This is a genomic window from Streptomyces sp. BL1, from assembly GCF_057628045.1.
The window spans coordinates 4237501-4351043 of sequence record NZ_JBXYWZ010000002.1 but is presented as its reverse complement, the minus strand read 5'-3'; the positions used below and the strand labels follow the sequence as shown (position 1 = coordinate 4351043).

General features: G+C 70.5%; 103 protein-coding genes, 1 tRNA gene, 2 rRNA genes and 3 pseudogenes (2 of these 109 only partly in view). 58 read left to right on the top strand and 51 right to left on the bottom strand.

The features are described from left to right. Positions 1-288: the 5' end (the start) of an extracellular solute-binding protein gene (locus tag AC3AGO_RS19225; protein ID WP_487821447.1), read on the bottom strand. Its footprint begins 990 nt before the window's first position; the window shows 288 of its 1278 coding nt (coding positions 1-288); its start codon is at positions 286-288; the stop codon falls past the left edge of the window. 161 nt (positions 289-449) lie between these two features. Here AC3AGO_RS19225 and AC3AGO_RS19220 point away from each other — a divergent pair, with 161 nt between their 5' ends. The 3 genes from AC3AGO_RS19220 to AC3AGO_RS19210 all read left to right on the top strand — a co-directional run bounded on the left by AC3AGO_RS19220 (position 450) and on the right by AC3AGO_RS19210 (position 2439). After that, a complete protein-coding gene (locus tag AC3AGO_RS19220; protein ID WP_487821446.1) occupies positions 450-1070 on the top strand; it encodes a TetR family transcriptional regulator in 621 nt (206 codons plus the stop codon). Continuing rightward, positions 1067-1864, top strand: coding sequence for a glucose 1-dehydrogenase (locus AC3AGO_RS19215; protein WP_487821445.1), 798 nt, complete (start codon positions 1067-1069; stop codon positions 1862-1864). The genes AC3AGO_RS19220 and AC3AGO_RS19215 overlap by 4 nt, the downstream gene beginning before the upstream one ends. Positions 1865-2142: 278 nt before the next feature. Continuing rightward, positions 2143-2439, top strand: coding sequence for a hypothetical protein (locus AC3AGO_RS19210; RefSeq protein WP_487821444.1), 297 nt, complete (start codon positions 2143-2145; stop codon positions 2437-2439). Positions 2440-2536: 97 nt separating this feature from the next. Here the strand turns inward: AC3AGO_RS19210 and AC3AGO_RS19205 are convergent, their stop codons facing one another. Together AC3AGO_RS19205 and AC3AGO_RS19200 are read right to left on the bottom strand one after the other, a co-directional pair. Beyond that, a complete protein-coding gene (locus tag AC3AGO_RS19205; RefSeq protein ID WP_487821443.1) occupies positions 2537-3490 on the bottom strand; it encodes an alpha/beta hydrolase family protein in 954 nt (317 codons plus the stop codon). A gap of 347 nt (positions 3491-3837) precedes the next feature. Beyond that, the gene (locus tag AC3AGO_RS19200) at positions 3838-4125 is read right to left on the bottom strand and encodes a WXG100 family type VII secretion target (RefSeq protein ID WP_487821442.1); all 288 of its coding nucleotides are present in this window, start codon (positions 4123-4125) and stop codon (positions 3838-3840) included. A 255-nt stretch (positions 4126-4380) separates the two neighbouring features. Between AC3AGO_RS19200 and AC3AGO_RS19195 the strand changes: the two genes are divergently transcribed. The 10 genes from AC3AGO_RS19195 to AC3AGO_RS19150 all read left to right on the top strand — a co-directional run bounded on the left by AC3AGO_RS19195 (position 4381) and on the right by AC3AGO_RS19150 (position 16366). Further along, positions 4381-9120 carry an FtsK/SpoIIIE domain-containing protein gene (locus AC3AGO_RS19195; RefSeq protein WP_487821441.1) on the top strand — a complete coding sequence of 1580 codons (4740 nt, stop codon included), beginning with the start codon at positions 4381-4383 and terminating at the stop codon, positions 9118-9120. Positions 9121-9196: 76 nt separating this feature from the next. Then, positions 9197-9514 (top strand): hypothetical protein, encoded by a 318-nt coding sequence (locus AC3AGO_RS19190; RefSeq protein WP_487821440.1) that lies wholly within the window; start codon positions 9197-9199, stop codon positions 9512-9514. A gap of 3 nt (positions 9515-9517) precedes the next feature. Beyond that, a complete protein-coding gene (locus AC3AGO_RS19185) occupies positions 9518-10855 on the top strand; it encodes a hypothetical protein (RefSeq protein ID WP_487821439.1) in 1338 nt (445 codons plus the stop codon). A 147-nt stretch (positions 10856-11002) separates the two neighbouring features. Next, complete coding sequence (locus AC3AGO_RS19180; RefSeq protein WP_487821438.1) at positions 11003-11308, top strand: hypothetical protein; 306 nt, start codon at positions 11003-11005, stop codon at positions 11306-11308. Further along, a complete protein-coding gene (locus tag AC3AGO_RS19175) occupies positions 11305-11988 on the top strand; it encodes a hypothetical protein (protein WP_487821437.1) in 684 nt (227 codons plus the stop codon). Before AC3AGO_RS19180 ends, AC3AGO_RS19175 begins: the two co-directional genes overlap by 4 nt. Further along, positions 11985-12638 (top strand): hypothetical protein, encoded by a 654-nt coding sequence (locus AC3AGO_RS19170; protein WP_487821436.1) that lies wholly within the window; start codon positions 11985-11987, stop codon positions 12636-12638. Before AC3AGO_RS19175 ends, AC3AGO_RS19170 begins: the two co-directional genes overlap by 4 nt. Then, the gene (locus tag AC3AGO_RS19165) at positions 12635-13210 is read left to right on the top strand and encodes a hypothetical protein (protein WP_487821435.1); all 576 of its coding nucleotides are present in this window, start codon (positions 12635-12637) and stop codon (positions 13208-13210) included. The genes AC3AGO_RS19170 and AC3AGO_RS19165 overlap by 4 nt, the downstream gene beginning before the upstream one ends. Before the next feature lie 23 nt (positions 13211-13233). Continuing rightward, entirely contained in the window at positions 13234-13905 is a 672-nt protein-coding gene (locus tag AC3AGO_RS19160; RefSeq protein ID WP_487821434.1) for a hypothetical protein, read from the top strand. A 147-nt stretch (positions 13906-14052) separates the two neighbouring features. Then, positions 14053-14970: a hypothetical protein gene (locus AC3AGO_RS19155; protein WP_487821433.1), complete on the top strand. Its 918-nt coding sequence runs from the start codon at positions 14053-14055 to the stop codon at positions 14968-14970. Between the two features lie 103 nt (positions 14971-15073). Beyond that, positions 15074-16366 (top strand): hypothetical protein, encoded by a 1293-nt coding sequence (locus tag AC3AGO_RS19150; protein ID WP_487821432.1) that lies wholly within the window; start codon positions 15074-15076, stop codon positions 16364-16366. A gap of 278 nt (positions 16367-16644) precedes the next feature. On the opposite strand, the gene AC3AGO_RS19145 is transcribed toward AC3AGO_RS19150, so the two are convergent. Beyond that, a complete protein-coding gene (locus AC3AGO_RS19145) occupies positions 16645-17280 on the bottom strand; it encodes a hypothetical protein (RefSeq protein ID WP_487821431.1) in 636 nt (211 codons plus the stop codon). Positions 17281-17569: 289 nt separating this feature from the next. On the opposite strand from AC3AGO_RS19145, the gene AC3AGO_RS19140 reads away from it, so the two are divergent. Next, positions 17570-18031: an excalibur calcium-binding domain-containing protein gene (locus AC3AGO_RS19140; protein WP_487821430.1), complete on the top strand. Its 462-nt coding sequence runs from the start codon at positions 17570-17572 to the stop codon at positions 18029-18031. Positions 18032-18585: 554 nt separating this feature from the next. Further along, positions 18586-19962 carry a pentapeptide repeat-containing protein gene (locus tag AC3AGO_RS19135; protein WP_487821429.1) on the top strand — a complete coding sequence of 459 codons (1377 nt, stop codon included), beginning with the start codon at positions 18586-18588 and terminating at the stop codon, positions 19960-19962. Between the two features lie 55 nt (positions 19963-20017). On the opposite strand, the pseudogene AC3AGO_RS19130 reads toward AC3AGO_RS19135, so the two are convergent. Together AC3AGO_RS19130 and AC3AGO_RS19125 are read right to left on the bottom strand one after the other, a co-directional pair. Next, positions 20018-20661 (bottom strand): annotated as a pseudogene (locus tag AC3AGO_RS19130) (YdcF family protein). Continuing rightward, positions 20658-21033, bottom strand: a pseudogene (locus AC3AGO_RS19125) (UTRA domain-containing protein); the annotation flags it as partial. The pseudogenes AC3AGO_RS19130 and AC3AGO_RS19125, both read right to left, overlap by 4 nt. A gap of 339 nt (positions 21034-21372) precedes the next feature. Between AC3AGO_RS19125 and AC3AGO_RS19120 the strand changes: the two are divergent. Further along, positions 21373-21633, top strand: coding sequence for a hypothetical protein (locus tag AC3AGO_RS19120; RefSeq protein ID WP_487821428.1), 261 nt, complete (start codon positions 21373-21375; stop codon positions 21631-21633). A 162-nt stretch (positions 21634-21795) separates the two neighbouring features. Here AC3AGO_RS19120 and AC3AGO_RS19115 read toward each other — a convergent pair. Then, positions 21796-21872 (bottom strand) — tRNA-Thr (locus AC3AGO_RS19115). Positions 21873-22114: 242 nt separating this feature from the next. Between AC3AGO_RS19115 and AC3AGO_RS19110 the strand changes: the two genes are divergently transcribed. From AC3AGO_RS19110 to AC3AGO_RS19100, 3 genes and pseudogenes are all read left to right on the top strand, one after another. After that, the gene (locus AC3AGO_RS19110; RefSeq protein ID WP_487821427.1) at positions 22115-23233 is read left to right on the top strand and encodes an ABC transporter ATP-binding protein; all 1119 of its coding nucleotides are present in this window, start codon (positions 22115-22117) and stop codon (positions 23231-23233) included. Between the two features lie 190 nt (positions 23234-23423). Then, the gene (locus AC3AGO_RS19105; RefSeq protein ID WP_487821426.1) at positions 23424-23840 is read left to right on the top strand and encodes a hypothetical protein; all 417 of its coding nucleotides are present in this window, start codon (positions 23424-23426) and stop codon (positions 23838-23840) included. A 186-nt stretch (positions 23841-24026) separates the two neighbouring features. Next, positions 24027-24734, top strand: a pseudogene (locus AC3AGO_RS19100) (nucleotidyltransferase family protein); the annotation flags it as partial. 343 nt (positions 24735-25077) lie between these two features. Here AC3AGO_RS19100 and AC3AGO_RS19095 read toward each other — a convergent pair. The 10 genes from AC3AGO_RS19095 to AC3AGO_RS19050 form a co-directional block, all read right to left on the bottom strand. Further along, entirely contained in the window at positions 25078-26805 is a 1728-nt protein-coding gene (locus tag AC3AGO_RS19095) for a DoxX family protein (protein ID WP_487821425.1), read from the bottom strand. A gap of 378 nt (positions 26806-27183) precedes the next feature. Beyond that, positions 27184-28137 (bottom strand): 23S rRNA (guanosine(2251)-2'-O)-methyltransferase RlmB, encoded by a 954-nt coding sequence (gene rlmB / locus AC3AGO_RS19090; RefSeq protein ID WP_487821424.1) that lies wholly within the window; start codon positions 28135-28137, stop codon positions 27184-27186. Between the two features lie 85 nt (positions 28138-28222). After that, positions 28223-29629, bottom strand: a complete 1407-nt coding sequence (cysS, locus tag AC3AGO_RS19085; RefSeq protein ID WP_487821423.1) for a cysteine--tRNA ligase — start codon at positions 29627-29629, stop codon at positions 28223-28225. Positions 29630-29751: 122 nt separating this feature from the next. Next, the gene (locus AC3AGO_RS19080; protein WP_487821422.1) at positions 29752-30999 is read right to left on the bottom strand and encodes an MFS transporter; all 1248 of its coding nucleotides are present in this window, start codon (positions 30997-30999) and stop codon (positions 29752-29754) included. A 160-nt stretch (positions 31000-31159) separates the two neighbouring features. Next, a complete protein-coding gene (locus AC3AGO_RS19075) occupies positions 31160-33052 on the bottom strand; it encodes an ABC transporter permease subunit (RefSeq protein WP_487824712.1) in 1893 nt (630 codons plus the stop codon). Positions 33053-33076: 24 nt separating this feature from the next. After that, a complete protein-coding gene (locus tag AC3AGO_RS19070; protein WP_487821421.1) occupies positions 33077-34591 on the bottom strand; it encodes an ABC transporter substrate-binding protein in 1515 nt (504 codons plus the stop codon). Positions 34592-34637: 46 nt separating this feature from the next. Continuing rightward, positions 34638-35240 (bottom strand): GNAT family N-acetyltransferase, encoded by a 603-nt coding sequence (locus AC3AGO_RS19065; protein ID WP_487821420.1) that lies wholly within the window; start codon positions 35238-35240, stop codon positions 34638-34640. 234 nt (positions 35241-35474) lie between these two features. Beyond that, the gene (gene ispF / locus AC3AGO_RS19060) at positions 35475-36011 is read right to left on the bottom strand and encodes a 2-C-methyl-D-erythritol 2,4-cyclodiphosphate synthase (RefSeq protein ID WP_487821419.1); all 537 of its coding nucleotides are present in this window, start codon (positions 36009-36011) and stop codon (positions 35475-35477) included. Then, positions 36001-36753: a 2-C-methyl-D-erythritol 4-phosphate cytidylyltransferase gene (gene ispD / locus AC3AGO_RS19055; protein WP_487821418.1), complete on the bottom strand. Its 753-nt coding sequence runs from the start codon at positions 36751-36753 to the stop codon at positions 36001-36003. Before ispD ends, ispF begins: the two co-directional genes overlap by 11 nt. Positions 36754-37133: 380 nt before the next feature. Further along, positions 37134-37616 carry a CarD family transcriptional regulator gene (locus tag AC3AGO_RS19050; protein ID WP_016910352.1) on the bottom strand — a complete coding sequence of 161 codons (483 nt, stop codon included), beginning with the start codon at positions 37614-37616 and terminating at the stop codon, positions 37134-37136. Between the two features lie 584 nt (positions 37617-38200). On the opposite strand from AC3AGO_RS19050, the gene AC3AGO_RS19045 reads away from it, so the two are divergent. Continuing rightward, a complete protein-coding gene (locus AC3AGO_RS19045) occupies positions 38201-38827 on the top strand; it encodes a copper chaperone PCu(A)C domain-containing protein (protein WP_487821417.1) in 627 nt (208 codons plus the stop codon). 109 nt (positions 38828-38936) lie between these two features. Here the strand turns inward: AC3AGO_RS19045 and phoP are convergent, their stop codons facing one another. Both phoP and phoR read right to left on the bottom strand, forming a co-directional pair. Continuing rightward, positions 38937-39617: a two-component system response regulator PhoP gene (gene phoP / locus AC3AGO_RS19040; RefSeq protein ID WP_487821416.1), complete on the bottom strand. Its 681-nt coding sequence runs from the start codon at positions 39615-39617 to the stop codon at positions 38937-38939. Then, entirely contained in the window at positions 39614-40939 is a 1326-nt protein-coding gene (gene phoR, locus AC3AGO_RS19035) for a two-component system sensor histidine kinase PhoR (protein ID WP_487821415.1), read from the bottom strand. Before phoR ends, phoP begins: the two co-directional genes overlap by 4 nt. A 328-nt stretch (positions 40940-41267) precedes the next feature. Between phoR and phoU the strand changes: the two genes are divergently transcribed. Then, positions 41268-41966: a phosphate signaling complex protein PhoU gene (phoU, locus tag AC3AGO_RS19030; RefSeq protein WP_487821414.1), complete on the top strand. Its 699-nt coding sequence runs from the start codon at positions 41268-41270 to the stop codon at positions 41964-41966. Positions 41967-42430: 464 nt separating this feature from the next. Here the strand turns inward: phoU and AC3AGO_RS19025 are convergent, their stop codons facing one another. Further along, positions 42431-43192 (bottom strand): phosphoglyceromutase, encoded by a 762-nt coding sequence (locus AC3AGO_RS19025; RefSeq protein ID WP_487821413.1) that lies wholly within the window; start codon positions 43190-43192, stop codon positions 42431-42433. A gap of 126 nt (positions 43193-43318) precedes the next feature. On the opposite strand from AC3AGO_RS19025, the gene AC3AGO_RS19020 reads away from it, so the two are divergent. Beyond that, positions 43319-44710 carry an MFS transporter gene (locus AC3AGO_RS19020; RefSeq protein WP_487821412.1) on the top strand — a complete coding sequence of 464 codons (1392 nt, stop codon included), beginning with the start codon at positions 43319-43321 and terminating at the stop codon, positions 44708-44710. Here AC3AGO_RS19020 and AC3AGO_RS19015 read toward each other — a convergent pair. Further along, on the bottom strand, positions 44675-46684 hold the full coding sequence (locus tag AC3AGO_RS19015) for a helix-turn-helix domain-containing protein (RefSeq protein WP_487821411.1): 2010 nt from the start codon (positions 46682-46684) through the stop codon (positions 44675-44677). The two genes, AC3AGO_RS19020 and AC3AGO_RS19015, sit on opposite strands and share 36 nt — an antisense overlap. Before the next feature lie 66 nt (positions 46685-46750). Beyond that, a complete protein-coding gene (locus tag AC3AGO_RS19010) occupies positions 46751-47551 on the bottom strand; it encodes a 3-hydroxybutyrate dehydrogenase (RefSeq protein ID WP_487821410.1) in 801 nt (266 codons plus the stop codon). A gap of 219 nt (positions 47552-47770) precedes the next feature. Here AC3AGO_RS19010 and AC3AGO_RS19005 point away from each other — a divergent pair, with 219 nt between their 5' ends. Then, positions 47771-49063 carry an MDR family MFS transporter gene (locus tag AC3AGO_RS19005; protein WP_487821409.1) on the top strand — a complete coding sequence of 431 codons (1293 nt, stop codon included), beginning with the start codon at positions 47771-47773 and terminating at the stop codon, positions 49061-49063. A gap of 159 nt (positions 49064-49222) precedes the next feature. On the opposite strand, the gene AC3AGO_RS19000 is transcribed toward AC3AGO_RS19005, so the two are convergent. Both AC3AGO_RS19000 and mshA read right to left on the bottom strand, forming a co-directional pair. Beyond that, positions 49223-49729, bottom strand: coding sequence for a type III secretion system chaperone family protein (locus AC3AGO_RS19000; protein ID WP_487821408.1), 507 nt, complete (start codon positions 49727-49729; stop codon positions 49223-49225). After that, positions 49722-51122 carry a D-inositol-3-phosphate glycosyltransferase gene (gene mshA / locus AC3AGO_RS18995; protein ID WP_487821407.1) on the bottom strand — a complete coding sequence of 467 codons (1401 nt, stop codon included), beginning with the start codon at positions 51120-51122 and terminating at the stop codon, positions 49722-49724. Before mshA ends, AC3AGO_RS19000 begins: the two co-directional genes overlap by 8 nt. 224 nt (positions 51123-51346) lie before the next feature. Here mshA and AC3AGO_RS18990 point away from each other — a divergent pair, with 224 nt between their 5' ends. Then, positions 51347-52159 (top strand): class I SAM-dependent methyltransferase, encoded by an 813-nt coding sequence (locus tag AC3AGO_RS18990; RefSeq protein ID WP_487821406.1) that lies wholly within the window; start codon positions 51347-51349, stop codon positions 52157-52159. A 45-nt stretch (positions 52160-52204) separates the two neighbouring features. Here AC3AGO_RS18990 and AC3AGO_RS18985 read toward each other — a convergent pair whose 3' ends face one another. From AC3AGO_RS18985 to AC3AGO_RS18940, 10 genes are all read right to left on the bottom strand, one after another. Continuing rightward, positions 52205-52639 (bottom strand): NUDIX hydrolase, encoded by a 435-nt coding sequence (locus AC3AGO_RS18985; RefSeq protein ID WP_487821405.1) that lies wholly within the window; start codon positions 52637-52639, stop codon positions 52205-52207. Continuing rightward, positions 52626-53858 carry a CHAD domain-containing protein gene (locus AC3AGO_RS18980; RefSeq protein WP_487821404.1) on the bottom strand — a complete coding sequence of 411 codons (1233 nt, stop codon included), beginning with the start codon at positions 53856-53858 and terminating at the stop codon, positions 52626-52628. The genes AC3AGO_RS18985 and AC3AGO_RS18980 overlap by 14 nt, the downstream gene beginning before the upstream one ends. A 93-nt stretch (positions 53859-53951) precedes the next feature. Then, entirely contained in the window at positions 53952-56201 is a 2250-nt protein-coding gene (locus AC3AGO_RS18975; RefSeq protein WP_487821403.1) for an RNA degradosome polyphosphate kinase, read from the bottom strand. A gap of 431 nt (positions 56202-56632) precedes the next feature. Beyond that, the gene (mshD, locus tag AC3AGO_RS18970; protein WP_487821402.1) at positions 56633-57550 is read right to left on the bottom strand and encodes a mycothiol synthase; all 918 of its coding nucleotides are present in this window, start codon (positions 57548-57550) and stop codon (positions 56633-56635) included. 97 nt (positions 57551-57647) lie between these two features. After that, entirely contained in the window at positions 57648-58301 is a 654-nt protein-coding gene (locus AC3AGO_RS18965) for an NADPH-dependent FMN reductase (RefSeq protein ID WP_487821401.1), read from the bottom strand. A gap of 99 nt (positions 58302-58400) precedes the next feature. Beyond that, entirely contained in the window at positions 58401-59933 is a 1533-nt protein-coding gene (locus tag AC3AGO_RS18960) for a sensor histidine kinase (RefSeq protein ID WP_487821400.1), read from the bottom strand. Beyond that, entirely contained in the window at positions 59930-60685 is a 756-nt protein-coding gene (locus AC3AGO_RS18955) for a response regulator transcription factor (RefSeq protein ID WP_487824711.1), read from the bottom strand. Before AC3AGO_RS18955 ends, AC3AGO_RS18960 begins: the two co-directional genes overlap by 4 nt. A gap of 71 nt (positions 60686-60756) precedes the next feature. Continuing rightward, on the bottom strand, positions 60757-61800 hold the full coding sequence (locus tag AC3AGO_RS18950; RefSeq protein WP_487821399.1) for a S1C family serine protease: 1044 nt from the start codon (positions 61798-61800) through the stop codon (positions 60757-60759). Positions 61801-62025: 225 nt separating this feature from the next. Then, a complete protein-coding gene (locus AC3AGO_RS18945; protein WP_487821398.1) occupies positions 62026-63072 on the bottom strand; it encodes a LacI family DNA-binding transcriptional regulator in 1047 nt (348 codons plus the stop codon). A 166-nt stretch (positions 63073-63238) separates the two neighbouring features. Beyond that, positions 63239-64093, bottom strand: a complete 855-nt coding sequence (locus AC3AGO_RS18940) for a response regulator transcription factor (RefSeq protein WP_487821397.1) — start codon at positions 64091-64093, stop codon at positions 63239-63241. Between the two features lie 160 nt (positions 64094-64253). On the opposite strand from AC3AGO_RS18940, the gene AC3AGO_RS18935 reads away from it, so the two are divergent. From AC3AGO_RS18935 to AC3AGO_RS18910, 6 genes are all read left to right on the top strand, one after another. Beyond that, a complete protein-coding gene (locus tag AC3AGO_RS18935; RefSeq protein ID WP_487821396.1) occupies positions 64254-65264 on the top strand; it encodes an alpha/beta fold hydrolase in 1011 nt (336 codons plus the stop codon). A gap of 12 nt (positions 65265-65276) precedes the next feature. Then, positions 65277-65543, top strand: a complete 267-nt coding sequence (locus AC3AGO_RS18930; protein WP_487821395.1) for a MoaD/ThiS family protein — start codon at positions 65277-65279, stop codon at positions 65541-65543. Further along, positions 65540-67192 (top strand): hypothetical protein, encoded by a 1653-nt coding sequence (locus AC3AGO_RS18925; protein WP_487821394.1) that lies wholly within the window; start codon positions 65540-65542, stop codon positions 67190-67192. The genes AC3AGO_RS18930 and AC3AGO_RS18925 overlap by 4 nt, the downstream gene beginning before the upstream one ends. Before the next feature lie 55 nt (positions 67193-67247). Next, positions 67248-68000: an LmeA family phospholipid-binding protein gene (locus tag AC3AGO_RS18920; RefSeq protein ID WP_487821393.1), complete on the top strand. Its 753-nt coding sequence runs from the start codon at positions 67248-67250 to the stop codon at positions 67998-68000. A gap of 456 nt (positions 68001-68456) precedes the next feature. After that, the gene (locus AC3AGO_RS18915) at positions 68457-69296 is read left to right on the top strand and encodes a sulfurtransferase (protein WP_487821392.1); all 840 of its coding nucleotides are present in this window, start codon (positions 68457-68459) and stop codon (positions 69294-69296) included. Between the two features lie 48 nt (positions 69297-69344). Continuing rightward, positions 69345-69632, top strand: coding sequence for a DUF1416 domain-containing protein (locus AC3AGO_RS18910; protein ID WP_487821391.1), 288 nt, complete (start codon positions 69345-69347; stop codon positions 69630-69632). A gap of 163 nt (positions 69633-69795) precedes the next feature. Here AC3AGO_RS18910 and AC3AGO_RS18905 read toward each other — a convergent pair whose 3' ends face one another. Then, positions 69796-70161 carry a DsrE family protein gene (locus AC3AGO_RS18905; protein ID WP_487821390.1) on the bottom strand — a complete coding sequence of 122 codons (366 nt, stop codon included), beginning with the start codon at positions 70159-70161 and terminating at the stop codon, positions 69796-69798. Positions 70162-70438: 277 nt separating this feature from the next. On the opposite strand from AC3AGO_RS18905, the gene AC3AGO_RS18900 reads away from it, so the two are divergent. The 3 genes from AC3AGO_RS18900 to ygfZ are packed head-to-tail and all read left to right on the top strand — an operon-like array spanning position 70439 to position 72479. Then, positions 70439-71002: a heme-binding beta-barrel domain-containing protein gene (locus AC3AGO_RS18900; protein WP_487821389.1), complete on the top strand. Its 564-nt coding sequence runs from the start codon at positions 70439-70441 to the stop codon at positions 71000-71002. A 25-nt stretch (positions 71003-71027) separates the two neighbouring features. Next, on the top strand, positions 71028-71492 hold the full coding sequence (locus AC3AGO_RS18895) for a Fur family transcriptional regulator (RefSeq protein ID WP_487821388.1): 465 nt from the start codon (positions 71028-71030) through the stop codon (positions 71490-71492). Positions 71493-71501: 9 nt separating this feature from the next. Continuing rightward, the gene (gene ygfZ, locus AC3AGO_RS18890; protein WP_487821387.1) at positions 71502-72479 is read left to right on the top strand and encodes a CAF17-like 4Fe-4S cluster assembly/insertion protein YgfZ; all 978 of its coding nucleotides are present in this window, start codon (positions 71502-71504) and stop codon (positions 72477-72479) included. A gap of 79 nt (positions 72480-72558) precedes the next feature. Here ygfZ and dtd read toward each other — a convergent pair whose 3' ends face one another. Beyond that, positions 72559-72984 (bottom strand): D-aminoacyl-tRNA deacylase, encoded by a 426-nt coding sequence (gene dtd, locus AC3AGO_RS18885; RefSeq protein ID WP_487821386.1) that lies wholly within the window; start codon positions 72982-72984, stop codon positions 72559-72561. A 174-nt stretch (positions 72985-73158) separates the two neighbouring features. Here dtd and AC3AGO_RS18880 point away from each other — a divergent pair, with 174 nt between their 5' ends. The 3 genes from AC3AGO_RS18880 (at position 73159) to AC3AGO_RS18870 (ending at position 76325) form a co-directional block, all read left to right on the top strand. After that, a complete protein-coding gene (locus tag AC3AGO_RS18880; protein ID WP_487821385.1) occupies positions 73159-73839 on the top strand; it encodes an RsiG family protein in 681 nt (226 codons plus the stop codon). A 118-nt stretch (positions 73840-73957) separates the two neighbouring features. Beyond that, a complete protein-coding gene (locus tag AC3AGO_RS18875; protein WP_487821384.1) occupies positions 73958-74920 on the top strand; it encodes an asparaginase in 963 nt (320 codons plus the stop codon). 148 nt (positions 74921-75068) lie between these two features. Continuing rightward, positions 75069-76325 carry a GNAT family N-acetyltransferase gene (locus AC3AGO_RS18870; protein WP_487821383.1) on the top strand — a complete coding sequence of 419 codons (1257 nt, stop codon included), beginning with the start codon at positions 75069-75071 and terminating at the stop codon, positions 76323-76325. 92 nt (positions 76326-76417) lie between these two features. On the opposite strand, the gene AC3AGO_RS18865 is transcribed toward AC3AGO_RS18870, so the two are convergent. Then, positions 76418-76594, bottom strand: a complete 177-nt coding sequence (locus tag AC3AGO_RS18865) for a hypothetical protein (RefSeq protein WP_487821382.1) — start codon at positions 76592-76594, stop codon at positions 76418-76420. 319 nt (positions 76595-76913) lie between these two features. On the opposite strand from AC3AGO_RS18865, the gene AC3AGO_RS18860 reads away from it, so the two are divergent. The 7 genes from AC3AGO_RS18860 to AC3AGO_RS18830 all read left to right on the top strand — a co-directional run bounded on the left by AC3AGO_RS18860 (position 76914) and on the right by AC3AGO_RS18830 (position 82432). Then, a complete protein-coding gene (locus AC3AGO_RS18860) occupies positions 76914-77744 on the top strand; it encodes a GntR family transcriptional regulator (RefSeq protein WP_487821381.1) in 831 nt (276 codons plus the stop codon). A gap of 156 nt (positions 77745-77900) precedes the next feature. Next, positions 77901-78971: a phosphotransferase gene (locus AC3AGO_RS18855; RefSeq protein ID WP_487821380.1), complete on the top strand. Its 1071-nt coding sequence runs from the start codon at positions 77901-77903 to the stop codon at positions 78969-78971. A gap of 86 nt (positions 78972-79057) precedes the next feature. Beyond that, a complete protein-coding gene (locus AC3AGO_RS18850; protein WP_487821379.1) occupies positions 79058-79750 on the top strand; it encodes an HAD family hydrolase in 693 nt (230 codons plus the stop codon). 81 nt (positions 79751-79831) lie between these two features. Then, positions 79832-80251 (top strand): ankyrin repeat domain-containing protein, encoded by a 420-nt coding sequence (locus tag AC3AGO_RS18845; RefSeq protein WP_487821378.1) that lies wholly within the window; start codon positions 79832-79834, stop codon positions 80249-80251. 406 nt (positions 80252-80657) lie between these two features. Further along, a complete protein-coding gene (locus AC3AGO_RS18840) occupies positions 80658-81074 on the top strand; it encodes a helix-turn-helix domain-containing protein (RefSeq protein WP_487821377.1) in 417 nt (138 codons plus the stop codon). A 90-nt stretch (positions 81075-81164) separates the two neighbouring features. Next, positions 81165-81887, top strand: a complete 723-nt coding sequence (locus AC3AGO_RS18835) for a hypothetical protein (RefSeq protein WP_487821376.1) — start codon at positions 81165-81167, stop codon at positions 81885-81887. Positions 81888-82090: 203 nt separating this feature from the next. After that, positions 82091-82432, top strand: a complete 342-nt coding sequence (locus tag AC3AGO_RS18830) for a DUF2516 family protein (RefSeq protein ID WP_487821375.1) — start codon at positions 82091-82093, stop codon at positions 82430-82432. A gap of 122 nt (positions 82433-82554) precedes the next feature. Here AC3AGO_RS18830 and AC3AGO_RS18825 read toward each other — a convergent pair whose 3' ends face one another. After that, positions 82555-83844: a PP2C family protein-serine/threonine phosphatase gene (locus AC3AGO_RS18825; protein WP_487821374.1), complete on the bottom strand. Its 1290-nt coding sequence runs from the start codon at positions 83842-83844 to the stop codon at positions 82555-82557. A gap of 232 nt (positions 83845-84076) precedes the next feature. Further along, on the bottom strand, positions 84077-85153 hold the full coding sequence (locus AC3AGO_RS18820) for an NlpC/P60 family protein (protein WP_487821373.1): 1077 nt from the start codon (positions 85151-85153) through the stop codon (positions 84077-84079). A gap of 376 nt (positions 85154-85529) precedes the next feature. Between AC3AGO_RS18820 and pstS the strand changes: the two genes are divergently transcribed. The 4 genes from pstS to pstB all read left to right on the top strand — a co-directional run bounded on the left by pstS (position 85530) and on the right by pstB (position 89767). After that, the gene (gene pstS, locus AC3AGO_RS18815; protein ID WP_487821372.1) at positions 85530-86654 is read left to right on the top strand and encodes a phosphate ABC transporter substrate-binding protein PstS; all 1125 of its coding nucleotides are present in this window, start codon (positions 85530-85532) and stop codon (positions 86652-86654) included. Between the two features lie 161 nt (positions 86655-86815). Continuing rightward, positions 86816-87832, top strand: coding sequence for a phosphate ABC transporter permease subunit PstC (gene pstC, locus AC3AGO_RS18810; protein WP_487821371.1), 1017 nt, complete (start codon positions 86816-86818; stop codon positions 87830-87832). Next, complete coding sequence (pstA, locus tag AC3AGO_RS18805; protein WP_487821370.1) at positions 87829-88911, top strand: phosphate ABC transporter permease PstA; 1083 nt, start codon at positions 87829-87831, stop codon at positions 88909-88911. Before pstC ends, pstA begins: the two co-directional genes overlap by 4 nt. 79 nt (positions 88912-88990) lie before the next feature. Next, entirely contained in the window at positions 88991-89767 is a 777-nt protein-coding gene (pstB, locus tag AC3AGO_RS18800; protein ID WP_487821369.1) for a phosphate ABC transporter ATP-binding protein PstB, read from the top strand. A gap of 191 nt (positions 89768-89958) precedes the next feature. Here pstB and AC3AGO_RS18795 read toward each other — a convergent pair whose 3' ends face one another. Continuing rightward, entirely contained in the window at positions 89959-90954 is a 996-nt protein-coding gene (locus tag AC3AGO_RS18795) for an anion permease (RefSeq protein WP_487821368.1), read from the bottom strand. Between the two features lie 6 nt (positions 90955-90960). Beyond that, on the bottom strand, positions 90961-91581 hold the full coding sequence (locus AC3AGO_RS18790) for a DUF47 domain-containing protein (protein WP_487821367.1): 621 nt from the start codon (positions 91579-91581) through the stop codon (positions 90961-90963). Between the two features lie 191 nt (positions 91582-91772). Between AC3AGO_RS18790 and AC3AGO_RS18785 the strand changes: the two genes are divergently transcribed. After that, entirely contained in the window at positions 91773-92102 is a 330-nt protein-coding gene (locus tag AC3AGO_RS18785) for a metal-sensitive transcriptional regulator (protein WP_487821366.1), read from the top strand. Between the two features lie 46 nt (positions 92103-92148). Here the strand turns inward: AC3AGO_RS18785 and AC3AGO_RS18780 are convergent, their stop codons facing one another. From AC3AGO_RS18780 to AC3AGO_RS18770, 3 genes are all read right to left on the bottom strand, one after another. Next, complete coding sequence (locus AC3AGO_RS18780) at positions 92149-92358, bottom strand: hypothetical protein (RefSeq protein ID WP_487821365.1); 210 nt, start codon at positions 92356-92358, stop codon at positions 92149-92151. Between the two features lie 560 nt (positions 92359-92918). Next, positions 92919-93665, bottom strand: a complete 747-nt coding sequence (locus AC3AGO_RS18775; RefSeq protein ID WP_487821364.1) for a phosphatase PAP2 family protein — start codon at positions 93663-93665, stop codon at positions 92919-92921. A gap of 264 nt (positions 93666-93929) precedes the next feature. After that, positions 93930-94922 (bottom strand): C40 family peptidase, encoded by a 993-nt coding sequence (locus AC3AGO_RS18770; protein WP_487824710.1) that lies wholly within the window; start codon positions 94920-94922, stop codon positions 93930-93932. Between the two features lie 234 nt (positions 94923-95156). Here AC3AGO_RS18770 and AC3AGO_RS18765 point away from each other — a divergent pair, with 234 nt between their 5' ends. Further along, positions 95157-95465 (top strand): hypothetical protein, encoded by a 309-nt coding sequence (locus AC3AGO_RS18765; RefSeq protein ID WP_487821363.1) that lies wholly within the window; start codon positions 95157-95159, stop codon positions 95463-95465. Between the two features lie 3 nt (positions 95466-95468). Next, positions 95469-96113, top strand: a complete 645-nt coding sequence (locus tag AC3AGO_RS18760) for an O-methyltransferase (protein WP_487821362.1) — start codon at positions 95469-95471, stop codon at positions 96111-96113. 69 nt (positions 96114-96182) lie between these two features. Here AC3AGO_RS18760 and AC3AGO_RS18755 read toward each other — a convergent pair whose 3' ends face one another. The 3 genes from AC3AGO_RS18755 to AC3AGO_RS18745 all read right to left on the bottom strand — a co-directional run bounded on the left by AC3AGO_RS18755 (position 96183) and on the right by AC3AGO_RS18745 (position 98343). Next, the gene (locus AC3AGO_RS18755; RefSeq protein WP_487824709.1) at positions 96183-96782 is read right to left on the bottom strand and encodes a sugar O-acetyltransferase; all 600 of its coding nucleotides are present in this window, start codon (positions 96780-96782) and stop codon (positions 96183-96185) included. A 239-nt stretch (positions 96783-97021) separates the two neighbouring features. Beyond that, positions 97022-97570: an N-acetyltransferase family protein gene (locus AC3AGO_RS18750; RefSeq protein ID WP_487821361.1), complete on the bottom strand. Its 549-nt coding sequence runs from the start codon at positions 97568-97570 to the stop codon at positions 97022-97024. A 227-nt stretch (positions 97571-97797) separates the two neighbouring features. Continuing rightward, complete coding sequence (locus AC3AGO_RS18745) at positions 97798-98343, bottom strand: hypothetical protein (protein ID WP_487821360.1); 546 nt, start codon at positions 98341-98343, stop codon at positions 97798-97800. 246 nt (positions 98344-98589) lie between these two features. On the opposite strand from AC3AGO_RS18745, the gene AC3AGO_RS18740 reads away from it, so the two are divergent. Together AC3AGO_RS18740 and AC3AGO_RS18735 are read left to right on the top strand one after the other, a co-directional pair. Further along, on the top strand, positions 98590-99138 hold the full coding sequence (locus AC3AGO_RS18740; protein WP_487821359.1) for a hypothetical protein: 549 nt from the start codon (positions 98590-98592) through the stop codon (positions 99136-99138). Between the two features lie 159 nt (positions 99139-99297). Next, positions 99298-100506, top strand: a complete 1209-nt coding sequence (locus AC3AGO_RS18735) for a winged helix DNA-binding domain-containing protein (protein ID WP_487821358.1) — start codon at positions 99298-99300, stop codon at positions 100504-100506. A gap of 21 nt (positions 100507-100527) precedes the next feature. On the opposite strand, the gene AC3AGO_RS18730 is transcribed toward AC3AGO_RS18735, so the two are convergent. Further along, positions 100528-101859: an NsdA family TPR-like regulatory protein gene (locus AC3AGO_RS18730; RefSeq protein ID WP_487821357.1), complete on the bottom strand. Its 1332-nt coding sequence runs from the start codon at positions 101857-101859 to the stop codon at positions 100528-100530. 354 nt (positions 101860-102213) lie between these two features. Here AC3AGO_RS18730 and AC3AGO_RS18725 point away from each other — a divergent pair, with 354 nt between their 5' ends. Then, on the top strand, positions 102214-102678 hold the full coding sequence (locus tag AC3AGO_RS18725; RefSeq protein WP_487821356.1) for an SsgA family sporulation/cell division regulator: 465 nt from the start codon (positions 102214-102216) through the stop codon (positions 102676-102678). Here the strand turns inward: AC3AGO_RS18725 and AC3AGO_RS18720 are convergent. Next, entirely contained in the window at positions 102675-104258 is a 1584-nt protein-coding gene (locus AC3AGO_RS18720) for an NsdA family TPR-like regulatory protein (protein WP_487821355.1), read from the bottom strand. The two genes, AC3AGO_RS18725 and AC3AGO_RS18720, sit on opposite strands and share 4 nt — an antisense overlap. 321 nt (positions 104259-104579) lie before the next feature. On the opposite strand from AC3AGO_RS18720, the gene AC3AGO_RS18715 reads away from it, so the two are divergent. The 5 genes from AC3AGO_RS18715 to AC3AGO_RS18695 are packed head-to-tail and all read left to right on the top strand — an operon-like array spanning position 104580 to position 111381. Beyond that, complete coding sequence (locus tag AC3AGO_RS18715; protein ID WP_487821354.1) at positions 104580-105437, top strand: DUF8175 domain-containg protein; 858 nt, start codon at positions 104580-104582, stop codon at positions 105435-105437. Next, a complete protein-coding gene (locus tag AC3AGO_RS18710) occupies positions 105427-106815 on the top strand; it encodes a hypothetical protein (RefSeq protein ID WP_487821353.1) in 1389 nt (462 codons plus the stop codon). Before AC3AGO_RS18715 ends, AC3AGO_RS18710 begins: the two co-directional genes overlap by 11 nt. Further along, positions 106812-108392 carry an SCO6880 family protein gene (locus tag AC3AGO_RS18705; protein ID WP_487821352.1) on the top strand — a complete coding sequence of 527 codons (1581 nt, stop codon included), beginning with the start codon at positions 106812-106814 and terminating at the stop codon, positions 108390-108392. The genes AC3AGO_RS18710 and AC3AGO_RS18705 overlap by 4 nt, the downstream gene beginning before the upstream one ends. Positions 108393-108404: 12 nt before the next feature. Then, a complete protein-coding gene (locus AC3AGO_RS18700; protein WP_487824708.1) occupies positions 108405-109832 on the top strand; it encodes an ATP-binding protein in 1428 nt (475 codons plus the stop codon). Positions 109833-109863: 31 nt separating this feature from the next. After that, on the top strand, positions 109864-111381 hold the full coding sequence (locus AC3AGO_RS18695; RefSeq protein WP_487821351.1) for a hypothetical protein: 1518 nt from the start codon (positions 109864-109866) through the stop codon (positions 111379-111381). Positions 111382-111944: 563 nt separating this feature from the next. Here AC3AGO_RS18695 and rrf read toward each other — a convergent pair. Both rrf and AC3AGO_RS18685 read right to left on the bottom strand, forming a co-directional pair. After that, positions 111945-112061: ribosomal RNA gene (gene rrf, locus AC3AGO_RS18690) — 5S ribosomal RNA — on the bottom strand. 64 nt (positions 112062-112125) lie between these two features. Beyond that, positions 112126-113543 (bottom strand): 23S ribosomal RNA (locus AC3AGO_RS18685); it runs 1704 nt beyond the window's last position.

Sequence of the window (113543 nt, the reverse complement as noted above, 5' to 3'; positions counted from 1 at the left end):
GTCGGGTGAGCGGCCGTCCCGCACCCGGTCCGCGAGCACCTTGTCGATCTTCTTGAAGTCGGCGAACTCCAGCCGTACGCGGATGTCCGGATGCTTCTTCTCGAAGCCGGCGACGAAGTTCTTCCACTGCCGCACGATGGCCGAGCCCACGCTCTTGTCGTAGCTCGCCGCGAGTACGTGCAGCTCGCCGTCCCCGGCTCCGCTGCCGCAGCCCGTCAGCCCGAACGCCGAGGCGCCGACCGCCCCAGCCGCACCCGTCGCCCCGATAAGAAACCGCCGCCGACGCACCGCTCCGCCACCTCTCGCTCGTCTGCCCCTGCCGTTACCGCTGCCGCCCGTACTGCGCGCTGTGCGTTGTGCGCGAGATGCCGCTCTACGCGCGAGCAGCGGCGCGGGGACACCGTATGCGGTGGGTGGCAGATTGTGCCAAGCAGACATATCCTGCTGTCATGTCGAGCCTGACCGAGCGGCGCAAGGCCGCGACCCGGATGGACATCGCCCGGACCGCGACCGAGCTGTTCATCGAGCACGGCCTGCGCGCCACCCGCGCCGAGGACATCGCCCGCGCCTCGGGCGTCGCCCCGCGCACCTTCTACCGCTACTTCGCGACGAAGGAGGAGGCCGTGGCCCCCGTCTTCGCCGCCGGCGTCCGCCTGTGGGTCGACGCCGTACGGGACGCCCCCTCCGGGCTCTCCCTTCCGGCGGCGCTGACGCACGCCGCCGGCGAGGCCCTCGACTCCGCCGACCCGGCGAACGCCGAATCGATGGGCCGGGTACGGGAGTTGCTGCGGCTCGCCGAGGAGGCGCCGGCGCTGCGCTCCGTGTGGAACGACGCGTACGACGACGCCGAGTCGGCACTCGCCGGCGTCCTCGCCGAACGCACAGGCCGGGACCGGCAGTCGCTCGGGCTGCGGCTCGCCGCGGCCGCCGGCAGCACCGCCGTACGCATCGCCGTGGAGAACTGGGCCGCGTCCGGGCCCGGCACCCCCGCCGACGGCCCGCAGGGGCCCGCCGCGCTGGTGGCGCAGAACATCGAAACCCTGAGCAACTCCCCCTGGAGCCTTCCATGAACACCCCCACAGGACTGCCCGGCGACGTCACGGGCGACCTGCGCGGCAAGACCGTCCTCATCACCGGCGCGGCCCGCGGCATCGGCGCCGAGACCGCACAGCGCGCGGTGGCCGCCGGCGCCCGGGCCGTCCTCACCGACGTCCTGGAGGACGAGGGCCGGGAGACCGCCGAACAGCTCGGCGACCGGGCCCGGTTCATACGCCACGACGTCACGTCCGAGGAGGAGTGGCAGCGCGCGGCGGACTACGCGGTCGCGGAGTTCGGCAGTCTCGACGGCCTGGTCAACAACGCGGGCATCAGCATGGGCCAGCCCCTGGAGACGGTGTCCGTCGAGGACTTCCGCCGCGTCATCGACATCAACCTCAACGGCGTCTTCATCGGCCTCAAGACGGTCATCCCCGCCATGAAGCAGGCCGGCGCGGGCTCCATCGTGAACCTCTCCTCGGCCGCGGGCCTGATGGGCCTCGCTCTCACCGCGGGCTACGGCGCGTCCAAGTGGGGCGTCCGCGGCCTCTCCAAGATCGCCGCCGTGGAGCTCGGCACGGAACGCATCCGGGTCAACTCCGTGCACCCCGGCATGACCTACACCCCCATGACGGCCCAGGTCGGCATCCAGCAGGGCGAGGGCAACTACCCCAACACCCCGATGGCCCGCGTCGGCGAACCCTCCGAGATCGCCCAGGCCGTCTGCTTCCTCCTCTCCGACGCGGCCTCCTACATCACCGGCGCCGAACTCGCCGTGGACGGCGGCTGGACCACGGGCCCCACAGTCAAATACGTCATGGGCGGCTAACCCTGTGTGGGCAGCTGGTCCGCCCAAGGGGCGGAACGGGTGGGCACACAGGACCGCACCCGCAAGGCCACGTCCCCGGTACGGAACGCACGCGCCCGCCAGCGGCGCCCCGGTCAACGCACCCCCGACGTACCGCACTTGGGCCCACCCAACGGGGCCCACACGCTGCGTACGGCGCCATACTGCGTATGGACGGCAACCGCACCGCCCACCGCCCCGTACACGACGGACAGTTCGCCGACGCACGGGCCCGCCCACACCAGAGAAGGGGGCCTGCCATGGCCGCCACCGTTCACCTGTACCAGGTCAAGTCCGCAGCCAGCGTCGACCCGGACAATCCCGCGGGCCAGACCACGCACAAGGCAGCCGTCCTGCTGGTGGAGCGCGCCCTCGTGGCGGAGGGGCTGCTGTCCCCGAAGTGGATAGACGGCTCGTACGGCACGCAGACGGTCGAGGCGTACGCCGCATGGCAGCGCGCTCTCGGCTACACCGGCAAGGACGCCGACGGCATGCCCGGCCTGGGGTCTCTCCGCGAACTCGGCAAGCTCCACGACTTCACGGTCGTCGACGACTGACCGCGTACGCGCACCCGGGCCCCGCACAGGGCGGTGGCCGCCGCGCACCGGACGGAGTGTCCGGCGGCGCGGCGGCCACTTCTGGTCAACTCAGCTGTCAGTGCAGGCAGTTGCCCTGGTAGTCCGCGATCTGGAGGTCCTTCGCGGGCAGCGGGCAGAGGAACTTCTCGTAGCGGGTGTCACTGTCGACGAACCGCTTCAGCCAGGAGATGCTGTACTTCGCGATCTCCGTGTCGGCCGTGTTCGGCGCGAAGTGCGTGGCGTTCCGGAGCTTCATGTAGGCACGGTCGGTGCCGGTCGGAAGGCTCTTGTAGAACGGCTCGGCGTGCGAAGTCGGCGACGCGATGGTGTCGTTGTCCGCCCCGACGACGAACGTCGGCACGGTCACCTCGGGCCAGGACTTGTCGGTGTTCCACGGCGTGAGCGGGATCGCCGCCTTCAGGGACGGCCGCGACTTGGCCGCCTCCAGCGTGCCGCCGCCGCCCATGGAGTGCCCCATGACGGCGAGCCTGCTGCTGTCGATGCGCGACTTCACGTCGCTCTGGCCGGTCAAGTAGTCGAGTGAGGCGAGCAGTTGCCTGCCGCGGCTGGCGGGCTGGTCGGAGGTGGTGTTGGTGTCGATGGTGAACACCACGAAGCCCTGCGAGGCCAGCCGTTCCCCGTACCAGGCCATGCTCGACTGGGACGCGGTGAAGCCGGGCGCGATGGTGACGGCGCCGAACGTCCCGTCCGCCGTGCTGGTCGGGTAGTAGATCGTGCCGCCGCCGAATCCGCTCACCGCGGAGGAGACGGTCCGCTTCGACACGTCGTACGAGCCCCGCGGCGCCTCGATGCTCGACTCGGTGGGGTCCGGGCCCCGTTCGTGCGGGTTCTCCGCCGCGGCCTTCGCCGCGGCCGTGGACTCCGTACCGGCCTGCGCCGTCGGCAGGACCGCCAAGCCCGTACCGGTGACGGCGAGCGCCAGGGCGGCCAGCCCGAGTCTCAGCCGCCTGCTCCGGTTCCTGCGCTGATGCCGGCCCCCGGCGGGGGCGGCGCTGTGCTGCGGCTCCATGAGGGATTCTCCCTGTGCTGTGAGGGGATGGAGAGGAACGCCGCCATCGTTGAGCCGCCCCCGTCACCCGCACATCGGCGAAACCACCGGCCTCCGCCCACACCGGTACGGCCCACGGCACGCCCCAACCCCCTGCCGCCGACGGGACGTTGAACTCGCCGTCTCCCAAGTGGCCGACAGGTAGCCGGAATGCGAATGCGGGGATTCCCGTTACCGCTACACCGAATGTAGAAATTCAGAATTCAACTTACTACTCCGGCGCACACGAAAGAGGCCCCCGGGATTCTTCCCGGGGGCCTCTGGGCCGCGTTCACGCCGCGGCACGCGCACGCGCCGCGCGTCGCGCGTTACTTGCCGAGCTGGTCGTCGACCTGCTCGAACTGGTCGGCCGCCTTCTCGAGGTACTGGGCCAGGCCGTCCAGACCTTCATTGGTCTTCGACATGCCCTGCTTGAACTCCTCGAAGTCTTCACCGAACTTCTTCGAGGCCTTGCGGGTGACGAAGCCCTTCTCGAGGAGGCCGTCGATGTAGGACTTCAGCTCCTGGAGCTTGTCCTCGATCTTCTCCTTCTCGCGGTTCATCCTCTTCGCCGCGGCCCGCATGTCCTCATATGTGACGTCAAGGTCCTTAGACATGGCCTTTTCCCCTTCCCTCCGTTTGCCACCGCGAGGGTCCCCCCTCGAGGCATACGTACGACGCGACCGGTTCGCACATACCATCCGGCAGTCCGACACCTGATCCTCACATTTCCGTATCGGATCAGTTATCGCGCCCGTTATTTTCGTTATCTTCCGTGCTCAGCCGCTTAGTTGGGCACAGCTCAACTACCGGCCGATGTCCCAGGGACGATATCTTCCCCTTGGCAGAGAGGCATCCCGAGGAGGAACTTAGTGCGTTTGAACCTGACCGTCGTCGACCCCTATGCAAACGCCAGCAAAGACCTCGTCCTCGATGCCGACCCCGAGACCCGTATCGACGCCGTGGCATGGGAACTGGCCGGACGCCTGCACGGTGGATTCGCCGGATACGGACCCCAGAGCGGTCACCCCGCGCCCGTCGTCTACGTCGACGACTACCAGGTCGACCCCAACCACACCGTCGCCACCTCACCGCTGCGCGACGGCACCGTCGTCAGCCTCAACGACCCCTCCGGCGCGCTGCCCGGCGAGCGGGCCGGCCTCATCGAGATCAAGGTGTCCGGCGGCCCCGACTCCGGTGCGGTGCACCGGCTGGGCGTCGGCCGGTACGACATCGGCTCGGGGCCGAACTGCCAAGTCATCGTCGACGACCCGGAGTTGCCGGAGCGTGCGCTGACGCTGTACGTCGTCGGCCCCGACGACCTCCGCCTCACCGTGCGCAGCGGCACGCCCGGCTCCGAGGGCGGCACCCCCGCCTCCGGCGTCAAGGGCAGCGGCACCGACGTCCGCGTGGACGGCGAGCCGTTCACCGGTGAGCAGCTCCCCGTCGGCTCCCAGCTCGCCCTCGGCAACACCCTGCTCGACGTGGAGCGTTACACGCCTCCGGACGCCGCCGTGAAGTGGTCCGACGACGGCGCCGGGCTCGACTACAACCGCCCGCCGCGGCTGCGTCCGCCGGAGCGCACCACCAAGTTCCGGCTGCCGGCGCCGCCCAAGGAGTACGAGGCGCGGCCGCTGCCCTGGCTGATGGCGCTGTCGCCGCTCGTCATGGCCGTCACCATGGCCATGGTCATGGGCCGCATGTACTACCTGTTCATGGCGGTCTTCAGCCCGCTGATCATGCTCGGCAACTACTTCTGGGACAAGAAGCACGGCCGCAAGTCCCATGCCAAGCAGGTCCAGGAGTACGAGGAGCACAAGGAGCGCATCGAGCGCGACGCCCAGGAGGGCCTCGTCCTCGAACGCGGCGACCGCCGCCGCGACTACCCGGACCCCGCGACCGTCATGGCGCACACCACCGGCCCCCGTACCCGCCTGTGGGAGCGCCGCCGGTTCGACGCCGACCACCTGCTGCTCCGCGTCGGCACCGGCCGGCTGCCCTCCGCCGTCGTCCTCGACGACCCCGAGAAGGACGACCACAAACGCCAGGTCACCTGGGACATCGCCGACACCCCGGTCTCCCTGCACCTCGCCCAGCTCGGCGTGATCGGCTTCGCGGGGCCCGACGACACCCCGCGCGCCCTGGCACGGTGGACCGTGACGCAGGCGGCCGCCCTGCACAGCCCGCTGGACGTGCAGTTCTACGTACTCACCGAGGCGTCGGCGGACGCCAGTTGGAACTGGGTCCGCTGGCTGCCGCACGCCCGGCCGACCGGCGGACAGGACACGAACGTCCTCATCGGCAATGACGCGGAGACCGTCGGCGCCCGTATCGGCGAGCTCACCCAGATCCTCGACGCCCGTCTGGCCGCGGCCAAGGAGAAGGGCGGCCAGGCCGGCTTCTCCGACCCCGACATCGTCGTCGTCTGGGACGGTTCGCGGCGGCTGCGCTCCATGCCCGGCGTCGTACGGCTGCTTCGCGAGGGCCCGGCCGTGTCCATGTACGCGATCTGCCTCGACGCCGAGGAGCGGTTCCTGCCCGGCGAGTGCAAGGGCATCGTGATCGCCGAACCGCGCAACTCCAAGCACGCCGCGCACGAACGCGAGGCCGGCGGCGGACCCACCGACGCCGCCGAGGTGCTGCGCCGCGCCGCCGAGGCGGAGGCGAAGCAGAAGGCCGAGGCCGATGCCAAGGGCGGCAAGCACGGCCGCAAGAAGAACAAGAAGAACAAGAAAAAGGACCAGCCCGCCGCGTCCGCGCGCCCGGAGCTGACGAACACCGCCGCCGTGATGCTCTCGCTCGACAGCCGCGACGCCACCGGCGGGACGCCGGCGCCCGTACGGGAAGCCGAGAAGACCGACCCCAACGCACTGCGGCTGCGCGTACAGCAGGAGGGTCAGGCCAAAGTCATGGGCGTACGGCCCGACTTCGTGTCGCCCGCCTGGTGCACCCGCGTGGCCCGCGCGCTCTCCCCGCTGCGCGACATCAGCGGCGAGGCGCAGGACGGCGCGCTGCCGGACTCCAGCCGGCTGCTCGACGTCATCCAGATGGAGCCGCCGACGGCCGGCGCCGTGGCGGCCCGCTGGCAGGCCGGCGGCCAGTCGACGCTCGCGGTCATCGGTGAGTCGTACGACGGCCCGTTCGGCATCGACATCCGCAAGGACGGCCCGCACGGCCTCATCGCGGGTACGACCGGCTCCGGCAAGTCCGAGCTGCTGCAGACGATGGTCGCCGCGCTGGCCGTGACGAACACGCCGGAGAACATGACCTTCGTGCTCGTCGACTACAAGGGCGGCAGCGCGTTCAAGGACTGTGTGCACCTGCCGCACACCGTCGGCATGGTCACCGACCTCGACGCCCACCTCGTCGAGCGCGCCCTGGAGTCCCTCGGCGCCGAACTGCACCGCCGTGAGCGCATCCTGGCCGCGGCCGACGCGAAGGACATCGAGGACTACCAGGACAAGGTCCGCCGCAACCCGCAGATGATGCCGGTGCCCCGACTCCTGCTCGTCATCGACGAGTTCGCGTCGATGGTGCGCGACCTGCCGGACTTCGTCACCGGCCTGGTCAACATCGCCCAGCGCGGCCGTTCCCTCGGCATCCACCTGATGCTGGCCACCCAGCGGCCGTCCGGCGTGGTCTCGCCGGAGATCCGCGCGAACACCAACCTGCGCATCGCGCTGCGGGTCACCGACGGCGGCGAGTCGAGCGACGTCATCGACTCCCCCGAGGCCGGCAACATCTCCAAGAACAACCCCGGCCGCGCGTACGTCCGTACGGGCGCCGCCTCCCTCATCCCCTTCCAGTCCGGCCGCGTCGGCGGCCGCCGTCCGGGCGTCGCCGACCCGGTGCTCGCCGCCCCCTGGACCGGTGACCTGGACTGGGCCGGCCTCGGCCGCGCGTCCGTGACCCGGCCCGCGTCGGAGAAGAAGGAAGAGGAGGAGATCACCGACCTGAAGGTGCTGGTCGACGCCGTACGGGAGGCCAACGGCCAGCTGCGGATCCCGCAGCAGCACAGCCCCTGGCTGCCGGCGCTCGCCGAGACCCTCCTGCCGGAGGACGTGCCGCCGGTGCAGGCGCAGGGCGCGCTGCCCGCCGCCGCGTACGGCATCGAGGACCTGCCCGCACACCAGGCCCGCCGCCCTGCCGCGGTCGACTTCGCCACCTTCGGCCACCTGCTCATCGCCGGTGCCCCCCGCAGCGGCCGCTCCCAGGCGCTGCGTACGATCGCGGGCTCCCTGGCCCGCACCCTCTCCTGCGCCGACGTCCACCTGTACGGCATCGACTGCGGCAACGGCGCCCTCAACGCCCTCACCAAGCTGCCGCACTGCGGCGCCGTGGTGGGCCGCAACCAGAGCGAGCGCGCCATCCGCCTGGTCCACCGCCTCTCGGCGGAGGTGACCAAGCGTCAGGAGCAGCTGGCCGAGCACGGTTTCGCGGACATCGGTGAACAGCGTGCCGCCGCCCCGGAGGGTCGGCGCCTGCCGCACATCGTCGTCCTCCTGGACCGCTGGGAGGGCTGGCTGCCGACCCTCGGCGAGCTGGAGCACGGTGAACTGACGGACGAGCTGCTGACGATGATGCGCGAGGGCGCGAGCGTCGGCATCCACATGGTGATCACGGGTGACCGCCAGCTCCTGACCGGCCGGATCAGCTCGCTCACGGAGGACAAGCTGGCCCTGCGGCTGTCGGACCGTACCGACTTCTCGATGCTGGGCATCAGCCCCCGCAAGGTCCCGGACGAGATCCCGGAGGGCCGCGCCTTCCGCAACGAGACGGCGACCGAGATGCAGTTCGCCCTGCTCGGCGAGGACGCCACCGGCCAGGGCCAGAACGCCGTACTGGCCGCGATCGGCGACGGCGCGACCCAGCGGGACTCCGCCGTACCGCGCGCGATGCGCCCGTTCCGGGTGGACTCCCTCCCGGGCCGCATCACCTTCGAGCAGGCCTGGCAGCACCGCGACCCGTCGACTGAGGGCTCCCCGCTCTGGGGCCTCATCGGCGTCGGCGGCGACGAACTCACCGCCTTCGGCCCCGACTTGGCCCACGGCGCGCCCGGCTTCGTCATCGCAGGCCCGGCCAAGTCCGGCCGCTCCACCGTGCTGATGAACCTGGCCCGTACGTACCTGGGCGCCGGCGTCCGCCTGGTGGTCGCGGCCCCGCGCACCTCGCCGCTCCGCAACCTGAAGGGCCTGCCCGGCGTACTCCAGGTCTTCACCGGCAGCGACATCGAGGAGGACGACCTGGTGCAGGCCGTCGCCTCCGCCTCGCCCTCCCAGCCGATCGTCGTCCTGATCGACGACGGCGAACTGCTCGAGGACTGCGACGCGGAGGACGAGTTCAAGAAGCTCGCCTCCACGGGCGGCGACCGCGGCATCGGCATCGTCATCGCGGGCAACGAGGACGACGTCTGCTCGGGCTTCAGCGGCTGGCAGGTCGACCTCAAGAAGTCCAAGCGCGGCCTCCTCCTCTCGCCCCAGGACACCTCGAGCGGCGAACTCATCGGCATCCGCCTCAGCCGCACAGCGGTAGGCGGCCCGGTAACCCCGGGCAAGGGCCTCCTCCACCTCGGCACGGGCGAGGCCTTCACGGTGACGGTGCCGGTGAACTGAGAACCAACGTCACGGCGGCCGCCGGCAATTCCGGCAGCCGCCTTCCCAACCAGAGTCTCCACGGGGGGATGAACACATGGCTGGTGGCCACAATCGGCTGGTCGTCGACTACGCGCTGCTGGAGTCTTCGAAGAGCAATCTCAAGGACATCAGAAAAGTCTTCGAGGGCATGACCGATCACCGCGACGACATCAGCGACATCTGGGGTCACGAACGCATCGCTGAAGAGATGAGGAATTTCGTCAACAACTGGGACAACTATCGGCGCGAACTCGTCGACAATGTCCAGGACTTGGGGAAGCAGGTCGAGACAGCGCTCAAGAGCTTCGAGAAGCAGGACCTCGAGCTGCAGAACGCGTCCGAGAAGAGCCGCGGGAAAAACGGGGGAAAGTGACCAATGGCTACAGGTAAGGGCAGGAGCCGACCGGTCGACTGGCATCCGCTAGCGGCGAAGGACCCGATCCCCGGCGATCCGGAGGACATCCGGGACGAGGTCCGCAAGATGAAGGACACCGCCTCGACCCTCCGCGACCAGGCCCGCATCCTGCGCAAGGCCGCAGACGGCGACGCGCTGCAGGGCAACTACGCCGACAAGATCCGCGAGAAGTCCGGCGACCTGGAAAAGCAGTTCCGCGAGACGGCGGCCCGCTACGAACGCGTGGTCGGCGACCTCGGTAACTGGGCCAATGACCTGGAGGGTTATCAGGAGCGAGCGGACGGAATCCTCAAGGCCGCGAAGCACGCCGATGAGCACCACGCTGCCGAGGTGAAGAAGAAGGAAGCCGAGTCCAAGAAGGACGGCAAGGAGAAGCCGGAGGACTCCGACCCCGACAGTCACCTGGCGTCGTACCGCAAGCAGCTGAATGACGTTATCTCCGAACGTGACACCCGCGCCGAGCACTACGCCAACAACATCGGCGATGACATTAAGGATGTCATCAAGGACACCGGCTGGGATGACTTCATGGACTGGGTGCACGCGAACGCGGACACGATCGACACCGTTTGCACTGTCCTGAGTTATGCGGCAACGATCATCGGGATCGTTGCGCTGGCCATCACGCCCGTGGGATGGCTTGCGGTGCTCATCGCCGTAGCCACGTGGACTGCCGTGGGGCTCACCGCAGCCGTCGGCATCGGGCACACGATGCTGGCTCTCTCTGGTGACGGGAGCTGGACAGATGTCGCCATGGATGTCTTCGCCCTGGCGACACTGGGCTTCGGCAGCATCGCAATGAAGGGCGTGAAGACAGCACACACAACGCTGAAGACAGCGAGGTTCGATCGGTACACGAACCTGCGCAAGCTGATCGACAAGAGAATCATGCGGTATGGAGCCGACTCGCAGCACGGCCAACAGGCAATGCGGGCAAAGCAGGCTCTGCGAGAGCACGGGGCGGGAGAAGTTCGGGCATCTGCGACGACTCGCGGGGAACGCCTGCTGAGCGGTGACAAGGATGTGGTCAATACGTCCAAGCTCGCCAAGTCTTTGCGGCAAAAGTATGGCGACGATGCCAATATCCAGTCAGCGGCCGGTGCGGCGGACAAGGCCGTACTGAAAGCCCAGGTGAACTACGGGGCCGCCAGTACGGTGGACCTGGGGGACAAGGCCGCAGAAATGTACATCGGTAACGACCCTTACAGCGACGGCAAAATGGACTTCGACGAGAAGGTCAAGGACACCCTGACTCGCGAAACTGGAAGTACATGGCAACACGCCGCAGGGGCTCGGTGAGGCCCGATTGACGCACTTCGGGTGTAGCCGAATCTCAAACCGAAACCCTAGGAGGAACAGCCAGTGTCGGTAAATGCAGAACGAAGCCGAAAAGAATCCAGAGGCGTGATGCTTGTCGCCACGTTCACGTTGCTTCCGGTACTCTGCATGGCCTTCGTCGACATCGGCGGAAAGGTCAGCGACATCGACTGGCTCACCCGCGATTTCGCGGCATGGCCCCTCATGCTCGCACCGGTGGGATTCCTGTTCGTGTTCGTAACGTACCGGGAATCAACCTTCAATTCACCGAGTGGCTCGCACCTTAACCGGACGACCAAGGTCGTTTCTGGCATGTACCTGGTCTTGAACCTCATCACGGCGCTCGCTTACAGCTGGCTGGCCGTGTTTTCCGTACTCATCTGCCTCTCGATCCTGATGACAGGTCCAATTCTGAAAAGGCGAGCACCTAGGTGACCGATTCCGATCTCGCGCAGCAACCGCCCGGAGCGGAGCAGCCCGCGCCACACGGATACCAGCTCATCCTGCCGCCCGGCTGGGCTCGTATTCCGCTGCGCGAAGGCACAAAGGAAGCACTTGAGAAGGTCCTCTTCTCGCACATGTGGGAAGCCCCGGAGGGGATTCCACGGGACGAGGCAATGCGCTTCCGCCTGGAAGCGCGCCGCTCGATCGAGAAGCAAGCCCGTGCGGCCAAGCGAAACGGCGGCCTTGACCTCTATCTGCCGGTGCGCCCGCGTGGGGGGACCTTCCTCATGGCGTCGTTCATCGTCGCGGAGATGCCAATTGACCCGTCTGGTGCGGTACCACCGGAGGCAGTCCTCGCCCAGTTGGCGGCAGAGGACGGCTCCGGCAAGTCGGTAGAGAAGGCCGAAGTGGCGGGGGCGCCTGCCGTGCGCCGCTTCTACCAATCCGCTGCCGACGAGGACGAGCTGCGCTCGGCACCCGAAGCCGTACAACAGACCGCCCTGGCAACCTGCCGAGTCGAGTACGTGATTCCCGTCGCGGACGATCCCGGTCGCTGGATCAGTATCAACTTTTCCACACCGGGCGACGGTGACCTCGACAGCGAATTCACAAACGTCCTGGTCGAGTTGTTCGACGCGGTGGTCAGCACCTTCAGATGGAGTTACGAGTGAGCTGGCTCAACGTAAAGCACGCAATGCGGCTGTCCCCCTGGATCCGCATCCCCCTCATGTGGCCGGAACCCGGCCATGAGGACGTTGAGGAGGCACAGTCGCCAGAGGCGTGGGCACGCTACTTCGCCGAAGGACTCTGGGAAGACTTCGCTTCGGACAAGCCGAAGCCGGGCGAAGTCGACCTGCTGGCCGACATCCTGTTGATGTACGCCCTCCGGGCCCCCGCAGCCTTTCCGGACTTCGAGGTCTTCCTCCACCTCCCGCATCCGAGGGAGATCCCGCTTCCGGCGTACGTCGACCTGGTAGAGATCGAAGAGGACGAAGATCGGGAAGCGTCGCTGCGTGCTCTGACCCACGCAGATGCGAGCTATGCCGTCGAGCCCCCCATCGTCGATGACTTCGACTCCCCCCACCTCGGCAAGGGCTTGCGGGTGCTGCGTTACTACCAGGACGAGGACAGCAACGAGGTGCACGTCGGCCTCCGTTACGCCTGGCGCTACGAGAAAGGCACCGAAGCTGCAGACGTTCTGATCATCCTGGCCGATCCCGACGCCGGCCGGCTCCTCAAGGCCCTCGACGACGTCGACGAGTTCGCCCGCACCATCAGGATCAGCCCCGACGAGGAAGTGGATGCCTGGAACTCCCAATGATTATGTTCAACTCCGAAGCGGAGTATTGGTTCCCGCTTCCTCTGCGGATCGCCGACCCGAAGGCCCGGAAGGAACTGGCCGAGGATTGCGCCAGGGTCATCTATCTCACTCACGACGTGAAGCCCAAGCGTCGCGCCCTCAAATGGTACCGAGATTTCCTCATGAAACTCTCGGAAAAATTGTCATCGCACCCCGCGCATCAGGCGTTCATCTTCCAGCCTGACTTCGGCCGCATGCCACATCATTTCTTTGTCAAGTACCACGAGAGCGAGGGCGACCGTGAGCCCGGGATCCGCCAAGTGATACGCGGCGACGCGGACAATCTCATCGATTCCGCAGAGCCTGAGCCGTTCTTCGCTGAACAGCTGGGGCAGGGCATGCGCGCAGCTTACCGCTGGAAGGACGACGAGGGACATACGTGCATGACCATCGCGTACGGGTGGCGCGTGGATGACTTCGGCGTGGATGTTGCTCTCTACGGCATCGGCGTCGGCGACGACGTCGACTTCTTTACCGGCCACATGAGCGACATCGATGACTTTGCCCGCCGTCTGTATCTGATCGATGTGTGACACAAGGAGACGGGGACAGACACATGGCGCGCGAGGCACCTACCGCCACCGCAGTGGTGGAAGGCGCAGTCGAGGTAGAGGCTGAGCAGGGCGCACCGCTGGTCTGGCGTTGGCTGCGGTTCCAACTGGCGCTCGCCGCTGCGACCTTCGGCCTGATGTGGCTGTCACCCGTGGTGCCGTTTCCTGACTGGATCTCCAACGCGCTCTGGGTTGTCACCGGTATCTTCATGCCAGTCGCATCGATCGTGGTGCCCGCTGCACGGGGAGTCCCCCAGAGCAAGCGGAAACTCACGTGGCATGCCTTGCCCACAGGCCTGGCCGCCATGCTGCTGGCCGGGGTGTCGGCAGCAGTAGGCAGCAGTTTTACGCAGGACCGGATGCAGTGGACCCGGGCCGAGGTCGTAGCCGTGGAGCACGGGAGGCACGTCCGCTGCGTGCTGCAGAAATCCGACGGGCAGGAGATCTCGCCCGACCTCAGGGACGACGATGGCTGCACAGGCAAGGTCGGGCGCGGTGACGTATTGCGCGTTCTGTACGACCCCGAGGGCGCGCTCTCGCCGACGGTTGAGACCGGTGGCAAGGACGGCGCTCCCGTCGGGCTCGTCCTTCCCGGCGCGGCTGTCGTGTTCGTGGGGTTCGGCACGTGGGGTGCCGTACGGCTGCGCCAGAAGTACCAGGCCCTGTACGGGATGTAGTGCGGGAGGCCGACTCCCGGCACAGTGATCGCGCGTATGCCGTCACCGCGTGGCCGTCCCCTTCCTGACAGCTCCATCGCCCATGACCACGTTCCGCTGGAGTACGTGATGAGCCTTCGCTCACAGTCGCCACGTAGGAAGACGCACATGGACATGACTATCTGGCAGCCCGAACCGGGCGAGATTCTGCTTGCGCGCAAGCCCGTCACCTTTGCCACAGGCGCCGCGATGACGGTGAGGAAAATGCGCTGGTTCCGCGACACCGAACGCCGCGACATCCAGGGCGAGTTGCCGGGCTGGCCCGAGGGCCCGCACTACGAGTCCCTCACCCGCGGGGACGCAATCGCTCGCAACACCGTCAAAGGCGTCCTCATCGCGGCAGGGGTCATCGTGGCGGGAATCTTCACTTCGCAGGGCAGCGGACCCGCCACGGGCGGCCCGGACGCCGGCTCGGACACCTCGCACGACCGCCCCGACGAGATCGACGACTTCCCCGTCATGTGGGCAGCCCCCGGCACCCTCGCCCGCACCCTGCCGTGGCAACTCGACCCCGGCCGCACGAAGACGAAGAAGTACACCACCCACGCCATCGTCACCGACCGCCGCCTGGTCATCGTGGGACTGCCCGGCCACGAGGTGGCAGAGGACCCCGAGGACGAAGTCCTCTGGGAGATTCCGCGCTCCTCCATCACCACGGTCGAGAAACGGAACTTCAAGGACGGGACAGACGTAAGACTCGTCTTCACCGACGGATCGTGGTGCAGACTCCGCTCACAGTGGCGCCTCGAATTCCTCCGATACCTCGCCCGTCCCGTGGACTTGATCCCGCCGGAATCCCTCTCGCCGACACACCAAGAAACCGTCCGGGAGTTCATGGCAGCCGAGCCGGCAGATGCCGGACCGCCAATCATCACGCGGAACCCGTGCGGTTGCTACTTGGTCACCAATGTGGCGCCGAGCAAGATCAGCGTCTTCTCCGGCTCATCCGGCTGGCGCATCATCATGGCTGCGGACGGCACGGAGTCCCACCCGGTGGATTACCACCCCGAAGACCACACCAGCTGACCCTCACGCACGTGCTGTCCCGCGCACTCACCCCTCAGGGCGGGCCGCCCCCAGTCCGCCAACAACATCCCACCAATTCCCGGCCCTCGGAAAGGATTTGCACATGACGCAGGAAGCGGGAGAAGCGACCGGGGTGGTGCGCCTGTCGGAAGGGAGCGGCTCGCGGGAACAAGGCCCCAGCTTCTTTGACACTGCCTGGCAGCATCCGGAGACCCGTCGTGGCTGGCAGGTGCTTCTCGCGCAGGAACTGCTCAGCTTTCCGGCAGGAATTGCGGCCGTTGGCGCGGTCGCCACTGTCCTGCCGGCTCCGACATGGTTGGGCTGGCTGCTGATCGTACTGCTCGCCATCGCCGGGATCTACGGTATCTTTCGTCAAATCCCCCGTGTCCGGCGGTTGTTCCACCTCCTCCGCGTCCTGCGGACCTATCCGTGGCAGGTGTACGAGAGAGGGCTCCCCCACGCGGGCGGAAAGTTCGCGTCCGGCGCAGGCAAAGTTCCCTGGTTCCAAGTCCCGAATCCGGACGAACCGAGTTCCTGGATTTCGGTTTACATGGACACAAGTCGGCGCAGCCGCTGGTGGGTTGAGCGCATGTCCCCGGATGTCGACCGGACAGTCAAGGCGGAGATCCGTACGCTGTGGTTCGCCGGGGACCCGCGGTTCTGCGGCATTCTCGCCGTACCGGGCAGGCGCGGGCCGCGCCGTATGCTGGGAGTTCCCTGGACGACATGGGCCGGATCCGAGACCGCAGACCCCGGAAACGCCTCTCCCGAAGCGCTGGCACTGGCCGACAAGGGCGGTGCCCGTCTGCCGGAACTCGCCCTCCCGGCGATGGACCCGGACCATATCCCAGCGGCTCCGGCCCCCGAGCCGCCGTCCGGCACTGCTTGGTCCCTTCCGACCACGCGTCGCTCAACACGTCTGCTGATTCTGCGGGGTGCGGCCGTTCTGGCTGTCTCGCCGCTCCCCTTTCTCGGGCTCCTCTCTCTCGGCCCGTCCGGGTTCTCCGGTGGCCAGCTCCTTGGGCTCCTGCTGCTTGCCACTGTGGTCCCGGCCTACAAGCGTCTCCGAACCTGCCGCATCGTGCGACGAATTCTGCGGAACGAAGGACCTTCCTGGCGAAAGCTGGATGTGGAAGTGCGGTACCGCGGGCGTGCCCTCGCACTGGTCGCCGATGACGTAGCGCTGCGTACGCCGCGTCTCCTTCGCCGGCCGCCGGAGGGGAGAGCGCAGGTGTGGTTCGCGGGCGACCTCCACGGTGACGGTGCGGTTTCGCTGCGCGCCGACGGCGCAGTCGCCCCCACTCGCTGCACGGAGCAAACCCGCTCCCACAGCAATCCGGACGCCACGAAAGACGTCCCGCCACCGCGCAAGCGCCGCTGGGGGCCCATCGGTTGACCCGCACCCAGCGCAATCTTCCGCACGGGGCGGCCGTACGGGCAAGTACCCGCACCCGACCCGCACCCCCGGCTGCTGCCTCCGCCCGTACGCGGCACGCCCCTCACCGTCGTCGCCCCGGGCACGGTGGAACAGCAGCCGGCAGAAGCGCGGCAGGCGATCACCCAGTCCCGGCCGCGGATCAGCGAAGTAGTCGAATTGCGCGCCGATGAAGTGCGTACGACCGCCTGTCACTGCCGCTCCGCAAACAGAGTCGGTCCGCCCCGCCCGGGGGACCGTCAGCCCTCCCCCGACAATTCGATGCTGAGCCCGAAAAGCAAGAGTGCCGCTCCACCGACCGCGGCGAATCCCAGAACCGTCACGCCCAGGCCCACCAGCCCTGCCCACAGGCAGGACATGGGGCGGTGGTCGGCCGGCCGGATCCGCTTCATGGCACAGCGGGAGACGCGGACACCGTTGGGCGGCGCCAGGGCCGTACGGGCGATGGCCCGCTCGGCATAGTCGTTGGCGCCCGGCTGGGGCGTCCTTACGGCGAGGCGGACGCCGTGCGCGTCGACGAGCATCAGCCAGTCGAGGGTGGACGCGGTGTTCTTGCCGGGAATCACCAGGCGGCCGACCCGGCTCAGACTGTCCAGATCCACGGTGCAGCGTCCGGCCGGAGTGCGGGCCGTCAGCAGCCGGCCCTGCATTTCCGGCCGCCCTGGGGTGATGGCGATCAGGTAGACAGCAGGCGCGAGGACGGGCGAGAAGAAGGCCGGCATCAGCCAGAAGTCGTCGAGGACCCCCGCCCGTACCAGCAGTGGCGGCAGGACGGTCAGCAGAAGGACAACCAGTACGGCGGCCGCGATGGCGCGCCATCTGGCGAATCGCCCCTGGCCAGGCGCGCATATGGAATCAGTCGCAGTCGTGGACACGAGCCGAAACGGTACCGAGCCCCCGCTTCCGCCCGCCTCCCCGGAACCAACGGCGCTCGTATGCGAGTTGGCCGCCGCGTACGACAAGAGCCGCAGAGCGCGCCCCGTACAGACCCGTCACGGGCGGACAGGCGTCACAAATCCAGTGCTGCGAAGACACCACAACCGCGCACGAGTTGAGCGGACGAGGCCAATACGCATCAGGCCCGGGAAGTCGTACAACCAATCGCTCCGGTGGTGAGTCACATCAGGACCACTCCCCTTTCACAATCTCATCACAAGGAGACTCATGAAGCTCAGTGCATCGGCCGCTGTGGTTGTCGCCGCCGTGGGGATGGCGCTCGCGCCGACTTCCGCCCTCGCGACCGACACCACTGCCGGGGCGTTCAAGAACTGCACCGCCGCCTACGCGGCCGGGTACTCGAACATCCCCGAGAGTGACCCCCGTTACGGGTCGCACCTGGACCGGGACGGCGACGGCGTCGGCTGCGACCAGCCGCCGGCCGGCTTCGTGCCCGCGAAGGACCGCGACAAGGGCAACAACGGCGGCTCGGACAAGGCGGAGAAGGGCGAGGGCGCGACCAACGAGGACGACGGCGCGAGCGAGGCGCCCGCGGCGTCCTCCGGCGAGAACCTCGCCGAGACGGGCGGCAGCAACACGACCACGTACGTCGCGGCCGGCGGCGGCCTGATGCTCGTCGCGGGCGCGGGCGCCCTGGCGGTATCGCGCAAGCGACGCACCCAGAACTGACCACAGCAGTGGTGCGGGGGCCCCGTTGGAGGGGCCCCACAAGCGCCGCGAATATGCGGAGGCGTCAGCAGGGATGATCAAAGAGGCCCCCGGGAATCATTCCGGGGGCCTCTCGATGTGCAGAGCCGCCTGTCGGATTCGAACCGACGGCCTTCTGTTTACACGGCGTATACCGCGCCCCTAGCTGCCCCTGCCCTGTCACCCAGCGCCAGCAGCAGGACGGGCAGTCAGTCCGGGGAAGTCCGCTGTTGTACACCCCTATTGATGTCAGCAGGTGATGTCAGCGCCGGCCTCGCTCCGGTGTCGACACCATCGCCAAGCCCCTGCGGGCACTGGGGTGCTGCCTGGGAGTCTGCGCCAGCCCCCTCTGCCCCACAGGCGCTCCAGCGGCGTGCGGCCGCTCGCTCAACTCCAAGAGCCATCAGGCCACATCGGCGGGGCAGCTAAAGCTACGATTCACTGAGCACTATGCCATCGAGCCTGAACCTCAGATACCCCTCAAATCTCGACCATTCTGCACCTCTCCTGGCTTCGCGGAAGGCACACTGCGGTTTATGACGAGTCGAAAGAAGACCTTGCTCGGCCTGGCCACCCTACTGGGAATAGCATTCTTTGCCGTGCTGTTCTGGCGTCTGCCGTGGTGGCTGGATGGTGCGCACCTACGAGAGAGGGATCTTCAACCAGCTGACGGTGTTGTCATCACCGGCGTAAGAACTGCCCTTGTTGCGCTTAGCGCTGCTTTCACAGCAGGACTGGGTATCTTTTATACCCATATCACCCTGAAACACACGCGAGCTAGAGACAGAGAGCAAGCTGACCTTGTATGGGAAGGGCAGGTGACGGATCGATATATTGAAGCAATCAAGCTCTTGGCCGAGGAGGAGACCACGAAGAAGATCGGAGGAATTTACGCACTGGAGCGCATAATGAAGGACTCCGAAAGGGATCATTCCACTGTAGTAGAGGTGCTTGCCGAATTCATTCGCGAACATGCACCAGCATGCGAAAAGTCGAACGAAAGATCAGCTCGGCATCAAGTTGAGCACGGCAAGCCGAGCTCAGTGGTTCAGGCCGCGCTCACTGTTCTCAGTCGCCGCCCAGTAAGACCAGAGAAGAACAGAATCAACCTGCGCAACATTGACCTACGTGGCGCAGATCTAACCGATGGCTTCCTCGTGGGCATGAGCTTCACGGGGTCAGACCTACGGGGCGCAGATTTCTCAGCATCCCATCTCCATGGAGTTGCACTCCGCGAAACGATCCTAGACGGCGCATGCTTCATAGAGTCGCTTATGGACGGATGCTTCCTTGACGAAGCCACGGGCACTGACGTGAACTTCAACTCAGCCGTCCTAACCGGGGCGAGCTTCGGAGACTGCGACTTCAACGAAGTTGACTTTTCGACAGCCGACTTGTGGTCTTCACAGTGGGTCAATTCTTCCGTACACGAGGCAAATTTCGAGTTGGCCGACCTTCGCTTTTCCCTGATCACCACTGCGACTATGAGCAACTCGGTATTCAAGCACGCCCGCCTGAATCTCGCAATGATGATTGGATCAGCCTTCCCGGAAACTCATTTTGGAGATTCTGGCCTTGATTGGGCAATAATATCCGATGGAGACTTCAGTAGCGCACATGGGGTAGATTCAAAGTCGCTTCGCAGTGCAATGATTAGCGCTGAATCAAAGCTCCCAGAGGGGCTTTCAGAGGACCCCTTTATCATCGATCGGTTTCGAGCATACGAAGAAATGACTTCAGTCCCTGCTCTGCCTTGGCATAGGCCACAGCCGCAATGCTGTCTCGATGCTTCGACTTTCAGTCACAAAGTCGGACTGATGCAGTCTACCCCTGGTGAGTCTGAGCGTGAAACACTAGTCAAGAATGCTGTTGCCGACTGGCCTGACAGCATTAAGGTGTCCGTTTCAGTGTGAAACACTACAGCTCGCAAGAAGCTACAATGCTGGGCGAACGTGCCCCAGCACCTTCTCACGCGAGACGGCTGGAAAAGTCCGCTTCGCATAGCCTCCCGTATGCCGCCATGATTTCGCTAGGCACTTCCTGCCTGACTGTGAACCCTTGCTCGGGGTAGATGAGCAGCCGCTGGAGCGCGCCCACGAGCATGTCGATGACCAGCCGGGCGTCCCCGAGGGAGTCCACGTACTCCTCGAACGTCATCGGGGTGGACGCGCTCACGATCTCAACTTCCGGCCACAGCTTGCGTGCTGTGGCGTACGCGCGGCGTTCCTCGTACGGCTTACTGACCAGGAGGACCGACTTCACGTCGGCGCCGGCCTCTTCGAGGAGTGCGCGCGTGAAGTGGATGTTCTCGCCCGTGTTGCGGGCGTTCGGCTCCGCGAGCACGTCCGCGATGGGGACGCCGAGCTCAAGTGCCCGCTCCCGGTAGTGGATTGCCTCACCGCGCGGCATGCGCTCCTGCGTCGTGGGGCTCGTGGCGCCCGTGAAGACGATGAGCGGAGCCATGCCGCGCTGGTAGAGGTCCACCGTCGTATCGGCAACCCGAGGTCGTGGCTGCCGAGTCCGACGGCCACCGAGCATGGCCGCAGCTCGTGATGCATCTGGTGGAAGTCCCAGATGAGCCAGGCGTCCGACCATGCCTGCGTCGAGATCACTGCGAGTCCTTTCCGGCCTTCGCGGAGTCCGGGACCTTGAACTCGTAGGCCCACACAAAGCGTGAGGCAGCATGCCCCCGACGACGAACTCCACCACGGTCCCGCCCACCGTGTACGTGGCCCGGCGCACCCCCCACGACCGGCTCACCGACCGACAGCCAGAGCTGCTTCACCTCATCCGTACAGCACGCGGAAGCCACCACCTCGACCGGCGGGCCCCGAGGTCGGGTCGACGATGCGCGTTCCCTCGACGCGTTCGGAGCGGTAGTAGCTGGTCAGGGTGTGCGTCGGCTGGTCGCCTTCCTTGACCAGGCGTGCGCGTGAGTAGACCTCGGAGCCGACAGGCACGCCCAGCCCCTCGGCGACGACCGGCACACCACAAGCACATTGCTCGTCGCCCCGGGCGTGCATCCTGACACGCCCAACGCCTCTTGTGGCACTCGAAGTTCACGATGACCTTCGACGGGTACTCGGGTCGGCGACGTGAAGGTTCGCGAGCCGCTGCAACGACTGTCACGCAGCTTCGGACAAGGCTCCAACGTTCCAGCTGACTAGTAGAACCACCACCGCACGCTGCCACAGAGTCCCCATTCTCAGCAGACGACGAGGTCTCTGTCATTGCCCTCATCCCATGCCAGCGCAACAGTGGAACCACGGACCCGACGCGCACCGAGCCGGGCTCCGCCCCGCAGTTCTCGGAGGTGGACGCTTATGACACAGCAGGTTCTCGGCCGGGGCCGTACGACGAGCGCCGAGGCATTTTGGTACGTGCTCGGATGCCTGGCCTTCGGCGCCTCTTACTTCGCGAAGATCCCTGCCAAGAAGGCACTGAGTGAGTACGGGCTGGTCGAGAGGTCGGGGGCGGAGAAGTTCTGGTACGTGATGATGAACATCGCCTTTGGCGCTGGATACTTCTCAAAGGTGATCACCAAAAAGGCGCTCTCCGAGGTGCAGTACAGAGAGCACCCCTAGCCGGGTGCCGCGCCTCTCGACAGCCTCACGCTGGCGCCGAGCGCCGCGTGCCGGGTCACCCCATCGTACGGAGCGATCACCACGTTTGGGGTACCTCGGTGCTGTACAGCACGACGATGCCCCGTTCCAAGTGACTTGGAACGGGGCATCGTCTCTATGAGCTGGAGCCGCCTGTCGGATTCGAACCGACGGCCTTCTGTTTACAAGACAGATGCTCTAACCAGCTGAGCTAAGGCGGCGCGTGGTGTGCCCGAGCAGTGTACCCATCCTGGCGCGGGGCGGGGCGACCCGGTTTCCGCGCCGGAACGGCCCGGCACCGCGGCGGCCACCGCACCCCGTGGTGGATTCGTTGCCGCACGAGTACTGACAGGGCGCTGTACGGCGGGTTAGCGTCACCGCAGTCCGCACCGAGTGGTGTGGACCACACCTCCCTTTACTACGGATCGTCCGGCACGTACCTGCCGGTGAAGGAGACAACATCATGGCAACGGTCACGTACGACCAGGCATCCCGGACATATCCGGGTACCGACAAGCCCGCCGTCGACAAGCTCGACATCAGCATCGAGGACGGCGAGTTCCTCGTGCTGGTCGGCCCCTCCGGGTGCGGAAAGTCCACGTCGCTGCGGATGCTCGCGGGGCTGGAGGACGTCAACGACGGCACCATCCGGATCGGCGACAGGGACGTCACGCACCTTCCGCCGAAGGACCGGGACATCGCCATGGTGTTCCAGAACTACGCGCTCTATCCGCACATGAGCGTCGCCGACAACATGGGCTTCGCCCTCAAGATCGCGGGCGTGCCGAAGGCGGAGATCCGGAGCAAGGTCGAGGACGCGGCGAAGATCCTGGACCTCATGGACTACCTGGACCGCAAGCCGAAGGCGCTGTCCGGCGGCCAGCGGCAGCGTGTGGCGATGGGCCGCGCGATCGTGCGGGAACCGCAGGTGTTCCTGATGGACGAGCCGCTGTCGAACCTCGACGCGAAGCTGCGTGTGCAGACCCGTACGCAGATCGCCGGTCTGCAGCGCCGCCTCGGCATCACCACCGTGTACGTGACGCACGACCAGGTCGAGGCCATGACCATGGGCGACCGGGTGGCCGTGCTCAAGGACGGGCTGCTGCAGCAGATCGACACTCCGCGGCACATGTACGACCACCCCGCGAACCTCTTCGTCGCCGGCTTCATCGGCTCCCCCGCCATGAACCTGATCGAGGTGCCGATCACCGACGGCGGCGTGAAGTTCGGCAACAGCGTCGTGCCGGTCGAGCGCGAGGCGCTCAGCGCCGCCTCCGAGAGGGGCGACAGGACCGTGACGGTCGGCGTCCGACCCGAGCACTTCGAGGTCACCAACGGCGATGCCGCGGGCCTCTCCAAGGACGAGCCGGCGGGCGTCGCGGTGACGGTGAACGTCGTCGAGGAGCTGGGCGCCGACGGCTACATCTACGGAACCGCCGACATCGGCGGCGAGAGCCGGGACCTCGTGGTCCGGGTCAGCGGCCGGCAGGTGCCCGAGAAGGGCTCCACCCTGCACGTCGTTCCGCGCGGCGGCGAGACCCACGTCTTCTCCACCTCGTCCGGCGAGCGGCTCAGCGACTGAGCCGGGGCGAGCCGCGGCACAACCCGTAAGGGACCGGGCCCGTACGTCCGAACTCACGGACGTACGGGCCCGGTTCGTGCTGTCCCCGACCAGGCATCCGTACGGCGAAGCTCGAACACGGCACTTTTCCCGTCGCTCGACAGAGTGACTAAATGTCGCCAAATCACTACCTCTCGCTACGATCGCGTGCGTGAACCACGTAGCCCGCCGAATCGGCCGATCCCTCGCAGCAGTCCTTCCTGTCGTCCTCGTGCTCTCCGGGACCCTCGCGGTCACCCGGGTGCCGTGGGCGACGGCGCCCTCCGACACGCAGGCGCTCACCGCCTCCGCGGAGACCGCATCGACGCAGGCGAAGTCCCGCGCCCCGCAGGACGTTCTCCGGGAGCGTTTGGTGACGGAGCTTCAGGAGGAGAACCCGGGCGCCGCCCTGACGAGCCTTCAGAAGGAGATGACCCGCAAGCCGTCGCTCGCGAAGCACTGCGCGTCCATCGCGAAGGCGCTGGGCCGGGCCGCGGTGCAGAAGTACGGCGCGGCGCACCGCGCGCAGCTGTACTCCCGCCCGGTCTGCGACACGTCCTTCGCGTACGGCGTCGCCCAGGTGAACTGAACGGGCCCGTACGGCATGACCCCGTACGGCAACCCGTAAGGCGGCCCGTAAGGCATTCCGTAAGGCGGGCCCCGTAAGGCATCCCGTACGGCACCCGTAGGGCACCCCGTACGGGCCGGGGCCCCGCGGCACCCGCAGCGCCGCGCGTCCGCCGGACCGCGCGGCGGCGCGGTTAGGGTGCGCGGCATGAGACCCACTCAAGCTGTCGTGCTCGCCGGTGGCCAGGGCTCACGGCTGCGGCCGTACACCGACGACCGCCCGAAGCCGATGGTCGAGATCCCCGGTACGGGGGTGCCGATCATCGGGCATCAGCTGGCCTGGCTCGCCGCGGAGGGGGTGACGGACGCCGTCGTCTCCTGCGGCTATCTCGCCGAGGTGCTCGACGACTGGCTCGCCGGCGCCCAACTGCCCCTGCACGTCTCGACGGTGCACGAGACCGAACCGCTGGGGCGCGGCGGCGGACTGAAGTACGCGGCGGCCGCACTGCCGCGCCCGCACGAGCCCTGGTACGCCACGAACGGCGACATCTGGACCCGCTTCCCGCTGCACCGCATGGCGGACTTCCACACCGAACGGGACGCGGCCGCCACCCTGGCGCTGGCCCGGCCGCGCATTCCGTGGGGGGCGGTGGAGACCGACGCGTTCGGCCACGTCCTGGACTTTATCGAGGCCCCGCCCTCGCCCTATCTGATCAACGCGGGCGTGTACGTGTTCGCGCCGTACTTCGCCGCGCTGCTGCCGGAGCGCGGCGACCACGAACGTACGACGTTCCCCCGGCTGGCGCGGGAGCGCAGACTCGCCGGATATCCGCTGCCGCAGGGCGCGTTCTGGCGCGCGATCGACACGGCGAAGGACCTCACGGAAGCGGCCGCGGAGCTCGCCTCCGGCGAGGGAGAACCGGCCCCCCACACGGATACGGGGACGGCCCCCGACACGAGTACGGGTACGGCCCCCTCCACGGGTACGGGCGCGTCCCCCGGCAACCCTGGAACCCCCGGAAGCCCCGCAAGCCCCGGCACCCCCGGCAGCCCAGGAAGCGGGCCAGCCACCGGCACGGACACACGCACCGAGAGCTGACCGGGCCCGCCGACCACGCCCCCCCCCGGCCACGGCTCCTGCCACAACACCCGCCCCCACAACGGCGCGTGGGGCGCGCCGCTCGTGAGCGGCGCGCCCCACTTCCGTGGTCGTCGGCCCGGGTGGCGCTGTCGGAGAGGCAGCACCGCAGGCCCCGTCGTCACTGCCCCAGCAGGCCTCCCAGACCGCCGCCGGAGCCTCCGCCGCTGCCGCCGGAGGAGCCGGAGCCGCCCGTGTCCGCACCGGACGTGGAACCGGAGCCGGAGCCGGAGGTGCCCGTGGAGTCGTCCGAGGAGGAGCCACTGTCGGTGGGCTGCTGGGCCCCGCCGGTGCCCGGCGCGGTCTCCCGCGTCGGGGGCGCCGACTGCCGGGGCGCCTGCACGGTCTGCCGCTGGCCGGTGCCGGGCTCCGTGGACGGCCGGCTCTGCCGCTGCCGGGCGGCCGCGCCGGTGGAGGCGGAGGACGAAGGCCCGGCGGAGGGACGGCGGTTGCTCTGCCCGTACGGTCCGGTCGCCGGGTTGGCGCCCTGGTCGGTACGGGTGTGGTTGCCGCCAGGGGTGCCCGGCGCGGGGGATCCCGGCAGCTGGTTGGTCGGGGGCTTGCCGGGGCCCGGCACCGTGGCCGCCTGCGAGGAGCGGACGGCGCCGCCGAGCAGCGAGCCGATGAGCAGCGCGAGGCCGACGACGACGGTGGCGATCACCGCGCCGCGGCGCAGCACGCGCCGCCGCAGGTCCATGACGTCGACCCGCGGGCCGAGGGTGCGCCAGGCGTCGGACGCGAGGTGCGCGTCGATGGAGTAGACCGGGGCGCCCGCGATGACGAGCGGGCTCCAGGCGGCCAGGTAGATGAAGTCCGGTGCGTCGTACGCCGGGACGGTGCTCCAGCTGACCGTCATCAGCAGCGCCACGGACAGCAGCGCGCCGAGGCCGGCGGCGAGCCGCTGCCACAGACCGCACAACGTCAGTACGCCGACGATGACTTGCAGGAACGCGACGGTGAGGCCCGCTCCCACCGGGTGGGCGAGGGCGAAGTCGCGCAGCGGGGAGGCGATCGTCCACGGGTCCAGATGCCGGAGCCACGTCACCATCGAGCCGCGCTCGCCGCCGTCGAAGTAGACGGGGTCGCAGAGCTTGCTCATGCCGGCGTAGATGGAGATGAAGCCGAGGAAGATGCGCAGCGGGAGCAGGACGACGCCGAGGTTCATGCGGCGCATCGGGTAGTACGCCTGCCGTCGCCCCGCGTCGGACGTGGCGCCGGAACGCGCGGGGCGCGCGCTCTCGTACTCCGGCTCGTCGAACGCGCCCTCCGCCGGGCGCACTCCGCTGAGCAGCGGCGTCGGCCGGGTCGTCTCGGACGGCTCCGGCGAGCGCGGCGGGGCGACAGCCGCGCCGAGGCCGGCGGGGGGCTGCTCGACGCGGGGCAGCACCTGCGTGGTGGCGCCCAGGTCCTCAGAATCGGCCGCCGTCTCCTGGGCTCCGGTGTGCACGGCGCGCAGCAGCTCGGTCGCCTCGCCGTCGCCGTCGGTGCCGGCCGCGGTGCGTCCGCTCCAGACGACGGGGGCGCGCCGCTTTCCTGCCGCGCCCGCGGCCGCGGGCACCTGCCCGGTGGCCTCGCCGGCCGCGCCCTCGGCGCGTACGGACGAGCCGCCGATGACGGGCGCGCGCGGGGGCGGAGCCTGCGCTGAGCGGGCGGACGGCGCCGGGGACGGCGCGAGCCGGACGCGGAAGCTCGCATGGTTCACGACGACCTGGGCCGGGTCGGAGGGGACCTTGACCGTGCTCAAGCCGGGCTCGTCGTCGAAGAATCCGCGCGGGCCGCCCCCTGGGGGCTCCCCAGGCGAGGCCCCCGAGGGGCCGGGTGTGCGGGATGTTCTCGTGTCCACACTCATCTAACCGAGTGATGGACGTTTAGGACACTGCCTTGACCTCGATGATCTGTCCGAGACCCGTCAAGACCCCTCACCGACCCCTATGTTGGGACGCCGGGCGTCTGTTGTGCGACCACTCGCTCGCCAGCCAAACGCTCGTTCCCTTGTGTGGCCGCGTGCGGAAAGGACGGGAACGCCCCAGCAGTTGGAATCCTGCGACCCGACGGCATGTGCGCCCGGGCGCCGGAGCACGGGAGTTGATCATGTGGGCCGGCCGCACCCGGACACGGAACCGCCGGCCCGGAGCGCCGCCCTGTACGGGGCGGGCACCGCGTCCCCGGTGGAACTCCCGCCCGGGCGAGGGGATCCGCGCCACGCGGACGCCCGGGCGGTCAGCCGTCAGGCGCGCCGGCGGGCCGCCTCGTACAGGACGACACCCGCAGCGACACCGGCGTTCAGCGACTCGGCGCCGCCCGGCATCGGGATGCGGACGCGCAGGTCGCAGGTCTCGCCGACCAGCCGCGACAGGCCCTTGCCCTCGCTGCCGACCACCACGACGACCGGGCCTTCCAGGGCGTCGAGTTCGGGCAGTTCGACGTCGCCGTCGGCCGCCAGACCGACGACCATCATGCCCGCCTTCTGGTACGCCTCCAGGGCCCGCGTCAGGTTCGACGCGCGCGCCACGGGCGTACGGGCCGCGGTACCGGCCGAGGTCTTCCACGCGCCCGCGGTCATCCCGGCGGCTCGCCGCTCGGGGATGACGACCCCGTGTCCGCCGAAGGCGGAGACGGAACGGACGACGGCGCCGAGGTTCCGCGGGTCGGTCACCCCGTCGAGCGCGACGATCAGCGGGTCCTCGCCGTCGTCGTAGGCCGCGGCCGCCAGGTCGTCCGGGTGCGCGTACTCGTACGGCGGGACCTGGAGCACGAGGCCCTGATGGTTCAGCCCGTTCGTCATCCGGTCGAGCTCGGGCTTGGGGGCCTCCATCAGGTGGATGCCGCCGCGCTCCCCGGCGAGCTGTACGGCTTCCCGCACGCGCTCGTCGTTGTCGATGAACTGCTGGACGTACAGCGCGTTCGCGGGCACGCCCTCGCGCAGCGCCTCGGCGACCGAGTTACGGCCGACGACCAGCTCGGAGCTGCCCTTGCCGCTGCCCTTGCGCTGCGGACGGCCCTGCGAACGCTTCGCCTTCGCCTGCGCGGCACGCTGCTTGGCGTGCCCCTTGCGCATCTCGGCGGGCGGCGTGGGGCCCTTGCCCTCCAGCCCGCGGCGGCGCTGTCCGCCGCTGCCGACCTGAGGGCCCTTCTTCTTGCCCGACGTACGCCGGTTGGAGCCGGGGTTGTTTCCCGCCATGGTTCAGTGCACCTGTTTCTCTGCTTGCGCCCCGCCGTCCCGGCGAAGCTGTATAGGGGGTGTCTGACGACTCATCAGAAACCTCCTAGGCGGGACCGCCGATTTCCCAGCGCGGCCCGGAGGGGGTGTCCTCGATGACGAGTCCGGACCCCTTGAGTTCGTCCCGGATGGCGTCGGCGGTCGCGTAGTCCTTGCGGGCCCGCGCGGCCTGCCGCTGGTCGAGCACCAGCCGCACCAGCGAGTCGACGACCTGGTGCAGTTCCTCGCCGCGGCCGGTGTCGCCGCCGCCCGCCCACCGGTCGTCCAGCGGGTCGAGGCCGAGCACGCCGAGCATGGCCCGGACAGCGGCGAACGCGGTGGCCGCCGTCTCCTTGTCGTTCTCCGCCAGCGCGGCGTTGCCCTGGCGGACGGTGTTGTGCACGACGGCGAGGGCCTGCGGCACCGCGAAGTCGTCGTCCATCGCCTCGGCGAACTCGTCCGGCGCCTCACCGGCCGGCCCGACATGGCCCACGGTCTCGGAGGCGCGCTGCAGGAAGCCCTCGATCCGGGCGAACGCGGCGTCCGCCTCGCGCAGCGACTCCTCGCTGTACTCGATGGTGGAGCGGTAGTGCGGGGAGCCGAGGTAGTAGCGCAGCACGATCGGCCGCCAGTGCTTGACCATCTCGCTGACCAGCACGGAGTTGCCGAGCGACTTGCTCATCTTCTCGCCGCTCATGGTCACCCAGGCGTTGTGCGCCCAGTAGCGCGCGAACTCGTCGCCGTACGCCTTGGACTGGGCGATCTCGTTCTCGTGGTGCGGGAAGACCAGGTCGACGCCGCCGCCGTGGATGTCGAACTCGGAGCCCAGGTACTTGTGCGCCATGGCCGAGCACTCCAGGTGCCAGCCGGGGCGGCCGCGGCCCCACGGGGTCTCCCAGCTGGGCTCGTCCGGTTTCGCGGCCTTCCACATCGCGAAGTCGCGCGGGTCCCGCTTGCCGGTCTCGCCCTCGCCCTCGGGCTGCCGCAGATTGTCCAGCTCCTGGTTGGACAGCTGCAGATAGCCGGCGTACGAGCGGACGTCGAAGTAGACGTTGCCGTCGGCCGCGTAGGCGTGCCCGCGGTCGATGAGGGTGCGCATCATCTCGGTCATCTCGGGGATGTGGCCGGTGGCGCGCGGCTCGTAGGTGGGCGGCAGGCAGCCGAGCGCGTCGTACGCGGCGTTGAAGGCGCGCTCGTTCTCGTAGCCGATGGACCACCACGGGCGGCCCTGGTCGGCCGCCTTGACGATGATCTTGTCGTCGATGTCCGTGACGTTGCGGATGAACGTCACGTCATAGCCGCGGTACGCGAACCAGCGGCGCATGATGTCGAAATTGAGCCCCGAGCGGATGTGCCCGATGTGCGGTGCGGCCTGCACGGTCGCGCCACACAGGTAGATCGAGACGCAGCCCGGCACGAGGGGGCTGAAATCGCGGATCTGCCGGGCGCTGGTGTCGTACAGGCGAAGAGTCACGCGTCAAGGGTAGTAGGCGCGCGGCACTGCCGTTGCCGCCGCCTCGGGTCCGCGCGGGGGCCGGTGGTATGGGAGCCGTACGCCGGGTCCGGCCGGGCACCCCGCGCGGGCGGCCCGCCGGGTCACGTACGGGCCCCGCTGTCGCGGGACGGGACCGGCACACAGCGTGCCGCGGCCGCGCCCAGCAGCGGGGCGGCGGCGAGCGACGCCCACACGGCGCCCGGCGCGAGCCCGCTGCCCAGCAGGGCGCCGGTCGCGGCGCTGCCGCCCAGCACGACCAGCCCGGACAGCGACGACATGGCGCCCATGGCGAAGCCGAGATGCCGCTCCGCCACGTGCTCGGTCACCAGCGCGCGGGCGGACGGTACGGCCAGCATCTGGCCGAAGGTCAGCAGCAGTACGTACCCGGCCGCGGGCAGCAGCCCGTACGGCCCGGTCAGCGCGAACGGCGCGGCGCACGCGACCACCGCGAAGGACGCGGCCACCACGAGCAGCCCGGCCGTGAGCGTCCCCCGGTGCCCGGCCCACTCCCCCGCGCGCCGGGTGACGGGCAGCTGCGCCGCGACGACGAACAGCGAGGACAGCGCGAACAGCCAGCCGAGCGCGGCCTGCGAGCCGGTGGCCCGTACGACCTCCTCGGGGAGGGCGAGATACAGCTGGTTGTACGCCAGCAGATAGGTGCTGTAGCCGAGGCAGACGAGCAGGAAGGCGGGGTTGCGAAGGGTCGCGCGGAGCGCGCCCGGAGCCGCGGGTGCGCCGGGCTCACGGCCGGCGTGCGCGGCCGGCTTCCGGTGCGGCATGTACCGCCACTGCGCGAGCAGTACGGCGACGAACACGAGCGCCCCCGCGAGACACGCGGTTCGGAAGTCCGCGAGCAGCAGGAGCGAGCCGAGGAGCGGCCCGAGGAACGAGCCCGCCTGCCCGGCTGCGGAGAACACCGCGAGCGTACGGGCCCGCGGATGGCCCGTGACCTCCTCGTGCCGTACGGCCTGCCGCGCCGTCTCGGACTCCACGGCGGGCGAGAACAGCGCTGCGGCGAACCCGACCACGACCACGGCGCCGACGACGGCCGCGGTGCTCTCCGCGTACGCCAGCCACACGAAGCCCGCGATACGGAGCGCGCACCCCGCGAGGGTGACGGGGCGCGGCCCGTACCGGTCGGTGAGGATCCCGCCGACGACGAACAGCCCCTGCTGGCTGAAGGTCCGCAGCCCCAGCACGAGTCCGACGAGCCAGCCGCCCATGCCGAGGCCGCTCCCGCCGAGGTGCTCGGCGAGGTACGGCAGCACGGCGAAGAACCCGATGTTGAACGCGAGCTGCGTTCCCGCGAGCATCTTCACGCTCGCGGGCAGTCCCCGTATGTCGCTCATCCCTCATCTCTCACAGGTTGTGGGCACTCGGGGCGCCCGAGGGGCGGAACGGGTGGGCACAACCGGACCGCACCCGCGAGCAGGTGGCGCGCACCTGCGGAACGGGGCCCGGGGCGGAGCCCCGGAAGAAACGGGTAGGGGCGGGTCCGGGGCGAGCCCCTCACCGGACGCCCGCGCCGGGCGCGTGGGGACGGACCTCGCGGGTGCGGTCCTGCGTGCCCACCCGTTCCGCCCCTTGGGCGGACCAGCTGCCCACGCCACCGGCGGACGGCGGGCCCGCACCGCCGGAAGGTGCCCCCGAACCGGCGGAAGCCGGGGCGCGGTTCGCGCGGCGCCCCCACCGAAGCGCCCCCAGAAGCACCGCCAGCACGCCCAGTGCGACCAGCGCGCCGGCCGGGCCCAGGACCGCCCACGGCGCCCGTTCCGCGTACGGCATGTTCTCCGACAGCATCCGTCCCCACTCCGGCGCAGGAGGAGATGCGCCGAGGCCGAGGAAGCCGAGGGAGGCCAGCGCCAGAGCGACCTGCGGCACCCGCAGCAGCGCGTGCCGCAGCACCGCGGGCAGCACGCCCGGCAGGATGTGCCGCAGCAGCAGGTGCGCGCGGCCGGCCCCGAGCGCGATGGCCCCCTCCAAGTGCGCGGCGCCGCGCTCCTCTTCGTAGAGGGCCGCCGTGTGCGCGGCCAGCGGCGCCCAGGCGACGGCGGCGACCGCGACGGACGCGCCCCACGCGCCGGGCCCGAGCAGTCCGGCGACGACGAGTCCGGACACGACGGGCGGCACCGCGTTCACGACTTCGCGCAGTCCTGTCGTCCAGCGCCCCAGTACGCCCGTGCCGAGGACGAGTCCGACGGCCAGCGCGAAGGCCGACACAGCGGCGGAGGTGGCGACCGTACGGGCCGCGCCGTGGCCGAGCCGGGCCAGTACGTCGCGGCCCAGCGAGTCGGTGCCGAGCGGGTGTGCCCCGCCGGGGCCCAACAGCCGTGCGGTGGTGTCGACATGGAGCGGATCCCGCAGCATCCCGGCGACGATCACGGCGGCGAGGAGCGCCGTGAGTCCGAGCGCCGCGCCCCGTACGAGGGCACCGCCGTGTGCGGCGGGCCGCCGCAGCGCGGGCAGCGCCGCCGCGTCGAGCGCGGGCCCGATCAGCACGCGCCGTGCCACGCCGACCGCGCCGCCCACGAGCACGCCCAGCAGCAACAGCAGGAGCACGCCGGCCTGCAGCACCGGCAGGTCCTGTCCGACGGCGCCGTCCAGCGTCGTCTTGCCGAGCCCCGGAATGGTGAACAGCGTCTCGACGGCCACGGCCCCGCCGGTCAGCCCGACGACGACGAAGCCGAACTGCGGGAGCAGCGGCGGCAGTACGCGCCGCAGCGCGTTGCCCGCGATGCGTGCGGGCGGCACGCCGAAGGCCACGTTCGTACGGACCCACGGTTCGGCGAACGCGCCGGGCAGCGCCTCGTCCAGCAGCCGCCCGAGCAGCGCGCCGGCGGGCAGCCCCATGGCCAGCGCGGGCAGTACGGCGGGTTGCAGGCCGCCCCACCCCAGTGTCGGGAACCAGCCGAGCTGTACGGCGAAGACCGCGGCCAGCACGGAGGCGAGCAGGAACTCGGGGAGCGCGGCCAGTACGGCGCCCACCGCTCCCGCACGCGCCCGCGTGAGCGCCTTGCCGCGCCCCAACGCACCCGCGCGCAGCGTCCGTACGCACAGCAGCGCCGCGACCACGAGGGCGACCAGCAGGGACGTCCCCATCAGGGAGAGCGAGACGCCGAGCCCGGAGAGCACCTGGGGGCCGACCGGCTGGCCCGACACCCAGGAGGTGCCGAAGTCGCCGTGCAGCAGCCCGCCGTACCACTCGCCGAGGACGTGCAGCGGCCCGTCGTCCAGGCCGGTCTGCTCGCGGATGGCGGCCAGCGCGTCGGGAGTGGGCTCCCTGTCGGCGTACCGCGCGTGCAGGATGGTGCGCGCCGGATCGGTACGGGTCAGCCAGGGCAGCAGCCCGACGAGCAGCAGCATCCCGGCCGCGGCGACGATCCGCCCGCCGGCCGCGCGCAGGCCGGAGACCGTACGGTGCATCGCTCAGCCGCGCCGCGTGTCGGCGGTCACCAGCGTCCGCTCCATGGGGTCGAGGGACACGCCCCGCACGCCGTCGCCGACGCCCTGGATGAACCGCTCGTGCAGCACGGGCACCACGGCGCCGGTCCCCAGGATCTTCGCCTCGGCCTGCATCTCGGCCTTCTGCCGTGCGTCCGTGTCCTTCGTTCCCGCCGCCTTCTTGACGGCCGAATCGACGCCCTTGTCGCACAGTTGGGAGATGTTGAACGAGCCGTCGCAGGTGAAGTCCGACTGCAGATAGGACACCGGGTCGCCGGTGTCGAGCAGGGTGTTGCGTGCCTGCAGGAAGGCGTCGTACTTGCCGGACAGTGCGTCGGACTCCATCTGCGCGTAGTCCCGTACGTCCTGCTTGACCGTGAACCCGGCCTTCTCCAGCTGCTGTTGGAGTGCCGAGGCGACCTCGGGCAGTTCGGGCCGGTTGGTGTACGTGGCGAGCGTGATGGTCTTCGTCTTCTTGACGTCCTTCGCGGACGCGGCGGCGGCCCGCCCACTGACCTTCTCGCGCTTGTCGCCGGCCCACTTCACGCCGGGCCCCAACAGGCCCCGCGGTTCGTCGGCATGTCCTTCGTACACGCCCTTGACCAGCGCCTTGCTGTCGACGGCCGCGCGTGCGGCGGACCGCATCGCCGGGTCGGAGAAGACGCCCTTCTCCGTGTTCAGGTACAGGCTGTTGGTGCGCGCGGTGGGCACCTCGCGCACCTGCTTCTTCTCCAGCACGGACGCCTGGGAGACCGGCACGTACTCGGCGATGTCCGTCTCGCCGGAACGCAGCGCGTTGGCGCGCGCGGTCCCGTCGGACACGAACTTCACGTCGACGCCCGGCGCCTTCGCCTTCCCGCCCCAGTAGCGGTCGTTGCGCTGCAGCGTCGCGCTCGCGGTGCCGTTCAGCTTCGACAGGGTGAACGGCCCGGTGGCGTGCCCGGCGGGGTTCACCTTGCCGCCCTTCGCGTACGCGCCGGCCGACAGGACGGCCAGCGACGGATTGGCGAGCCGCTGCGGCAGCAGGGCGTCGGGTTCGCTGCTGGTGACCTTCACGGTCCGCGCGCCGTCAGCGGTCGCCTTCAGATCACCGGCGTCGCTGAGCACCCGCGGCTTCGGGGAGGCCTGTTCGGCCTCCTCCAGCGACCGTACGACCGCGTCCGCGTCGACCTTCTTGCCGTCCTGGAAGCGCGCGTCGCGCAGCTGGAACGTCCACTCGCGGCCGTCGTCGGCGGACTTCCACGAGGTGGCGAGCGCCGGCTTCACCTCGCCGCCGGAGTCCAGCTTCGTCAGCCCTTCGATGACCGACAGCCTGCTCAGGGTCACCGCGTCGTCCCCGTAGGGGCTCATCGCCTGCGTCGGCGGGAACGCCATGGACACCCGCAGCCGGTCGCCCCCGGCCTCCGAGGCGCCCTGCCCGCCGCACGCGGCGAGCGCACCGGCGGACAGCACCGTGACGGCGGTGATCGGAAGGAGTCTGGAGTGCCGTATCGGGCGCATGTGTCGGAACCTCGGTGCGAACGCTGCGAGTGCTGCGGATGGGTGGTCAGCCGGCCGCGGAGTCCGCCGCAGCCACGGCACCCACGGGGGTACGCGTGGCCTCGGCCGGCTCGTGCGGTTCGGGGAGGGCCAGCTCGAAGTGGATGATCCCCTGCCCGCCGTCCGGCAACCGCCGTTCGTCGCACACCTCGTGCGCGATCGACCGCCAGAAGCCCTCGGCCCCGCTGACGCTCGGATCGGTGTGCAGGTAGATCGCGCGGTAGCCGCCGGCCCGCGCCACGAAATCGCACAGCTCGCGCACCATGGCGCGGGCTATCCCGAGCCGCCGGTACGCGGGCCGTACGTAGATCCGGCACAGCTGCGCGGTGCTCCCCGAGGGGTAACGCTCGGCGACCCAGGGCGGGTTGGGCGGCGTCTGCGGCCCCTGGTCGCGTACCGCGCCGGTCGCCACGATCTCCCCGTCCGCGGCCTCGGCGACCAGCAGCGTGCGCCGTTCGGGCCGCAGATAGGAGCCCTCGACGTCGATGATGTCCCGGTGCCAGCGCGGCACGTAGCCGGACCGCAGATCGCCGTAGACGGTGTCGAGCATGACGCTCCGCGCCGCATCGGCGTCGGCGGGGGTCGCGGTGCGCAGTACGTAGGAGGACATCACCCACAAGACTAACTGCGACCCATATGCAACAGCCGTCGGCCCGCACCCAGCCCACAAGAGGCGCGGGGAACGGCGCAGATAAGGGGCGCGGGGAACGGCGCGAGATAAGGGGCGCGGGGAACTGCGCGGTCTTAGGGGCGCGGGGAACTGCGCAAACCACACGCGAACCGCACCCGCAAGACCCACGCGAGGCCACACAAAGCGGCGCTCCCGCGGCACGCCCCGCAGAAGCTACGCCGGAACCACCAACGCGGTGGCCACCGCAGCCAGCCCCTCACCGCGCCCGGTCAGCCCCAGCCCGTCGGAGGTCGTGCCGGACACGGCAACACGCGCCCCGACCGCGGCGGACAGCGCCTTCTGCGCCTCGTCCCGCCGCTTCCCGACCTTCGGCCGTACGCCGATGACCTGCACCGACACATTGCCGATCTCGAAGCCGGCAGCCCGTACGAGCCGCGCCGCCTCGCTCAGCAGCGCCACCCCCGAGGCGCCGGACCACTCGGGCCGCGACGTTCCGAAGTGCGCGCCGAGGTCGCCGATACCGGCCGCGGAGAACAGCGCGTCGCACGCGGCGTGCGCGGCGACGTCACCGTCGGAGTGCCCGGCGAGCCCGTGGGTCTCGCCCTCCCACAGCAGCCCGGCACACCACAGCTCGCGCCCCTCCTCGAAGGCGTGCACATCGGTGCCGATCCCGACCAGCGGAAGCACCGGAACACCGGAGGCACCCGGCACGGGACCCGTCGGTTCAGAAGCTCCGGCCTCAGAAGCCATCGGTGGCCCTCCTCCGTGCGAGCACTGCCTCGGCCAGCACCAGGTCCAGCGGCCGCGTCACCTTGAACGCCTCCTCGTGACCGGGCACCACCACGACCTCGACCCCGGTGCGCTCCACCATCCCGGCGTCGTCCGTGGCCCCCTCGCCCTCGCAGGCGACCCGCTCGTGCGCGGCCGTCAGCACCTCCCGGGTGAAGCCCTGCGGTGTCTGTACGGCCCGCAGCCGCGCCCGCTCCGGAGTGCCGGTGACCGGCTCGGGAGTGCCGTCGGCGGACGGTTCGACCTCCTTGACGGTGTCCGGCACGGGCAGCGCCGGCACCACGGCGGGCGCCCCGTCCCGTACCGCGTCGGCCACCGCGTCCACGGTGTCGACGGGCACCAGCGGACGCGCCGCGTCGTGCACCAGCACCGTGGTGACGTCCTCGGGCAGCGCGGCGAGCCCGAGCCGTACGGAGTCCTGCCGGGTCTCCCCGCCGGGCACGACCAGCACATCGGAGAGCAGATGCTCGTCCAGCAGGTGCCGGACCTCGGTGGCGCCGTCCGGCGGCGCCACGACGACGACGAGCGAGACCGCGCGGGCCCGCTCCATCGCCCGCACGGCGTGCACCAGCATCGGCGTGCCGTTCAGGTTCCGCAGGGCCTTGGGCGTGCCGGGACCCAGCCGTACCCCGCGTCCGGCGGCCGGAATGACCGCGGCCGTACGGGAGTTGGCACCGGGCTCGTCCGTGGAGTGAAGTGACATCGGTTGCGCGTTCAGGTTTGTGTCCTCAGCCGGGATGGGTATGGCCTCAGCGTGCCGGGCGCGACACCCCGACCGGACCCTTCCGTGACATACGGTCGGGGGAGCTGCCCGGGCCCGGCACGCCGACCTTGCTGCTCGGTGAACACCGTGGGCACAGCGCTTGGTGAGCACTGTAGGCACACAGAAGTCCCGCAGACATGCCGCAGCGCCCGGCGACGGACAGCAGTCCTGTCATCGGGCACCGCGGCACAGATGTTCTCCGGGGCCGGGCGCACGCTGACGCGTGTGCCGGCCTCAGTTCGTGACCAGTCCGGCGTGCGTGATCAGTCCGGCCGGATGACCGGACACACAGCACCGGATGGATGTCACAGCTCGGGGGATCAGGAAGCGAGAACCTCGTCGAGCAGGGCCTCGGCCTTGTCCTCGTTGGTGTTCTCGGCGAGAGCCAGTTCGCTCACCAGAATCTGGCGGGCCTTGGCGAGCATCCGCTTCTCACCGGCGGACAGACCGCGTTCGCGCTCACGGCGCCACAGGTCGCGCACGACCTCTGCCACCTTGATCACATCGCCGGAGGCGAGTTTCTCGAGATTCGCCTTGTAGCGCCGGGACCAGTTCGTCGGCTCTTCGGCATACGGTGCGCGGAGCACCTCGAAGACCTTGTCCAGCCCGTCCGTGCCGACCACGTCGCGTACGCCCACGAACTCCGCATTGTCCGCTGGCACACGAACCGTCAAGTCGCCCTGCGCAACCTTCAGAACCAAGTAGGTCTTGTCCACGCCTTTGATCTGGCGAGTTTCGATGGCCTCGATCAGCGCGGCCCCGTGATGGGGATAGACCACGGTGTCGCCAACCTTGAACGTCATGTGTCAGGTACCCCTTCCGTGGCTATCCAGAGTAACACGGGAACGGGCTCTACTGAATGGCGTTTTCGCAGGTCAGGCCGCATCTCGGGGCTTGACAAGGCACCCCGTGACGTGCTGCGGACGGCGGGACTGAGGCGGTATTCGCAGGTCGGGAGGCTTGTACGAGCTGTACGAAACGCGGGCGTTACGGTCTGATCGCACCCGAAGAAGACCCTCCCGAGAGGGCAGACTGACCGGTTTGTCCGCCTGTGCGGCCTCGCGCAGGCGACCGCGGCCGGGCCCCTGACGGGGGACGACGAAGTCTTTTCCAAGAATTGATTCAACCCCCCGTCACACAATGTTGATCAATTCCGGGAGCGGTTCACAGAACCTTCGCGCACATTCCTGAGAATCCCCCGTACGAGTGGGCGCCGGGGTGTGCGGCAGTGGACGGCGCGCGCGGCGGGAGGGTCGGGTGCGGGGCGCGCACGCGGGCTCGGTAATCTGGCCCGCGAGATCACGTCCAGTGGACGTGCCCTGCCTCCACCCGTCCGCGACCGGCACGCAGTTCGGCCGCCAGACCTCGCCTAGGAGATGCCGCCGCCGTGAGCAGCAGCCTTCGACGCGGCACCCTCGCCGCCACCGCACTCACGCTCTCCGTCGTCACGCTGTCCGCCTGCGGTGCGGGGAACAGCGCGCAGACCTCGGAAGTCAAACCGGACAACGCCGCGGCCACCGCCGGCAACATCAAGATCCAGAACGTCAACATCGTGACGGCGCCCGACGGTTCGGGCCCCGCGACCGTGACCGGACGCATCTTCAACGCCGGCGCCAAGCCCGAGGTGCTGCAGGGCATCACCGTCAGCGGCACCGCCAAGGCGAAGCTCAGCCCGGCGAAGGGCGAGCAGAAGGTGACCGTCCCCGCGGGCGGCTCGCTGGCGCTGGGCGGCAAGGACAACGCGGCCGCGCTGCTCTCCGACGCCAAGAAGGCCGGCGTCGCGGACGGCAACGCGCAGCCGGTCACCTTCGACCTCAGCAGCACCGGTGCGGTGAAGCTGCGCGCCTCCGTGGTGCCGGCGACGCACCACTGGAAGGACGCCGGGCCGACCGTGCAGCCCTCCGCCGGCGGCTCCCCCTCCGAGTCGGCCAGTGGCAAGCCCTCGGAGAGCGGTAAGCCCTCCGACGCGGCGAGCGCCGAGCAGCAGGGCGGCGGCGAGCACGCCGGCCACTGAGCCGGGCGCACAGCACGCCGCACGGCGACGCAGCGGCACGCCAGACACAGGGGAGGGCCCCGGCCGACCGGCCGGGGCCCTCCCCTGTGGTGCGAGCGGGGGTGCGTGTTTACGGCTCGAACTTGTAGCCGAGGCCGCGCACCGTGACGAGATAGCGCGGGGTCGCCGGGTCGGGTTCGACCTTGGCGCGGAGTCTCTTGACGTGCACGTCCAGGGTCTTGGTGTCACCGACGTAGTCGGCGCCCCAGACCCGGTCGATGAGCTGCATACGGGTCAGCACGCGGCCCGCGTTCCGCAGCAGCATCTCCAGCAGGTCGAACTCCTTGAGCGGCAGGTCGATCTTGTCGCCGGCGACGGTGACGACGTGACGGTCCACGTCCATCCGTACCGGACCCGCCTCCAGCGCGGCCGGGGTGACCTCCTCGGGCTCCCCGCGGCGGCGCATCACCGCCCGTACCCGCGCGACCAGTTCGCGCGAGGAGAAGGGCTTGGTGACATAGTCGTCGGCCCCTATTTCCAGGCCGACCACCTTGTCGATCTCGCTGTCCTTGGCGGTCACCATGATCACCGGGACGTTGGAGACCCCCCGCAGCTGCCGGCACACCTCGGTGCCGGGCAGTCCGGGCAGCATCAGGTCGAGCAGCACCAGATCGGCGCCGTTGCGTTCGAACTCATCGAGCCCCTCGGGGCCCGTGGCCGCGACCGCGACCTCGAATCCTTCCTTGCGGAGCATGTACGACAGTGCGTCGCTGAACGATTCCTCGTCCTCGACGACAAGCACTCGGGTCACGGGAGGACCTCCGGAGCAGCATCAGGATCGCGAAGCGAATCCATTGAAGGGGTGTGGCGGGCGGCTGTGCCGTCCTCGTGCGGCCGCTCCTCGTCCTCGAAGACGGCCGGTTCCTGCAGTGCGCCTGCGAACCGGTCCCGGCTGGACCGGGCCGCTTCGGCCTTCTCGCGGGCGCTGCCCGCCTCCGGCAGTCGCAGGGTGAAGGTGGAGCCCTGTCCTTCCGCGCTCCACACGGTGACCTCCCCGCCGTGCGAGGCGGCCACATGCTTGACGATGGCGAGGCCGAGTCCCGTACCGCCGGTGGCACGGGAGCGGGCCGGGTCGACGCGGTAGAACCGCTCGAATATCCGGTCCTTGTCCTTGTCGGAGATTCCGATGCCCTGGTCGGTCACCGCGATCTCGATCAGGTCGCCGCCGGACACCGCGACCCGGCGGCCGGCTATGCCGACCCGGGTGCGGGCCGGCGAGTAGTTGACGGCGTTCTCGACGAGATTGCCGAGCGCGGCGGCGAGCTGGCCGCGGTTGCCCCACACGTGGAGCCCCTCGGTGCCGCCTGCCGCGAGATGTATCTGCTTGCCCGCCGCGGTGTTGCTGCAGCGGTCGATGGCCTCGGCCACCAGCTCGTCGACGCGGACCGGTTCGGAGTCCTCCAGCGGGTCGTCGTTCTGCACCCGCGAGAGGTCGATCAGCTCCTGTACGAGGCTGGTCAGCCGCGTCGACTCGTTCTGCATCCGGCCGGCGAAGCGCTCGACGGCCTCCGGGTCGTCGGCCGCGTCCAGCACCGCTTCGGAGAGCAGCGAGAGGGCGCCCACCGGGGTCTTCAGCTCGTGGCTGACGTTGGCGACGAAGTCCCGCCGCACCGCCTCGATCCTGCGGGCCTCGGTCAGGTCCTCGACGAGCAGCAGCACCAGGCGGGAGCCGAGCGGAGCCACCCGCGCGGAGACCGCGAGGGCGTCGCTGCGGGCCGATCCCCTGCGCGGGAGGTCGAGCTCGATCTGCCGTATCTCGCCGTCCCGGCGGGTGTCGCGGGCCATCCGGAGCATCGGGTCGACGGCGAGCTTGCCGCCGCGCACCAGGCCCAGCGCGTACGCGGCCGAGCTGGCCTTCACCACCGCGTCGCTCTCGTCGAGCACCACGGCGGAGGAGCGGAGCACGGAGAGCACGGTGTCGACGCCGGGCGGCAGCACGGCGTCCGTGTGCAGCGAGGTCCGCGTCGGGCGGCTCTGCTCCCGTTCGCTCCAGCGGAACGCCAGCATGGCGATCACGCCGGTGCACAGCCCGGCGATCGCAGCCACTGCGGCGACCGCCGCGTTCAGGTCCATGCCCCCAGGTTATGCGCCAGCCGCGTCGGCACCCCAGGGGTCCAGGAGCGGACTCGAACGTTCGTCCCGCAGAATTCACCGTCACGTCGGTGCCGGTTCACTGCGGGCGCTCTGCTCCGGCCCGGTGACGGGCTTGAGGATCATGGAGTCGGGGTGCCGTCTCCCAGAGTTCACCTGGGCGTACCCACCGGTTCACGCGACGGGACGGAGGCCGACGCATTCCGGACGGAGCGTGGGAGCGTGGAGGGGCTTCTGCTCCGCTACGAGGACCTCGTAGCGCGCTCGTGGAGCCCTGCTACGGAATCAACTGTGTGAGGGAAGGACAGCCATGCGGGACGCGTACCACGAGGAGCTGGACTCGATCAGCGACAGTCTGGTCGAGATGGCCCGGCTCGTCGGCTCCGCTATCGGCCGCGCCACCACGGCGATGCTGGACGCGGACCTGAAGCTCGCCGAGAGCGTGATCGCCGCGGACGAGAAGGTGGACGACCTGCAGCGCGACCTGGAGTCCCGGGCCATACAGCTGCTGGCCCGGCAGCAGCCGGTCGCAACGGACCTGCGGATAGTCGTCACCTCGCTGCGGATGAGCGCCGACCTGGAGCGCTCCGGCGACCTGGCGCAGCACGTCGCCAAGGTGGCCCGGCTGCGCTTCCCCGACTCCGCGGTGCCGCGCGATCTCCAGGCGACGCTGCTGGAGATGGGACAGCTGGCACAGCGGCTGATGGCGAAGGCCGCCGAGGTCATCATCAGCAAGGACATCGACCTGGCGATGCAGCTCGAGCAGGACGACGACGCCATGGACGATCTGCACAGGACGCTGTTCCAGCACCTGATGGACGACCGCTGGGAGCACGGCATCGAGACCGCCGTCGACGTGACGCTGCTCGGCCGCTACTACGAGCGCTTCGCCGACCACGCGGTCTCCGTCGCGCGGCGCGTCGTCTACCTGGTGACCGGCGACTACGCGGACGAGGTCGACCCGGCGGCCGCGGCGAACGACGGCACGGCCCCGGTGGAGGGTTCGTAACCGGGGCCGGTGGGCGGGCTCTTGAACGGGCCCGTGACCGGGTCCGTCGTCCGGGGTGTCACGGGGGTCCGTGACACCCCGGCGGCCTGTCCGCGGGTTCCGTGCTTCCGCGCGCCCTTGATGCGCCCGCCGCAACCGGCGCTGGAATGGGCAGCAGGCAGACGACGGTCGCGTCCGCCGAAAAGGAGGGAACCCATGCCCGACTCCCCCGCTCCCGCCCCGCTCCCCGACCTGTCCGAGGGCCGCCCGGCGCTCCCCGTGCTGGGTGCCTGCGGATGCGGTTCGGGGTGCGGCTGCGGGTGCCAGTCCGGCGGCTCCTGCTCGTGCGGCGGCAGCTGCAGCTGAACACGGCGCCGCGGCACACGGCCTGACGGCCCTTCAGGAGACGGAAACGACTCCGGGGGCCCTGCCCGGTTCGACGGGGCAGGGCCCCCGGTCCGTTCGCGGTGCCGGGAGAGGTCCGGCTACTTCTTCTTGCCCTGGTTCGCGACTGCCTCGATGGCTGCCTTGGCGGCCTCCGGGTCGAGGTATGTGCCGCCCTTCTTGAGCGGCCGGAAGTCGGCGTCCAGCTCGTAGGCGAGCGGGATGCCGGTGGGGATGTTCAGGCCGGAGATGTCCTCGTCGGAGATGCCGTCGAGGTGCTTGACCAGCGCGCGCAGCGAGTTGCCGTGCGCGGCGATCATGACGGTGCGGCCGGCCAGCAGGTCCGGGATGATGCCGTCGTACCAGTACGGCAGCATCCGCGTGACGACGTCCTTGAGGCACTCGGTGCGCGGACGGAGCTCGCTGGGGATGTCGGCGTAGCGCGGGTCGCCGCTCTGCGAGAACTCGGAGCCGTCCTCCAGCTCCGGCGGCGGGGTGTCGTACGAGCGGCGCCAGAGCATGAACTGCTCCTCGCCGTACTGCTCGCGGATCTGCGCCTTGTCCTTGCCCTGGAGCGCGCCGTAGTGGCGCTCGTTGAGACGCCAGGAGCGGTGCACCGGGATCCAGTGCCGGTCGGCGGATTCGAGGGCCAGCTGCGCGGTGCGGATGGCGCGCTTCTGGACCGAGGTGTGCAGTACGTCGGGCAGCAGGCCGGCGTCCTTCAGCAGCTCACCGCCGCGGACTGCCTCCTTCTCGCCCTTCTCGTTGAGGTTGACGTCCACCCAGCCGGTGAACAGGTTCTTCGCGTTCCACTCGCTCTCACCGTGGCGGAGGAGGATCAGCTTGTACGGTGCGTCGGCCATGCCCCCGAGCCTAATGGGTGCCCGGAGGCCGTACGCCCCGGCATGGGGGCCGCGGGGACAGTGCGCCACCGCACTGTGGTGTTCCGCCACATGGGTACGGGCCGGGATCGTCCCTACGGTCACGCCATGAATCCCGCGTCCACGTCATCCCCGGCGCCCGCACGTTCGCTGCGGCGCATCGTCGCCGCGAGCCTGATCGGCACGACCATCGAGTGGTACGACTTCTTCCTGTACGGGTCGGCCGCGGCACTGATCTTCAACAAGCTGTTCTTCCCGGACTCCGACCCGGTCGTCGGCACCCTGCTGTCGTTCCTCACGTACGCCGTGGGCTTCGCCGCGCGGCCGGTCGGCGCGCTGGTCTTCGGTCACTTCGGGGACCGGATCGGGCGGAAGAAGCTGCTCGTGGTCAGCCTGTTGCTGATGGGCGGCGCCACCTTCGCCATCGGGCTGCTGCCCACCCACGCCACGATCGGCTCGGCGGCTCCCGTCCTGCTGACCGCGCTGCGCCTCGTACAGGGCTTCGCGCTGGGCGGCGAGTGGGGCGGCGCCGTGCTGCTGGTGTCCGAGCACGGGGACGCCAAACGGCGCGGCTTCTGGGCGTCCTGGCCGCAAACCGGGGCTCCCGCGGGCCAGTTGCTGGCCACCGCCGTCCTGGCGGCGCTGACCGCTCTGCTGTCGGAGCAGGCGTTCGAGAGCTGGGGCTGGCGGGTGCCGTTCCTGCTGTCGGGTGTGCTCGTCGGTGTCGGACTGTGGGTACGGCTGGCGGTCGACGAGTCACCGGTTTTCAAGGCGGCACGCGCCCGTGCGCAGGAACGCGCCGGCCAGGGTGTCGTCGAGAAGACGCCGCTGCTGGCCGTACTGCGGCAGCACTGGAGGGACGTACTGATCGCCATGGGCGCCCGGATGGCGGAGAACATCAGCTTCTACGTGCTGACCGCCTTCATCCTCGTCTACTGCACGGAGCATCTGAAGCTCGGTCAGCAGACCGCGCTGAACGCCGTGTTGCTCGCTTCCGCCGTGCACTTCGCCGTGATCCCCGGGTGGGGCGCGCTGTCTGACCGGGTCGGACGGCGTCCCGTGTATCTGCTGGGCGCGGTCGGCGTCGGGCTGTGGATCTTCCCGTTCTTCGCACTGCTCGACACCCGCCAGTTCGGCTGGATGGTGCTCGCCGTGACGGTCGGACTGGTGCTGCACGGTGCGATGTACGCGCCCCAGGCGGCGTTCTTCTCCGAGCTGTTCGCGACCCGCATGCGGTACTCGGGTGCGTCGATCGGCGCACAGTTCGCGTCCGTCGCCGCCGGCGCCCCCGCGCCGATGGTCGCGACCGCGCTGCTGGCGGCGTACGGGGGCCCGGCGCCCGTCTCGCTGTACGTGATCGGTGCCGCGCTGCTCACGATCGTCGCGGTGGCGTGCGCGAAGGAGACCCGGTCCCGGGATCTGGAGGCGGTCGGCGAGGACGCTCCGGACGTACCGGAGCAGCGGTCAGCCGAGGGCTCCCGACAGTCGGTGCAGCCGTAGCGCGAGCTGCGTCTCCAGCGCGCGTTCCGGGGACTGCCAGTCGTCGCCCAGCAGCCGGGCCACCCGGTCCAGCCGCTGGGCGACGGTGTTGACGTGGACGTGCAGCGCGTCCTTGGCGCGGGCCGGGCTCATGCCGCAGGCGAAGTACGCGTCCATGGTGGCGACCAGGTCGGTGCCGCGCCGCGCGTCGTAGTCCAGCACGGGCCCGAGGGTGCGGCGTACGAAACCGGTGACGTCGCGGGTGTCGGTCAGCAGCAGCCCGAGGAAGCCGAAGTCCTCGGCGGCCGCGCCCTGTCCGGTCCGGCCCAGCATCCGCAGCGCGTCCACACAGCGGCGTGCCTCCGTGTACGCGGCGGCCACCGCCGAGGACGCGGCGGCGGGAGCCGGTACGGGCGCGGAGGCGCCGACGGTGACGGGCGCGCCCGCGGCCGCGCCCAACTGGCAGGCGGCGTCCCGCGCGAGGCGTGAGGCGGCTTCCTGTGCGCCGTGCTGCCGGCCGTCCTGCGGTACGGGGAGGAGCAGGACTGTGCCTCCGTCGCGGGCCGCGGCCAGGCCCTGCCGGGTGGCGGCGAGATGGGAGGCCGCCGCCCACAGCCGCTGCCGTCCCGCGCTCGTCTCGGGGCTCTGCTGTGCGGGGGCGCTGGGGTCGCCGCCGTGACCGCCGACTGGATTGCCGGCCGGACTGCTGCCGGGGCCGCCGCCGTCGTGTTCGTCGAAGCGGGCGCTGAGCACCACGTGCGGCGTGTCCAGGTCGGCGTGCAGCCGTGCCGCCCTGTCGCGCAGCAGCCGCGGGTCGCGTCCTGTGGCGTCCAGCAGATCGTCCAACAGTTCGCCGCGTACGCGCTGTTCGGCCTCGTCGGCCGAGCGGCGGGCGAGCAGCAGCAGGGACGTCACCATGGCGGCACGTTCGAAGGTCCGCTGGTCGACGGGGCCCAGCCGCGGGTGGCCGCGCAGGACGAGGGCGCCGAGCAGTTCACCGCCCGCGGAGACGGAGACGGCGGCGACCCAGGTGTCACCGTCCCGTACCGCGTAGCCGTCGCTGCGGGAGCGCTCCACCGCGGCGGAGCCCGCCGTGTCCTCCGCCGTACGGAACTCCACGTGTCCTTGCAGCACGTGGGACACCGCTGCCGCCACGTCGCTCACGTCGCCGCCGCGCAGCACGAGTTCGGTCAGCCTGTCGTGCACGTCGCCGGCACGCCGGATGGTCTCGTTGGCCGACTCCAGCTCGGCGAGCGTGTCACGGGTCTCGGCCAGCAAGCGCGCGTTGTCGATGGCGACGGCCGCGTGGGCCGCGAACGAGCCCAGCAGCGCCACCTGTTCGCGCTCGAAGACACGCGCCCTGCGGTCCGCCGCGTACAGCACGCCGATGACGTCGCCGCCCAGCAGCAGCGGCACGCCGAGGATCGCGATCAGGCCCTCCTCGCCGACGGCCGTGTCGATGGGCCCGGTGTGCCGGAAGCGGGCGTCGTCCGGATAGTCGTCGGTGACGTACGGGCGCGCGGTCTGCGCCACGAGACCGCCGAGCCCCTCCCCCATGCCGAGCCGCAGCTGCTGGAACCGCGCCGAGACGGAGCCCTCGGTGACCCGCATGTACGTGTCGCCGCGCTCCGGATCGGTCAGCGTCATGTAGGCGACCTCGGTGCCCAGCAGTGAACGGGCGCGCTGCACGATGGCGCGCAGTACGTCGTCGAGGTCCCGCAGCCCCGCGAGATCGTGCACCGTCTCGATGAGCGCGGTCAGTTCGGCCTCCCTGCGCCGCCGCCCCTCCAGTTCGGCGCGGATGCGCAGGGCGAACTGTCTGGCGCGTCGCAGCGCGGCGACTTCGTGCGCCGGTGCGCCGGACTCGCGGGCGTGCGCGACGGGATGCTCGTACGCGTCGGCCGGGGCGCCGTGTGCGAGGAGTTCGAGGTACGGGGTGACGTCCTGTCCGCCCGGCCGGGGGTCCGGGGCCTGGTCCCCGGATGAATGCAGCATGGGCCCACGCTTACCGTCCTGGTCAGTGGGACGTCTACCGTCCCGGTCGGACGTCCGCTCTCCTGGTCAGTGGGACGTCCAGGCTCCGTCCATGGGCAGCGCCGCTCCCGTGACGAACGAGGCGGGCGGCGAACACAGATAGGCCACCGCCTCGGCGACCTCCTCCGGCTCCAGCAGCCGCTTCAGCGCCGAGTCGGCGAGCAGGATCTCCGAAACCACCCGCTCCTCGGGGATGCCGTGCGCCGCCGCCTGGTCGGCGATCTGCCGCTCGACCAACGGGGTGCGTACGTAGGCCGGGTTGACGCAGTTGGACGTGACACCGTGCTCGGCGCCCTCCAGGGCCGTCGTCTTCGACAGACCCTCCAGCCCGTGCTTCGCGGACACGTACGCCGACTTGTAGGCGGAGGCCCGCAGCCCGTGCACGGAGGAGATGTGCACGATGCGGCCCCAGCCCTGCGCGTACATGCCGGGCAGCGCGCCGCGGGTGAGGCGGAACGGGGCCTCCAGCATCAGGGTGAGCATGGTGCGGAACGTGTCCGGCGGGAAGTCCTCGATGGGCCGGACCAGTTGGAACCCGGCGCCGTTCACCAGCACGTCGGTGCCGGCAGCCGCGCGCTCGGCGTCGTCGAGGCCCTCCGGCGATGTGAGGTCCAGGGCGTACGGCTGGACGAGGCCGCCCTGCTCCGGCGCGGACTCCGCGAGTTCCGCCGTCAGGGTGGCGAGGCCGTCCGGATCGCGGTCCACCGCGCGTACCTTCGCTCCCGCGGCAGCCATCCGTACGGCACAGGCGCGGCCGATGCCGCTGGCCGCGCCGGTGACGAGCGCGGTGCGGCCGGAGAGGTCCAGGTTCACGGAGTACGGGGTCATGGGGCCACGCTAGACATCCACCGCCGCCCCGCCCGATGTGGGACATGGCCACAGTCGGTCGGGCGCGCGTGTGCCGGAGGCACATGGGGGCGGGACGGCATTCCGCCGATTGACAGCTGTCATCAATTCAGTGGCGGCTGTCGTCCCCGGCTCAGTACGTTCCGGACCGAGCCGCGACGTACCGAGCCCGCGCACGATTTCCCCCTGGGGGACCACGCCATGTCCGGAGCCCTGGCCAGAGCCGGCCGCGCCGTCAGCGAGAGCGTGGGCGGGCTGCCCGGCGCCTTCTGGTGGCTGTGGACCAGCACACTGATCAACCGCCTCGGCGGTTTCGTCGCCACGTTCCTCGCTCTCTATCTGACCGTGGACCGCGGCTATTCGGCGTCGTACGCGGGTCTCGTCGGCGCGCTGTACGGGCTCGGCGGCGTGCTCTCCTCGGTCGTCGCCGGGGTGCTGACCGACCGGCTGGGGCGGCGGCCGACCATGCTGGTGGCGCAGGTGTCGACCGCGCTGTCGGTGGCGGCGCTGGGGCTGATGCAGCATCCGGTGGCGATCGCGGTCACGGCGGCGGTCGTCGGCATGGCCACCAACGCGTCACGGCCCGCCGTACAGGCGATGATGGCGGACATCGTGCCGCCGGAGGACCGGGTACGGGCCTTCGCGCTCAACTACTGGGCCATCAACCTGGGGTTCGCCGTCTCCTCCTCGGCGGCCGGACTCATCGCGCAGTACAGCTACCACGTGCTGTTCTTCAGCGAGGCGACGATGGTGCTGGCGTGCGCGGTCGTGGTCTTCGTGAAACTGCCCGAGTCGCGGCCGGAGCGGCCCGCCCCCGCGGAGGAGCCCCGGGCCGAACAGGCCGAGCCCTCGGTGTCCATGGGGACGGTGCTGCGCGACGGGCGCTTCATGGCGGTCGTCGGCCTCAGCCTGCTGATGGCCACGCTCATCCAGCAGGCGTTCGTGGCGCTGCCCATCACCATGGGCCAACAGGGCTTCTCCAGCTCCGACTTCGGGCTCGTCATCGCCGGGAACGGCGTGCTGATCGTGCTGTTGCAGCTGCCGGTCACGCGGTTCATCGAACACCGCGATCCCGCGCGGGTGTTGGTCGTCTCGGCGCTGCTGATCGGGTACGGGTTCGGGCTGAACGCCTTCGCCGGTTCGGTCGCCTTCTTCGCCGTCGCCGTCGTCGTGTGGACGCTCGGCGAGATCATCAACTCGCCCACGCAGATGGGGCTTGTCGTGCGGCTCTCGCCGCTGCACGGGCGCGGCCGCTATCAGGGGATGTTCTCGCTGTCCTGGGCGGTGGCGTCGCTGTCCGCGCCGCTTTCGGCGGGGCTTGTGATCGACCGGTTCGGGGCGGACGCGTTGTGGTTGGTCAGCGCGGTGGTGGGGTCTGTGGCGGCGGTGGGGTACGGCGTGCTTTTGCGGGGGTTGCCGGCGGAGGCGCCTGCGGCGGCGGGCAGCGCGCCCAGCGTGGCGGTCCCGGACCCCCGTACGGATGCGTCGGCCTGACGCGTCGTGAGGGGTCTGCCCCGGACCCGCCCTTACCCGTTTCTTCCGGGGCTGCGCCCCGGAACCCCACCCAGTGGGGGACGGGGGGGGAACCGGGGCGGGAGAGGCGCGGGGCGGGGACTTGACCTCGGGTCCCCGGAGCGGGGCGAAGGGCGCGGGTCAGGACTGCGACGTGAGGTGGGTGAACGCCGCCAGGTTGTGGGTGGGTTCGCCGCGGGAGACGCGCCACTCGTACTCGCGGCGGATCGCCGTGGCGAAGCCCAGTTCCAGAAGGGTGTTGAAGGAGCCGTCGGCCGCTTCGAGGACGGAGCCGAGGAGGCGGTCGACCTCGTCGGGGGTGACCGCGGCGAGGGGGAGTTTGCCGGTGAGGTAGATGTCGCCGAGCCGGTCGACCGCGTAACTCACCCCGTACAGCTTGAGGTTGCGCTCCAGCAGCCACCGCTGGACGCCTTCCGCGTTCTCGTCGGGGCGGCGGATCACGAACGCGTTCAGGGACAGCGAGTGCTTGCCGACGATCAGTGACACCGTCGTCGACAGCTTGCGGGTGCCGGGCAGCTTCACCACGTACGAGCCGGCCTCGGGGCTCTCCCACTCCAGCTCGGCGTCCCGCAGGGCGGCCTCGATGACCTGCCGTGCGTCCTGTGTCGCCTGCGTCGCGTCAGCCATGGGGCGATCGTAGGCGACGCCGCCTGGCCTGCAGCGCCGCGGTGTAGACGTCGAGGGTGGCCGAGGCCGCCGCGTCCCAGCCGAAGCTGCGGGCATGCTCCGCGGCCGCCGCGCCCAGCCGGTCGCTGAGCCCGTCGTCGTCGACGAAGCGGCGCAGCGCACGCGCGTATTCGGCCGGGTCGTGGCCGGCGACGAGATAGCCGCTCACCCCGTCCCGTACGGCGACCGGCAGCCCGCCGACCGCCGCGGCGATCACGGGCGTACCGCAGGCCTCGGCCTCCGCCGCGACCAGCCCGAACGACTCGTTGTAGGACGGCATGACGAGCACGCTCGCCGCGCGGTACCAGTCCGCCAGCTGCTCCTGGCCGACCGGCGGGTGGAACCGTACGAGGTCCGCGATGCCGAGCCGGGCCGCGAGCTTCTGCAGCCCCTCCGGTTTGGCGAGGCCACTGCCGCTGGGCCCGCCGACGACGGGCACGAGGAGCCGGGAGCGCAGCGAGGGGTCCGCGTCGACGAGGTGGGCGACGGCGCGGAGCAGGATGTCGGGCGCCTTCAGCGGCTGGATGCGCCCTGCGAAGAGGGGGATGACCGCGTCCTGCGGCAGTCCGAGGCGGGCGCGCGCGGCGGCCCGCCCGTACAGGGCCTCCCCGGCGCGGGTCGCCGCGGCACCCGCCGGGTCCGGGCGGAAGCGGTCGAGGTTGACGCCGGGGTGGACGACGGCGGTGTCCGCGGGGTCGGCCTCGTAGTGCCGTACGAGTTCGCCGGCCTCCTCGGAGGTGTTGGCGATGAGCCGGTCGGCGGCCCGGACTATCTGGGTCTCGCCGATGACGCGGGCCGCCGGTTCGGGGTTGTCGCCGTCGGCGAGCGCCGCGTTCTTGACCTTCGCCATGGTGTGCATGGCGTGCACGAGCGGGACGCCCCAGCGCTGCGCGGCCAGCCAGCCGACGTGCCCGGACAGCCAGTAGTGGGAGTGCACGAGGTCGTAGTAGCCGGGGCGGTGGCCCGCCCAGACCTGCATGACGCCGTGCGTGAAGGCGCACAGCTGCGCGGGCAGTTCCTCCTTGGCGAGGCCCTCGTACGGTCCGGCGTCGATGTGCCGCACCAGCACGCCGGGGGTGAGCTCGACGGCCGGTTCGAGGGCGCCTGTGGTGGCCCGGGTGAAGATCTCCACCTCGGTGCCCTGCGCCGCGAGCTGCCGGGCCAGCTCGACGATGTAGACGTTCATGCCGCCGGCGTCGCCGGTGCCGGGCTGGTGCAGCGGCGAGGTGTGCACGCTGAGCATCGCCACCCTGCGGGGGCGGCGGGCGGGGCCGGGCAGCCGGAGCCGTGGGGACCTCGGCTGCTGCGGGGGGCGACTGCGCCACTGGCCGAGCCTGGGGGCGGACTGGCTCACGGGGCGGATGCCTCCTCCGGGAGGGAACGGGCGCTTGAACAGGGGACCGGGACGAACCCTTCGGGGTTCAACGGCACAGGGCGCCTTCCCCTTCCCACTTTGCCAATTCGTGACGCAGAGCAGACGTCCCGCTGACGCCGGCCCCGCCCGCGCCCCGGTCCCGCACCCCGGTACGGAGGCCGTGTGCCCGGCCCGCGCCGCGTTGCACCCCGTAGGCTCTCCTCATGCCGTCCCGTTCTCCCGCCCGTCCTGTCGGGGCGGTGACACGCGGGACGACGAACCCCAACCGGCTGCGCCGCATGGACCGCTGGATCGCCGCCGCGCACGGTCCCGCACTGCGCCGCTCCCACCTGCCGCCCGTCGCGGTGGACCTCGGGTACGGCGCTGCCCCGTGGACCGCGGTGGAGCTGCTGGCCCGGCTGCGGCCGGCCCGCCCCGGCGTACGGGTCGTCGGCATCGAGATCGACCCGGCGCGCGTCGCGGCCGCCGTCCCGTACGAGTGCGAGGGGCTGACCTTCGTCCGCGGCGGTTTCGAGATCCCCCTCCCGGACGGCCGGCGCCCCGCGCTGATCCGCGCCGCGAACGTGCTGCGCCAATATGCGGAGGACGAGGTGGGCCCCGCATGGGAGCGGCTGTGCGCGCGGCTCGCCCCGGACGGGCTGCTGGTGGAGGGCACCTGCGACGAGATCGGGCGGCGCCACGTGTGGGTGGCGCTGGGCCCGGAGGGGCCGCGCACGGTCACGTTCGCGGCCCGGCTCGGCTCCCTCGGTACGCCCTCCGACCTGGCGGAACGCCTGCCCAAGGCGCTGATCCACCGGAACGTTCCGGGCGAGCCGGTGCACGCCTTCCTGCGGGACTTCGACCGCGCGTGGGCCGCGGCAGCGCCGTACGGGTCGCTGAGCGCCCGGCAGCGCTGGATCCACGCCGTCCGCGCCCTGACGGCGGACTGGCCGGTCGCGGACAGCGCGCACCGGTGGCGGCAGGGCGAGGTCACCGTGCGCTGGGAGGCGCTGGCGCCGCGCGGCGGACCGGCGTAACCCGGCAGCCGGCGGACGGGCGTAACCCGGCAGACCGTCCCGGGCTCAGGCCCTCGCGTGCTCCAGGGCCGAGACGAGCGCGTCGACCAGGGGGCGGTCGCGCTCGTGGCTGAGGCGGTTGCGCGCCCCGGCAGGCGGCAGCCAGACCAGCCGGTCCACCTCGGAGTTCGGCACGAAGGAGCCCTCGGTCACCTCGGCGGCCCAGTAACGGACCTCCTTGGGGCGGCCGTTGGCGAGGTAGTACGAGGTGGGCAGCACGGCGCCCGGCGCGCACTCCATGCCCGTCTCCTCGCGCACCTCGCGGAGCGCGCCGCGCAGCGGCTGCTCGTACTCGCGCCGCTTGAGCTTGCCCTTCGGGTGGGACCAGTCGTCGTACTTGGGGCGGTGCACGAGGGCGATCTCGATGCCCCCGTCGTACGGGGAGCGGCGCCACAGCACGCACCCCGCGGCGAGCACGGCCTGCCCGTCAGCTGTCGTCACTGGATGTCTTCACCTCGCGTTGCGGTTCCGGAGACCGTCCTCCGGCGACGTGCAGCCACAGCCGCCCGAAGGCGAAGCGTGCGGCCTCGACCTCGTGCCGCTGGTCGGCGTGCAGCACGCCGAGAGCGTACGCGGTGGCGGGGGCGATACGGGGCGTTCTGGCCGCGGCGGCGGCAGCGGCGGCCGCTTCCGCCGCGTCCCGGTGCAGGTCGAGGGCCGAACTGGCGGGCGCGAGCCGCGGGTCGGGGCGCACACCGTTCCCCTCCTGGCCGTCGGGCTCCTCGTCTGGCGCGCCGCACAGCAGCACCTCCTGCGCGTACCGGTGCAGCCGCAGCAGCAGCCGCACCTGCAGCCAGGCCGCGTCCTGCTGCGCCTCCGGGGTGAGGGAGCGGGCCAACGCGTCGGCGTTGTACGGGGATTCGGCGCGGTTCAGCGGGAGCGCGTCCACGGCCTCCGCCAGCCGCCGGCGCACCTGCCCGGCGAGCGGCACCAGCGCGGACGAGGCGCGGCGCTCGGCGCCCTCCGGGGCGAGCGGCGCCTCGGACGCCAGCACGGCGACCTGGTCGGCGACCGCGTGGAAGCGGGAGGAGCCGAGCGCCTGGAGCGCGGCGGAGTGCGCGCGGGTCCGCGCGAGCGTCAACTGCCGCTCCAGCAGCGCCCCGGCGCGCGCGGCGCCCACCGGCAGCGCGCCCTGTCCCGCGTCGCGCCCCTGCCGGCGCTCCTCGGGCGGCTCGCGTCCGCTGTCCCCCGCGATCCTGTGCAGCGCGCCGAGCAGCCGCTCCAGCCGCGCGGAATAGGCGTACTCGCGGGCCAGCGTGCCCGAGAGCCAGCCGAGTTCGCCGCGCAGCTGGTCGGCCCAGGCGCCGTCGAGCAGCGGACGGTACGTGTGCAGCGTGCCGTTCAGCCGGCGCGCGGAGCGGCGCAGCTGCCGTACGGCCTCGGCCGTGCCCTCCGCCGTGTCCGCGCTGCCCGCGCTCTCGCCGTGCAGCCGCAGGCTGCGCAGGAACGCGGCGGCGCGGTCGTGCAGATAGCCGCCGAGCACATCGGAGACCGTCGCCGTCTCCAGCACGGGCGGCAGCGCCCCGGACGCGTCCGGTGGCGGGCCCGTACGCCGGGCGGCCGCACCGCGCCGTCCCGCGGCACCCGCGGGCCCCACGGGTCCCGCCCCTGCGGTGACCAGCGCGGCGCTCTCCGCGAACGGGTCATGGCCCTGCGCCATCACAGCCCCTCTCCCGGCTCGGCCCCCCGGCCGGTAACGCGGAACGGGCGCGGCGGTCCGTACCGCCGGCCGTGCCGCACCTGCCCTTCCCGGTCATGTCGCCGGACCACGCCGGCGCCTCCTGGCGTCGATCAGCGACTCCTGGATGTTCAGCAGCGGCTGCCCTTCCTGGTCGTGCGCGTGGCGCGTCCAGTCGCCGTCCGGGCCCAGGTGCCACGAGACGGTGGAGTCCGACATCCCGGTCTCCAGCAGGGAGTTGAGCGTGGCCCGGTGGCCCGCGTCGGCGACGCGGACGATGGCCTCGATCCTGCGGTCCAGGTTCCGGTGCATCATGTCGGCGCTGCCGATCCACACTTCGGACTCGCCGCCGTTCCCGAAGGCGAAGATCCGCGAGTGCTCCAGGAACCGGCCGAGCACGCTGCGCACCCGGATGTTCTCGCTCAGTCCGGCGACACCGGGCCGCAGTGCGCAGATGCCGCGCACCCACACGTCGACCGGGACACCGGCCTGCGAGGCGCGGTACAGCTCGTCGATGACCGTCTCGTCGACCATCGAGTTGACCTTGACGCACACGTACGCGGGACGGCCCTCCTGATGGTGCGTGATCTCCCGCTGGATGCGCGAGACGAGCCCGTCCCGCAGGGACTTGGGGGCCACGAGCAGCCGCCGGTACGTCTCCCTGCGGGAGTATCCCGAGAGCCTGTTGAACAGGTCGGAGAGGTCCCCGCCGACCTGCGGGTCGGCCGTCAGCAGCCCCAGGTCCTCGTACAGTCTGGCCGTCTTCGGGTGGTAGTTGCCGGTGCCGACGTGCGAGTAGCGGCGGAGCGTGTCGCCTTCCTGGCGGACCACCAGGGAGAGCTTGCAGTGCGTCTTCAGACCGACCAGCCCGTACACCACGTGGCAGCCGGACTCCTCCAGCTTCCGCGCCCACCGGATGTTGGCCTGCTCGTCGAAACGGGCCTTCAACTCGACCAGGACGAGCACCTGTTTGCCGGATTCGGCGGCGTCTATGAGGGCGTCGACGATCGGCGAGTCGCCCGAAGTGCGGTACAGCGTCTGCTTGATGGCCAGCACGTCCGGGTCGGCCGCCGCCTGCTCCAGGAACGCCTGCACGGACGTGGAGAAACTGTCGTATGGGTGGTGCAGCAGCACGTCCCGCTCGCGGAGCGCGGCGAATATGTCCGGCGCGGAGGCCGATTCGACCTCCGCCAGATCGCGGTGCGTGCCGGCGACGAACTTCGGGAACTTCAGGTCCGGCCGGTCCAGCGCGGGCACGATCGAGGAGAGGCCGCTGAGGTCGAGCGGGCCGGGAAGCGGATAGACCTCGGCGTCGGAGATCTTCAACTCACGTACCAGCAGGTCCAGTACGTACGGGTCGATGGACTCCTCGACCTCCAGGCGCACGGGCGGACCGAAGCGGCGCCGCAGCAGCTCCTTCTCCAGGGCCTGCAGCAGGTTCTCCGCGTCGTCCTCCTCGACCTCCAGGTCCTCGTTCCGCGTGACCCGGAACATGTGGTGCGCCAGCACCTCCATGCCGGGGAACAGCTCCTCCAGGTGCGCCGCGATCACGTCCTCCAGCGGGACGAAGCGGCTCGGGGACGCCTCCAGGAACCGGGAGAGCAGCGGCGGCACCTTCACGCGCGCGAAGTGGTTGTGCCCGCTGACCGGATTCCGTACGACGACGGCGAGGTTGAGCGAGAGGCCCGAGATGTACGGGAAGGGGTGCGCCGGGTCCACGGCGAGCGGCGTCAGCACGGGGTAGATCTGCTGCCGGAACAGCGTGAAGAGCCGTTCCTGCTCCTGCTCCGCCAGCTCCGTCCAGCGGATCAGGTGCAGCCCCTCGTCGGCCATCGCGGGGGCCACATCCTGCTGGTAGCAGGCGGCGTGACGGGCCATCAGCTCGCGGGAGCGGGTCCAGATCAGCTCCAGCACCTCGCGGGGCTGCAGCCCGGAGGCGCTGCGGGTGGCGACGCCGGTGGCGATCCGGCGCTTCAGGCCCGCGACCCGGACCATGAAGAACTCGTCCAGGTTGCTGGCGAAGATGGCCAGGTAGTTGGCGCGCTCCAGCAGCGGCGTCTCCGGCGCCTCCGCCATCTCCAGCACCCGCTCGTTGAACGCGAGCCAGCTGCGCTCCCGGTCCAGGAAGCGGCCCTGCGGCAGGTCGTCGGCCTCGGCGTCCGGGCCCTGCCCGGCCTCGTACGCGTCGGCATCGGAGTCGAGATCCGGCTCGACGGCCGGTTCGAGCTCGGCGGCGGTCCCGCTTCCGGTCACGGCATGCGGGCGGTGGGCCGCGAGGGACCCGAGGGACGGCTGGGCGGCGGCATGCGGTGCTGGCTGGCTCATGGCCCCATTGTTCCGCGCACGTGGCACCACGGTCGCGGGTTGCGGGTCTCCCCAGGGGAAAGCGGGGGGAGGCTGAGCTGCTGGCTGCATTCCATGATGCTCGCAAGCCAGGTTGAATCGTTGGTTACGCGAGAGTGGCCCCCGGGCGGCCCCACCCCAACACACCGGTGGCTCCGCGAAGCGGTGTGGGCAGCTGGTCCGCCCTTGGGGGCGGAACGGGTGGGCACACCGGACCGGCACCCGCCAAGGGAACGCACCCCGCACCCCACGCAGGCGCAGGCCGTGCAGCGGGACGCGCCCCGCACATGGTGGCGCGTACGTCGCGTGCGTGGGGGACAGATCTCGCGGGTGCGGTCCGCTGTGCCCACCCGTTCCGCCCCTTGGCGGACCGCGTGCCCACAGCGGGCGGGCGCGGGCCCACAGCGGGCGATTCAGCCCTCCGTGCGGTACATGAGGTCCGTCTCGTGGGTGCGGAAGCCGATGCCCTCGTATACGCGGACCGCGGCGGCGTTGTCCGCGTCGACGTACAGCATCGCCGTGGGCAGTCCGCGGTCGCGGGCGAGGTGGTGGAGGCCGACCGCGGTGAGGGCCTTGCCGAGGCCGCTGCCCTGCGCGTCGGGGGCGACACCCAGGACGTAGACCTCGCCGAGCTGCTCAGCGCTGTGCACCTTCGTCCAGTGGAAGCCGGCCAGCGTGCCGTCCTCACGCTCCGCCAGGAAGAAGCCCGCCGGGTCGAACCACGCCTCGGCCTTCCTGTCGTCGAGGTCGCGCTGGGTCAGCGAGCCCTGCTCGGGGTGGTGCGCGAAGGCCGCCGCGTTCAGCCGGAGCCAGTCCGCGTCGTCCTCGCCGGGCCGGAACGTACGGATGCGCACACCGGCGGGCAGCGCCGGGTCCGGCAGCGGCGGTACGCCGTCGGCCGCGGCACCGGCCAACGGGCGCCGCAGCTGGCGCAGTTCGCGGAAGAGGGAGAGGCCGAGCACCTGGGCCAGGTGCCGCGCCGCGGGGTGGCCGCCGTGCGCCCACACCCGGAGCCGGCGGTGGGAGGCGTCGAGCAGCGCCTCGCCGAGCTGCCGCCCGTACCCCTTGCCGCGGTGGTCGGGGTGGACGACGAGTTCGCCGGCGGGGGCCTCGACCGGGTCGGTGTCCTCCAGCTGCCCGTAGCCCACCAGTTCGCCCTCGCGCCGCAGCAGCAGATGCCGCACGCCCGCGCGGCGGCCGCCGCGCAGGGCGATCCTCCCCTGTTCGGACACGGCGGCCTGCCCGTCCTCGGCGGCCGCCGCATCGATCAGCTCCTGCGCTTCCCGTACGACCTCGGCCGACGCCTCATCCACAACAACCACGTCGCTCATGGGACACGACCCTACGACCTCCGGAAAGCCCCGTGGGACCACGCCCACGAAACCTTCGTGTAACCCGTACGGGCTGTGCCTCCCGGGCGGCCGTTCCTCAGGCGGCCGAACCGTACGGCGCGGCCTCGCGTGCCTGCCGCAGTGCCGCGCCCCACCACTCCAGCTGGCCGAGCATGCCCTTGGCCGCGGCGGCGCAGCCCTCCGGGTCGTGCGGGCGGCCCTCGCCGTCGAAGCGCTCCCAGGCGGAGTGGAAGCTGAGCGAGTCGCGGACGGTGACGGCGTGCAGTTCGGGGAAGACCTGCCGGAGCTGCTCCACGGCGCGCAGTCCGCCGCTCATGCCGCCGTAGCTGACGAAGCCCACCGGCTTGGCCTGCCACTCGCCGTGGAACCAGTCGATGGTGTTCTTCAGCGCGGCCGGGAAGCTGTGGTTGTACTCGGGCGTGACGATGACGAAGGCGTCGGCGGCGTCCAGCCGTTCCGCGAGCCCGCTCCGTACGCGGGCGACGTCGTCGGGCATCGGGGCGCTGAAGTCCGGGAAGGCGACGGGCAGTACGTGCTCCGCCTCGGCCAGGTCGAGCACGTCGACGTCGAAGGTGCCGTAGTCGCGCGCCTCCCCGGCGAACCAGTCGGCGACGACGGGTCCGAAGCGGCCCTCGCGGACACTGCCGACGATGACGGCCAGGCGAAGCGGGGAAGCGGCCCCGTCGGCGGGGATGTCCGTGCCGGTGGGGGTACCGGTCCGAGCGGTCATGGAGCTCTCCTCAAGTGAGCCGCCCCAGGGGCGGGTTACGGGTACGGGCGGTGTGTTCCGCCCGACTGCCCCAGGCTCATACTTGAAGGACGCTTCAAGTCAACCGCGGCTCTCCCGTGTCCCGTCCGGCACCTCGGGGCCTGCCCCGTCCGGCACCTCGGGGCCTGTCCCGTCCTGCACCTCCGGTTCCGTCCCGGACCACGGTTCCGGCTGCGTCTCCGGCTCCCTCTCCGGCGGCGGGACCGGCGCTCCCGACAGCCACAGCACGGCCACCGTCCCGCCGCCCTCCGCGGGCCGCAGATCCACCTCGCCGCCCAGCTGCTGCGCCGTACGGGCCACGATCGACAGGCCGAGCCCCGAGCCCGGCAGGCTGCGCGCGGACGGGGAACGCCAGAAACGGTCGAAGACGTACGGCAGTTCCTCCGCAGCGACGCCCGGCCCGTGGTCCCGTACGCGCAGTGCGCCGTCGGTCAGCGTGACCGTGACGGTGCCCTGGTGGGGGCTGAACTTGACCGCGTTGTCCAGCAGATTGACCACGGCACGCTCCAGTGCGGCCGGCTCGGCCCGTACGTACCAGGGCGACAGCTCCGGGACGATGGACACGCCAGTGGCCCGCAGTCTGACCCGTTCGACGGCCCGCGCGGCGAGGTCGTGCAGACCGGTCACGGCGGCCGCCGCGCGGTCGCTGCCGGGCGCCGCGTCGGGGCGGGACAGCTCCTGCAGATCGCCGATGAGGGCGCTCAGTTCGGTCATCTGCGCGGTGACGGACTCCAGCAGCGCCCTGCGGTCCCCGGGCGGCAGCGGCCGGCCGGACTCCTCGCTGCGGGCGAGCAGTTCGATGTTCGTACGGAGCGAGGTCAGCGGCGTCCGGAGCTCGTGGCCCGCGTCGGCGATGAGCTGCTGCTGGAGGTCGCGGGACGAGGCGAGCGCGGCGGTCATGGAGTTGAAGGAACGGGACAGCCGGGCGATCTCGTCGTCGCCGTCCACCGGGATGCGGACCTCGAGGTCCTCCGTCCGCGCGATGTGCTCGACCGCGCCGGTCAGCCGGTTCACGGGGCGCAGGCCCGCGCGGGCCAGGGCGACGCCCGCCCCGGCGGCGCCGAGCACGCCCGTACCGCCCACCAGGGCGAGGATCAGGGCCAGTTTGCGCAGCGAGCTCTCCGTCTCGGAGAGCGGCCGGGCGACGGACACAGCGACACCGGCGCCCTGTACGGGGGTCGTCACCACGCGGTAGTCGGCGCCGTCGGCGGCCCGCGCGGTGTGCACGTCCTCGGAGCTGTGCCCCTCGGCGACCCTCTCGTCACCCTTGCTGACGTCCAGTTTGCTGCCGAAGATGACGCAGCTGGTGCCCTGCCGGTCGACGACCTGCACGGTGCCCCCGAAGGGGTTGGGGATGCGCCGGTCCGCCGGGGAGCACTGGCCCGAACGCAGCGTGTCCACCACGTCGTTGGGGGACACGCGCGTGTTGCGCAGCGAGTCGTCGAGGGTGCCGTACAGCTGGGCCCGTACGAGGACCCAGCACGCCGCGGCACAGGCCGCCACCGCGAGCGCCACCGTGAGTGCCACCAGCAGCGTGAGCCGGGAGCGCAGCGGCAGCGCGGCGAGCCGGCCGCGCAGCGGGAGGCGTGTCATGCGGAGTCGTCCTTGAGTACGTAGCCGACGCCCCGCACGGTGTGCACGAGCCGCGGCTCGCCCCCGGCCTCGGTCTTGCGGCGCAGGTACATCACGTACACGTCCAGGGAGTTGGAGGAGGGCTCGAAGTCGAAGCCCCACACCGCCTTGAGGATCTGCTCGCGGGTCAGCACCTGGCGGGGGTGCGACAGGAACATCTCCAGCAGCGTGTACTCGGTGCGGGTCAGCTCCACGTGCCGGCCGCCCCGGGTGACGTCGCGGGTGCCCAGGTCCATGCGCAGATCGGCGAAGGCGAGGGTGCCCGTGTCGGCCGCGCCTTCCTGTTCGGCCAGCTCGCGGGCGTACGAACTGCGGCGCAGCAGCGCACGGATGCGCGCCAGCAGCTCGTCCAGCTCGAACGGCTTGACCAGATAGTCGTCGGCGCCCGCGTCGAGCCCCGTGACGCGGTCGCCGACGGTGTCCCGCGCGGTCAGCATGAGGATCGGTACGCGGTGCCCGCCGGCGCGCAGCCGCCGGGCCGCGGTGAGCCCGTCCATGCGGGGCATCAGCACGTCGAGCACGATCAGGTCGGGTTCGTACGTCGCCGCCTTCTCCAGCGCGTCGATGCCGTCGACGGCGAGTTCGGTGCCGTACCCCTCGAAGCTGAGGCTGCGGCGCAGCGCGTCCCGGACGGCTGGTTCGTCGTCGACGATCAGCACGCGCTGCGCGGCGGGCTCGGAATCGGCGGTGAGGGGCTCGGGCTCGGAGGACATGTCCACCAGCTTCGCATCACCGGTGGTGCTCTCCGGGCCTCCGACAGCCGGGTCCCAGCTGTTCATTCCTGTCAGTCGTTCCCTGCCCGCAGGCCGCTCAGCGCGTCCTTCACGTCGTCGGAGGGGATGGCGAAGCCGAGGCCGACACTGCCCGCCTCGGCGGAGGCGGCACCGCCGGAGGAGCCGGAGTACATCGCCGAGTTGATGCCGATGACCTCGCCCTTCATGTTGACCAGCGCACCACCGGAGTTGCCCGGATTGAGCGAGGCGTCGGTCTGGATGGCCCGGTAGCTGGTGGTCTGCGAGCCGACGTCGCCGTTGTACTCGCCGCCGCCGAACTCGAACGGCCACCGCCCGTCGCCGCCCTGACCGCCCTGGCCGCCCGGCTGTCCGTCGTCCTTCTGCACGGTCACCTTGCGGTCGGTCGCGGAGACGATGCCGCTCGTCACCGTGCCGGACAGGCCCTCGGGGGAGCCGATGGCGACGACCTGGTCGCCGACACCCACGCTGTCGGAGTCGCCGAGTGTCGCCGGGGTCAGATCACCGGCTCCGCTCGCCTTCAGCAGGGCCAGGTCGTGGTCGGCGTTGGTGCCGACGACCTGCGCGGTGGCGGTGTCGCCGTCGCTGAAGGTGACCTTGACGGACTGGGCGCCGGAGACGACGTGATTGTTCGTCAGGATCTCGCCGTCCTCGGAGATCACCACGCCGGATCCGGTGGACTGCCCGCCGCTGGTCGTCGCCTTGATCTCGACGACGCTGGGCGCGACCTTGTCCGCCACGGAGGCGATGGTGCCGTCGGCACGGGACGAGGCGTTGGTCCCGCTCACCGCGCTGGTGACGGGGCCGTCGCCGAGGAGCTTCTCCATGCCGTACGCGCTGCCGCCGCCGACCGCGGCCGCGCCGAACGCGAGGGCGGCGAACAGCGCGACGGTGCGCCGGGTCCGCGGCCGTGGCTGCGGCCCGGGCAGGTCCTGCCGCGCCGTCCCGTCGTCACCGGGGCCCTGCGGGGGCGGGCCCTGCGGCGGTACGGGCGGCGGTGCGTACGGGGGCACCGGCGGTGCCGGGGGCGGCTGTGTCTCCGGGTGCTGAGGCGAAGGTGCTGGGTATCCGCTCATGCCTCAGAGCGTGCCGCTCCACCATGAGAGCTTCCTGAGGCCTAGCTGAGAAGTAGCCCAGAGACTGCACTCAGCGGAGGAAGGGGCGCGGGACTGCACTCAGCGGGGGCGACCCTCGCACCCGACAAGGGGCGCGGGGAACTGCGCAAACCCCACGCGAACCGCAGCCGCCCGACACCAGCACGGGGTCACACGAAGCGGCACAAGCACGCAAGCGGCAAGCCGCTAGGCGCACCCGCAGGAGCGCCGTACGACCAGCCCGGACGGGAACTGCCGGACACGGCCGCGCCCTTCGGTGACCGGCCCGCCGCCCCGCGCGCCCGGCACCCGCAGCGAGTCGTCGAGCACGAGGTCCACCGCGGCCTTCGCCATCGACTCGCGGTCCGAGCCGACCGTGGTCAGCGGCGGATCGGTGAGCCCCGCCTCCTTGACGTCGTCGAAGCCGGCCACCGCCAGTTCGCCGGGCACGTCTATGCCCAACTCCCGCGCGGCGCGCAGCAGACCGATCGCCTGGTCGTCCGTCGAGCAGAACACGGCCGGCGGCCGGTCGGGGCCGCTGAGCAGCTCCAGCGACCGCTCGTACGTGTCGTAGCGGTTGAAGGGGGCCTGGAACAGCCGCCCCTCCACGGACTTCCCGGCCTCCCGCATGGCCCGGCTCCAGCCCTCGACGTGGTCGGTGACGGGGTCGCCGGACTTCGGGGTGGACTCGGTGCCGCCCAGGCAGGCGACGTAGTCGTGGCCGTGCTCCAGCAGGTGACGGGTCGCCAGCTGGGCGCCGCCCACGTCGTCCAGCACCACGGCGACGTCGTCGATGGCGTCGGGGCGGCGGTGCATCAGCACCACCCGGGCGTCCCAGGCGTCTATCTCCAGCGCGGCGTGCTCGCTCAGGCCCGAACTGATGAGGATCAGTCCGGACACCCGCATGCCCAGGAAGGCGCGCAGGTAGTGGACTTCGCGCTCGTCGAGATAGTCGGAGTTGCCGACGAGGACCATCTTCCCGCGTTCCGCGGCGGCCTGTTCGACGGCGTGCGCGACCTCGGCGAAGTAGGGCTGCCGGGCGTCGGGAACGATGAGCCCTATCAGGTCCGTACGCCGCGAGGCCATGGCCTGCGCGACCCGGTCCGGGCGGTACCCCAGCTCGCGGATGGCCGCGAGGACCCGTTCCTTCGTGGCCGGGGCGACCGGCCGCGGACCGTTGTTGATCACATAGCTGACGACGGCGGTCGACGTCCCCGCCAGCCGCGCCACATCGTCCCGCGTCACCTTGGCCACGGGCGGCAGTCTACGCGGGACTTCCTGGTCTTCCGCCGGGCGTGCGAACCGGGAACGTACGCCCGGCGGACAGCCGCCCGCGTACCCGCCGGCACTGCGCGGCGGATACGCGGGCGGCCGTGCGCGAGCGGCGTACGGCCGGGCCCTGCCGGAGCGTCGGCTCAGGTCAGCGCCGGCTGCCGCGCGTGGAGGCGGGAAACTCCGGGCTCCGGTACGTGACGGGCTGTCCGCCGGCCGGCCGGGAAGCGTCCTCGCCCCCGCCTGCCGCCTCCCGCGCGACCTGGGTGGCCGCGTCGGTGATGGCCCGCGCGTCGGCCCTGGCCTTCTTCTCCTCGGCGGACTTCTCGCCCTTCTCCGGGGAGACGAAGCGGTAGCCGACGTTGCGCACGGTGCCGATCAGCGACTCGTGCTCCGGGCCGAGCTTGGCCCGCAGCCGCCGTACGTGGACGTCGACGGTGCGGGTGCCGCCGAAGTAGTCGTAGCCCCACACCTCCTGGAGCAGCTGGGCCCTGGTGAACACCCGGCCGGGGTGCTGCGCCAGATACTTCAGCAGCTCGAACTCCTTGAAGGTGAGGTCGAGTACGCGGCCCTTCAGCTTCGCGCTGTAGGTGGCCTCGTCGACCGAGAGGTCGCCGTTGCGGATCTCCATCGGGCTGTCGTCCGCGGTGACCTGCTGCCGGCCGGTGGCCAGCCGCAGCCGGGCCTCGACCTCGGCGGGGCCCGCCGTGTCCAGCAGGACGTCGTCGACGCCCCACTCGGCGGTGACGGCGGCGAGTCCGCCCTCCGTCACGATGAGCACCAGCGGACAGCCGGGGCCCGTGGACCGGAGCAGCTGACAGAGCGAACGGACCTGCGGCAGATCGCGGCGGCCGTCGATGAGGATGACGTCGGCACCCGGCGTGTCGACGAGCGCCGGCCCCTCGGCGGGGGCCACCCGGACGTTGTGGAGCAGCAGGCCGAGGGCGGGCAGGACTTCGGTGGAGGGCTGGAGAGCGTTCGTCAGCAGGAGTAGCGAGCTCACGTCTGAGTTCCTTCCTCAGTCCCGGTGAGGACGTGTGGCGGCACTGCTTCGTACGGCTTTGCTGTTGCGCTCCGAAGCGCACAGAACTGCTGCGCCTGAAAACACAAAAGGACCCGGGGGCGACGCTGCCCGGATCCTCTGACCCAGCAGAATAGCCCAGATGGATCGCGAAGCCGAGTGTGAGATCGATCGCTCTGCCGCCCCCGCGGCCACGGAACGTGAGAGCCGGACCACGGCCGGCGGGCCGGTACGGGCCGAGCTGCGGACGGACGACGGGGTACGGATCGAGGCCGGATACCTGCCGTACGAGGGGTCCGGAGGGGCCGCGCGTCCGGCTCCGGACAGCGGCGCGATCGTGCTGGCGCACGGCTTCACGGGATCACTCGACCGGCCCGCGCTCCTGCGTGCCGCGCGCGCCTTCGCCCAGCACGCGGCCGTGATCACGTTCTCCTTCCGGGGCCACGGCGGCTCGGGCGGGACCTCCACGGTGGGCGACCGCGAGGTGCTGGATCTGGCGGCGGCCGTCCGCTGGGCGCGTTCGCTCGGACACGGCCGGATCGTCACCGTGGGCTTCTCGATGGGCGGTTCGGTGGTGCTGCGGCACGGCGGGCTGTACCGGCGTACGGACGGAAACGAGCCCGCCGGAGCCGGAAACGGCGACAGAGAGTACGCGGAGGCGCGAACGATGCACGGGGGGCGCACAGGAGCGCACCCGTCCGCGGAGTGGGACGCGGCCCCGGACGGCGTGGTCGCCGTCAGCGCCCCGGCCCGCTGGTTCTACCGCGGCACCGCGCCCATGCGGCGGCTGCACTGGGTGGTGGAACGCCCGGTGGGCCGGCTCGTGGGGCGGTACGGGCTGGGCACCCGCATCCACTCGCGCACCTGGGATCCGGTGCCTCTCCCGCCCGTGGACGCCGTACCGCTGATCGCGCCGGCCCCGCTGCTGGTCGTGCACGGCGACCGCGACCCGTACTTCCCGCTGGACCACCCCCGTTCCCTCGCCGCGGCAGCGGGCCCGGACGGCGCCGAGCTGTGGCTGGAGCCCGGTTTCGGGCACGCGGAGAACGCCGCTGCGCCCGAGCTTCTGCACCGGATCGGGGCATGGGCGGGCGCACGGTGCCTGGCTGTCACTCCGGCACGTCATCATGGAACGCGGAAAGCAGACGGCTGAGAGGGATCCACCATGGCGAGTGGCACGATCCGTTACTGGGCGGCGGCCAAGGCCGCGGCCGGGATCGCGGAGGAGCGGTACGAGGCCATGACCCTCGCCGAGGCGCTCGACGCAGCCCGTGAACGGCACACCGGGCGGCCCGACTTCGCGCGGGTGCTGCAGCGCTGCTCGTACTTGGTGGACGGCGACCCGGTGGGCACCCGCGCGCACGGGACGGTCCGGCTGGCCGAGGGCGGCACCGTCGAGGTGCTCCCGCCCTTCGCGGGAGGTTCGGCGTGAACGATCAGCAGTGGCCCGGCCCGTACGAGCAGTACGGCCCGCCGGATCAGCCCGGCCCCCACGACCCGTACGACCCCTACGACCCGTACGGGCAGGGGACGGACGCGGCACAGCAGGCTGAGCAGCACGGCCGGTTCAGGCCGTACGGACAGCAGCAGGGCTCGTCCCCGTACGGGCAGCAGCCCGGTCCGTACGCGCAGCCGGGCCCGTACGGCGAGCCCGGCCCTTACGGGCCCTACGGGCAGCAGCAGCCCGGTCCGTACCGGCAGCCCGGCCCCTACGGGCAGCCGTACGAGCAGCAGCACGGTCCGTACGGGCCTGGCGGCTACGGCCAGCAGCCGTACACGCCGCTCTACACCCCTCATCAGGGCGGCTACACGGCGTACGACGCCACGCACGGCATGCCGCCCCAACCGGCGCCCGGTGCCTGGGACTTCCAGCAGCCGCAGCAGCCCGGCCCGCAGGAACAGCCCGCACCACAGCAGGAGTCCACGCCGCAGGCGCACACCCAGCCCGGGCCGCAGGCGCACGCGCAGGCCGGCTCGCACGCGCAGCCCGGCCCGCAGCAGCCGTCACAGCAGCAGCCGCAGCCCGGCCCCCAGCAGCCCCCGCAGGTCCCGCAGCCCGGCCCCCAGCCGGAGGCCCGGCCGCAGAGTGCTCCGCCGCCGACTGCCGCCCCGGCGGCCCCCGTTCCGCAGCAGCAGCCGCAACAGGGCCGGGAGGCACAGGAGTCACCGGGCTCCCGGGAGTCGCAGAGCTCGGCGGGATTCGAGCTGTACCGGCAGGCCCCGACCGCCGGCCCCCTCCCGCCCGAGCAGCACGCCGCGTCGGCGCATCAGCCGCAGCCCGAACCGCAGCCCCGGCCGCAGTCCGGGCAGCACGCGCCGGCTGCCGCGGCACCGGCGGAGGGCACCGCGGCCCGTACGGGTTCGCCCCTGATCGCGCCCGGTTTCCGGCCCGCCGCCGTCACCGCGGTGCTGGCCGCGCTGCTCGCGGTCACCGCGCCGCTCGGTGAACTGCCGCTGGCCGGTGCGGTGCTGGTGCTCCAGGCCGTGACGGCCGCAGGCTGGTTCCGGCTGAACGGCATGTGGCCGGCCCGGCAGGGCATCGCGCTCGCCTTCCTCGGCGGGGTCGCCGCCGACGTCGGCCTGGTGCTCACCGGCACGGACAAGGCGGCGGCCGTCGTGATCGGCACGCTCGGCGTCTGGAGTGTGCTCAATTTCGTGCTGCACCTGCGCAATCACTCCGACCCCGACGAACGGCTCTACGCGCTGACGGCCGCCGTCACCTCGACGGCGCTCACCGTGCTCGCCGCCGGTCATCTCCTCGCGCCGTCCGGCGCGGTGACCGTGGGCGCGGGCGGTGTGGCCGTCGCGGCGCTGGCCCGTCCGCTGCTGCGGTCCGCGTATCTGGCGTCCGCCGTCGCGCTGTTGGCGGCGACCGGCGCGGGTGTGGCGCTCGGCGGCCCGACAGGGCTGGGCCCGGCGGCGGGTCTGCTGGGGCTGACGGCGGGCGGCTGCGCCCTGATCGGCCTGCGCGTGGCCAGTTACGACTTCCCCTCCCGCTTCGTGCACATGACCGCGGGCGTGGCCCTGCCGCTGACGCTGGCGGCTCCCGCCGTCTATCTCTTCGGGCGGGCCCTGTCGTAAGAATGCGCGGGTTAAGGTCGTTTGCACGACTCGAACGCCTGGGGGCTCCAACGCAATGCGCGCACTACGTGTCTTCCTCGTCATCGTCATCGTGCTGGCGGGCCTGTTCGTCGCGGCCGACCGGATCGCGGTGAAGCTGGCGGAGGACGAGGCGGCCTCGAAGATCAAGAGCTCGCAGGGAGTTCCGCAGTCCGGGGACGTCTCCGTGGACATCCGGGGCTTCCCGTTCCTCACCCAGGTCGCGTCGAAGAATCTGGACCGGGTCGACGCGCAGCTCAGCGGCCTGACGGCGAAGTCCCGCGGCCAGGAGCTGACGATCGCCCGGATCGACGCGCAGCTCGACCACGTCCGGCTCGGCAGTGACTACTCGTCGGCCGTGGCCGAGAAGGCCACCGGCACGGCCCGGATCTCGTACGCCGATCTGTCGAAGGCGGCGCCGAAGGGTGTGAGCGTGAGCTACGCCGGCACCGACAAGGCGGGCAAGAGCCAGGTCAAGATCACCGGTCCGGTGACCGGGGTGCTGAAGGACGCGGGCATCGACGTACCGGGTCCCGTCGAGGGGCTGCTGGAGGGCCGCAAGCTCACCGCGCACAGCACCGTCGACTCGGACGGCGACACGGTGCGGCTGCACGCCGACGACCTGCCCCAACTGCCGCTTCCCGGGCTGGAGGACAAGCTGCGCGAGGTCGTGGACTACCAGCTGAAGGTCGACGGGCTGCCCTCCGGGCTGAAGCTCGGCAAGGTCGAGGCGACGCAGCGGGGCATCGAGCTGTCGGTGGAGGGTTCGGACGTCAAGCTGACGGGGTAGCTCCCCCGGACCGGTGTCCCACTGCACGAGACGGCGGCGTCCGCAGGCCAGATGCGGGACGCGCTGCGCACTGGTCCGCGTCCCCCGCGCGGGCGGCGGGGCCGGTCATCGATCCCACATCGCGGACAATAAAGTCTCAGCATGCGGATCGACGGTGACACGGCCCCTCCCCCGTCCTTACGATCGAGCGCATGAAGCGACAGGCGGACCTCACGAAGCGACGGGCAGTGGATCTGTGCCGCATCGCCGCCATGCTCTGTCGCGCGGCCGGCTGACGGCCGCCCGCCCTCGCTGCTAGAGCGATCCGGCGCCAGGCTCGCCTCGGCCTCACCACGCCTTCGCGCGTACGTCGCTGTGCGCGCAGGCCGCCCCACTCCCCGCAGGGCACGCGCACATCCCGCGTTCGTAGCCCCCGCATTCGCCTACCCGCACCGCTCTCTCCCGGAGGAGATTCGCATGAGCCGCAGCGACGTCCTGGTTGACGCCGACTGGGTCGAGTCCCGCATCGACGACCCGAAGACCGTCATCGTCGAGGTGGACGAGGACACCTCGGCCTACGACAAGAACCACATCAAGAACGCGATCCGGATCGACTGGAAGCAGGACCTCCAGGACCCGGTCCGCCGCGACTTCGTCGACCAGGCCGGCTTCGAGAAGCTGCTGTCCGAGAAGGGCATCGCCAACGACGACACCGTCGTCCTCTACGGCGGCAACAACAACTGGTTCGCCTCGTACGCGTACTGGTACTTCAAGCTCTACGGCCACCAGGACGTGAAGCTCCTCGACGGCGGCCGCAAGAAGTGGGAGCTGGACTCCCGCGACCTGGTCGCCGAGGTCCCGCAGCGCGCGAAGACCGAGTACAAGGCCAAGCCGCAGGACACCTCGATCCGCGCCTTCCGCGACGAGGTCGTCGACGCGATCGGCGCCAAGAACCTGGTGGACGTGCGCTCCCCCGACGAGTTCAGCGGCAAGCTGCTCGCCCCGGCGCACCTCCCGCAGGAGCAGTCGCAGCGTCCCGGCCACGTGCCGAGCGCCCGCAACATCCCGTGGTCGAAGTCGGCCAACGACGACGGCACCTTCAAGTCGGACGACGAGCTGAAGGAGCTGTACGAGGGCGAGGGCGTGGACCTGGGCAAGGACACCATCGCCTACTGCCGCATCGGTGAGCGCTCCGCTCACACCTGGTTCGTGCTGCACGAGCTGCTGGGCCAGCAGAACGTCAAGAACTACGACGGCTCCTGGACCGAGTACGGCTCGCTCGTCGGCGTGCCCGTCGAGGTCGGCGCCAACAGCTGACGGTTCACCAGAACCCCGAGCCCTTCCCAGAACCCGAGAGGTAACAGCATGTGCGGAGCTCAGGCAGGCGGCCCGGACGCCTCCACCATCAAGCCCGGTGAGACCACCATCCAGGGCAACGTGACCCGTGACGGCGAGCCCGTCACCGGCTACGTGCGCCTGCTGGACTCGACCGGCGAGTTCACCGCGGAGGTGCCCACCTCCGCCACCGGCCAGTTCCGCTTCTACGCGGCCGAGGGCACCTGGACGCTGCGCGCCCTGGTGCCGGGCGGCCAGGCGGACCGCACCGTCGTCGCGCAGGACGGCGGGCTCGCGGAGGTCGCCATCGCGGTGTGACCCACCGCGCGCAGACGGACGAGGGCCGCACCCCCAGGGTTGGACGCCACTGGCTGGGGGCGCGGCCCTCGCTCTGTTCCGCGGGGCTGCCCGTGAGCTGTCCGCCGGCTGCGGCGGACAGCTTCCGTACGGGCTGCGGCAGAGTTTCCGTACGGTCGGCCGGTCAGTACACCAGCGCCTGCGCGTCGTCCTGCATGGCCTCGCTGACGAAGACCTGCGCTCCAGCGATGCGTACGCCCTCCAGCACGTCCTTCTCCTCGATGCCCCGGCGCTTCGCGCACTGCGTGCACAGCGTGATCCGCCCGGCCGCCTGAATACCCTCGATCAGCTCGGGAAGCGGCGCCGCGTGCGGCAGTTCGAACTCGGCGGCCCGGCCCGGCAGCGCGAACCACGCCGACTCCCCGGTCAGCCACAGCGAGACCTCCACCCCGCTGGCCGCCGCCACTCCCGCCACCGTGAACGCCTGGGAGCAGCGCTCGGGCGCGTCGGCGCCCGCGGTCACCTTGATCACCAGCTTGTTCTTCGCCATGCGGCGACCCTACGCGCGCGGTCCCGGCACACCGGGGCAACCTCACATCACAGCACGCGCGGGCGCCGACTAGACTCGGGGCCGTCCGTAGACACCACTCCTCGCCGCTCAAGGAGAGCCACCCGTGCTTGAGGCATTCTTCACCGCTCTGATGGTCCTGGTCTGCATCGGTACGGTGGCCTTCGCCGGCCTCACCCTGAAGAAGCTCTTCGAGGGCCAGCGCTGAGCCGAGCGGCACGGTCAACCGACAGCCCCCTAGAGATCGACTGAGCTTCCCATGATCGAGATCCCGTCCGACCTCCACCCGGACCTCGTCCCGCTCGCCTTCCTGCTCGGCAACTGGCAGGGCGCCGGCGTCGCAGACTTCCCGGGCACGGAGAAGTGCAACTTCGGGCAGGAGGTCACCTTCAGCCACGACGGCCGCGACTTCCTGGAGTACGTCTCGCACAGCTGGGAGCTCGACTCCGAGGGCAACAAGGTGCGCCCGCTGGAGACCGAGTCCGGCTACTGGCGGATCGACTCCGAGCGCCAGGTCGAGGTCGTGATGATCCGCGACCAGGGCGTCGCGGAGATCTGGTACGGCGAGATGGCCGACCAGAAGCCGCAGATCGACCTGGCCACCGACGCCATCGCGCGCACCGCCTCCGCCGGCGAGTACAGCGGCGGCAAGCGGCTGTACGGCTACGTCAAGGGCGACCTGATGTGGGTCGGCGAGAAGTCGACGCCCGAGGTGCCGCTGCGGCCCTACATGTCGGCGCACCTGAAGAAGGCCGTCGACCCCAGCGAGTGGGCCAAGGACCTGAAGGATCTGCCGGACGACGGCATCGCCTTCTTCAAGTGAGCAACTGGCCTCATACACTGGCGTCGTGGCTACCACCGACTGGCAGAGCGATCTCAGGGCGCGCGGGTACAGGCTGACTCCGCAGCGCCAGCTCGTGCTGGAGGCCGTGGACAAACTGGAGCACTCCACTCCGGACGACATCCTCGCCGAGGTGCGTCGTACGGCGGGCGGGGTGAACATCTCCACGGTCTACCGCACGCTCGAACTGCTCGAGGAGCTGGGCCTGGTCTCGCACGCCCACCTCGGCCACGGCGCCCCCACGTACCACCTGGCGGACCGGCACCACCACATGCACCTGGTGTGCCGGGACTGCACGGACGTGATCGAGGCGGAGCTGTCCGTCGCCCAGCCGTTCACCGACGCGCTGCGGGAACGCTTCGGGTTCGAGACGGACATGAAGCACTTCGCGATCTTCGGACTGTGCCGGCAGTGCTCGGCGAAGAGGAGTTCGGAGGAGTGCTCCTCGAAGGATGCGGACAGCGCGTCGTAGGCTGTTCGTATGTCCTTCAACAGTCCGCTTCTGTCCCTTCCGGGTGCCGTCGCCGCCGAGGGCCCGGACGAAGGTGTCGCCGCGCACTACGGCGACCTCTTCCGGGAACAGCGCGCGCTCGCGGACGGCTCCGGGTTCGTCGACCTGTCGCACCGCGGTGTGGTCACCGTGTCCGGTGCGGACCGGCTGTCGTGGCTGCATCTGCTGATCACGCAGCACGTGTCCGAGCTGCCCGCGGGGCGTGCCACCGAAGCGCTGATCCTCTCCGCGAACGGGCACATCGAGCACGCGCTCTACCTCGTCGACGACGGGGAGACGGTGTGGATGCACACCGAGCCCGGCACCCAGGGCGATCTGATCGCCTATCTGGAGAGCATGCGGTTCTTCTACCGCGTGGAGGTCACCGACCGCACCGAGGAGTACGCGGTCGTGCACCTGCCCGCCGGGTCGATCACCGATCCTCCGGCGGACTCCGTGGCACGGGAGACCCCGCACGGCCGTGACCTGTTCCTGCCCCGGGAGTCCCTCAAGTCCTTCGCGGAGGCGGCCGGTCCGGCGATCGGCGTGCTCGCGTACGAGGCGCTGCGGGTGGAGGGCCACAGGCCGCGGCTCGGCATGGAGACCGACCACCGCACCATTCCGCACGAGCTGGGCTGGCTGGAGACGGCGGTGCACCTGCAGAAGGGCTGCTACCGCGGGCAGGAGACGGTGGCCCGGGTGCACAACCTGGGGAAGCCGCCGCGCCGGCTGGTCTTCCTGCACCTGGACGGCAGCGAGGTCAGGCTCCCCGTGCACGGCGACCCGGTGCGGCTCGCGGCGGACGGGCCCGAGGGCCGGAAGCTGGGCATCATCACCACCGCGGCCCGCCATCACGAACTGGGGCCGATCGCGCTGGCCCTCATCAAGCGCAACGTGCCGGCGGACGCCGCCCTGATCGCGGGTGACGAGGCGACGGCCGCGGCGCAGGAGCTCGTGGTCGCGCCGTAGCCTCCGGGCTGCCGGCGGGGGCCGGTCCCCGCCGGCAGCCCGTACGGGATTCCTCGTACGGGACTCCCCTTACGGCGGCTCAGACCTCGACGAGGACCGTGAACGGGCCGTCGTTCGTCAGGGATACCTTCATATCGGCGCCGAACCGGCCCGTGGCCACCTCGGCCCCCAACTCCCGCAGCCGCGCCACGACTTCATCGACCAGTGGCTCGGCGACCGGGCCCGGCGCCGCGGCGTTCCAGGTGGGCCTGCGACCCTTGCGGGCGTCACCGTAGAGAGTGAACTGAGAGATCACGAGCAGCGGGGCGCCGAGGTCCGAACAGGATTTCTCCCCGTCCAGAATCCTCAGCGACCACAGTTTCCGGGCCAGTTGGGCGGCCTTGGCCTCCGTGTCGTCGTGCGTGACTCCCACCAGCACGCACAGTCCCTCGCCGACGATCTCGCCGGCCGTCTCGCCCTCCACGACGACACTCGCGCCGTTCACTCTTTGCACCACTGCTCGCATACCCGCCATCATGCCGTGCCCCGCCGACGGGGTTGCGGGCGCCGCCGGATGGGTGCGGAACCGCTGCGCGGGGCAGCAACGTAATGGCACGATGCGGTCACGTGGCACGTACCGAGGCCACTGCGACATCAGGTGGCAACAGGGGCAGCGGGGACGATGAGGGGAAAATCACCCATGAGCACAACCGGGGCCGGAAGTACGTCCGGTGGCGTTCCGGCAGCGCGGTCGGGCACCGCGCCGCCGCGTCCGACGGCCGACGAGCGGGAGGCGAAGCCGCCGGGCTCCACGGGCCTCGCCGCGCCGGCTGCCGCCGCCGCCCGTCCGGTGCCGCCCCGGCAGCGCGACACCAGCCCGTACGACGTCCTCCGGGACCCCGGGCAGCCCGATCTGCACGCTCTCCGGCTGCCCGAACTGCGCACCCTGCGCCGTGAGGCCCAGCAGGAGGAGGCCGACCTCAGCTATGTGCGCCGGCTGCTGCAGGGGCGGATCGACATCCTGCAGGCGGAGCGCACCCGGCGTACGGCGCCCGGATCGCCGCTGCTGGACCTGCTGCCGCAGATCCTCACCGACAGCCCTTCCAGCCACCGTTCGTCCGCACGGCACGTGACGCTCGGCACACCGCACAGCGAGAAGTACCGGCGGCTGGCCGAGGAGATGCTGGCCGAGGTCGAACTGAGCGACCTGACCGCCCGTACGGACGACGAACTGCGGGACGCCATGGGCCGGCTCGTCCGCTACGAACAGCGCGTCTCGCACCGCAGACACGCGCTGCAGCGCACGGCGGACGACTGCAGTACGGAGATCGCCCGGCGGTACAGGGAGGGCGAGGCGCAGGTCGACGACCTGCTGTCCTGAGGGGAAGCGCGCGGGGCGGCGTTACCGTGGTGGGGCACGTCAGTACCAATATGCCCATGGGTACTGGTGGGCACAGTCGCACCCGTCAGCTCAGCCGCCCCCGGAAGGCACGCCGTCGATGTCCCCTGAAATATCCCCGGTCCTCGCCGAGGTCGTCCGTTCCGGCTTCACCGAGGGCCGTCATCGTGGCGCGCTGGTCGCGCTGGAGGCCGACGGGAGCGTCGCCTGGTCGCTGGGCGACCCGGCCGCGCCGGTCTACCCCCGCTCGTCGAACAAGCCCGTACAGGCCACCGCCGTACTGCGCGCCGGCGAGTCCACCGGGTTCGAACTGGCCGGTGAGCGGCTGGCGCTGACGGCGGCCAGCCACTCCGGCGAACGGTTCCACCTCGACCTGGTGCAGAAGATGCTCGCCGAGTACGGGCTGTCCGAGGACGACCTGCAGTGCCCGCCGGACCTGCCCCTCGACCAGGAGGAGGCGGAGCTCTACCTCTCCGCCGGGCACGGCCGCGCACGTACCACCATGAACTGCTCCGGCAAGCACACCGCGATGCTCGCCGTGTGCGCGGCCAACGGCTGGCCGCTGGACAGCTACCTCGCGCCGGACCACCCGCTGCAGCGGCTGGTGCACGAGACGCTGGAGGAGCTCGCGGGCGAGCCCGTCGCACACACCGGTACGGACGGCTGCGGCGCCCCGCTGATGGCCGTCTCCCTCACGGGCCTCGCCCGCGCCTTCCGTTCGGTCGCGCTCGCGCCCGCGGACAGCGCGGCGGGCCGGGTCGCCACCGCGATGCGGGAGCACCCCGAGTACGTGGCGGGCAGCCGCCGGCACGACACCTGGCTGATGCGTGAACTGCCCGGCACCCTCTCGAAGATGGGCGCCGAAGCGGTGCAGGCCGTCGCCCTGCCGGACGGCCGGGCACTCGCCTTCAAGCTCGACGACGGCGGTACGCGGGCGCTCGGCCCGGTCCTCGCGCGGGCGCTGGAGCGGATGGACGTCACGCCTCCCGTACTGCCCCGGATCGCCGAGGCGCCGCTGCTGGGCGGCGGGCACCGGGTGGGCGAGATCCGCGCGGCGTTCTGAGGCTCCCCTAAGGGGCGCGGGTCCCCGACAGGGGCGCGGGGAACTGCGCGAACCCCGGCCACGAGGCGGACCGCACCCGCCCAACGCCCTCCCGCCGTACGGAAAACACACATGCGGGACGCCCCACGGAGCGCCTAGCGTGACCGCCATGACCCTGGATATCCGTACGCTCTCCTCCCCCGACGAGTTTCCCGAGTGGCTCCGGGCGGCCGGCATCGGCTTCCTCCGGTCGCCCGAGGTGTCCGACGAAGAGGTGCGGGGGCGGCTGGAGGGCAAGGACCTCTCCCGCATCCAGGGCGCGTACGAGGGCTCCCGCTGCGTCGGCACCTTCCGCACCATCCGGCAGGAACTCACCGTTCCCGGCGGCGCGGCGCTCCCCTCGTGCGGCGTCTCCAGCGTGACCGTCACGCCCACGCACCGCCGCCGTGGACTCCTCAGCCGGATGATGGCGGGCGCCATGGAGGAGGCGAAGGAGCGCGGCGACGCGGTGGCCTCGCTGGTCGCCGCCGAGCACCGCATCTACGGCCGGTACGGGTACGGGCCCGCCACCTGGGCGACGACCTGGGAGGTGGAGGTCGCCCGTACGGGCCTCGACAAGCGGTACGCCGGCCCCGGCGACGGCGGCCGCGTGGACATCGTCGACATGGCGGAACTGCGCCGCGTGGGCCCCGAGTTGTACGACCGCTACCGCGCGATGCCGCACCGGCAGGGCATCGTCGACCGCGACGCCCTGTGGTGGCGGATCCACACCGGTGAGCTCCGGTTCCCCAACGACGGCTTCACACCGCCCTTCTGCGCCGTGTACCGGGACGCCGACGGGGTGCCGCAGGGCGTCGTCACGTACTCCCTCGAGGAGCACTGGAATGCCGAACTGCCGGACTACATCGCGCAGGTGAGGTCCCTCTTCGCCACCGGCCCCGCCGCCGAGCGCGCGCTGTGGCACTTCGTCCTGTCCATCGACTGGGTGGCACGCGTCCGTTCGGGCCAGCGCTCACCCGACGATGTGCTGCCGCAGCTGCTGCCCGACCCGCGCGCGGCCCGGATCACCACACAGGCCGACTTCCTGTGGCTGCGCCCGCTCGACGTACCGCGGATGCTGGAGAGCCGTACGTACGGCGCCGCCGACACGCTCGTACTGGAGCTGCACGACCCGACGGGTCTCGCCGGAGGCCGGTTCCGGCTGGAGGCGGGCGAGGGTCCGGACGGCGCGAAGTGCGTACCGACGCGCGAAGACGCCGATCTCGCCATGGAGACCGGCGCGTTGGGAATGCTGTATCTGGGCGACGACTCCGCGACGCGGCTCACCGCGCTCGGCCTCGTCGAGGAGCGCAGGGACGGTGCGGCCGCGACGGCCGACGTCCTGTTCCGCACGGCACGCCGCCCGTGGTGCCCGGACATGTTCTGAGGAACCCTTCGGGATTTGATGCAGGCGGGGATCTGACGCAGGTCCGGGGCTCCCCCGCCCTCCCCTCCAGACGGGCGGGGGAGCCGGACCGGTCAGACGAGCAGCATGGTCAGCACGGCCGCGCCGACGCAGCTGCACGTCACGTTCTTCGCCTCGAATCCGACGGCGAGCAGCAGGCACCCGAGAACCCCGGCGGCGCCGAAGTTGAGCTGCATGAACTGCTCGAACCCCACGAAGAGGGCGGCGAAGGCAAGAGCGAACACAGGCATGCTGTTCCCTCCTTCGGAAAAGCAGCGGGGACCCCTGGCGGAGCAAGGGGAGGGACAGGCGGTGCGGATGTGCGCCCATACGCCGTTGGACGGGCGGAGGTGGGGGGGTGGGGGGACGCGTCACGCCGGACGTGACCGGCGGACCTCGCAGACCGTGCGGCCCTGCAGATCATGCGATGTGTCGAGCCAACTCGGCGAACCTGGTATCGCCTGTACTAAGTTGGTGCCAACTCACTTACTATCGTCCCCAGTTGGCGACAACTCGAAAACAGTTGGCAGACAACTCCCGCCCATTGGCCGGAAGTTGTAGGGTCCTGGTGTGAGTAAGAGGAGTTCTTCCGAGAACGGCAGACTGCCTCATGAGGTCGTCGCCGCCGCTCTCCGTGAGCGCATCCGGTCCGGCGCCCTGTCCCCCGGGACGCGCCTTCCCAGCCAGCAGAAGCTGGTCACCGAGTTCGATGTGAACAGGAACGTCGTACGACACGCACTGGAAGCGCTCACACACGAGGGGCTGCTGTTGCCCCGGGGCCGCGGAGCACCACCGACAGTAGCCAAGCCCGCCGCGGAGCAGGAGCAGCCCCAGCTCGCCGGTGAGGAGCTCGCGGATCGGCTGTATGAGGCATTCCAAGCCGAACGCGTGACCGTGGACGCGTACTGCCTCACGACGGAGACCCTCAACAATGCTCTCGCGGAGCCCCGCCGCGCCATCCTCGGCGGCGAACTCACCCCGCAGGAACTGCGCGTACGCGTCATCGTTCCCGGCCAGGACGCCCGCTTGGCGCTGCCGCGCGACGTGGACGATCCGGACAGCCCTTACCCGCTGCGTCGGCTGCACGAGATCCAGAACACGTACACGCAGGCGCTCCGATTCCTGCTGGGCGCGATCCGCATCCCCGACGTCACCCTTGAGGTCAGGAGCGTGGCCGCCACCCCGTTCCACAAGCTGTACCTGCTCAACGGCACCGAGGCACTGTTCGGCTACTACAGCGTCGTGCAGCGCAATGTCACGTACGCCGGGGACTCCTTCGGCATGTACGACGTCCTCGGGCTCAACTCGAAGCTGTTCCGCGCCGCGGAGGACGCCTTCACCGAAGACTCCAAGCAGTGGTTCGAAGCGCTCTGGGAGTCGATCGCAGCCCCGTTGGAGTAAGACCCTTCCCAAAAGCGCAGGAGTGACCCGGCGGAGGGGTAGTCTCAGCGCGCCCGTCTTTCATCTGAACACCGGCTCCCCTGGATGACGACCCACATCGAACCGCAGCCCGTCCGGTTTTCGGACGACCCTCTGTCGTGCCACTTCCAACAGCACATGGACTGCCCCGGAGGCCTCACGCTCAAGGGCCACCACAACCGCAATTACGTGGTCGAACTGCGCGAGCCGCTGGTCTCGATACTGGGTGTACCTCCAGGCACCCGTGGGAAGTTCCGCACCCCGCTGCACGTTCCGAAAGTCGTTCTCCGCATCTGGTGGGACGAGGGCGCCGTGCTGGATGCCGTACGGACCTCGCTGCCCGGAGTACCCCGCCCGCTCACGACCGTGGACGACATCGCCCTCCACACATACGTCGAAGGCACGGTGCTTGCCGACGTCGCACCCCCCGGCAGCGCCGTGGGCCGCGAGACGTTGCGCGACATCGCCGCCCTGTTCGGGGACATGGCCTCCGTTCCGGAAAAGACGCTGCCCCCGCTTCCGGGCAACTGGCCTGCCTCCGGCGACAGCACGGGCTTCCTCCAGTACCTGGCCGACTTCGCGCACAAGCACGTCTACGTCCGGAACCACACCGTGTTCCAGGGCCTGTTCGAGGAGCTGGGAATCCCCGAGGACGCGATGCTGCAGTTCGAACGGGAGGCCAAGCGGCTGACCCCACGTCCGTACGCGCTGCTGCACACAGACGTCCACCGGGCCAATCTGCTGCGGCGCGACGACGACGGCACTCTCACCCTGGTGGACTGGGAGACGGCCCTGTACGGCGATCCGCTTCACGAACTGGCCACGCACGTCGTCCGCATGGGTTACACCGATGCGGAACGCGCGCGTCTGATCGGGCTGTGGCGGCACACACTGCGCATGAGGGGGCACGCGGCCCTACTTCGCGGTATGGCGGAGGACTTCCCCGTCTACCTCGATTTCGAGTACGCGCAGTCCGTCTATCCCGACACCATGCGTGCCGCTCTCGCGCTCCTCCCCGATCCGGGCGAGGACGAATTCAATGCTTCCGCCCCGGACGAGAAGGCCTTCGACACCGCGACCGACGCCGTATGGCGCGCGCTCGACCGTGCCCGGGGCCCGCTGAGCCTGAGCGGCACTCCGACCTCGTACGAGGTGAAGGAGGCGCTGCGCCGGTGGTATGAGCAACAAACGGCAGGCCGCCCCGGCTGAACGCTGTACGCAGACCACCCACGCGGAGATAGTTGTACCTCGCCACGGCATCAGCCACCGTCTACCGGAACGGACCGAGGACCGAGATGCGTGATCTCATCGGCTCCACGAAGTGTGTGCTTTTCGACTTCGACGGCCCCATTTGCCATCTGTTCCACCACCGTCCGGCTCCCGTTGTCGCCGAGCGGCTGCGCGGGCTCGTACCTGCTCGCTGGCTGGCAAGTGGCGTGGTACCCGAAACGGACGATACGCACATACTTCTGGAGGCTGTGTTCGCGCACCCCGAGACCGTCGCCGACGGGACGGCGCGGGTGATCGAGGCGGCGTTGACGGACGAGGAGACGGCGGCCGCGCCGTACGCGTTTCCGACGCTGTACGCCGACAGCCTGGTGCGCACGCTGTACTCGACGGGCCGGAAGCTGGCGATCACGACGAACAACTCGCAGCCGGCCGTGGAGCGTTACCTGCAGACGCGGCTCACCGGCGGGCTGTTCGCCGGGCACGTGCACGGGCGCAGCGCAGAGGGGGAGCTGCGGCTGAAGCCCGATCCGGACTGCCTGCTGCGCGCCCTGTCCTCCACGGGGGCGCCGGCGGAGGGGACGCTGATGATCGGGGACGCGCCGCGCGATCTGGAGGCGGCGCGGGCCGCGGGCGTGGCGTTCCTGGGGTACGCGCGGAATCCGCGGAAGGCGGCCGAGCTGTCGGACGCGGGCGCCGAGCACGTGGTGGGTTCGCTGCGGGACGTGCTGAAGATCGTCGACCCCGGCGCGCACGTGTGACGGGTGCGCACGTGTGATCGTCCGTGTGCGGGGCCGTACGTAAGGTGGACAGCACCTGATGCACGAGGAGGACCAGCCGCGATGACCGACGCACCCACTCCCCAGAGCAACGAGCCCGCGCACGACCCCGAGGTGCTGGAGCTCGCGCAGAAGATCTTCGACCTCGCGCGGCACGGGGACACGGACACCGTCGCCGCCTACGTGGACGCCGGCGTCCCCGCCAACCTCAGCAACGACAAGGGCGACACCCTCATCATGCTGGCCGCGTACCACGGGCACGCCCCCGTCGTACGGTCCCTGCTCAAGCGCGGCGCCGACCCGGACCGGGTGAACGACCGGGGCCAGACCCCCATCGCCGGCGCCGTGTTCAAGGGAGAGGACGAGGTCGTACGGGCGCTGCTCGACGGCGGCGCCGACCCGCGCGCGGGCCAGCCCTCCGCCGTCGACACGGCCCGCATGTTCGAAAAGCGCGAACTGCTGGAACTGTTCGGCGAGAACTGACAGCCCGCCCCACCGCCGCCCATCCCGCGAGCGCGGCGAACAGCACTTCCTCGGGCTGGTCGCCGCTGAGTACAGGGCCGTTGTCGAAGCGGAACGCAGGCAGCGGGGGTTCGACGTCCAGCCGGTGTGCGGCGAGGAGTTGGGGAACAGGGCGGGGTGGATGTGGAGTTGGAGTTCGTCGGCGGTGCCGGGGCCGTGTCCGGGGGGCGAGAGTGCGGGGCGCTTCCTCGCCGCGCTCGCGCAGGTCGTTACCGCCCTCGCCCCCCGCTGACGCCTCAGCCGCTCCGGCCCGACCGCGCATGGCCGCCCCGCCCAGGTCCCGTATACACGGCCGCAGCGGGGCGTTAACGCGACTTTTGCAAGCGGTCGCTTGCAAAAGTTAGCGGGGGGAGGCACTCTTGGGGACATGGCTTCCCTGAACGTCGGCAATCTCGGTGAGTTCCTGCGGGAGCAGCGGCAGAACGCCAAGCTGTCGCTGCGTCAGCTCGCCGATGCCGCGGGGGTGTCCAACCCGTACCTCAGCCAGATCGAGCGCGGGCTGCGCAAGCCGAGCGCGGAGATCCTCCAGCAGCTGGCCAAGGCGCTGCGGATCTCCGCGGAGACGCTGTACGTGCAGGCCGGGATCCTCGACGAGCGCGACCGGGAGGACCTCCTGCAGGTCCCGGCCGCGATCCTCGCCGATCCGTCGATCAACGATCAGCAGAAGCAGGCGCTGCTGCAGATCTACGAGTCGTTCCGCAAAGAGAACGGCACGTCCGCGGTCAAGGACGCGGGGGGACAGGACGAAGATCCGGAGAACACAGGCGGAGCCGAGGCCCGGTAAGGGCTGCTGAAGACGCACGCCGCACAGCCGTACATCAGCACAGCCGCTGTCGCATCACACGACCGGCCCAGTTTTGTGGGAGGGACCCTCATGGCCATCGCCAACGACATCCGCAAGACCCTCACCGACCCGACGCCGCTGTACTTCGCCGCCGGTGTCATCGACAAGATCCGCGAGGAGGCCCCGGACCGGATCGCCGCCGTCCGGGAGACCGACCCCAAGGAGCTTCAGGCCAAGGTCACCCAGCAGGCCAAGGACACCCAGGCCAAGGTGACCGAGCAGGCCAAGGAGACCCAGACCAGGGTCAGCGAGGTGCTCGGCTCGCTCGACACCGACATCAAGAAGCTGCGTGAGCAGACCCAGCACTACGCGCTGCAGGGCGTCGGCCTGGTCGCCGAGTACGCCGTGAAGGCCCGGGAGACGTACGACGAGCTGGCCGAGCGCGGCCGGGGCGCCGTCCAGACCTGGCGCGGCGAGGAAGAGTCCGGGGACACGCAGGTCACGGTCGAGCGCGAGCCGGTGAAGGTCGCCGAGCCGCCGGCCGGCAAGCCGCAGGGCAGCGCCGCCGGCACGAGCACGGGCGCCAAGTCCGAGCCGAAGGCGGAGGCCAAGACGGAGACCGGCAACGGGGCGAAGTCCGAGCCCAAGACGGAGGCGAAGACCGAGCCGAAGCCGGGCCCGTCCGCCAAGAAGAACACCGCCACATCGGGCAGCACCACCTCCGGCAGCACCACTTCCGGCGGCACCGCCTCGGGCAGCACCGCCCGGAAGACCACCACCACGAAGAAGACCACCCCGAAGTCGGACTCCTGACCCGCAAGGCCCATTGGCTGACCCACGAGGTGGCCCGCGCGGCGCCCCGCCGGGGCCCCGCGGGGTGACCGCCCCGCGGGCGCGGTGAAGACAACGGTCCGGGCACGCCTGGCGTGCCCGGACCGTTGTCCGGGTACGGTGGCCGACGGGAAGGGCCCGCTGCGGCGACGCAGAGACGACGACCACAGGGGAAGTGAACACCCATGTTGATGCAGGGCTTCAATTCAGTGCTCGAGCTGATCACTGTGGCGGTGCTCGCGCTCGCGGTGTTCGCCTTCATCGACTCCGCGCTGCGCCGGGAGGACGCCTACCGCGCCGCGGACAAGCAGACCAAGCCGATGTGGATGATCATCCTCGGCATCACGGTGCTGGTGAATCTGCTGGTGCCGATGGTGCTGCTGCAGATCATCGGGCTGATCGCCACCATCGTCTACATCGTCGACGTGCGCCCCGCCGTCAAGCAGGTCTCCGGCGGCCGGCAGCGCGGCCCGCGCCGCAAGGGCGGCAGCAGCAGCGACGGCCCGTACGGCCCGTTCAACGGCTGACCCGCCCGGCCCGGAAGCGGTCGTCCCCGGGCACCCGGAAACGGATCAACCCGGGTAAAGCCCGGAAGCGGTCACCCCCGGGCCACGGAAGCGGATCACCCCCGGGCAAGCCCCGGAGGCGTTCACCCGCGGGCGAGGAGCATCACGGCCACATCGTCGGTGAGTTCGCCGCCGTTCAGCCGCCGTACGTCCGACATCGTCGCGTCGAGCAGTGACTCGCCGCGGGCCCCGCGCGCCGCCCAGTCGGCGACGATGTCCGTCATCCCGTCCTGGCCGAGGCGTCCGCGGCCCTCTCCGACGCGGCCCTCGATGAGGCCGTCGGTGTACATCAGCAGGCTCCAGGCGCGGCCCAGTTCGACCTGCCGGCGCGGCCAGCGCGCGGTGGGGAGCAGCCCCAGCGCGGGACCGCTCTCGTCGTACGGCAGCAGTCGCGGCCGTGTCCCGTCCCGCCCGGTGACCAGCGGCGAGGGGTGTCCGGCGAGGCAGACGCCGGCGCTGCGCGCGTCGGGCGCGATGTCGATGGTGCACAGCGTCGCGAAGATCTCCTCGCTGCCCCGCTCGTGTTCCAGCACCTGCTGGAGCGTGCCGAGCAGTTCGTCGCCGCACAGCCCGGCGAAGGTCAACGCGCGCCAGGCGATGCGGAGTTCGACGCCGAGCGCCGCCTCGTCCGGGCCGTGCCCGCACACGTCGCCGATCATGGCGTGCACGGTGCCGTCGGCGGTGCGGACGGCGTCGTAGAAGTCGCCGCCGAGGAGGGCGCGGGACCGGCCGGGCCGGTAGCGCGCGGCGAACCGCAGCGGGCTGCCCTCCAGCAGCGGCGTCGGCAGCAGCCCGCGCTCCAGCCGGGCGTTCTCCTGGGCCCGCAGCCGGGACTCGGTGAGCTGGCGCTGCGCCAGGTCCGACCGTTTCCGCTCGACGGCGTAGCGGATGGCGCGGCTGAGGGTGCGGCCGTCGAGCTCCTCGCGGAAGAGGTAGTCCTGCGCGCCGACCCGTACGGCGTCCGCGGCCCGTTCCGCCTCCTCGCCGTCGGTGAGGGCGAGGACGGCGTGCCGGGGCGCGAGCCGCAGGACGCGGTGCAGCATCTCCAGCTCGGCGGGCTGCTCCTCGTCGTCCGGCGCACCGGCCTCGGCCTCCGGGGGCGCCGTGACCGGCAGCAGCGCGAGGTCCAGCAGGATGCAGTGCACGTCGTCGGTGAGCAGCCGCTCGGCCTCGGTGAGATTGCGGGCGGTACGGACCCGGATGCGTTCGCGCGCGGCGCCGGAGCCCGAACCACTGGTGCCGTCCAGGAGTTCGGGCACGCTGCTGGCGCCCGTCGGATCGTCCTCGATCACGAGAAGTGTCAGGGCACCGCTGTGGGCGGGCCGCGTGGCCTCCGGGCCTCGCGGCCCGGCCGTCGGCACACGCACGGGCATGTCCTTTCCTCGTCCCTCCCCCCGAGGGCGTGGCGGCGCACCGTCCGGCGCACCCCCTGCAACCCGGTGCGTGCGCTGGTCGGGCGGCACGTGCCGGGCTTCCGAAGGACCCTAGCGCCCCCGTACGCGTGTACGGAATGGTTGGCGGGAAACGTCGGGCGTCATATGCCGTCACACCGGGGCGAGTTCACCGCGCCCCCGCGCGACGTGACGCGGGGGCGCATGAGGAAGGTCACGCGTCGGGGCGTACCACTCCGAGGATCGGCAGCGCGCCCGCGCCCTCGACGGCGATCTGCCGGCCGGTCCTGGGCGCGTTCACCATGGCGCCGTCGCCGACGTACATGCCGACGTGGCTGGCGTCCTTCTTGTAGATGATGAGGTCGCCGGGCCGCATCTTCCGCACGGGGATCCGCTTCAGCTGCTTCCACTGCTCCTGCGAGGTGCGCGGGATCTCCTTGCCCGCGGCCTGCCACGCGCGCAGCGTCAGCCCGGAGCAGTCGAAGGTCTTCGGCCCCTCGGCGCCCCACTCGTAGTCCTTGCCGATCTGGTTCGTGGCGTACGCGATGGCGCGCTTGCCGGCCTTGGTCGCCTTGCCGTCGATCTCGTCGAGCACCCCGGACTTCAGCCACTTCGCCTGCCGCTGGTACGCCGCCTCGTCGTCCATCCTGCGCAGCTCGGCGCGCTCCTCCTTCGCCAGCCGGGACTCGATCCGCTCGGCGCGCCGCAGCTGCTGCCGGATCTTCTTCTTCGCCGCCGCCTTCTGCTTCCGGTTGGACTCCAGGCGCTGCCACTCGTCCGTGGCGTCCTGCGCGTATCCGCTCAACGCCCTTCTGGTGCCGGTCAGTTCGGCGATGAAGCTCTTCGCGGCCTGCTGTCCCTTGCGGGCGAGCATCGCGTCGTGCAGGAACTTGTCCGGATGCTTCCGGAGTACGACCTGGGCCTCGGGCGGCATGCCGCCGGCCCGGTACTGGGCCCGGGCCATGGCCCCGGCCGTGGCGTTCAGCTTGTGCAGCCGGCCCTGCGTGGAGTCGATCTTCCGCGCGAGGGAGACGATCTGCTTCTGCTGCTTCTCCACCTTCTCCTCGGCACCGTTGTACGCCTCGGTCGCGGAGCCGGCTCTGTCGTGCAGCCTCTCGATCTGCTTGCGGATCTTCTCCAGGCGCCGCGTCTCCGCCCCGCCGTCCCCGCCGGACCGGCTCCCCGTCGGCTGTGGCTTCGGCTCGGCATACGCGCCGCCCGCGGCCGGCAGCGCCAGCACTCCGAGCGCGCACACCACGACCACCGCACGCTGCTTTCCCGGCCCTGTCACCCGCAGCCACCCCCTGGCGCCTCGGTACGTCGCCCGGGCCCGGCCCGTACGGCCGGCCCGTCCCAACGCTGCGGATGGTGCCATGCACGCTGCGAAACCAACAGAGTCACGCACGGGCCGCAGTCGACCCCACGCAGCGAGCCGCGCCGCGAGCCACCGGGTCGACCGCAGGGGTTCACCCTGTGTTCATCCACCCCCGTCGGCCGCTTCACCTGTCCTGCCTAATTTCAGCCTTACCCAGAGCGCGCCACGCCTTCGGGCAGGGCCGCTGGGTCACAGCTGAACCACGCTCGAACAGGGAGCTCCCAGAGAAGAGCACCCCACTCACCTCACGCACGCCGACCCCACCGGCGGCCCAGGAAGGAACGGAACGAAAGTGAAGCTTCAGCGCACGAACCGGCTTCGCGCCCTCACGCTCGGCGCGGTCGCGGTCTCCGGCGCCCTGGTACTCACCGCCTGTGGCTCGGACAACAACGCGGAGAACCCCAACAGCTCCACAGCCCAGGCCGCCAAGAACATCAAGTGTGACGGCAAGGGCAAGCTGCTCGCTTCCGGGTCCAGCGCCCAGAAGAACGCGGTGGACCTCTGGAAGAAGAACTACGAGGCCGCCTGCAAGGGCACGCAGATCAACTACAAGGACATCGGCTCCGGCGGCGGCATCCAGGAGTGGCTGCAGGGCACCACCGCCTTCGCCGGCTCCGACTCCGCCCTGAAGCCCGACGAGGTCGCGTCCTCCAAGAAGGTCTGCAAGTCCGGCCAGGGCGTCAACCTGCCGATGGTCGGCGGCCCGGTCGCCGTCTCGTACAACCTCTCCGGCGTGGACAACCTGGTGCTCGACGCACCGACCATCGCCAAGATCTTCGACTCGAAGATCAAGAAGTGGAACGACCCGGCGATCCAGAAGCTGAACCCGAAGGCCAAGCTGCCCGCCAAGGACATCCAGGCCTTCCACCGCTCGGACGAGTCGGGCACCACCCAGAACCTCGGCAAGTACCTCGGCGACGCCGCGCCGCAGGACTGGAAGTACGAGGACGAGAAGTCCTGGCCCGCCAAGGGCGGCCAGTCCGCGTCCGGTTCGGCCGGCGTGGCCCAGCAGGTCAAGCAGACCGAGGGCGCCATCGGCTACTTCGAGCTCTCCTACGCCGACGCCAACAGCCTCAGCAAGGTGAAGCTCGACACCGGCGCCAAGCAGCCCGTCGAGGCCACCTCGGAGAACGCCTCCAAGGCGATCGCCGACGCCAAGGTCGAGGGCAAGGACAAGGACCTGGCCCTGGAGCTGAACTACAAGACCAAGACCGAGGGCGCCTACCCGCTGATGCTCGTCACGTACGAGATCGCCTGCGACAAGGGCAACAAGAAGGAGACCCTCGCCGCGACCAAGTCCTTCCTCAACTACACGGCGAGCAAGGAAGGCCAGAGCGCCCTGAAGGAGCTCGGCTACGCGCCGCTGCCGGAAGGCATCGCGGAGAAGGTCCGCAAGACCGTTCCGGAGCTCGGCTGACGTACGCCGCGGCCGGTCCCCGTCAGCACGACGCAGTACGGGGCCGGCCGCGGCGGCACGCCGCCGCGCACCTCCCACAGATCCACGTCCCCAGCCTCACCGCTTCGCCCATCCGGTGCACCGCCGCCAGGGGATGAGTCCCCACCCAGACCGGAGACACCATGGATATAACTCCCACCCCGGCAGCCCCGCCCCCGACACCACACGCGGATCCGGACGACTCCGGCCCGCCCCCGGTGAAGGGCAAGGCGGTCCACCCGGGAGACAAGATCTTCCGCGGGCTCTCCCGCGGCTCGGGCATCACGCTGCTCGTCATCATGGCCGCCATCGCGGCCTTCCTCGGCTACCGCGCCTACCTCGCGATCTCCCAGGACTCGGTCAACTTCCTGACCGCCTTCCAGTGGAACCCCGAGGGTGACCCGCCGGCCTTCGGCATCGGCATCCTCGCCTTCGGCACGGTCGTCAGCTCGGTCATCGCGATGGTCATCGCGGTCCCGGTGGCGATCGGCATCGCGCTGTTCATCTCGCACTACGCGCCGCGCAAGCTGGCCATGCCGCTCGCGTACATCGTCGACCTGCTGGCCGCCGTGCCGTCAATCATCTACGGCCTGTGGGGCGCCCTGTTCCTGGTGCCCTATCTGAACGGCCTCACCAGCTGGCTCGACCAGTTCTTCGGCTGGACCGTCATCTTCGACATGTCCTCGCCGGGCAGCCCCGCCCGCTCGATCTTCACGGTGGGCATCCTGCTCGCCATCATGATCCTGCCGGTCATCACCAACGTGACCCGCGAGGTCTTCCTGCAGTCGCCGAAGATGCACGAGGAGGCCGCGCTGGCGCTGGGCGCCACCCGCTGGGAGGTCATCCGGATGTCGGTGCTGCCCTTCGGCCGCTCCGGCATCATCTCCGCCTCGATGCTCGGCCTCGGCCGCGCGCTCGGCGAGACGATGGCCGTGGCCACGGTGCTCTCCCCCGCCTTCTTCTTCACGCCGCACCTGCTCGATCCGGGCAGCGGCACCTTCGCGCAGAACATCGCCGCGAAGTTCAACGAGGCCGACGAATTCGGCCGCGACGCACTGATCGCCTCCGGCCTCGTCCTCTTCGTCATCACCCTGCTGGTCAACGGCGCGGCCCGGCTGATCATCGCTCGCCGCAAGGAGTACTCGGGGGCCAACGCATGAGCAACGCACTGATGGAAAAGCCGCAGGTGAACGACGCACCGCCGCCGTCCACCCCGCTCGCGCACCGCCGGATGCCGCGCTGGTCCCCGTTCCTGATCGCGCTGGTCTCCATCGCGCTCGGCGTCGGCATCGGCAAGGTCGCCGGCTGGCAGAGCCAGGTCCAGTGGGGCCTCATCGCCGCGCTGCTGTTCGTCGTCGGCTCGTACGTGATCACCAGCGCCGTCGAGAACAAGCGGCAGGCCAAGGACCGGGTCGCGACCAGCATCGTCTGGGTCTGCTTCATCGTCGCCATCGTGCCGCTGGTCTCGCTGGCCTGGACGACGATCGCCAACGGCTCGAAGCTGCTCGACGGCTACTTCCTCACGCACTCCATGGGCGGCATGACCAACCTGGAGCAGGGCGGCGGCGTCTACCACGCGCTGCTCGGAACCCTCCAACAGGTCGGCATCGCCACGCTGATCGCCGCGCCCCTGGGGCTGCTCACCGCCGTCTACCTCGTCGAGTACGGACGCGGGAAGCTCGCCACCGCGGTCACCTTCTTCGTCGACGTCATGACGGGCATCCCGTCCATCGTGGCCGGCCTGTTCGTGCTCGCCTTCTGGAACCTCGGCCTCGGCTTCGGGCCCTCCGGCTTCGCCGGTTCGCTGGCGCTGGCCATCCTGATGATGCCGATCGTGGTCCGCTCCACGGAGGAGATGCTGAAGCTCGTACCGAACGAGCTGCGCGAGGCGTCCCTCGCCCTGGGCGTGCCCAAGTGGAAGACGATCCTGAAGATCGTCCTGCCGACCGCGATCGGCGGCATCACCACCGGCGTCATGCTCGCCATCGCCCGCATCACCGGCGAGACCGCCCCCGTGATGCTGCTGGTGTTCGGCAACGAGCTGATCAACCCGAACCCGTTCAACGGAGCGCAGGAGTCGCTGCCGCTGTACGTGTGGAACCAGTACAAGCTCGGCAACGACGCGAGCCTGGAACGCGCCTGGGCGGGCGCGCTCACGCTGATCGCCTTCGTGATGATCCTCAACCTGGTCGCCCGCGGCATCGCCCGCTGGAAGGCCCCCAAGGGAGCGCGCAGCTGAGCTGCGGCGGCCCCGACCCAGAAGACTTCGGGCCGCCGAGCCCCCCTCGGCCCCGCGTAAGAAAGAAGTGACAGTTCCCATGGCCAAGCGCATCGACGTCAGCGGCCTCACCGCCTTCTACGGCCAGCACCGCGCCATCGACGACATCTCCATGACCGTCGAACCCCGCTCCGTCACGGCCTTCATCGGCCCGTCCGGCTGCGGCAAGTCGACCTTCCTGCGCACCCTCAACCGGATGCACGAGGTCACGCCGAACGGCCGCGTCGAGGGCAAGGTGATGCTCGACAACGAGGACGTCTACGGCTCCGGCGTGGACCCGGTGGCGGTCCGCCGCACCATCGGCATGGTCTTTCAGCGGGCCAACCCGTTCCCGACCATGTCCATCTACGAGAACGTCGCGGCCGGCCTGCGGCTGAACGGCAACTACAAGAAGCGGGAGCTCGACGACATCGTCGAGAAGTCCCTGCAGGGCGCCAACCTCTGGAACGAGGTCAAGGACCGGCTGAAGAAGCCCGGTTCGGGTCTCTCCGGCGGTCAGCAGCAGCGGCTGTGCATCGCCCGCGCCATCGCGGTCGAGCCGCAGGTGCTGCTGATGGACGAGCCCTGCTCGGCCCTGGACCCGATCTCCACCCTCGCCATCGAGGACCTGATCGGCGAACTGAAGTCGCAGTACACGATCGTGATCGTGACGCACAACATGCAGCAGGCGGCGCGCGTTTCGGACCGCACCGCGTTCTTCAACCTCTCGGCCGTCGGCCAGCCCGGCAAGCTCATCGAGGTCGACGACACCGAGCGGATCTTCTCCAACCCGTCGGTGCAGGCCACCGAGGACTACATCTCCGGCCGCTTCGGCTGAGCAGCAGGGCCGGCTGAGCAGCAGAGCCGGCTGACGCGCAGGCCGGGCGCGTACGAAGCCCGGTCCCACAACGGCCTCGCGGTGCTGCATGGCGGTGCCACCGCAAGGCGAAGGGCCCGCCCCCGCTCCCGGGGGGCGGGCCCATTTTTCCGCCCGTGATGCCTCTCGGCCCGAAGCCGTGGCCGCCGTCGTCAGCCGAAGGCGAGCAGGACGACCCAGTAGCAGACCGCGGCGCTGATGGCGGCGGCCGGCATCGTGATGAACCAGCCGACCACGATGTTCTTCGCAACGCCCCAGCGCACGGCGGAAATCCGCTTCGTGGCGCCGACACCCATGATGGCCGAGGTGATGACGTGCGTCGTCGAGATCGGCGCGTGGAACATGAAGGACGCCGTGTACATCACGGACGCCGCCGTGGTCTCCGCGGCGAAGCCCTGCGGCGGGTCCAGCTCGATGATCCGGCGGCCCAACGTCCGCATGATGCGCCAGCCGCCGGCGTACGTACCGAGCGACAGCATCGCGGCACAGGCGATCTTGACCCAGACCGGGATGTCGTTGTGGTTCTGCACATCGGCGATGGTCAGACCCATCACCACGACACCCATGGTCTTCTGCGCGTCCTGCAGGCCGTGCCCGAGCGCCATGCCGGCGGCGGACACCGTCTGCGCGATGCGGAAACCCCGCTTGGCGCGGTGCGGATTGGCCTTGCGGAACAGCCACAGGATGACGCACATCACCGCGTAACCGACCAGCAGGCCGACCACGGGCGAGATGAACATCGGCAGCACGATCTTCTCGATCACGCCCGACCAGTAGACGGCGATCCCGCCTGCCAGCGCGGCACCGACCATCCCGCCGAACAGCGCGTGCGACGAGGACGACGGCAGCCCGTAGTACCAGGTGATCAGGTTCCAGACGATGGCACCCACCAGCGCGGCGAACAGGATCGCCATGCCGCTGCGGCCGTGCGGGGTCTCGATCAGACCCTCACTGACCGTCTTCGCGACGCCGCTGCCCATGAAGGCGCCGGCGAGGTTCATGACGGCGGCCATCGCGAGCGCGGCACGCGGAGTCAGCGCCCGGGTGGACACCGACGTGGCGATGGCGTTCGCCGAGTCGTGGAAGCCATTCGTATACGTGAAGAAGAGCGCGACCCCGACGGTCACGATCAGCGCGAACGTGTCCACGAGGGGTCAGGACTCCTTGACCGCGATGGTCTCGACCGTGTTGGCGACGTGCTCGAAGGCGTCGGCCGCCTCCTCCAGCACATCCACGACCTGCTTGAGCTTCATGACCTCGATCGCGTCGTACTTGCCGTTGAACAGGTGGGCCAGCAGCTTGCGATGGATCTGGTCGGCCTGGTTCTCCAGCCGGTTGACCTCGATCCAGTACTCGGTGAGGTTGTCCATCGTGCGCAGATGCGGCATCGCCTCGGCCGTCAGCTCGCCGGCCCGGGCCAGCACCTCGATCTGCTGCTCGACGCCCTTCGGCAGCTCGTCGATCTCGTAGAGCACGACGAGATCGACTGCCTCCTCCATGAAGTCCATGATGTCGTCGAGCGACGAGGCCAGCTTGTAGATGTCCTCGCGGTCGAACGGGGTGATGAAGGAGGAGTTCAGCTGGTGGAAGATCGCGTGAGTCGCGTCGTCGCCGGCGTGTTCAGCGGCCCTCATCCGCTCTGCAATCTCTGCGCGTGCGGAGGAATCCGCCCCGAGCAGTTCCATGAGGAGTTTCGAACCGGTCACGATGTTGTCCGCGGAGGCCGCGAACATGTCGTAAAAGCTCGTCTCCCTGGGGGTCAGACGAAAGCGCACTGGGGATCCTCGGTGTGCATCGGAATCGGTCTCGTTGATGCTAGGTGCATCATCCGGCCACAGCGAACCGGCGTTCCCCAGTGTCACCCATGGAGATGCGTGCGCAGAACCGGCCTCCACCGAATCCGTTACCGTATACCTGTCGGGGGTATATCCGGTATACCCCTTCGCCCCTTGCCTGGAGGACCTTCATGACCGTCGACGCCGGCAACTGCTGCTCCGCGCACGCCGCCACCGGGGAGCACGGCTACTCGAAGGACAAGGACGCCCACCTCAAACGACTCCGCCGCATCGAGGGGCAGGTCAGGGGGCTGCAGCGGATGGTCGACGAGGACGTCTACTGCATCGACATACTCACGCAGGTCTCCGCTTCGACGAAGGCACTGCAGTCGTTCGCCCTGCAGCTGCTCGAGGAACATCTACGGCACTGCGTCGCGCACGCCGCGCGGGAAGGCGGCGAGGAGATGGACGCGAAGGTGGAAGAGGCGACTGCCGCGATCGCCCGGCTGCTGCGTACGTAACGTTCGTGACCGCCCGGGCCCCCACCCCGGGCAATCCGACTCCCCCTCAGGAACGCAGGGACCACTGGGCGGACTCCTCGAGTTCGCCCGTCACGACCCGCAGTACCTCGTCGATCCGCGCCACGCTCAACCGCTCCTCACCGGCCGCCTCCGCGGCGGAAGCAGCGATCATCAGCTCACCGCACAGCTCGATCTCGGCGAGGGCCACGTGGTCCTGGACGACCGAACCCCGCGAACCGCGAGCATTTCCAGGCACACGCACCACCTCCTCACGCATCCCCAGAGTAGGGAGGGGCGCACCCTCCGCGCATGGCACTTCCGAACCATTTCGTTCTACGGCGGCGGATAGCCTGCGCCGGGTTTTCCAAACCCCCACGCGACGGCACAGTCGCGGTAACTTCCGCGCGCCGGGCGGCCGGTACGGTTGCCGTGTGCGCAAGACGGCCCCCACTCCTTCCCCCGCACCAGGTGAGCCCGGCTCCCGGGCGGGACATCCGACCTCCATCAGCGAGCGGGGATCGTTCGCGAACGCCTCGTGCGGCTGCGGCTGGCGCGGCCCCGCGCGACGCTCCCGCGACAAGGCCCGTACGGACGCGGCGGCGCACTCGGACGGGACGGCATAGCCGGAACGGGTGGGTCCGGCTCCGGTTTCCGGCTCCGATTCCGGTCCCGGTTCCGCTTCCGGTCCCGGTTCCGCAGAACGCGTCCGGTCGACGGGTCCCGCTCCGAACGCGTCCGGACACGGCCGCGGCCCGGCACTCCGCGTACGGAGCCCGGGCCGCAGAGCCGGGACGGTCGGGCCGGACGGCCGGCCGGTCAGGCTGCCAAGTGCCGGTCGCCCTCGGGCCGTTCGGATACGGCGCCCGCGGCGTCGGCCGTGGCCGGCTCGCGCTCCGCGGAGGATGCCTGCTGCGGGACGGCCCGCGCCGCGTCGTCCGCGCCGGGCGCGCCGGCCCAGACGAGGCCGCCCACCCGGGGCGATCCGGCGAGGGCGCGGGCCAGCGGGGTGAGCAGCCACATGGCGATGGGGGCCAGCAGCAGCGTCACGGCCATGCCGAGCGCGAGGCCGCCGATGACGTCGGTCGGGTAGTGCACGCCCATGTAGACACGGCTGACACCGGCGAGCAGGGCGAGCACGGCACCGGCGAGTCCGGCCTTCCTGTGCACCATGAAGATGCCGACGGCCAGGGCCATGGCGAGCGTCGAGTGATCGCTGACGAACGAGTAGTCGGACTTGCCGGGGACGAGCACGTCGAGACCGCGGTGGTCGACGAAGGGCCGCGGCCGTTCGACGAAGCCTCTTATCGGGATGTTGACCAGCAGGGCGACGGCCGCGGCGAGCGGTGCCCACAGGAGGCCGGCGAATCCGGTGACCGCCTCCTCGCGGGACTCCCGGCGGCGCGTCACGCGCCACCACGCCCACAGGCCGAGCACGACAAGCGCGAGCACCATGCCGTACTCGCCGATGTACTCCATGGCCCGGTCAGCCCAAGTGGGGGCGTCCTTGGCCAGTCCGTTGATGTCACGGAGCAGGCCGACATCAGGGTTGTCCCAAACAGCCATCGCGGTACGGCCCCTCACTCGCCCTACAGTTCAGTCGTCCACTGCGTTGCCGACACCCCCGTCGACCCGGTGCGGTCGCGTCTCTCTCGCACGATGCGGAATTTCCGTTCCACACTTCCACAGGCAGAACGCAGGACGCCGCCTCCAGCGTTCCGTCATTACGCAAAGATCACCCGGACGTTATCGAAGGGTGACTGTTCTCCCCAGCTCAGGGCCCCGCCTTACGCAAGGTTCACGCCATCGGGCACGGCTTGACGGGAACGCTCACCGCGCCGAAGGACGGGTCGCCCCGAAGTACTTCGGGGTGTCGATCGGATCGAAGCGGATCTTCGCACCCGTGCGGGGCGCGTCGATCATGTGGCCCCCGCCGACGTAGATGCCGACGTGGTCGATGGACCGGGAGTTGTTCAGATCCGTGCCGAAGAAGACCAGGTCACCGGGGAGCAGCTCGTCCCGTTTCGGGTGCGGACCGGAGTTCCACTGGTCGTTGGCGACCCGCGGCAGCTGGATGCCGACACTGCGGTACGCGGCCAGCGTCAGCCCGGAACAGTCGAACCTGCCGCCCTGTTCGGGTGTGCCATTACCGCCCCACAGATAGGGGGTGCCGAGCTTCTTCTGCGCGTAGTAGATCGCGCCCGCGCCCTGCCGGGACGGGTCGACGCGGCTCTTCGACGCGGCGAAGCTCTGCTCCATCTTGCGGATCGTGGAGACATAGTTCTTCGTCTCCTCGTACGGCGGGACGCCGCTGTGCTGAATGACCGGATACGGCCCCGCGTTGTACGCGGCGAGCATGTTGTCCGAGGCGTTCCCCGGGGCCTCCTTCACGTAAGAGGCCAGATGGCAGTCGTAGTTGGCGGCGGACGGGATGGCGTCCTTCGGGTCCCAGACGTCCTTGTCGCCGTCCTTGTCGCCGTCGACGCCGTGCGCGGCCCAGGTGCCGGGGATGAACTGCGCTATGCCCTGCGCCGCCGCGGCGCTCTGCGCGTCGGCCTTCCAGCCGCTCTCCTGGTACAACTGCGCGGCGAGAAGTGCCGGATTGAGCGCGGGGCACAGATTGCCCCACTTCTGTACGAGCGGCTGATACGCGGCCGGCACCGCGCCCTTGGCGAGGCTGACGGCACTCCCGCCGGCGCCGCCGAGCAGGCTGCCCGCCGCCACGTACGTGCCCACCACGAGCAGCGCGACGAACGACATCACCAGGCCGACGCCGATCCCGCCGGCGATCCAGAACTTCCGCACGCCCCAACCTTCCCCCATCCGGGGCATGTTCACCGCGATTTCGGTCACAGAAGCGGGTCCCGGCCCACCGATGGCAACTGCGCGTAGTCACAGTGGCCCGAGGAGAAACGGTGATGCAACCCTCCCCCGACGGAGCGAAGTCCGGTCCCGAAGCGGAGCGCGTCATGACAGAATCCCAAGCAGCGCACCGCAGCGCACGCGGTACGCCCACAGGGTCACTCTCAACATCCGACGTGGGGCGGTGAGTTCACCATGTTCCTGGCCGCCGACAAGGGCGACATCACCACCATCATCGGGGGGATCGCTCCGGACTGGGGTCCGTTCGGCCAGCTCGGCAACGAGGCGCGCGTGATGGTCGAGGTCGTGATGGCGATTGCCATCCTCCTCTGCCTCGGCATCGCGATCTGGGGCGCGGCGAAGCAGCGCATCGGCGCGACGGCACTGCGCGACACGTTCAGTGCCGAGCAGGGCAAGGGCCTGATCGTCGCGGGGCTCACGGGAGTCTTCATCATCGGCTCCCTCGGCACACTGTTCACGATCGTCTACGGCATGGCGGTCTAGCGCGTGGAGATCGTGAACCCGGCGCTGAACGACTATCTGCTGGCTCACGCCACCCCCGCCGACGACGTGCTGCGGGACCTCGCCGAGGAGACACAGCGCGTGGCCCCCGGGACCACGATGCAGATCTCGCACGACGAGGGCCAGTTCCTGACGATGCTGGTCAAGCTGGTGCGGGCCGAATTCGCTGTGGAGGTCGGCGTGTTCACCGGCTACTCCTCCCTCTGCATCGCCCGCGGGCTGGCGCCCGGCGGGCGGCTCGTCGCGTGCGACGTGTCGGAGGAGTGGACCGCGGTCGCCCGCGACCACTGGCGGCGGGCCGGCCTCGCCGACCGGATCGACCTGCGGCTCGCGCCGGCCGAGGAGACGCTCGGCACGCTTCCCGAGGAGCACGGCGTCGACTTCGCGTTCATCGACGCGGACAAGACCGGCTACCCGGCGTATTACGAGGCGCTGGTGCCGCGGATGCGGCCGGGCGGTCTCATCGTGCTGGACAACGTGCTGCGCGGCGGCCGGGTCGTGGACCCCGCCGCACAGGACCCGGCGGACATCGCCATCCGGCAGGTCAACGACACGATCACGGCGGACAGCCGGGTCGAGTCGGTGATGCTGCCGCTGCGCGACGGCGTCACGGTGGTCCGCAAGCGCTGACCGCCGTGCACGCCCGTGCGGCTGCCGGTTCCGCTCCCGGGGCCGCACGGGCGGCAGCCCCGGCGGCCGTCACAACTCCCGTACGATCCGGGCCGGATTGCCGACCGCGACCACGTTCGGCGGGAGATCGCGGGGGACGACCGCGCCGGCGCCCACCACCGTGTTCTCGCCGATCGTGACGCCCGGGCAGATGACGGCTCCGCCGCCCAGCCACACGTTGTCGCCGATCGTGATGGGCTCCGCCGCCTCCCACTTGGCGCGGCGGGCCTCCGGCTCCACCGGGTGGGTGGGCGTGAGGAGTTGGACGTTGGGGCCGATCTGTACGTCGGCGCCGATCGTGATGCGGGCGACGTCCGCGAACATCACGCCCCAGTTGACGAACGTCCGCGGCCCGATGGACACCTGGTACCCGTAGTCGGCGTACAGCGGCGCCCGGACGACGACGTCCTCCCCCACCTCGCCCAGCAGCGCCCTCAACAGCCGGTCGCGCAGGGCGTGATCGCCGGGAGGGGTCGCGTTGTACTGCGAGTACAGCTTCTCGGCGGTCAGTTGGTCCTCGGCGATCTCCGGATCGTCCGCGATGTACAACTCCCCCGCGAGCATGCGCTCCTTGGCGCCGCGTCCGTCCCCGTCCCGCGCCGAGTCCCGCGGAGCGCCCTGCTCGGACATGGCCGTGTCCTCCCGTGGATGGCCCGACTGGACTGCCATGATCGCGAGTCCCCGGGGGGACGGCAAGCGACTCCCCGGCCCGCCGTACGCGACGTCTCCGGCGTATGTACCGCATCGGGCGTACGTCCTGCCGACGGCGTACGGCACGCCCGGCCCTCCGTACGCGACACCGCCGCATTCTGTCCACACCCTGTGGACAACTTTCCGCGTGGCGGCAGGAGTTCAGGACGGCCGCGGCGTCACGCGGCGCAGGGCGTCGGCAGTGCGCACCGGTAGCGGAGCCGCGTCAGCGTGTAGCCCTCACGGTCCGCGTCGTCGCTCGCGACGCCGTCCGGGCCCCAGCCGAAGGACTCGTAGAACCGCCGGGCGCGGTCGTTGGACTGCAGCACCCACAGCGTCGCCTGCTCGTACCCGGCCTCCGAGAGACCCTCCAGCGCCCCCGCCATCAGCTGCTTGCCGGTACCGGTGCCCCACACCTCGGGAACGGAGTAGAGCTTGCCGATCTGCGCGACGGATCCGGCCGGCTCCCCCTCGCGGTGCGCGGACTCCGGGGCCTCGGCGACGGTGACGAATCCCACGATCTCCCCCTCGCTCTCGGCGACCAGCGCGCCGCTCTGCGGCCACCGGGCGTCCGTGAGCCACGCCGTCCAGCGCACGTGCTCCTCGTGCGGGTCCATCGCATCGAGGTCCCCCTGCGGGATGCGTCCGCTGAACGCCGCACGTCCGGACCGCACGTACACGTGCGCCATCCCGCCGGCGTCCTCCGTCTCCGCCTGCCGTATTTGCATACGGATATTGTGCGCGTTTCACCCTCTGAACCCCAAAAACGGGTGAGGTACGTAAATCACGCGAAACGCCCCTCACACTCAAAGCGCAAGAAGCAGACACATTCCGGCCGTGTCGGACGCCCGGGCGCCGTACGCGGCTCAACACCCCGCCCGCGCGGCGGGCTTGTCCACACCATGTGGAAGAGGGAGTTCAGCAGCTCGGCGAACCGGTGCGTAAGCGGTCCGGGTCAGCCCGCCGCGCGGTGGATGGCCTTCGCCATCGGATCGCGCAGGGCCGGAGGTCTCGCGACCAGACCGATCCAGGAGCCGTCGGCGAAGAGCAGATCGAACCGTCCCCGCTGCAGCACGCCCCGGGGACGCGGCCGTGCCGCCACCACACGGGCCATCGGCGCCTCCCAACAGGGCGTCGCCTCGTCGGGCGCGTCACCGCCCCTGCGGCCCCGCAGCCGGTTCGCCCCCTGCTCCGACGGCGGATGCAGGAACAGCAGCCGCTTGTCGGTCACCGCGACGTGACCGACGTCATGGAACAGGTGGATCCTCAGCTGGCCCGCGAGGGAGTCCCAACTGCCGTGCAGCCCCTTTCCGAACGCGGCACGTCCCACCAGGTCCTCGACCCGGTCGCCCGCGTACAGCACGGACTGCGTCGCGGCCCGCACCTGCCCCTCGGGGACATATTCGGGACGCGCCTTGTGCGCACGCGCCGGAGGCGCGGTCGGCACGCCGGGCGCGATGTTGAACGCGGTCGCACCGAGGAACTCCTCGTCCGACCGCACATGATCACGAACCCGCTCGGCCGCAGGCCCTGTTGATATTTCCGCAACCACCGCTTCATTACCCCGTCTCGTCACTGCATCCCCGGGAGTTTAGTGATGCGGATCACCTGACAACAGTCATAACCCGCCGATGCGGCCTACGGTCACGGCTCACCAGCGATTCCGTGCCTCAGCACACACATCCACCACTCAACGCGCCCCGGAAGTCTGCAACAACCACCCGCCTGTGCGCCAAAGTGGATCTCAATGGCAGTGACACCGGCAGTGACCCCGTTCCGGAAAGTGCTCCTCGTCGCGGTGGCCCTCCTCGTCTGCGCGGGCGTCGCGGCGCTCGTCGTGCCCTCGTGGCTGGGCTCACCCTCACAGGGCTGCCCGCGGCCCGAACCGAAGATGACCGGACTCTCCCCGAAGACCTTCGAGGGACGGTACCGGGGACCCGACGGCATGACGCTCCACCTCTCCGCCGAGGGCCCCCGAATGGAGGTCCGGAACTGGCCGTTCGACCTGACCGCCGTCGACGACGGCGAGGTGGGCGAGAGCGGTACGGGAGAGGTGCGCAGATTCGCCGGCAGCGGCTCGTGGGAGTACGGAGTGACGTCCGACTCCGACGCCGACGGCAAGCGCACCGGCAAGCAATACCCGCGCATCTCCCTGGACTTCACCACCGGCCACCCGGCGGACGAGGTGCCGCCGTTCCCGCAGACGCTGCTGGTCGGCGGTACGCGGGAGCATCCCGTGCTGTTCGAGCAGGACGACCCGGGCACGTGCACGGACGCGGTGTTCCGCCGCGGGTGACCGCGTGGCGGGGCCGGACGCCCCGGATCGTGTGCCCCGCGCGCGTGGGGCGGAGGGCTGCGGAGCCGCTCGGTGCCGGTTTGCGCAGTTCCCCGCGCCCCTTTCGGGGCGCTGTACTTGCGGGGCGCGTTGTCGGTGCCCGGTGGAAGACTGCCGCGCATGACAGCCGTTCCCGTCGTCACCGTCGCGCAGCGCCGCGCCCGGCTCGGTTCCCGGCATCTGCTCGCCGCCGCGCACCGTGCCCCGGAGCCCGTACGGATCGCGGAAGCGCTCCTCGCCCTGCACGCGACGGATCCCGCCACCGTCCATCTCGCCGTAGCGGCCCGTACGCGCGCGGAGGCCGTGTCCGCCGCGCCCGCCGCCCTGAACGACGCGCTGTACGAGTCGCGGACGCTGACCCGCATGCTGTGCATGCGGCGGACCATGTTCGTCGTCCCGACGCCGCTCGCGCCCGTCGTCGACGCCGCGGCGGCCCGCGCCGTCGCCGCGAGGGAGCGGGCGCAGCACATCAAGTTCGTCCGGGAGGGCCTGGGGCACGGCGAGGAGTGGTACGCGGCGGCGCAGCAGGCGACGCTGGACGCGCTCGCGGAGCGCGGCGAGTCCACGACGGCCGAACTGGCCGACGCGGTCCCCGCGTTGCGGGAGCGGATCACCGTCTCGCCAGGGAAGCCGTACGAGACGCATCAGCGGATCTCGTCGCGGCTGGTCGGCATCCTCGCCGCGGAGGGCCGCATCCGGCGCGGGCGCCCGCTCGGCGGCTGGACGTCCACGCAGTACCGCTGGCATCTCGCCGAGCCGCATCCCGAACTCCCCGCCGACGAGGCGCGTTCCGAGCTGGTGCGGCACTACCTAGCGGCGTACGGGCCCGCGACGGCCGACGACATCAAGTGGTGGACGGGCTGGACGAAGACCGACACGACGAAGGCCCTCGCGGGCAGCGGCGCGGTCGACGTCCTGGTCGAGGTGGGGCCCGGCCCGCCGGTGCGGGGGCACGCGCTGGCGGAGGACGCGGAGGGCGGGCTCCCGGAGGACGGCTCCGCGCCCTGGGTGGCTCTGCTCCCCGCGCTGGACTCCACGCCGATGGGCTGGCGCCACCGCGACTGGTATCTCGAACCGGCCCACACGGAAGCGCTGTTCGACCGCTTCGGCAACGTCGGCCCGACCGTGTGGGTGGACGGCCAGGTCGTGGGCGGCTGGGCGCAGCGCGCCCAGGACGGCTCCCTGGCATGGCGCCTGCTGACCGACCCCGGCACGGAGGCCCGTACGGCCGTCGAAGCCGAGGCCGCCCGCCTCACCGCCTACCTCGACACCGCCCGCTTCACCCCCAGCTTCCGCACCCCCTTGGAACGCGAACTCTCCGAGGGGTGACGGGGCTTCGCCAGGGGGTGCTCAGGTGAGAATGAGGAGGTCGTGGCGCATGTGGGTGAGGGCTGCCAGGAGGCGGACGTCGTTGACGGCGCACATCAGCTCCAGGGCCTGCTCCCAGCTTTCGCGGGCCGCGCCGAGCCGTCCCCGGCGGCACTGGACGGAGGCCAGCCGGCACAGGGTGAGGGCGGTCTCGCGCCGGTTGTCGCCGCGCGGCTCGCTCCAGTCGGCGCGGGTGAGGAACCATTCGGCCTGCTCCAGATCGCCCAGCGCCGTGGCGGCCGCGCCGAGGTCGGAGGCGATGTAGGCACGGGGAGTGCCCCAGAGTGCCGCCCAGAAGGGCAGGTTGGCGTCGCCGGGCGCTTCGATGTCGAAGAGCCGCTCCGTCTGCGCGCGTGCGGCCGCCGCTTCGAGGGGTCGGCCCGCGGCGGCCAGCGTGTGCGTGTGGGCCGCGCGGAACAGCGCCTGAGTGGCCCGCCCCGTACGGCCCCTGGCGCGCAGCCATGCGGCCTCGGCCAGTTCGGTGCCGAGCCGCGCGTGTCCGGCCTCCGCGCTGCGGAGGGCAACGAAGCGCAGCAGGAACGCGCCGTGCAGGTCGTCCTCCGCCTCGCGGGTGAGCGGGTAGGCGTGCCGGAAGTAGCCCTGCGAGAGCGCGGGCGCCCAGGAGTTGTCCGCCTTCCAGCCGGCCAGCCCGGCGACGCTCGCCGCGAGGGTGAGCATCCGCCGCCGCTGCTCGTCCGTACGGAACCGGGCGCGGCACAGCGCGGCCACGTCGGAGGTCAGGTACTGCACGAGGGCCAGCCGCCCGGTCTGGCTCCCGTACCGCTGGTCGATCCGCGCGAACCGCTCCGTGAACGCGCGCACCGCCCGTATCTCCGGCTCGCCCGCGATGCCGAGCGTGTGCCGCGGCCCCGGCGCGGGGGCCGGCGGCGGGAGGCGGTCGCGCTCCGCGGCGAGCTGCGCGGCGAGCCCCGCGGCGAACTCGCCGGTGTCCGGCCGGAGGACGACGGGCCGGACCGTACGGGCCAGGTCGGCGTCGGCGAGCCGGACGAGACCGGCCACGGTGTCGCCCGGTTCCGGTGCCTCGCGGTCGGAGACGCCTCCGTCCGGGGCCGCGAGCAGGCCGAGCTGTTCGGCCGTCACGGGCCGGCCGAGCCGCCGGGACAGCACTTCCGCCACGAGCCGGGCCGTACGGGGCTTGGGCAGCGTGCCGGCGACCCAGTGGGTGACGGCCGAGGAGTTCGTCCGTACGCGGACGCCACCGCTCGCCCCGGCGGCTTCCCGCACCGCCGCGGCCAACTCCGCGTACGTCAGCCCGGCTTCGCCGAGCAACCGTTTCAGACGCGCGTTACCCATCGCCGTCCCCCGTTGATGGTCCTGTGCCCCGTGGCCCCGCCGCCGGGCACTCGTCACCGAGCGCCTGCCGCCGGGTGCCTTCACGTTGGGGCGCCTCATCGTCGGCGCGCCGTGTCCCCGAGGGCGCTGCCCCGGGGGCCTTGTCGTCGGCCCGGGGGGCGTTCTGCTCCTGAACGCCCCGCCTGTGAACGCTTCCTATCCAGCCGCGGTCAACTACCGCAAGGTTCGGGCCGATTGATGCTACTTACTGCCTTAAGCGGGTTAAGCGGGTTGGCCTCCCCGAGGCACTACCTACCCTCAGGCATCACCAGTTGACTGTGTGTCATCGCGACCCGATCAGTCCTGGAGCGCAACGTGACACAACACCGACCGCAGTCGGCGCCGCCCGCGTCGATCGAGGCGGACATGGAGTGCCGTCTCGTGCTCTCCGTGGGGGAGACACTGCCGCTGCCCACCCGTCTCGAATATCGCGCGGACGACCCGTGGGCGCTGCGCTTTCACTTCCACTGCGAGGAAGAGCACACCGTTTCCTGGCACTTCGGGCGCGAACTTCTCATCGAGGGCGTCTTCCACCCCGCCGGGGAGGGCGACGTACGGATGTGGCCCGCGCACGTGTCGGGGCGCCGCATCGTCTACATATCCCTCACGGCGGAGGGCGGAAACGCGCTGGTCGAGGCGCCGGCCACGGAGCTGCACATGTTCCTCGGGCGGGCGCTGCAGGTCGTACCGGCCGGGCGCGAGCGCATGCGGATCACGATCGAGGACTTCGTCCGGGACGACGAAGGCCCGGACAGTGAACTCGCGCCGGGCGAGGGCTAGATACGTCGCCGGCGGCGCTGTCCCCGTACGCCCACCGCGGGGTCGGCGTCCGTGACGGCCTGCGGACCGCCGACGGACCGCAAACCGCCCACGGACTGCGGGCCCGTGACGGACTGCGGCGCGGGTACGAGGTGCCGCCGGCCGGCGGACTGCTGCGCGGGGAGCGCAGGGCTGCCGCTCGCGCGCTGCCGGAGCCGGGCGCGCGCGCTCAGCGCCGCCACCGCGTGCACACCGCGCCCCGCGAACATGCCCAGCCGGTCCAGCATCGCGGACACGGCGGCCGTCACCCGGGCCGAACGGACGCCCTCCGCGCACTCCAGCGCATCGCCCCAGGTCGCACACGCCTGCTCGATGTGCCCCTGCGCGCACTGGATTTCGCCCAGCCGGAACTGCGCCAGCGCGGTGTCCCGCCGGAATGTCCCGAGCGGAGCGAGATCCCGTACGGCCTTCCGGTACGCGGTTTCGGCGCGCGGCAGGTCGCCCGCGCCCCAGTGGACGGAACCGGCGTGCAGGGCGACACGGGCCACCGGCGGGAGCCACAACGGCGACCAGGCGGCGTCCCGTTCACCGTCCTCGGCGAGGCCGGCGAGCGTCGCGGCGCGCTCCACCTCGTCGAGGGCCTGCGCGCCGCTGCCCTGCGCGGCCAGCACGCGCGCCCGCGCCGCGGTCAGCAGCGCCCGTACGGCAGGACCGGCGTCCACTGTGTGCGCCGTCCGCAGTGCGGCATCCACCAACGCCCGGCAGTTGGGCAGTTGGTCGCTGTGCAGCCCGTGCAACGCCATCGCGCCCAGTACGTACGTACCGTGCAAAGGGTTCCCCGCTGCCAGCGTCAGCCTGTAGCTCTGCAGGTAGTACCGCTGGCACAGACCGTTCTCCCTGCTGTCGTACGCCTTCCAGCCCGCCAGGTACGCCAGTGCGGCGGCGGCCGACAGCATGGCCGACCGCTCCTGCGGCGTACGGAAGGAACTGCGGCACAGCTCCAGCACCTCGCCCGCGAGGTACTTCACCGTCGCGAAGCGGCCGTGCTCCCCTCCGTGCAGTTCGTCCAGCAGCACGAAGGTCTCCGTCATCGCGCGCACGGCCTCGGCCTCGTCCCATCCGGCACGGCGACGGCCGGCAGAAGAGTGCGCGGGCGCGGGCAGAACAGGCGCCGGTGCGCCGCGTTGCGTCCTCAACAGCAGCGGCGCCACGTCGACGGAGTACGCGGCGGCGGTCACCGACTCCCTGCGCTCCAGGTCGGTCTCGGCGAGCAGCGCCGTCCCCTCGACGGGCCCCGCCTCCGCCACCGGGTTCTCCGGCCAGGACGCGGCACTCTCGGCGCCGCTCGCGACGAGGCCGAGGACGGACGGCGTCACATGGTGGCCCAACTGCCGGGAGAACACCTCCGCGACATATTCCGCCGTCGAACGCTGCGGGTGCCGCCCGGCGACCCAGTGCGCGACGGCCGACCGGTTCGTACGCAGCTCCACCCCGGACTCCCCCGCGACGACGCGGACGCTGCGGGCCAGTTGCTCGTACGTCAGCCCGGCCTCGTGCAGCGCGTCCCGCAGCGCCGCGTTGGGCACGCGTGCTCCGTTCACCGCCGCTCCCTCGCCCGGGACCAAGTCCGGCCCGTGCCGCCGCTGTTGCGGTCCGGCAGATACCCCCAGCACACTGACATATGCCAATTGTGTATCCGAACGTGTGCCGGATCCGGCCTTCGCGAGAAGCGGGAACCCTCCCGTACGTAGCGGAAGAGGCAGCACCGCACGCGTACCGCATATGTCGTGTATCAAGTCGCGAGACTGCCCCGTGACCCTTTGCACTCCGGGCCCGCGCAGCCGGTGACACCGCTAACGTCATGTGAGGAGACAATGCACTGACGGCAGTTGAGCGGCAGAGGTCGAGGGGGCACGCCCGGCATGAGTATCGGCGGCGGCGACGGGTACGGCGAGCGTGACCGTACGGGCGAGGACAGCCCGTCATACGGCCACGGCACCGGCCGGTTCACCACCCGCACACGCCTGCCCGAGGGCGAGACGGCATCCAGACCCACGGGCGGCGCGCGCGGGCCGGGACGCAGCGTGGTCACCATCGTCGGTGTCGTCGTGCTGCTGATTGCGGCTATCGCCTTCGCGAACCGCGGCGGTGGCGGTGACGAGGGCGGCGGCTCCCCGAAGGCCGACGACGCGCAGCCCACGGCCCCCAGCGGCGACAAACCGGTCCAGGCCCAAGAGGGCCGGATCCCCTCCGGCTTCCCCCACTCGCGCGAGGGAGCGCAGAGCGCGGCGGCGAATTACGCGGTGGCGCTCGGTGGCGACGGCATGTTCAACAAGACCGCCCGCCACGCGATCGTGAAGGCCGTCAGTGATCCGGCCTCGCTGGGCAAGCTGCAGTCGGGCTTCGACGCCGACTACAACGAGGGCCTGAACAAGAACATCGGGTTGAACGCGGAGGGGAAGGCGCCCGCAGGGTCGACCTTCGTCAACCGAACCATGCCTGCCGGAGCAGACGTGAAGAGCTACAGCGGCAACAACGCGACCGTTGCCGTGTGGTGTTCGGGCCTCTTCGGCGTAGCCGGCCAGGAGTCGAAGAACCCTGTGATGAACAACTGGTTCACCGTCAGCATGAAGCTGAAGTGGGTCGGCGGCGACTGGAAGGTCAGCGAGTCCACGCAGAAGAAGGGGCCGACCCCTGTAAACGGTGACAACCCCATCTCCGGGGCCAAGGAGATCGGCAAGGCGGTTGAAGAGTACGGAGGCTTCACTTATGCACGGTAGTCGTCACCGCCGCGCCGCAAGGTTCACCGCTCTGGCAGCAGGGCTGCCAACTGCGCTCCTGCTGCTGGCCACACGGGCCGTGGCGGCGCCGCGAGCTCCTGAGGACGACCCCTGTGAGCTCGTGTCCGGCCCCGCCAAGGACTACTGCGAGAACGGCGACAAGGGCGGAGGCTCCGGCGGCGGCTCAGGCGCCGGAGCCGGATCGTCGGATCCCGCTTCCGCGCTGGACCCCCTCTCGTCGCTGGCCAAGGGCTGCGCGAAGGCCGCCGCCTGGACCGTCAAGAAGCTCTCCGACCTGGTCAACTCCACGACGTCCGTGGACTTCACGAACCCGGAGTTCCTCCGCCAGTACGCCGTCGTGTTCGCCGCGTCGACGATCCTCACGCTCACCATCTGGCTGCTGGCCGTCGCCAAGCGCGCCGTTCGCGGCGTACCCGTGGTGGAGGCCATCACGGAGGCCATCGGCTTCCTGTGGCTGTGCGTCGTGGCGTCGGCGTTCACGCCGCTGATCCTGCACACGGTGGTGTCGGCGACGGATGCCGTCACGGACATCGTGGCGTCCGGTACGTCGGCGAAAACGGACCAGTTCTTCGGCACCTTCTCGGAGGCGCTGGAGAAGGGCGAGGACATCGGCGGCGGCCCGGTCATGCTGATCGTGGTGTCGCTGATCTCCGTGCTGGCCGCGGGAGTTCTCTACATCGAGCTGGTCATCCGCGCCGCGCTGCTCTACGTGGGCGCGCTGCTCGGGACGGCCGTGTACGCGGGGCTCGTGGACAAGAACCTGTGGGGCCACGTGCGCCGCTGGGCCGGCATCATGATCGCGGTGATCCTGGTCAAACCGGTGATCGTGATCGTGCTGGGGCTGGCCGGCGCGCTGTCCAACACCGATGGCCCCAACGCCTTTTCGGCGATCGTGTCGGGCCTGTCCATCATCCTGCTGGCCATCTTCGCCAGCGCGATGATCTACCGGTTCGTGCCCGGCTTCGGCGACGAGATCGTGTCCCACCGCAATGCGAGCCGCGACCCCGCGTCCCGCGCTTCCGCTGCTGTCGTGTCGTCGCCGGCCGCGCTCGTACGCCAGGGCATCAACACGCACAGCGGGCGGGGCGCGCAGAACGCGGGCGCCGCGGGCGCCTCTCCCGCGAAGCCCGGTGGCGGCGGGCAGGTGGCCGGCGGCGTCGCCGCGCACAGCAGCCGCAACAGCGGTGGCAGCGGCGGTGGTTCGGGCGGCAGCGGTGGCGGCGGCGGTGGAGCCGCTCCCGCACCCCGGCCGTCGGCGCCCGCGCCGGCGTCCCGTACGGGGCACAGCCCCGGCGGCAAGGGCGGCGGCAACGCCCGGCCGTCCAACACCCCCCGTTCCGGAGGTGATCGCGGATGACGACGCAGTCCCACAACGTCGCCGCACTCCCGCCCGCGCCGGCGCAGCGCCGCACCTACATGATCGGGCGCGCCCGGCCGAACGCGATCGTCGGCAAGAACCGGGAGACCGGCGAGATCGTGCTGATCGTCTTCGGGGCCTTCCTGGGGATGATGAGCGGGCTGCTCATCCCGGTCCTGTCCCTCCGTATCCCCGCCCTGGTCGGATTCCCGGTGATCGCGCTCGCCGCGGTGTACGTGCCGTACAAGGGGCGGACGTTCTACAGGTGGTTCGAGATCAACCGGTCGTACAAGAGAATGCTGCGCCGTGGCGGGACCGCGGCCCGCTACCGTTCCGACGCCGTCGAGGCCGGCACCCGTATCGACGGGCGCGAGATAGAGGTCGGGCAGCCGCCCGGGGTGGGCCGCATCAACTGGCTGTCCGCGCCGTTCGGTCCGGACGAGCTCGCCGTTCTGCTGCACGCCGACCGGCGTACGGTGACGGCCGCCATCGAGATCGAGGGGCCCGGCGTCGGGCTGCGGGACAGCGAGGACCAGGAGGCCCTCGTCGACCGGTTCGGCACGCTGCTGAAGCACGTGGCGAACGGCGACGGCTTCGTCACCCGCCTCCAGATGCTCGCGCGCACCCTCCCCGCCGACCCGGACGCGCACGCCAAGGACGTGGAGCAGCGCGGCGACGCGAGCGCGGAGCCGTGGCTGCAGAAGTCGTACGACCAGCTGCAGTCCATGGTGTCCACGTCCAGCGAGCAGCACCGGGCGTATCTGGTCGCGTGCATGCACTACGGGCGCGAACTGGCGAACGAGGGCGCGACGATCGCGAAGGCCGCCCGTAAGTCCGCCGGTCGGAAACTGTCCAAGGACGAGGGCCTCGCGATCATCATGGCCCGCGAACTGACAGATATCTGCGCACGGTTGGCCGAGGCCGACATCCGGGTGCGGCAGCCGCTGGGGCAGGCCAGACTGTCGTCGCTGGTGCACTCGATGTACGACCCGGACCACCCCATCGACCACATCCAGGCCATGACGAAGCGGAACGCGTGGCCGGCCGAGCTCGACGCCACGGAGGCGACGTACCTGCAGGCGAAGACGCGCGAGTCGGTGACGCGGGCGCCGTGGTGCCATGCCACGGCGTGGGTGAAGGAATGGCCGATGACGCCTGTCGGGGTCAACTTCCTCGCGCCGCTGCTCGTGCACACGCCGGACGTGATCCGTACGGTGGCCGTCTCGATGGACCTGGAGCCGACCGAGCTGGCCATCGAGCGGATGCTCACGGAGAAGACCAACGACGAGGCGGAGGCCAGCCGCAGTTCGAAGATGAACCGCACCGTCGACCCGCGCGACGTGGCGGCGCAGGGCCGCGTCGACCAGCGCGGCGACGACCTCGCCAGCGGCGCCGCCGGCGTGAACATCGTCGGCTACCTCACGGTCTCCTCCCGCTCCCCCGAGGCGCTCGCCCGCGACAAGCGGACGATCCGCGCCTCGGCCGGAAAGAGCTACTTGAAGCTGGAGTGGTGCGACAGGGAACATCACCGGGCGTTCGTCAACACGCTGCCGTTCGCAACCGGGATCCGGAGGTAGACGGCCATGGCCGTGAACGACCCACTGACCGCAATCACCGAGGCGTTCACCAGTTTCCTCTTCGGGAAGACGGAGACGACGAGACTGCCCGTCCGCACGTCCACCGGGCAGGCGCAGGCGGTCTATCTCCCCACCGCCGCGCCCGGGTTGGGCGACTCCGGCGTGATCATCGGCCGCGAGGTCTACAGCGGCAAGGGCTACATCTACGACCCCTTCCAGCTGTACGGGCAGCAGCTCCCCGCCCCGCACTGGCTGGTCCTCGGCGAGTCCGGCAACGGCAAGTCGGCGCTGGAGAAGACGTACGTGCTGCGCCAGCTCCGCTTCCGTGACCGCCAGGTGGTCGTGCTGGACGCGCAGGGCGAGGACGGCGTCGGCGAATGGAACCTGATCGCCGAGGAGATGGGCATAACCCCGGTCAGGCTCGACCCGACCGCGGCGCTCGACCAGGGCATCCGGCTCAACCCGCTGGACCCCGCCATCACCACCACGGGCCAGCTCGCCCTGCTGCGCACCATCATCGAAGTGGCCCTGGGCCACGGCCTCGACGAGCGTTCCGGCTTCGCCCTGAAGGTGGCGCACGCCTATGTGAACGCGAACGTCGCGGGCCGTCAGCCGGTCCTCATGGACATCGTGGAACGGCTGCGGCACCCGAAGCCGGAGTCGGCCGAGGCCATGAACGTCGAGCTGGACGACGTACGGGCGTGGGGTCTCGACGTCGCCCTCGTGCTCGACCGGCTCGTCGACGGCGACCTGCGCGGCATGTTCGACGGCCCGACGACGGTGGGCATCGACCTCGACGCGCCGCTCATCGTCTTCGACCTGTCGCACATCGACCGCAACTCCATCGCGATGCCGATCCTGATGGCCATCGTGGGCGTCTGGCTGGAACACACCTGGATCCGCCCGGACCGCAGGAAGCGCATCTTCCTCGTCGAAGAGGCCTGGCACATCATCAACAGCCCGTTCGTGGCGCAGCTCTTCCAGCGGCTGCTCAAGTTCGGCCGCCGCCTCGGCCTGTCCTTCGTCGCCGTCGTGCACCACCTCTCCGACGTGGTCGACGGCGCGGCGGCGAAGGAAGCTTCCGCCATCCTCAAGATGGCCTCCACCAGGACCATTTACGCCCAGAAAGCCGACGAGGCCCGCGCCACCGGCAAGGTGCTGGGCCTCCCCCGGTGGGCGGTCGAGATCATCCCGACGCTCTCCCCCGGCATCGCCGTCTGGGACGTCAACGGCAACGTCCAGGTGGTCAAACACCTGGTGACGGAGGCCGAACGCCCCCTGGTCTTCACGGACCGCGCCATGACGGAGTCCTCCGGCCCCGCCGCCGGCGAGCCCGCCTCGTTCGACGAGGAACTCGCCGCCGACCTCGAACGCGAAACGGAGTCCCGCGCATTGGCCATCGAACGCGGCGGAGGCACGGGCTCGTCGACAGTGGCGTGAGCCCGGTCCCGGCGGTTGAATGACGGTTCCGATGTCCTACGACAACCACGAACACGAGCGCGTACGTGACGGACGCGGGCCCCGCGGGGCGCGCGGTCCGCGGCAGAACGGCCCCGGCGGCGGTGTGCCCGACGGGCTGCTCGTCGGCGTGCTCGCGCTGCTGCTCGGGCTGACGCTCTTCACCTGGACGGCGACCGGCCTCGCGGGGCTGTTCAGCAACGGGGCGTGGCCGTCCGGAGTGACGTTCGCGCGGACGCCGATGGCGATGCGGGCGCTGGTGACCCAGCCGCACGACCTGCCGGGCGCCTGGCCGGCCACACCGGACGCGCAACTCCCGCCCGGATACGGCCTGTTCTGGGGCATCTTCATAAGCCAGCTCATGGTGCTGACGGTCCTCACGATCTTCGTGATGACCACGGTCACCCGCGCCCGCGCGGTCCGCGCGGCGAAACGTAAGGGGTACTACCGGAAGCCCGGTACGGGAGACGCGGCGGCGGAACGGCCGATTGCGGAACCGGAGGCGAGTACGGGTACGGATACGAGCGCGGGTGCTGCGGGGGCGGGGGCAATCCCCTCTCAGGAACGCGCGCAGCCCGTACGAGGTGAGCCCGCCGGCCCGCAAGAGCCCGCGAGCCCGCACGAGGCCCCCGCGAACCCGCATGAGGCAGCCCCTCAGAGCCCCACGAGCCCTCAAGCCCCCGCGAGCCCCCAACAGCCCGTCGGCCCGCGGGAGATGCCCGTACCGGCGGCTGCCCCGCTCGGCGTCGCCTCCGCCGCGCAGGCGGGCCCCGCAGCGCAGAGCCTCGCCGACCCCGCCACGCAGATCGCAGAAGCGCCGGGCGCGGCCCTCGTCGTCACCGCGGATCCCGGCCTCTGGGAGGCCACCAAGGACGCCCGGTCCAAGCTGGGCCCCGTCCACGTCTTCGACCCCACGCACCTCTGCGACACCCCGTCCCGCCTCCGCTGGTCCCCGCACCACGGCTGTACGGACCGCCAGACCGCGGCGGACCGGGCCGAGGCGATGCTGGCGCCGCTCCGCTCACCCCGCCCCATCGACGCCGACGCGCACGCCGCCGCCGTCACCCTGCTCCGCTGCTGGCTGCACGCCGTCGCGCTCACCGACGGCGCCGTACGCGACGTGCACCGCTGGGCGCTGAGCAAGACGGACCCCGCGGACCCCGTACAGACGCTCCGCACCCACCCGAAGGCCGCCGCCGGCGCGGCCGGTGAACTCGAATCGGTCCTGACGGGCCACCCCGAACGCCGCCGCGCCGCAACGGACTTGATCCGCCGCGCGCTCTCCCCGCTCTCGCAGCTCCATGTACGCAACGCACTCACCGCCGGCCGTACGGACCGGGTCTCGCTGGAATCCTTCATCGGCGAAACGGGAACGCTGTACGTAGTGGGCGAGGAGCCCGAGATCATGCCGATCCTCAACGCCCTCACCCGAAGCGTGGTCGAGCACGGCCGCCGCGTGGCCGTAAGGTCATCCGCCGGCCGGCTCGACCCACCACTCACCACAATCCTCGCCCTGGACCCGACCCACTGACACCGAGGTGTGGGCGATCGGTCCGCCCGAGGGGCGGAACGGGCGGGCACACCGGACCGCGCCCCGCCCCCAACGCAGGCGCGTACCGCACACGCTCGTACCGCGCCACACCCTGCAGCCACCCGCCGCCTCGGAAAGAACGTCTCCGCCCCTCCGAGCTTCACCGGACGAAGAAGCCCCGCCCTGCGCCACGATCCGCGCGGCCACGTGCCGCGCATGCCGGTCCTTCATCAGGTACGGGCTGTTGTAGACGTTCTCCTTCGGGTGCGTCGCCAGCCTGGAACCCTTCGCGGGCCGCGGGCCGAAGGCTGTTCTTCCTTCGCGTGCTTCTCGTGCGCACAACTACCTCCTGAGGTGGGGGTCACAGGAGGAGAGTGCTCAACAGGCCGCCGATCCCGCGCCGTTATCGACTCGTGACCCACGCGGCACCCGGCCGGCGTAAGCAGCTCGGCCGCCGTACAGAGCAATTCCGGTACAACACAGACCGGTTCAACGCGAAAAAGGGCTGTGGCCCCGAAACCTCGTAAGGTCTCCAGGGGCCACAGCCCTCTATCTCAAAGAAAGTTCGGCGGCGTCCTACTCTCCCACACACTCCCGTGTGCAGTACCATCGGCGCTGAAAGGCTTAGCTTCCGGGTTCGAAATGTAACCGGGCGTTTCCCTCACGCTATGACCACCGAAACACTATGAAACACACAACACCGGGGTTGTTGTCTCAGAACTAACACAGTGGACGCAAGCAACTATGGACAAGCCCTCGGCCTATTAGTACCGGTCACCTCCACCCATTACTGGGCTTCCAGATCCGGCCTATCAACCCGGTAATCTCCCGGGAGCCTTAACCCCTCAAAGGGGGTGGGAGTCCTCATCTCGAAGCAGGCTTCCCGCTTAGATGCTTTCAGCGGTTATCCCTCCCGAACGTAGCCAACCAGCCATGCCCTTGGCAGAACAACTGGCACACCAGAGGTCCGTCCGTCCCGGTCCTCTCGTACTAGGGACAGCCCTTCTCAAGACTCCTACGCGCGCAGCGGATAGGGACCGAACTGTCTCACGACGTTCTAAACCCAGCTCGCGTACCGCTTTAATGGGCGAACAGCCCAACCCTTGGGACCGACTCCAGCCCCAGGATGCGACGAGCCGACATCGAGGTGCCAAACCATCCCGTCGATATGGACTCTTGGGGAAGATCAGCCTGTTATCCCCGGGGTACCTTTTATCCGTTGAGCGACGGCGCTTCCACAAGCCACCGCCGGATCACTAGTCCCGACTTTCGTCCCTGCTCGACCCGTCAGTCTCACAGTCAAGCTCCCTTGTGCACTTACACTCACCACCTGATGACCAACCAGGCTGAGGGAACCTTTGGGCGCCTCCGTTACTCTTTGGGAGGCAACCGCCCCAGTTAAACTACCCACCAGACACTGTCCCCGATCCGGATCACGGACCCGGGTTAGACATCCAGCACGACCAGAGTGGTATTTCAACAATGACTCCCCCCAAGCTGGCGCTTGGAGTTCACAGTCTCCCACCTATCCTACACAAGCCGAACCGAACACCAATATCAAGCTATAGTAAAGGTCCCGGGGTCTTTCCGTCCTGCTGCGCGAAACGAGCATCTTTACTCGTAGTGCAATTTCACCGGGCCTGTGGTTGAGACAGTCAAGAAGTCGTTACGCCATTCGTGCAGGTCGGAACTTACCCGACAAGGAATTTCGCTACCTTAGGATGGTTATAGTTACCACCGCCGTTTACTGGCGCTTAAGTTCTCAGCTTCACCACCCCGAAAGGTGATTAACCGGTCCCCTTAACGTTCCAGCACCGGGCAGGCGTCAGTCCGTATACCTCGCCTTACGGCTTCGCACGGACCTGTGTTTTTAGTAAACAGTCGCTTCTCGCTGGTCTCTGCGGCCACCACCAGCTCAGGGAGCACGTCCCATCACCAGCCGTGGCCCCCCTTCTCCCGAAGTTACGGGGGCATTTTGCCGAGTTCCTTAACCACAGTTCACCCGAACGCCTCGGTATTCTCTACCAGACCACCTGAGTCGGTTTAGGGTACGGGCCGCCACACACCTCGCTAGAGGCTTTTCTCGACAGCATAGGATCATCCACTTCACCACAATCGGCTCGGCATCAGGTCTCAGGCACAAGTCCGGCGGATTTACCTAC

Coding starts and splice junctions, on each gene's coding strand:
- AC3AGO_RS19220 (WP_487821446.1), top strand. CDS start 450: ATGTCGAGCCTGACCGAGCGGCGCAAGGCCGCGACCCGGATGGACATC.
- AC3AGO_RS19215 (WP_487821445.1), top strand. CDS start 1,067: ATGAACACCCCCACAGGACTGCCCGGCGACGTCACGGGCGACCTGCGC.
- AC3AGO_RS19210 (WP_487821444.1), top strand. CDS start 2,143: ATGGCCGCCACCGTTCACCTGTACCAGGTCAAGTCCGCAGCCAGCGTC.
- AC3AGO_RS19205 (WP_487821443.1), bottom strand. CDS start 3,490: ATGGAGCCGCAGCACAGCGCCGCCCCCGCCGGGGGCCGGCATCAGCGC.
- AC3AGO_RS19200 (WP_487821442.1), bottom strand. CDS start 4,125: ATGTCTAAGGACCTTGACGTCACATATGAGGACATGCGGGCCGCGGCG.
- AC3AGO_RS19190 (WP_487821440.1), top strand. CDS start 9,197: ATGGCTGGTGGCCACAATCGGCTGGTCGTCGACTACGCGCTGCTGGAG.
- AC3AGO_RS19185 (WP_487821439.1), top strand. CDS start 9,518: ATGGCTACAGGTAAGGGCAGGAGCCGACCGGTCGACTGGCATCCGCTA.
- AC3AGO_RS19180 (WP_487821438.1), top strand. CDS start 11,003: ATGGCCTTCGTCGACATCGGCGGAAAGGTCAGCGACATCGACTGGCTC.
- AC3AGO_RS19165 (WP_487821435.1), top strand. CDS start 12,635: ATGATTATGTTCAACTCCGAAGCGGAGTATTGGTTCCCGCTTCCTCTG.
- AC3AGO_RS19160 (WP_487821434.1), top strand. CDS start 13,234: ATGGCGCGCGAGGCACCTACCGCCACCGCAGTGGTGGAAGGCGCAGTC.
- AC3AGO_RS19155 (WP_487821433.1), top strand. CDS start 14,053: ATGGACATGACTATCTGGCAGCCCGAACCGGGCGAGATTCTGCTTGCG.
- AC3AGO_RS19150 (WP_487821432.1), top strand. CDS start 15,074: ATGACGCAGGAAGCGGGAGAAGCGACCGGGGTGGTGCGCCTGTCGGAA.
- AC3AGO_RS19140 (WP_487821430.1), top strand. CDS start 17,570: ATGAAGCTCAGTGCATCGGCCGCTGTGGTTGTCGCCGCCGTGGGGATG.
- AC3AGO_RS19135 (WP_487821429.1), top strand. CDS start 18,586: ATGACGAGTCGAAAGAAGACCTTGCTCGGCCTGGCCACCCTACTGGGA.
- AC3AGO_RS19120 (WP_487821428.1), top strand. CDS start 21,373: ATGACACAGCAGGTTCTCGGCCGGGGCCGTACGACGAGCGCCGAGGCA.
- AC3AGO_RS19110 (WP_487821427.1), top strand. CDS start 22,115: ATGGCAACGGTCACGTACGACCAGGCATCCCGGACATATCCGGGTACC.
- AC3AGO_RS19095 (WP_487821425.1), bottom strand. CDS start 26,805: ATGAGTGTGGACACGAGAACATCCCGCACACCCGGCCCCTCGGGGGCC.
- rlmB (WP_487821424.1), bottom strand. CDS start 28,137: ATGGCGGGAAACAACCCCGGCTCCAACCGGCGTACGTCGGGCAAGAAG.
- AC3AGO_RS19080 (WP_487821422.1), bottom strand. CDS start 30,999: ATGAGCGACATACGGGGACTGCCCGCGAGCGTGAAGATGCTCGCGGGA.
- AC3AGO_RS19070 (WP_487821421.1), bottom strand. CDS start 34,591: ATGCGCCCGATACGGCACTCCAGACTCCTTCCGATCACCGCCGTCACG.
- AC3AGO_RS19065 (WP_487821420.1), bottom strand. CDS start 35,240: ATGTCCTCCTACGTACTGCGCACCGCGACCCCCGCCGACGCCGATGCG.
- ispF (WP_487821419.1), bottom strand. CDS start 36,011: ATGGCTTCTGAGGCCGGAGCTTCTGAACCGACGGGTCCCGTGCCGGGT.
- ispD (WP_487821418.1), bottom strand. CDS start 36,753: ATGTCACTTCACTCCACGGACGAGCCCGGTGCCAACTCCCGTACGGCC.
- AC3AGO_RS19050 (WP_016910352.1), bottom strand. CDS start 37,616: ATGACGTTCAAGGTTGGCGACACCGTGGTCTATCCCCATCACGGGGCC.
- phoR (WP_487821415.1), bottom strand. CDS start 40,939: ATGGACCTGAACGCGGCGGTCGCCGCAGTGGCTGCGATCGCCGGGCTG.
- phoU (WP_487821414.1), top strand. CDS start 41,268: ATGCGGGACGCGTACCACGAGGAGCTGGACTCGATCAGCGACAGTCTG.
- AC3AGO_RS19025 (WP_487821413.1), bottom strand. CDS start 43,192: ATGGCCGACGCACCGTACAAGCTGATCCTCCTCCGCCACGGTGAGAGC.
- AC3AGO_RS19020 (WP_487821412.1), top strand. CDS start 43,319: ATGAATCCCGCGTCCACGTCATCCCCGGCGCCCGCACGTTCGCTGCGG.
- AC3AGO_RS19015 (WP_487821411.1), bottom strand. CDS start 46,684: ATGCTGCATTCATCCGGGGACCAGGCCCCGGACCCCCGGCCGGGCGGA.
- AC3AGO_RS19010 (WP_487821410.1), bottom strand. CDS start 47,551: ATGACCCCGTACTCCGTGAACCTGGACCTCTCCGGCCGCACCGCGCTC.
- AC3AGO_RS19005 (WP_487821409.1), top strand. CDS start 47,771: ATGTCCGGAGCCCTGGCCAGAGCCGGCCGCGCCGTCAGCGAGAGCGTG.
- AC3AGO_RS19000 (WP_487821408.1), bottom strand. CDS start 49,729: ATGGCTGACGCGACGCAGGCGACACAGGACGCACGGCAGGTCATCGAG.
- AC3AGO_RS18990 (WP_487821406.1), top strand. CDS start 51,347: ATGCCGTCCCGTTCTCCCGCCCGTCCTGTCGGGGCGGTGACACGCGGG.
- AC3AGO_RS18980 (WP_487821404.1), bottom strand. CDS start 53,858: ATGGCGCAGGGCCATGACCCGTTCGCGGAGAGCGCCGCGCTGGTCACC.
- AC3AGO_RS18975 (WP_487821403.1), bottom strand. CDS start 56,201: ATGAGCCAGCCAGCACCGCATGCCGCCGCCCAGCCGTCCCTCGGGTCC.
- mshD (WP_487821402.1), bottom strand. CDS start 57,550: ATGAGCGACGTGGTTGTTGTGGATGAGGCGTCGGCCGAGGTCGTACGG.
- AC3AGO_RS18965 (WP_487821401.1), bottom strand. CDS start 58,301: ATGACCGCTCGGACCGGTACCCCCACCGGCACGGACATCCCCGCCGAC.
- AC3AGO_RS18960 (WP_487821400.1), bottom strand. CDS start 59,933: ATGACACGCCTCCCGCTGCGCGGCCGGCTCGCCGCGCTGCCGCTGCGC.
- AC3AGO_RS18955 (WP_487824711.1), bottom strand. CDS start 60,685: ATGTCCTCCGAGCCCGAGCCCCTCACCGCCGATTCCGAGCCCGCCGCG.
- AC3AGO_RS18950 (WP_487821399.1), bottom strand. CDS start 61,800: ATGAGCGGATACCCAGCACCTTCGCCTCAGCACCCGGAGACACAGCCG.
- AC3AGO_RS18935 (WP_487821396.1), top strand. CDS start 64,254: ATGGATCGCGAAGCCGAGTGTGAGATCGATCGCTCTGCCGCCCCCGCG.
- AC3AGO_RS18930 (WP_487821395.1), top strand. CDS start 65,277: ATGGCGAGTGGCACGATCCGTTACTGGGCGGCGGCCAAGGCCGCGGCC.
- AC3AGO_RS18920 (WP_487821393.1), top strand. CDS start 67,248: ATGCGCGCACTACGTGTCTTCCTCGTCATCGTCATCGTGCTGGCGGGC.
- AC3AGO_RS18915 (WP_487821392.1), top strand. CDS start 68,457: ATGAGCCGCAGCGACGTCCTGGTTGACGCCGACTGGGTCGAGTCCCGC.
- AC3AGO_RS18910 (WP_487821391.1), top strand. CDS start 69,345: ATGTGCGGAGCTCAGGCAGGCGGCCCGGACGCCTCCACCATCAAGCCC.
- AC3AGO_RS18905 (WP_487821390.1), bottom strand. CDS start 70,161: ATGGCGAAGAACAAGCTGGTGATCAAGGTGACCGCGGGCGCCGACGCG.
- AC3AGO_RS18900 (WP_487821389.1), top strand. CDS start 70,439: ATGATCGAGATCCCGTCCGACCTCCACCCGGACCTCGTCCCGCTCGCC.
- ygfZ (WP_487821387.1), top strand. CDS start 71,502: ATGTCCTTCAACAGTCCGCTTCTGTCCCTTCCGGGTGCCGTCGCCGCC.
- dtd (WP_487821386.1), bottom strand. CDS start 72,984: ATGCGAGCAGTGGTGCAAAGAGTGAACGGCGCGAGTGTCGTCGTGGAG.
- AC3AGO_RS18880 (WP_487821385.1), top strand. CDS start 73,159: ATGAGCACAACCGGGGCCGGAAGTACGTCCGGTGGCGTTCCGGCAGCG.
- AC3AGO_RS18875 (WP_487821384.1), top strand. CDS start 73,958: ATGTCCCCTGAAATATCCCCGGTCCTCGCCGAGGTCGTCCGTTCCGGC.
- AC3AGO_RS18870 (WP_487821383.1), top strand. CDS start 75,069: ATGACCCTGGATATCCGTACGCTCTCCTCCCCCGACGAGTTTCCCGAG.
- AC3AGO_RS18865 (WP_487821382.1), bottom strand. CDS start 76,594: ATGCCTGTGTTCGCTCTTGCCTTCGCCGCCCTCTTCGTGGGGTTCGAG.
- AC3AGO_RS18855 (WP_487821380.1), top strand. CDS start 77,901: ATGGACTGCCCCGGAGGCCTCACGCTCAAGGGCCACCACAACCGCAAT.
- AC3AGO_RS18850 (WP_487821379.1), top strand. CDS start 79,058: ATGCGTGATCTCATCGGCTCCACGAAGTGTGTGCTTTTCGACTTCGAC.
- AC3AGO_RS18845 (WP_487821378.1), top strand. CDS start 79,832: ATGACCGACGCACCCACTCCCCAGAGCAACGAGCCCGCGCACGACCCC.
- AC3AGO_RS18840 (WP_487821377.1), top strand. CDS start 80,658: ATGGCTTCCCTGAACGTCGGCAATCTCGGTGAGTTCCTGCGGGAGCAG.
- AC3AGO_RS18835 (WP_487821376.1), top strand. CDS start 81,165: ATGGCCATCGCCAACGACATCCGCAAGACCCTCACCGACCCGACGCCG.
- AC3AGO_RS18830 (WP_487821375.1), top strand. CDS start 82,091: ATGTTGATGCAGGGCTTCAATTCAGTGCTCGAGCTGATCACTGTGGCG.
- AC3AGO_RS18825 (WP_487821374.1), bottom strand. CDS start 83,844: ATGCCCGTGCGTGTGCCGACGGCCGGGCCGCGAGGCCCGGAGGCCACG.
- pstC (WP_487821371.1), top strand. CDS start 86,816: ATGGATATAACTCCCACCCCGGCAGCCCCGCCCCCGACACCACACGCG.
- pstA (WP_487821370.1), top strand. CDS start 87,829: ATGAGCAACGCACTGATGGAAAAGCCGCAGGTGAACGACGCACCGCCG.
- pstB (WP_487821369.1), top strand. CDS start 88,991: ATGGCCAAGCGCATCGACGTCAGCGGCCTCACCGCCTTCTACGGCCAG.
- AC3AGO_RS18785 (WP_487821366.1), top strand. CDS start 91,773: ATGACCGTCGACGCCGGCAACTGCTGCTCCGCGCACGCCGCCACCGGG.
- AC3AGO_RS18775 (WP_487821364.1), bottom strand. CDS start 93,665: ATGGCTGTTTGGGACAACCCTGATGTCGGCCTGCTCCGTGACATCAAC.
- AC3AGO_RS18770 (WP_487824710.1), bottom strand. CDS start 94,922: ATGGGGGAAGGTTGGGGCGTGCGGAAGTTCTGGATCGCCGGCGGGATC.
- AC3AGO_RS18765 (WP_487821363.1), top strand. CDS start 95,157: ATGTTCCTGGCCGCCGACAAGGGCGACATCACCACCATCATCGGGGGG.
- AC3AGO_RS18755 (WP_487824709.1), bottom strand. CDS start 96,782: ATGTCCGAGCAGGGCGCTCCGCGGGACTCGGCGCGGGACGGGGACGGA.
- AC3AGO_RS18750 (WP_487821361.1), bottom strand. CDS start 97,570: ATGCAAATACGGCAGGCGGAGACGGAGGACGCCGGCGGGATGGCGCAC.
- AC3AGO_RS18740 (WP_487821359.1), top strand. CDS start 98,590: ATGGCAGTGACACCGGCAGTGACCCCGTTCCGGAAAGTGCTCCTCGTC.
- AC3AGO_RS18735 (WP_487821358.1), top strand. CDS start 99,298: ATGACAGCCGTTCCCGTCGTCACCGTCGCGCAGCGCCGCGCCCGGCTC.
- AC3AGO_RS18730 (WP_487821357.1), bottom strand. CDS start 101,859: ATGGGTAACGCGCGTCTGAAACGGTTGCTCGGCGAAGCCGGGCTGACG.
- AC3AGO_RS18715 (WP_487821354.1), top strand. CDS start 104,580: ATGAGTATCGGCGGCGGCGACGGGTACGGCGAGCGTGACCGTACGGGC.
- AC3AGO_RS18710 (WP_487821353.1), top strand. CDS start 105,427: ATGCACGGTAGTCGTCACCGCCGCGCCGCAAGGTTCACCGCTCTGGCA.
- AC3AGO_RS18705 (WP_487821352.1), top strand. CDS start 106,812: ATGACGACGCAGTCCCACAACGTCGCCGCACTCCCGCCCGCGCCGGCG.
- AC3AGO_RS18695 (WP_487821351.1), top strand. CDS start 109,864: ATGTCCTACGACAACCACGAACACGAGCGCGTACGTGACGGACGCGGG.